Below are 115343 nucleotides of genomic sequence, written 5' to 3' on the forward strand. Positions count from 1 at the left end.
GTTACGGCTTACCTCTACCTCATCTATTACGCTTGCCCTATGCGTTTCCGCCTCTCTACGATTCTGTACATGTTCGCGTTGCTTGCGGCGGGGATGGCTACGTTTGGTGCAGTTGGCGTGATTGCGGCAGTCTATGTTGCAGCAGTCTGGCTATACCTCTTCCGTACCGGTCCCCCCGAACCGATACAATCGCTGTATAAATCTACCCTCGCATTTACTCTCGGGATGGTGGTTGCGATCCTCTACTCCGGCCTCGCCTCGGCCCGCAGTAGCTCACTTCGTTTTGGATGCTGCACCAACTTGAGAATTCACACGCTGGGGTTGCTCACTTACGAAAGTGCGTACTCAACTCTGCCGCCCGCTGCTCTCACCATGAAAGGAGGAAAGGACGCCTATTCTTGGCGGCTTGCGATTGGTCCTTTTCTTGAATCCTCTCCGTTATGGTCGCGATACGATTGGACCAAAGCCTACGATGACCCGGCAAATGTGGCAGTCACAAAAGTCTCCTTTCGCGGCTACTGTTGTCCGGATGCCGATAGCGAACTGCCCAATCGCACCGACTACTTTGCCATCATCGGTCCAGACACGGTTTGGGCACGAGAGCGAGTGCAGAAACCAAGTGACATAACTGACCGGCACCACCAAACGATCATGCTCATCGAAGCGGGTGGTCGAAACACACCGTGGACGAAGCCAGTTGACTTGACCATGCAAGAAGCGATGGACCTGCTGACTGGTAAGATGCCCGAGGCGATTCTGCACGGCGATTCGCAAAATCGCGGTATTATCTTTTTGAGGAATACGAGCTACGTGAATGTGGCAATGGCTGATGCGAGTGTGCGAACGCTAAGCATCCCGCTCGACGAAGCCACAGCTCGCGCACTGCTCACTGCCAACGGTGGCGAAGAGATCGACGAGGATGCCCTCACGCAGAGACGCACTACCAAGCGACTCAACTATCGCGGCATCTATGGGTTAAGCCTGTTCGTGCTGCTCGCTTTATTACCAGGGTTTGTACTGTGGTACAAAAAGCCCGAACCAACGACAGATCCAATAGCCGCGACCTAACAGGTCGCCGGAGCACCCTCGCAAAGTCCCGTTATGCGTTTCCGCCTTTCCACAATTCTGTACGTGTTCGCGCTGCTGGCGGCGGGGATGGCGACGTTTGGTGGGTGGGGGATTCCTTCGGCACTATATCTATGTGGGGTGTGGTATTTTTTGCTCAAGAAAAACGATCGAGGGTTGAGAAAGACCCTGACCTATTTCGTTATCGCTGCGCTCGTCGGACTCCTACCTACTACTCTCGTTCTCACAGGCCTATCCTCGGCAAGGTACGGCCACGCGAGAAGTCTATGTACGAGAACCCTTAGGGAAGTCTATTATGCGTTACAGAATCATGAGTCGGCACAGCGTGCGCTACCACCGGCTATCGGATTCGACGACTTGAACCAAGTCCCCTCCTCTTGGAGGCTCACCATTGCAGGCTTCTTTGCACCGGGACACTTCTATCCGCCGTATGATCATACACAACGCTACGACGCACCCGCCAATGCTAAAACGACTAACATGAATGTCCACGACGTCTTCGGCTGTCCCGCAGCAAGCCAAATAAATGGTAACGAAACCCAGTACTTTGCAGTGGTTGGCAAGGGAACGGCCTGGGATAGAGACCAAGTCAAGAGAACGGCCGATATCACGGATGCACCGGGCACGACGATCATGCTCATCGAAGCAGGCAACCAAGCGATTCCTTGGACGAAGCCCGAGGACTTCTCAATTGAGAAAGCTGTCAATCTGCTGACAGGCAAAATCCCCGACGCGATTCTGCATTACGACTCCAAAGACACAAGCTGGTTTTACGTAAAACACTCCAGCCATGTGAACGTCGCAATGGCGGATGGTGATATCCGGTATCTCACGATTCCCGTTGAAGAGAAAATTGCCCGCGCACTGCTTACCGCCAACGGTGGGGAAGTCATCCCGCCGGGGACGCTTGATGCGCTTACTGAGCCTCAGTTGAACTACGCTCGCATTTATTCGCTGAGCCTGTTTGTGCTGCTCGCGTTGCTGCCGGGGTTAGTGCTTTGGCGGCGGCGCACCGGCATGGACACAGAGCAAACTCAGTAGCTCGGTCATCTTGGCTGAGTTTGTGGCATGTTCGAAACCTCCGCCGTGTTGGCGCTTCAACCCGGTTGGAAGTGGTGGCCGAACCGCAGTCAGGCCGAAGGCACCGACCTACTGCTGCGGTGCAACAACTTCGCGTTGCTTGTTATGGCCTACGAACTGCTATAATGAGGTAGCGGGCTTGTCGCTCACGCCCTGTTCCCTCTCCTCGTTGACCGCCATGCGCTTTCGCCTCTCTACGATTCTGTACGTGTTCGCCTTGCTGGCGGCGGGGATGGCTACGTTTGGTGTGTGGTTGGGGATTGGTCTTGCTGCTGTTGTGCTCGTGATTTGGTGGTTGATCTTTAGTGGCAGGACTAAGAGTTCGACCATCCTTCAGGTACTTTTCTTACTCCCAATCTTGTTGATCATCGCGGTGATCCTTTTCGAGCTGGTGATGCCGAAAGTGCAGGGATTGAGGGAGACATCTCGAGTGCATTCCTGTCATAATAACCTGCGTCAAATTTCGCTGGCGCTGCAGCTGTACTGCGAGAAGCATCAATCGCTTCCTCCAGCGGTAGCTACCGACAGCCAAGGCAAGTCGCTTTCCTCATGGCGAGTGGAGACTCTTGCCTATATCGAAGGAATGACTATCTGGAGTCAATGGCAGCGTGACCTACCGTACGATGATCCGGCCAATGCGGCACTTGCTAAGACTGCGATTGGTATCTACCAGTGCCCAAGCGACCCGCCAGTACGTAGCGGTACACCTGAGTGCAACTACTTTGCGATTATCGGTCCGGAGACAGCATGGGCAAATCCCAAAGGTACTCGCTTAGAAGAGATTGGCGATTTGCACAAGCAGACGATCTTGCTTATCGAAGCCGCCGGATTGAACATTCCTTGGGCGGACCCACGTGACTTAAGTTTCCAGGATGCATTCAAAATCTTAACCGGACGGTCCCCGGAGTGCGTAGTTCATCGTCGCGGCGAACATTCTGGAACTCTCCGTCGATTCTTCAACAAGCAAACACTAGGCGTGAATGTCGCCTTTTGCGACGGCACGGTGCGTTTCCTACCTATACCGCTGGATGAAGACCTTGCTCGAGCGCTGCTCACTGCCAACGGTGGGGAGGTGATTCCACCGGGAACACTCGATCGGCTGACTGAGCCACAGTTAGACTACGCTCGTATCTATTCACTGAGCGTTTTCGTGCTGCTCGCGTTGGTGCCGGGGGTTGTGCTTTGGAGGCGAAGAAATCGTGAACACAGAGCAAGCCCAATAGCCGCGACTTAACAGGTCGCCGGGGCGCACTCGATAGACATTGGTTATGAGCAAATTCCCGGCAGCCTGTTAGGCCGCGGCTAGGTTATGGGGTAATGTGCCGCACAGCGGACCCTACATAAATCGTTCGAGCTCTTCGGGGGGCGCGGGGGCGAAGCCGTGGGGTTCTAGGGAACAGCTTGCGCGGCCTTGGCTCAAGGATCGCATGGCGCTGCTGTAGCCGAAGAGCTCTTTCAGTGGTGCGTCCGCGTGCAGCACGGTGAGGTTGCCGCGTTGTTGGGTGTGGTGGATGATTGCGCGGCGTTGCTGGAGGTCGCTCACCAGATCGCCCACGTGTTCGTCGGGCGTGCTAATCTCTAGTCGCATGATCGGTTCCAGTAGCACGGTGCCCGCTTTGCGAAGCGCTTGGTCGAACGCTTGAGCAGCTGCTGTGCGGAAGGCGATTTCGGTGCTGTCTGTCTCGTGCATTTCGCCCGAAAGTAGACGCGTTTTGACTCGCATCAGCGGGAAGCCCAAGGTGCCACCGCCCTGCCCTGCGTTCTCAAGCTCTTCCAATACAACCGTGAGCATTTCATTCGGCAAGCCGTGGTCGAGCGAATTACCTACGACCACACCGGCAGCGCTTTCCATGGGCTCAACCGTGAGTTTCACTTTGGCTACATGGGGTACGCCATTGATCAGGCGATTGCACTCGACTTCCACCTCGGCCATCTCAGCGATCGTTTCGCGATAGCTGACGCGTGGATTGTGGACCTTCACATTGAGCTTAAAATCGCGTTCCAGGCGATGCTGGATTACCTCTAAGTGCAATTCACCCATGCCGCTGATGAGCGTTTGCCCAGTGTCTTCGTTCTCGTTGGCAGTAAAGGTAGGGTCTTGCTTACGCAGCATCTCGAGCGCTTCGGCCAGCTTCTTTTTGTCGGTCGTGCTCTCCGGCTCGATCGCCATGGAGATGACCGTCTCGGGAAATTCGATCGACTCCAGTAGAATAGGCTCGCGCGTATCGCAAAGGGTATCGCCTGTGACGGAATCTCTCAAACCGATCACGCCGACAATGTCACCCGCTTGGACCGAGTCGAGCTGTTCTTCTTTTTTGCTGGCGTGGATCTTCCAAAGCTGGGCGACGTTTTCCTTGATGTCTTTGCCAGGATTGAAGACGCGACTGTTACCTTTGAGCGTGCCGGAGTAGACGCGTACCCAGTAGAGGTCGCCCGTCTTGTAGGGCAAGATTTTGAAGACGAGACCACAGAAGGGCTCCTTCGGGTCGGGCTTGCGCGAGATCTTGGCCTCGTCGCCGGTGCCCTCTTCTTCGGTAGCTTTCTTCGAGCCCTTCTTATTGGACTTCGCCTTTCCGCTGGGATCGAGTCCTTCGACCGGTGGCATTTCCATCGGGTTGGGCAAGTAGGCGGCCACCGCGTCGAGTAGCGGTTGGATCCCTACGCCGTGTAGAGCGGAACCGCACAGCAACGGTTGGATTTGGCGGTGAACGGTGGCGTCGCGGATGACTTCGTGAAGCAGTTTTGCAGGAATCTCCGCTTCTTCGAGAGCAAGCTCCATCAACTTGTTGCTGTAGTTGCATAAGTCTTCGACCATCTGCTCGCGCCACAGTGAGGCGTTTACTTGTAGGTCTTCGGGTATTTCTTCGACAACGACTTCGCGCCCTGCCTTGCCTGCCGGGAAGGTGAGCATCTTCATTCCGATGAGATCAATAATCCCGCGGAACGGATCGTCCACATGTGCAGGCCCCAGGCCGACGGGAATTTGCAGTACCACCGGCGTAGCGTGGAGACGATCCTTAATTTCGGCGAGCACCGCCTCGAAGTCGGCCCCTTCGCGGTCGAGCTTGTTGATGAACGCCATGCGCGGTACGCCGTACTTATTCGCTTGCCGCCAGACGGTTTCGCTTTGGGCTTCCACGCCTTCTCGACCACTAAACACAATGACCGCGCCATCGAGCACACGCAGACTGCGTTCCACCTCGGCAGTAAAATCCACGTGCCCCGGCGTGTCGATCAGGTTGATCTGCACATCGTTCCAAGGAAACGCCACGCACGCGGAGTAGATGGTAATACCCCGCTCGGCCTCTTCCGCATCGTCGTCGGTGGTAGTCGTACCGCGATCGACCTCACCCGCGCGATGCTTTGCGCCCGACACGTACAACATGCGCTCTGTGACGGTCGTTTTGCCGGCATCAATGTGGGCGATGATGCCAAGGTTGCGTATCTTTGTGAGGTCGGTGGGCATGTGAATTTGGTTACGTTTTGATTTGACGCAAAGACGCGAAGGACGCGGTGAATCGCAGAGCGTGAATTGTTGTAGTAATTCGGTCGGATTGTGTCGGCGTACCCCTACGGGGTACTCACAAGTCATCCGTGTAAATCTGTGACATTGGTGGCTAAGACAACCCTTTGCGTTTCGTCGCGACCTTGCGTCCATACTCTGCGCATGAGAAAGGCCAGGAACGATAGGCGAGTGCTCTAACAACACACTCGACTTTCGTCCCTGGCCTCTCGACTCTCTCGTTACCAAGCGAAGTGGGCAAACGCCTTGTTCGCGTCGGCCATGCGGTGGACGTTTTCGCGTTTGGTCATGGCGGCGCCTTCGCGGTTGTAGGCGGCGGTGAGCTCGTCGGCCAATTTTTGAGCAGTCGGGCGACCCTTCTTGTCGCGAACGGCAGCCAAGATCCAGCGGAACGCGAGGGCCTGTTGGCGGGCACGGTTCACTTGCATGGGAACTTGGTAGGCTGCACCGCCGACTCGCTTGGAGCGAACTTCGATCGAGGGCTTGACGTTTTCCACAGCAGTGGTGAACGCTTCGATCGCCTCCACTTCTTCGACGCGAGTCTTAACAATGTCCAGTGCATCGTAGAACACTTTTTGCGCGGTCGCTTTTTTGCCATCAAGCATCAGGCAATTAATGAACTTCGCAGCGAGTAACGAATCGTGAACTGGATCGGGCTTGAGCTGTTTGCGACTTGCGGTAATGCGGGCCATAGGTGGCTTTCGGCTGTTGGCTGTTGGCTGTTGGCTTTAAAGAGGCCGAACCTGACAGCGAAGTGTATATTTTGAATTGCTTAGATTTCTGCTTCGGGCAATAGCTAATGGCTATCAGCCAAGAGCCTTTACTGACCCTTCTTCGCGCCATAACGGCTGCGGGATTGCTTACGACCACTGACGCCCAGGGTATCGAGGGCACCACGGACGACTTGGTAACGAACACCGGGAAGATCGCGAACACGACCACCGCGTACAAGAACGATGCTATGCTCTTGCAGCGTATGACCTTCGCCGGGGATATAAACGGTGACTTCCTTACCGTTAGACAATCGCACACGCGTGATCTTGCGAAGCGCGGAGTTCGGCTTCTTGGGGGTCATCGTCCGCACTTGCAGGCAAACACCCCGCTTTTGAGGGCAGCGCTCAAGGACTGGCGCTTTGCTGAACTTCCGCTTCTTCTTGCGGTTCTTGCGGACGAGTTGATTGATTGTTGGCATAACGTGCGCTGTAAGGATCGGCTGTCTGGGAATGTTTTGCTAAGTTGCTTACTGTTTTGCTTTAAATCGCCCCTCCACAAGTCACTGCAGTGGGTAGGGACGAATCAACTAATTTACCGCATCTGAGGGGAACGTCAACAGGCAATTGGACTGCGGCACAGGGGCATCGCCCTGAGCCAGAGGTCCTGTCTGCTATAACCCCCCAGGGGGAACGAAAGCTCTCGGCTCAAGTTCCGCTTGGGGGCAGTGTCCGCCCTACTCTGTCCGCCCTATTCTTGGGGTTGCTCGCCCTCAGGTGTTGCAGGCGGCTCGGCGGGGGACTCTGCCGGTGGCGGCGAAGTTTCCGACGTTGGTGCTGGAGTTGGGGTTGGTGTTGGGGATGGGGCCGACGATGGTGCTGGTGCTGCTTCTTCGCCCAGCAACGCATCGAGGCTGGGAGCCTTCTCGGGTAGTGCCTGGCTCGGGGCACTCTCGCCATTGCTGCTCTCTTGCAGGGCGCTGTCCAACAGCGGGAAGGAGCGTTCGAGGACGCGTTCCTTCTCGGCCGCCAAGGCTTCCAAGGCGGCAGGTTGGATGCGAACTTCCGATTCCTGAACCGTGTGGAAGCCGGTGCCCGCGGGGATCAAGTGACCGAGGATCACGTTTTCCTTAAGGCCAACCAGATTGTCTGTCTTACCTGCGAGGGCGGCTTCAGTAAGCACCTTGGTCGTTTCTTGGAAACTGGCCGCGGAGATAAAGCTGCTCGACTGGACTGATGCCTTGGTGATACCCAACAGCTGCGTGCTGCCGGTTGCCATCGACGGTTTCTTACCTTTGCAGATGTCGCCCCCCAGGGCTTCGATCTGGGCGTTCGCCTGTTCGATAGCGTCCTTGGGAACAACCGTGCCTTCGGCGAAGTCGCTATCTCCTTTGGCACTGATCTTCAAGCAGTTGGCCAGATCTTCGTTGGCGGCGCGGAAGGCTTGCTTATCCATGACGGCACCAGGCAGCAAGTCGGTATCGCCAGGCGATTCGATCATGATTTTGCCAAGCATTTGCGACACGATGATCTCGATGTGCTTGTCGTTGATCTCCACACGCTGACTACGATAGACGTTTTGAATCTCGCGAGTCAGGTACTGCTGCACTGCCTCTTCGCCAGAGATGCGAAGAATGTCATGCGGCACCAACGGCCCATCGACCAACGCTTCGCCAGCGCGAATGGTGTCGCCAGCATGGACGCGAAGATGCTTGGAGTGAGAGACTAAGTGCTCTCGCTCTACGCCGGTCTCGCTGCGAACGATAATCGAACGCTTGCCGCGTTTCTTCTCGCTCAGTAGCTCAACCACGCCGTCGATTTCTGCGATGACCGCAGGGTCTTTCGGCTTGCGAGCTTCGAAGATTTCGGTGACACGTGGCAGACCACCGGTGATGTCCTGAGTTCCGGAAGCTTCACGCGGTGTCTTAGCGAGTAGCGAGCCTGGGGTGATGGTTTCGCCTTCGTCGACTTCGACGTGAGCACGCTCAGGCATGTAGTAGAAGTCGAGGATTTTCCCGTCTGCTGGGTCCTCAACGATAATCTGCGGATGCAAATCGCCTTTGTGCTCCATGATAACGAAGCGTAGCTTGCCGGAAGGGTCTTTCTCGCCACGCATGGTCTCGCCTTCGACCATATCCTCGAAGCGAATAATACCGCCCGTCTCGGCGAGAATCGGGATGCTGTGCGGATCCCATTCACATACGGTTCCGCCCGGCTTGATGACGTCGTTCTCGCCGGCTTGCAGAATGGCACCGGTTGGTACTTCATACTTCTCAACCTCGCGGCCTTTATCATCGACCAGCGCGATCTCGCCGTTACGCGAAAGCACGACTTGCTTGCCGGCTGCGTTGGTCACGACCTTCAAGCGAGCTGTCTTGACGATACCGCCGAGCTTGGCCTTGATGTCCGAATCTTCCACGTTGTGCTGGCCAGTACCACCGATGTGGAACGTACGCATGGTGAGCTGCGTACCAGGCTCGCCGATGCTTTGAGCACCGATGATTCCCACGGCCATGCCTTCTTCGACCATCGAACCCGTAGACATATCCATGCCGTAACAGCAACGGCAAATACCGAGCTGAGCATCGCAAGTCATCGGGCTGCGAACTTGGATTTTCTCCAGGCCGAGCTCTTCGATCTTGCGAGCGATCTCGCCAGTGATCATGCCGTTCTCGGAGACGATCACTTCGTCAGTAATCGGGTTCACGATGTTGGAACGACTCACACGACCGCGGATCGAGTCGGCGAGACTTACCTCGACCTTTTCGCCACGGTAGATGATGCCCTTGGTGATGCCCTTGGTCGTGGTGCAATCGTCCATCGTGATGACGACATTCTGCGCCACGTCGGCCAGTTTACGCGTGAGATAACCACTATCGGCCGTCTTGAGCGCGGTATCGGCCAATCCTTTGCGGGCACCATGCGTGGAACTGAAGTATTCCAGTACCGTGAGTCCTTCGCGGAAGTTCGCCTTGATGGGCGTCTCGATAATCTTGCCGGATGGCTTGGCCATGAGGCCACGCATACCGCCTAGTTGTCGCATCTGTTCGACACCACCACGAGCACCAGAGTGAGCCATCAAGTAAATCGGGTTCACGTAGCCACCGCTGCGGTAATCGTTCTCTAGGCCGGTCATCATTTCCGCGGTAATTTGCTCGCGGGCATGCGTCCAAGCATCGAGTACCGAGTTGTAACGTTCCAGCTCTGTAATAACACCGCGTTGGAACAGCTTGTTGAACTTCATGACCTGCTTCTCGGCCTCGCCAATGATCTTGCCCTTGGTGTCAGGCGTGATCAGGTCGTCGGTGCCGAAGGACAAACCGCTGAGCGTACTCTGGCGGAAGCCGAGCTGATTCATGTCGTCGAGTAGTTCGATCGTTTGACGACGACCGAGGAACTCGTAGCAGTCGGAAATCACCTTCGCGAGTTCGCTGGAACGCAGCGACACGTTATAGAACGGCATACCTTCAGGCAAGATCGCGTTGAACATGACGCGTCCCACCGTGGTTTCGATGCGCTTGCCATAGGCTGCCTCGGCTGCCTTGCCACCTTCCATGTCGTCACGTAAGCAACGATTTTTCGGCAGGCGAAGTTGGATTTTTGTGTGAGTGCTAACTTTGCCAGAGCCACGCGCCGTTTCGACTTCTTCCATGGAACTGAAAACCATGCCGTCGCCGACATTGTCGGGGACGTTCATGGTGAGGTAGTAGCTACCCATCACAACGTCTTGCGACGGGCTAATAATCGGCGCACCGTTGGACGGACTGAAGATGTTGTGCGTGCTCATCATGAGCGTGTGCGCTTCGACCTGAGCTTCGATCGACAGTGGCAAGTGGACGGCCATTTGATCGCCATCGAAGTCGGCATTGAAGCCTTTGCACACGAGCGGATGCAAGTTGATCGCGTTGCCTTCAACCAGTGTGGGCTCGAAAGCTTGGATACCCATGCGGTGCAATGTGGGTGCGCGATTGAGCAGCACAGGATGGTTGGTAATAACCTCTTCGAGGATATCCCAAACCTCTTCGTCCTTGCGCTCAAGCATCTTCTTTGCGGACTTGATCGTGTCCGCGTGGCCGAGTTCTTTGAGACGGCGGATGATGAACGGTTGGTACAGTTCGAGGGCAATCTTCTTGGGCAGGCCACATTGATGCAGCTTGAGGCGTGGGCCTACCACGATCACGGATCGAGCCGAGTAATCGACACGCTTGCCAAGCAGGTTTTCGCGGAAGCGCCCCTGCTTACCTTTGATCATGTCGGTCAAAGACTTCAGTGGACGGTTGGAGGAACCCAGCACAGGACGCTTGCAACGGTTGTTGTCGAACAGAGCATCAACCGACTGTTGCAACATGCGTTTCTCGTTGCGAATGATCACCTCAGGGGCGTTTAGATCGACGAGTTTCTTCAGGCGGTTGTTGCGGTTAATGATACGACGATAAAGGTCGTTTAAGTCACTCGTGGCGAAGTTGCCGGAATCGAGCAGCACCAGTGGACGCAGATCGGGCGGGATCACAGGGATCACGTCGAGGACCATCCACTCTGGCTTGTTATCCGAATCGCGAATGGACTCAACGGTTTTCAGGCGGCCGATATAGTCCTTTGCCTTTTGCTTCGATCCGGTTTCCTTAAGCTCCACACGAAGCTGTTCGCTCAGGCTCACAAGATCGAGCCCACCGAGCAGCTTGCGGATCGCCTCGGCGCCCATGTCGGCGTCGAAGGAGCCTTCGCCGTACTCTTCACGAGCAGCGCGGAACTCTTCTTCGGTGAGCAGTTGGCCGACTTCCAAAGGCGTGCCGCCGGCGTCGCATACGACGTAGTCTTGGAAGTAGATGACCTTCTCAAGCGAGGTGGTCTTCATGGCCAATAGCGAGCCTAGACGGCTTGGCATGGCTTTGAAAAACCAAATGTGCACGATCGGCGCGGCCAATTCGATATGGCCCATGCGTTTGCGGCGCACGCGAGAGTGCGTGACTTTCACGCCGCAACGATCGCAAATCATGCCCTTATACTTCATGCCGCGGTACTTGCCGCACGCACATTCCCAGTCCTTCTCAGGGCCGAAGATACGCTCGCAGAACAGACCGTCCTTTTCAGGGCGGTAGGTACGGTAGTTGATCGTCTCCGGCTTTTTCACTTCGCCGAACGACCAGCTACGAATATCGTGCGGTCGTGCTAGGCTGATCTTGACCGAACCGTAGTCGTTCACGCGGTCGTAGTTTGCGCCTTCTAGAATGCTCATATTTGGTACTTCTCCTGACTTCGTCTAGCGGGGGCGACGTCGCCGATATGTTATTTCTGAACCACGGAGACACGGAGGACACGGAGAGCAATTTGGTTTGCATCGCTCTCTATCGAACTCTGTGATCTCCGTGTCTCCGTGGTTAATTTGTTGCCTAGAGGGTTCGCTTCTCTAACTGCATGTTCAGTCCTAGGCCGCGGATTTCGTTGGTGAGAACATCGAAGCTCGCCGGGGTGCCGGCTTGCAACGTGTTCTCGCCTTTGACCATGGACTCGTAAATCTTGGTACGTCCCTCGACATCGTCACTCTTGACGGTGAGCAACTCCTGCAAGATGTACGCGGCACCGTAAGCTTCGAGTGCCCAAACTTCCATCTCGCCGAAGCGTTGGCCACCGAAGCGGGCCTTACCGCCGAGTGGTTGCTGCGTGATCAACGAGTAGGGACCTGTGCTACGTGCGTGGACCTTGTCGTCCACCAGGTGATGCAACTTGAGCATGTAGATGTAACCGACTGTCGTCTCTTGCTCGAACGGTTCACCCGTACGGCCATCCAACAGGCGAGCCTTGCCGTGGGCAGGGAGTCCCGCTTCGGCGAGGGCGTCGTTGATCTGCGATTCCTCGGCACCGTCGAACACCGGAGTGATCGCGCGGAAGCCAAGCTTCGCACCGGCCCAGCCGAGATGCGTTTCGAGAATCTGACCCACGTTCATACGACTCGGCACGCCCAACGGGTTGAGCATGATCTGAATCGGCGTGCCATCTTCAAGGAACGGCATGTCTTCGATGGGAAGGATCTTCGAGATCACACCCTTGTTACCGTGACGCCCGGCCATTTTATCACCCACGGAAATGACCCGCTTAGTGGCGATGTAAACCTTAACCATTTGCAACACGCCGCTGCGTAGTTCGTCGCCGCGTTTCATGGAGTTAAGGCGACGATCTCGCGTGTCGATGGCTTCCTCGACGGCAGGCCACGCTTGGCGGTAGATCGACTGCACTTCTTTCTGGCGGGCCTCGCTGCGGATGTCGAGATTGTCCAATTTGAACGCAACCGCTTGATCGGCTACAAACTGGGGCTCCTGGTTGTGGACGATCTCGTTGCCGTCTTCGTCAGTGAGTTTCTTAGAAAGCACACTTTCGAGCTGCGTGACCATATCGGTAAACGCAGCAGCGATCGCTTCGTTACTTTCCTTCTCTGCGTCTTTGAGCGCCTTCTCGAACGCCTTACGTTCGTCTTCGCTCAGACTCATGCGGCGAGAGAATTTCTGCGTGTCAATGACGATGCCTTCGACGCCCGAAGTGACTTCGAGGGAGTCGTTCTTCACGTCCTCGCCAGCACGACCGAAAATGGCATGCAGCAGTTTCTCTTCAGGGGTGAGCTCGGTCTTGCTCTTAGGCGAAACCTTACCGACGAGAATGTCGCCAGGCTCGACATAGGTGCCGATCTGCACGATGCCGCTCTCGTCGAGATTGCGGAGCGCCTTCTCGCTGACATTAGGAATATCGCGAGTGAACTCTTCGCGGCCGAGTTTAGTTTCGCGAATTTCGACGTCGCACTCTTCGATGTGAATCGATGTGTACGTGTCGTTGTGAACTAACTCTTCGGAGATGATGATGGCATCCTCGAAGTTGTAGCCCATGTAACTCATGAAGGCGACGAGTACATTGCGCCCCAGGGCCAAGTCGCCCTGGAATGTGGCAGCACCGTCGGCCAGGATATCGCCCTTTTCGACCTTGTCGCCCGGCTTGACGATCGGCCTTTGGTTTTGGCAGGTGCGCTCGTTCAGACCGACGAACTTACGCAGGTGATGCACCTCGGGGCCGATTTCGATACGGTCTGCATCGACGTAAGTGACCGTACCCTTGTGCCCGGCACGCACAATCATGCCGGAGTGCATGGCGACATCCGATTCCAAACCTGTACCGACCACCGGTGGTTCGGCTACCAGCAACGGCACGGCTTGCCGCTGCATGTTGGAACCCATCAACGCGCGGTTGGCATCGTCGTGCTCGAGGAACGGAATCAAACCGGCTGACACGCCGATCATCTGACTCGGGGCCACATCGGTGTATTGAATCTTGTCGGTCGGGACGAGCACAAAGTCACTGCGGTAACGAGCGACCATCGTGTCGCCATCGATCTTACCGTCCTTCACGGGCACGTCAGCCGAGGCGACGTAGGCGTCGGACTCTTGATCGGCCCGCAGCCAGACAATTTCGTCGGTAAGCTTGGTGTTCTTCACCACGCGGTAAGGCGTCACGAGAAAACCATAGTCGTCGACTGTGGCGTACATCGCGAGACTAGAGATCAGACCGATGTTCGTGCCTTCCGGCGTTTCGATCGGGCAGATGCGGCCGTAGTGGGAAATGTGAACATCGCGGACTTCGAAGCCGGCACGCTTACGATTCAAACCACCAGGGCCCAAGGCTGAGAGGCGGCGTTCGTGCGTGAGCATCGAGAGTGGATTGGTTTGATCCACCACCTGCGACAGTTCGCCACGACCGAAGAAGTATTCGATGGCCGCGGAAATGCTCTTCGGATTAATCAGACTGCGGGGAGTCATGTCCTCCGCGTCCTTGAGGCTCATGCGCTCTTGCACCGTGCGGCGGAGCTTCAAGAAGCCCTTGCGAATTTCGTCGCAAGCGAGTTCGTCAATCGTACGCAAACGGCGATTGCCCAAGTGATCAATATCATCGACGTAAGCTTCCGGATCACTGGCTACCAGCTTGAGCAGGTAGTTAAGCGACGCGATGATGTCCTCTTCGCGAAGTACCATTTCGCTTTCGGAAACTTCGAGACCCAGCTTACGATTGATACGGAAGCGACCGACCTGACCCAAGCGATAACGGTTTGAGTCGAAGAACTTCTCGTTGAATAGCGTGCGAGCCTTCTCTAGTTGAGGTGGGTTGCCCGGACGCAATCGCTGGTAAATCCGCAGTAGCGCTTCCTCATGGCTACTCGTGTTGTCGTCCGCCATTGCGTTGAGCAGATGCGGTGTCGGTGGCGGGTCCATGATTTCGACCGACTTCAGATCCGAAGTACAGATAATCTCTGCTGTGTTCTTCGTGATGCGCTGGCCCGATTCGATGATAATCTCGCCGGCGCGTTCGCTACCCACCGGATAGACGATATCCTCAACGGCAATCTTGTTCTCGATTTTCGAAACACTGCGGCCGTCGACCACCTTCTCTTTCTTGGCCTCGTAAAACGTCTTGAGGATTTCTGAATCCATGCCCATCTTAGGAGACATGGCACGCAGCAGCGTAATCGCGGAGAACTTACCGCTTTGATCGATGCGGACCGTGATCGAATCTTTCTTGGTGGTGTTCAACTCGATCCAGCTACCACGCTCAGGAATCACGCGGCAGCTATGCAGCCGGCGATCGCCCGCATCGACTTCCGAAACGAAATCGATACCGGGGCTGCGGTGCAATTGGCTTACGACGACGCGCTCGGCACCGTTGATGATGAATTCGCCACCGCCGAGCATGATCGGCAAGTCACCAAGATAGACTTCCTCCTCAATAGGCTCGTCCTTGACCAGGCGTAACCAAATGCGGAACGGACGACCGTAGGTCAGGCGCAGCTGACGACACTCGTCAGTATTGTAGCGAGGCTTGCCGAGCTCGTAGCGCACGTACTCCAATTGAATGGACTTGTCGTAGCTTTCGATCGGGAAGATCTCTTGCAGCACGGATTCCAGGCCGTCGACTTTACGCTTGGCTGTCGAACCGTTGTTGTACTGAAGAAAGCGTTCGTAGCTTGCGGTTTGGATCTCGGTGAGATCAGGGATCGCGAAAGGTTCTCTTCCGCTACCGAAACGGCGAATCTTGTCGGTTGCTAAGCGTCTTTGGGCTGTGACTGCCATAGAGCCGAATACTCCGAAATCTGGGGTGGGGAGCTAATCTGGGTGGGAAGCGACTGTCGCGCGATTGGCTCGAAGAGCCAGGAGACGCGAGACGGTCCAACGTTGTTTAGTGGTGAGCGCGCTGGACCGCAGGTCGGGCGACCCGCGACGGGTCGCCCAACATTGCGACATCTCTAAACGGGCCGTCCGTACACGGACCTTCTGCTAAGGGGAAGCAGTAGGAATCGATGAGCCTGAGGGCCAAGGTTGGGGCCATAGTCAAGTGAGTCTCTCGGGGAAAATTGTTTCTGTTGAACGGCCACACACATGGCGGCCGCTCGGGCAAAACGATTACCACCGAAGACTACTTGATCTCTACGGTCGCACCAGCACCTTCCAGGTCGGCCTTGGCTTTTTCGGCATCTTCTTTCGAGACGCCTTCCTTGACCTTGCTGGGAGCACTTTCAACCACTTCCTTGGCTTCTTTCAGACCAAGTCCAGTGAGGGCACGAACTACCTTAATGACGCCGATCTTCTGATCGCCGAAGCTTTCCATGACGACATCGAATTCGGTTTGCTCAGCGGCGGCTTCACCACCACCATCGCCACCGGCTGCCATCATGACGCCACCGCCACCAGCGGCAGGCTCGATACCGTGCACGTCTTTGAGGTAATCGCTCAGCTCTTTAGCTTCCTTCAAGGTAAGCTCGACGATCTTGTCGCCTAGCTCTTTTGCGGAAGCGGAAAATTCGGCTACTGCTGCATCATCGCTCATCTTAATATTCCCTTTGGATAAAGGGCCCTTTCTACTTTGGCCTGTGGCCTACATGTGAGGGCCACATAAAAATGAATTATGTAGACCCACGAATCGAATCTGGATTGGTGAGTTAGTGCTATCTTCTTTGCGTCTCAATGAAGATTGCAAATGGTTTCTTTCTACTCTTCGCTTTTCTGTTTGATCTGTCCGCCAAGTGTGCGGCCAGGACCAAGTAACTGGCCGGAGAGCGTAGCTCCTGGGCCGAGAATTTGTCCGACGAGCAGGCTGAGCTGCTCGGTACGGGTTGGCCATTTGCTGACTGCCACCACGTCCTGAGGCGACATTGTCTCGCCGGCCATGACGCCACCCTTGGCGACGAATGGCTTGAACTGGTCGTCGTCCTTGGCGAGCCGTGCCACTTCCTTGGCGAGCGAAACAATGTCTTCGGCTCCCCAAACTACGGCGGCTGAACCTTCTATACCTTCAAAGGCCGGCGCGAGAGCCGTACCCTCGGTGGCGCGGCGGGCGAGGCTGTTCTTCACGACCAGCATGCTGATGTCTTTGGCACGTAGCTCACGACGCAGCTCTACGCACGCATTGGCTTCGACGCCCAGGCAGTCTACGACCAGCATGTTTTCCACGCCGTCAAGCTTAGCCTTAAGTTCGTCAGTAATCAGGTTTTTGAGGTACTTACTCATGGGAGCAGGAAATCAGGTTATTAGGTATTAGGTTGTTAGGCCGAATTTTTTTACCGTGTGAGTCGGCTCTTCCCGAGCCCGACTAGGCAATCATTCTGTACTAAACCGCAAGTCTCACACTCGGGCTCATTGTGGCACTGATGTGGGCACTCTTGATGTAAGCACCTTTGATCGTGTTGGGCTTCATGCTAACTACGCGATCGATGAAGGCTTGAATGTTCTCAGCCAATTTTGGCGCATCGAAGCTGAGCTTGCCGACCGGTGCTTGGACATTGCCACCCTTGTCGTTGCGAAATTCGACTTTGCCGGCCTTATACTCTTCGACCGTTTTGGCGACGTCAGGAGTGACAGTGCCGGCACGAGGAGAAGGCATCAGGCCGCGGGGGCCGAGCACGCGACCCAGTGGGCCGACGACTTTCATCATGTCAGGCGAAGCGATGCAGGCATCGAAGTCCGTCCAACCGCCGATAATTTTCTTGGCGAGATCCTCGTCACCCACTTCATCGGCGCCCGCTTCACGAGCGGCGTCAGCGGCCGGGCCTTTGGCGAACACCACAACGCGGAGTTCCTTGCCGATACCGTTGGGCAGGACGATCGAGCCGCGAACGATTTGGTCCGCCTGGGTGTGATCGACGCCAAGTCGCATGACGACTTCCACCGTCTGGTCGAACTTCGTGCCGTCGTATTTCTGCAGAGCATCGACAGCGGCGGGGACGTCTAGGGCTTCCTCAGGCTGCTTGGCAGTGGAGGACTTCATTCTCTTGGCTAGCTTTGGCATGTTTGCGTTTCCTTAAAAACGGCTTTCGAGTGCTCCCTAAGACCATTCCCAGTGTGGGACCATGGCGGGGGGGAGTTTTACCTCTAACTCTTGTAACTAAACTCAATCAACCTTCAACTTCGATGCCCATACTGCGGGCCGTGCCAGCGATCATTCGCGAGGCATGCTCGACGTCACGGGCATTGAGATCAGCCATTTTTGTCGTAGCGATCTCTTCCAACTGGGCCTGCGTGACCTTGGCAACTTTATCTTTGTTAGGAACGCCCGAGCCTTTGGCAATGTTCGCCGTCTTCTTCAACAGCACAGCAGCCGGAGGGCTTTTGGTGATGAAGTCGAACGAGCGATCGTTGTACACGTTGACCACCACGGGAATCATCATCCCGTTGGCTTCCTTTGTGCGATCGTTGAACGCTTGAACGAATTGGCCCAGGTTGACGCCGAATTTACCGAGCGCGGTACCCACTGGAGGAGCAGGAGTGGCCTGTCCGCCGGGGATTTGGAACTTTGCGCTGCCTGTGAGTTGTTTTGCCATTTTAGGTTTCTTATCGTGTGCTTCTTGTCTTAGAAAGCTTAAAACTTGTTCGATTGGCCTCAGTTACCGAGAGGGCCGTTAGGCCGCGACCGGCCCAATTGATTGAACTCAGGTGGATTCGATTTGCCAGTATTCTAGTTCGACAGGAGTGCTGCGGCCGAAGATGTTGATCATGACAATCACCTTGCCGCTTTGGTCGTCGATTTCGCTGACGTTGCCCTCGAAGCCCTCAAAAGTGCCTTCCTTGACCTTGACGGCTTCTTCCAGCTTGAACTTGATGTCCAGCTTCGGTGCTTCGTCGGTCTCTTCTTCCTCTGGATGGATAATACGGGCGACTTCGCTGGCCAACATCGGTGTTGGTTTGCCACCGGAGCCTGTGAAATCGCCAATGCCTGAAGTCTCGCGAACGGCAAACCAGGTGTCGTCGTTAATGTGCATGTGCACGACGATGTAGCCTGGGTAGAGCTTTCGCTGAACGACTTTCTTCTTACCGCCTTTGAACTCCGTGATCTTCTCGGTGGGAACTACCACTTCGCCGAAGAACTCTTCGAGCCCTTCAATTGCAATCTTGCGACGCAAGGCTTCGGAGATACTCTTCTCGCGGTTGCTTTGAACTTTGAGGATGTACCAGTCCATGCGGATCGCGTCGGGGTCCACCTCTTCCTCCTCGACGGCCTCTTCCTCGGCTTCACCCCCTGCCTCCTCTTCCTCCTCGGCAGCTTCGTCCTCTTCCGCTTCTTCAGCAGAGGGTTCTTCCTCAGCCTCTATTTCATCAACTTCAGCCTCATCTCCGGGTGCTGACGACTCCACTTCGCTGACTGTGGATGCTTCCTCTGACGCAGCATCTTCCACTGGCGTGGGAGCGGTGTCTTCCACTGCCGTGGAGGCTGGGGCCTCAGCGGACTCTTCCTCGACAGGTTTTTCGAGTTCTTCACTCACCGACGGCACCACTTTCCTAACACTTCAAATTTTCCACTGCTGAAGAAACACCAACAAATCGCCCAGGTCACCCAAGTGCAAACAGCACTAAATACCTAGGAAGGTCTTCATCAAATAATCCAGTATCAGGTCGTAACCGAACAGGATCGACACAAGCAGGAAGATCACGATGATCACGACCAGCGAGGCTCGATACAGTTCGCCGCGTGACGGCCAGGAAACTTTGTTCATCTCTGCTTCGACCGAAATCAGGAAATCGGCAAAGCTGGGCAAATTGACAATGCGGTAGGCAACCCAAAAACCGACAGCGGCAATCACTGCTGGAATCAAGTACTGCCAAGTGGCGTCGCCACCGCTGTTACGTTCGCTCATCAACCACGCACCGGCAGCGAAAATCGCCGCTAGCGAAAAAAGCGTGACTTGGCGGGCAACCTTGCCCTGACTTCGCTTGTAGCGCGAAGTATTAAACATTCCTGCGATAAGTTCAGCCACGGGGCTTGTATCCTTAATTAACTGCGAACCAAAACCCACAACCCAAACCAGACGAAACCTCTACACGAGACTCACACTACTGCGAGACGCGACCATCAGCGAAAGCAGGGGCGGCGGGACTCGAACTCGCAACCCCTGGTTTTGGAAACCAGTGCTCTGCCAATTGAGCTACGCCCCTTCGCAAAAGGGGAGAGTTGAAAGCGGAAAGGGGAATAAACAATCTTCCACTTTCCACTTTCGCATTTCCCCTTTCGGGTTACTCAACGATTTTCGTTACTACACCGGACCCGACCGTCTTACCGCCTTCGCGAATCGCGAAGCGAACACCGTCGTCCATAGCGATAGGCTTCATCAGCTCAACCGTTAGCTTGGCATTGTCGCCAGGCATGCACATCTCGGCATCGCCAACCAGGTTGGCAGTACCGGTGACATCAGTGGTGCGGAAGTAAAACTGAGGACGATACCCGCTGAAGAATGGCGTGTGACGGCCACCCTCTTCCTTGCTCAAGACATAAACCTCTGCCTCGAACTTGGTATGCGGAGTAATGCTACCCGGCTTGGAAAGCACTTGCCCACGTGTAATGTCTTCTCGTTTCACACCACGAAGCAGAACGCCAACGTTGTCGCCAGCGTAGCCTTCATCCATAGTCTTGTTGAACGCTTCAACACCCGTGCAGGTGGTCTTGGTTGGAGCTTCGGTCAGGCCGATGATCTCCACTTCTTCACCTACCTTGATGGTACCACGTTCGATACGACCAGTAGCCACGGTACCGCGACCTTCGATCGAGAACACATCCTCAACAGCCATCAAGAATGGCTTGTCGTTCTCGCGAACAGGCTCAGGAATGTATTCGTCAATGGCGTCCATCAGTTCACCAACACACTTGGCGTACTCAGGATCACCTGGATTGTCGATGGCACCCTTAGCGTTACCGCGGACGAGTGGAATTTCGTCGCCGGGGAAGCCGTACATGGTGAGCAATTCACGGATTTCCAATTCCACCAACTCAAGCAACTCTTCGTCGTCGACGAGATCGCATTTGTTGAGGAACACCACGATACGAGGCACACCTACCTGACGAGCGAGCAGAATGTGCTCACGCGTTTGAGGCATCGGGCCGTCCGCGGCAGACACCACCAGAATAGCACCGTCCATTTGGGCGGCACCGGTGATCATGTTCTTGACGAAGTCGGCATGGCCCGGGCAATCGATGTGGGCATAGTGACGATTGTCAGTTTCGTACTCGACGTGCGAAACAGCGATAGTAACCGTCTTCGTTTCATCACGAACCGTACCGCCCTTAGCGATATCCGAGTAAGACTTCGCCTTGGCATAGCCCTTTTCAGCCTGGACGGCCAAAATTGCGCCAGTGGTAGTCGTTTTACCATGATCGATGTGACCGATGGTGCCAACGTTAACATGCGGTTTCGACCGCTCGAATGTATCCTTAGCCATTTTTCTTACCTAACTCCGGTCGTAAATCCAGGGTTTGTTAAGGACAACCGTAAAACAGTTTTCGTTAATACAAGCTTTGCCGCAAACCAAACCGGCGAAGCACGAATCTCTAAGTTGATTTCCTGCATCTCTCTTGCTGCAAGCTCCGGTCACTTACGCTCGCGGCTCGCTAATCCTCTTGACTCCAACCTCTCCTCAAGAGCTGCTGATGAGACTTGAACTCATGACCTCTTCCTTACCAAGGAAGTGCTCTACCACTGAGCTACAGCAGCGTTGGGAGCTATCGGCTATTAGCTGTTAGCTATTAGCTGCCTGCTCGCATACCTTACTCAAATACTCCATCAGTTCCGGCCCATAGCTAACAGCCATCAGCCAACAGCCTCAATAAAAGCGGGTGAAGGGAATCGAACCCTCGTCTTCAGCTTGGAAGGCTGTGGCTCTACCATTGAGCTACACCCGCGGGATTGATGTTAGATCGAAGATTTAAGATTGCTGACTTGAAAACCAGACAACCCCAAACAGCACCTCTAACCAAACACGATCTCCAACTCTGCAACGACTCGATTTCTTACCCAATCCCTAAACCTGCAACCTTAAATCTCAAATTTCCAATGGGAGGTACAGGATTCGAACCTGTGAAGGCATAAGCCATCAGATTTACAGTCTGACCCGTTTGACCGCTCCGGAAACCTCCCGCGTTGTTTTGCCTATTTACTAAGCCGCGAGCGGCCTCTGTTCCTCTTAAATTACTGTTCCAACTAGCGGGAGAGCTAGCGGAGGGACTTGAACCCACAACCTGCGGTTTACAAAACCGCTGCTCTGCCAATTGAGCTACGCTAGCCTGGGTCCACTGAAGTTGTGCGAATCAACTAATATAACGAGCGAACTGAGGGTGGCAAGGCGGCTATTGCGAAATCCAGAGCGAATTTCGGGCCAATTTGGAGGAGATTCGGTTTGCGACCTCTGAGTAGGCTGGTGGCAAAATGGGTAAGATTTGCCCGTTGTAGGCTGGCAATCGTTGTAAGTCGTCAGCGATATCGTCGGATCAAGAGGCACAAAGTAGCTAGAGAGAGCGCAAGAGTTGAAGGTTCGGGAATCCCTGCCACAGAAAGCAGCGTCACTTCGCCTGTGATATAGAGCTGGCTCGTGTCCCACTGGGCGCCTAGGTCTGTCGTGACCTGATCGAACTGGCCGACCGGCGAGACACCCGTCCAATCGAAGAGCTTAAACGTCTCACCGACGATTGAGGCCCCGTTGTCGCCTTCCTCAGGTGAGAGCAGCAATTCGAGCGTGCCACCGAGCGTGACCGGGAAGCCTGCATCGAACCGGATTATTGATCCCCACTGGTCGTCTTCGATGACAATGCGGAGCACACCGGCATCGTCGATCTGAAAGGAGTTCTGGACGACGATAGGCACGGGCGACTCGCTGTTTAAGTCCCAGACGCGGAACGTCTCGCCAGCCTGGATGTCCAGTGAGTCGACCGAGCCATCGGGCTGGACGAGGTTGCGTCGGTTGGGAGCGCGAAAGACGTTGAAGCCGCCGCCAAGTTGCCGATCGACAGACTGTCGCGTGTCGGCGCCGGTGAAGTCCGCGGTGAACAGTAGCGTGTCATCGCGGAAGCCGTCCTCCGCGACCCAGCTCCAGATGGTGTTTGTCAGGTTGGCACCGGAGAAGTCGGCGCCGGCGATCTGGGTGTAGGGGCCGTCGTCGTAGCCCTCGAAGTCCGCCCCCGAGAGGTTCTGCTCGGAGAAATCCCAGCCAGTGAGATCCTTGGCACCGAGGCCAATGCCACGCAGGTCGTTCGCCTGGTAGCTGGCAGTCGAGTAGAGCTGCTCGGCGCTGAAGCCGTTGTCGATGTTGTTGCCCATGCCGTTGAAGAGGTCAGCCTCGAAATAGAAGTCCGCATGGCGGATATCGGCGCCGGAAAAGTCGGCGCCGATGAGGGTTGCACCTCGGAATGCGGCCTCCCTGACGCTCTGCCCCGTAAAGTTCCAACCGGACAGGTCTAGCCGGTCTAGTTCGAGGCCTTGCAGGTCCCTACTCCGGTAGCTGGCCGTTGAATAGAGCTGGGCGGAGGTTAGTCCGTCGCCACTTTGAGTGAAGAACTTCCCGTGGCGGACGTCGGCATCGGTGAAGTCGGCCCCACTCAACACGGCGTTCCTCAACACCGCATCGCGGAGCGACTGGCCGGAAAAGTCCCAACCCGAGAGATCAAGTTCTTCGAGGCGGACACCTCGCAGGTCGCCGCTGTTGTAGCTCGCCGTGGAGTACAACTGCGTGGCGGTAACGGCACCTGCCCCGACGCCGAAGCGTGCAAAGATCACATCGCGCACGTCCGCGCCTGAGATGTTGGCACCCGTGAGATTGGCGTCGTCGAGATTGGCTCCCGTGAGGTTATGCCCAGCGAAGTTCCAGCCGCTGAGGTCGTTGTCCTCAAGATTAACGCCTGACAAGTCGCCCGCCTGATAACTGGCCGTCGAGTAAAACTGAGCGCTGGTCAGCCCGCGGCTGGTCGTCTCGCGAAGCTCGGCGTTGCGGATCGTAGTGTTTGAGAGGTCGGCATGCGTGAAGGTTGAGGACGAGAGCTTCGCACCGGTAAAATCGAGGCCCGAGAGGTCCCAGCCGGTGAGGTCGTTGCTATCGAGCTCGACCGACGACAGGTCGCCGCTCTGGTAGCTGGCCGTCGAATACAACTGCGCTGCAGTGAAGTCGCTCACGGCGGTGAGGTCAGCGCCACGGATCGTCGCGTCGGTGAAGTCCGTGTTGGTCACAAGCGCTTGGGACAGGTTGGCGTCGGTGAGATTGGAACGCTGCAAGTTGACTCCGACCAAACTACTGGACCTGAGGTTGGCCCCTGTGAGGTCCTGGTCCGAGAGGTCCCAATCAACGAGACTATTTTCGCTGAGGATAATCCCTTGCAGATCACCGCTTTGGTAGCTGGCAGTTGCGTAGATCTGCTCTTTCGTGAGGTTTGAGAAAGTCGTGGTCACGGCGCCGCGGAAATCGGCGCCTGCGATAATCGCGTCACTGAAATTCGCGCCGCTGAACCTCGCGCCGTTAAAGCGAGCGTTGCTCAGGTTGGCCCCGCTGAAGTCGGTACGAATCAGCCTCGTGTTGCTGAAGCTGGCACCTTGGAGCCCCTGCCCAGTGAGGTCCCAATCAGTCAGGTCGTTCCCCCACAACGCAACACCCGCTAAGTCGCCCGCCTGGTAGCTTGCCGTCGAGTAGAGCTGCGCAGGCGTGAAGGTCGCTGCAACGGAGGTGAATTGAGCGCCGCGGACTACTGCTCCCGTAAAATTGACATTAGCGAGGTTTGCCGCAAAAAAGTCGGCATCGGAAAGATTCTGGCCTGCGAGGTTGGCGCCGGACAGATCGTGCCACTTCAGCTCGATGCCAGACAGATCTCCCGCTTGGTAGCTGGCCGTCGTCGCGAGCTGCGCAGGCGTGATGCCGGGTTCAAATCGCGCATCGAATCGTGCGCCATTGAGCAGCGCCCCACTAAAATCGGCCCCCGCAACCGCGGTGCGGTTAAAGATTGCTCGGTTTAAAAAGGCGCCGCTCAGGTCGGCTCCGGTGAGGTTGGCGGAGCTGAATGAAACGGACGGCGCGTTGACGTCGGCGAGATAGGCTCCCGTCAGATCGGCGGACCGAAAGTTCGTTGTGGTGAGGTTAGCACCCGTGAGATCGGCGTCGGTGAGCATGGCGTTCGAGAAGTCTGCGCGAGTCAGGTTCACTCTCGTCAGCCAAGCCTGAGTGAGGTCCAAGCCCGCTGCTTGCAAAAACGGCGCGGGCATGACTCCAGCGCCGTCGGGCGCGAGCATTGACGACTCCTGCCGGCCCTGCGAGGGGTCGGCCGGGTCGATCAGTTCCCACTGAAACACATCCGCCGTTGCCAGCGGAGAGATCGCAATCGACAACTGTACTAAGCAGGACACCACGAACGACTTGCGAGACCGCAATGTGTTGAGGCGAGAGAAGAGTCGCACGGCGAGTACCTCATGGATGCGAACGGTAGATCTACCCAATGTAAGAGAAACGTCGTGAGAAGCGTTGCGTGGCAACCGAGTGCTCATTGTCGTTATTACCCTATCACAAGCCGCGGCTCTCCTCAAGATTTTCCGCGCGTTCGATAGGCGATCTGTGGATAGGCGTAAAAAAACACGACTCCGCGCGACAGGGTTCACTCCCCCGTCGCGCGTTGTCGCGTTGTAATGCTAGGACTCGTGCGGCTTATTCTCACTTCCGGCGACGACCCACAAGGGCGAAGCCGGCAAGGGCAGCAAGTACGGCAGTCGCCGGTTCAGGTACAATTGCGTTGGCGATTTGTCCGCGCTCGACCATCGTGCCGGTCATCCCGGAAATCTGAAACGAGTTACCGTTGTAAGTGAGGTTCAGGTCGGCTGTGATGCCAACCGTATGCTCAATATCCCCGTTGGCAAGCGAGGTATAGGTGTCGGTTCCAGGCAGTAAATCAAGTGCCATCCCATCGGCTGCCAAATCGATATCCCCACCGCCGCCACCGCCGCCACCGAAGGCGATCTTCAGAACGGTGACGTGCCCGCGATACTTCCTCCTGGGGGGACCGGCCGCCTTGAGCATGTTGAAGTCGGGCTCGTTCTTGTCGAACACGAAGCTGGCAGGTTGCTCGAGTTCGAGCTTCCCACCAGTGGTTGTGTTGGCGACTGCTCGACCATCCGCTGAAACAGCAACCGACGAACCAAAGCCGGCAACAGGGTCGTTGTCGGTGAAGGTCAGGTCAAATCCGCCGAAGTCGATAGTGCTGAACAGCGGGAACGTCTTGCCGTCTTCGTCATACGGATCGATGTCGTCTGGCGGGATAGCACTCGAGGCGGCATTGTTGGATCGCGATTGGTAGTAGTCGTACCCCTTCTTCGATAGCGAAACACCCACGAGGAGATCGCCGCCGGCTTCGCCTAGTGGCACCGTGCCAGCGCCGGTGAGTTCGAACGAGATGATCTCAGTATCAAACTGCAAGAAGGGACTGTTTTGCGCCGCGGCGAGGCACGGAGTCAGGGCGACCAACAGGCAGAAGAGCCCACTGCGCAGCAACCCAGCGCGCAGCGGCATTGGAAAATGAATCATTAGCGAACCTCCCAAGATTAAAGAAAATAAATAGGTGGGCCCAGGGCGTGTGGCCCCATGAAGAGCAGGCTCTACTATAAAGTGGCTAGTCTGGGACTGCAAATAAGCGATTTACCGCTCGCCAGCTTAGCTGGCGGGGTCTTAACGCTTAGACACCGCGCTAACTATTGACGGCGCGGCTAAGCCGCAAGCGGCAGGGGAATAGCGTGGCAAAGATGACCAGCAGTGCGGTGCTTGGTTCGGGTATGGTGCTGTTGGAGGCGCTGCTCGGCGTCGACCCGGCTCGCTGTTGTTGCCACGTGAGGAAGTCGAGACCGGTGCTTAGGCCGTCCTGGTTGGCGTCGCTTTCGCCGTTGATGCCGAAGTCGCCTTGCCATTGATTGAGATCTGCCGCGTCGACGTTGCCATCGGTGTTAAAGTCTGCGGTGAGGGAGGAAGCAGCTACCACGTCCAATGCAATGACCACACCGACCGAGTTGAGTTGCCACTCGAGTCCGGCATCAAGTTCAGGCAGATCGAGAACGTCGTAGTCCCCGCCTGCACCGCCTTGCACGCTCAAGAGCGGGAACGAGTCTCCCAGTTCGGGAACGTAAACACCCCCGCCGAGATCGATGAACTCGACACTCAAGGTGCCGTCGATTTGGGCGGTTCCATCGATCAGTAGTTGATCGAACTGCCCAGGGTTTGTCCCACCGATTTCGAAGGCAAGCGTGCTTGTCGAGGTGAGGGCGAGATCGTCGCTCAAGGTGAGCGTACCGATGGAGTCAGCAAGACTTGAGTCACCAGGAGCAACCGAACCTCCAATCGTGAGATCGCCTGCAACCGTGCCGCTGCCGGCGAGGGTGGATGTACCATGCCAAACGTAGCTGCCGCTGAGATTCAAGTTGGCAGCAGGGCCGACTTCCACGATGCCAGTGATGTTGCCGCTACCGGCGAGCATGGTGGTTCCGTCTTCTAGCTGCAACGGGCCGCTGGAACTTAGGCTTGCGTTGATATTCAAGTTGCCGACTGCGATTTTTTGTAATCCGTCGCTGCCCAGTTGCAGGGGTCCGTTCACATTGACGGTGCCCACGGTATTGAACTGCACTTGGCCAGAGCCGCCAGTACTGCTGAAATTGCCAAAGAAATTGATGATCGCCGAACTATCCGCTTGGATCGTAACGGGGCTGGAGTCGACTGATATGTCTCCCGTGAAGTTGGCCACGTTGCCAAGCTCGACTTGGAGGATGCTCGTGCCGCTGCCAGTGCTAGAGAAAGTGATGTCGTCAGCCAGTGTTGCCACGGCCTGCACTTGTAGCTTGCCCCCTCGCTCCACCACGGTATCACCCTGTGCGCTGCCAAGGGCCGTGCCGTCTTCCGCCACGGCGATAGCTCCTGAGCGGACGATGGTTTGCCCCGTGTAGTCGCTCCCGCCGCCGAAGAACGAGGTTAGCTCTTCCGCGATGACGGTGCCGCTGCCGCTAATGTTGCGAACCGCCTCGAAGTCGAATACGCGGAGCGTGCCGTTGTTCACCAAGCTGATGGGGTTATCGGGGAAGGTGCTTGCATTGGTCACGAAGCCCGACTCACCCACGTGTAGCTCGCCGCCGGCTTGAATCAAGAAGCTACTACTCATGGCACCGGTGTCCGACGCATTCATCACCAACGTCGCCCCGTCGGCGATGGTAAAGTCTGACTGCATGGCAGAAAGATCGCCAGTTAGTTTGAGGGTTCCCGAATTCACCTGCGTGGAACCAGCGTAACTATTACCGTCGTTGTCGATGGTAACTGTACCTGTCCCGTCAACTCTCACGCTGCCGCCGGTGATGGCACCTGTGCCCTGCAAAGTGTAATCTCCGCTGGCATCGAATACGATTTCGTTCGCATTGTTTTGGTCAGTGATCGTGACGGTGCGCCGATTCAAGGGAGCGGTATCGTCGAAGCGCACATTGTCGCCGTTCACAAAAGCGACCGAGCCGCTGGTGGAGGAGAAGTTCATGTCGCCCCCAGAGCTCCAGTCGGAACTCGTCTGACCAGTCCAAACAAGATCAAGCGGATCGCGCGAAGCGAAGATCGAAAGTTGGTAAAGCTGCACATCATTGGAGCTGCCTGTGACACGAGCGAGATAGTCGCCAGAGTCTAGTCCTGAGGTGATCGACTCGATGCCTCCTGCGGCGGCCGAACTGGACTGACCAAGCTGGACCGTGCCGTTGGAATTGAACAACGTAAGCGTGAGATTGCTCAAGGCGCGGGAATCAAAGTTACTTTGCGAACCGCCTTGGGGCCCTATTTGGTAGAGTGCGCCGCGGGGGGTGAGATCGAGCGTCACATTCGTACTCTCGGTCACTGAAAAACTGAAGAAGTCGATATCGCTGTTGTCGTCGATGCTCACGAAGTCGGTCTCGTTGGCGCCGATCGCCGTGCCCGTGCCGCCAGTGCCAATCGCGGCGCTGCTCGACGTGTTGACCGTACCGATGTCGAACGCGTTTAGGCTGGAATCGTTTCCGCCATTCTTTTCCAAAGCATCGCCGTAATTGCGTTGCAGCGCGAGTACATCATCTAACTGCGGGCCATCGAAGGTAGTCGCGATGAATGGCTCGATCAGGAAGCTCGCGTTGCTGCTTTCGATATGCTCAACACCCACGCCATGCATTGCTTCGTGCATGATGGTGTTGCGAAAGTACCGATAATTGTTGGCTGAGCTATTCGCGAACGTGTTGACGTCCGTGTTGAAGACCATTTCGCCGTAGTTGGGGAACGAGTTGTAGGCCAAAGTGCCGCTCAAACCGCTACCGAAGGAATTGCCAGCGATGCGCACATCGCCACGTGCATTGGAGCCCGAGAGATCGCCCGAGTTGCTGGAGCTAAGCCCACCGGGGTTCGAGCCCTCCACCTGATACACATACGTCAGTCCCGAGAGTTCGCCAAGTCGGTTGAAGGAATCTTCAAAGTGAGAAAACCAGGGTCGTTGGGTAAAATCGTCGCCACCGGGTCCTGCGCCAAACTTTGAATCAAGGTAGGTGACCAAGCCACTAGGACCGGCCGGCACGCTCGACCCGGAACCGAGATTGACAGAAGGAATGTTAATGCCGTCGTCGACGATGCTCCAAGTGAGCGTGGCGGGCGAACCCAAGCTGCCCGTGTTGCCACTGGCCGTGGTTGACCAGCGGCCACTACTTCCCGAGGCAAGTTCGTACGCGGCGGCCGGCGCGTGCGCGAATGCCAAGGTAGCGCACACAAAGAGCATGATGCAAAGCTGCCGCATGAAGATCTATTCTTTCCGTTCCAGTTAACAACTGCTGTGAGCTCACTACTTGTGGCTCAGTACGGGAGGATGCCTAATCCTGCCGAGACTCGCCACAGCAATTGTCATCCTATTAGTATGGTCTCAATCTCGGAATCCCGCAAAGCGCTAGTTTTGCCGGAGTGTGCGGAGATAAGCGAGCCGGCAGGCTTAAGCCGTCGGATCGAGGGATTTGTTGGCGGCTTACCACATGAGACTTACTAGCACGGTGATTAGCATCACCGTGGCGAACAAGGCTTTCGCTCCGGTGCCCAACATGCGGCCGGTGAACGCTGCTCGACCGACGCGGAGAGATTGCTGAGACGTTTCGCCACGCGTCAACTCTGCTAGCGTTGCCCCGCCGAGTGCGCCACAGGCGCCGCCCAACACGGCACCGACTAGCGAGCCGATCACAGGAATGGGAATGCCGAGGCCCGCTCCGCCGATCGCCCCAGCCAGCGAACCAACGAGCGCGAACCAACTAGCGCGGCGACTACCCCCGGCTCGCTTCGTGCTCCACATGCCGGTGAGTGTTTCCGCCGCTTCACCAGCAACGGCTTCGGCAGCGAGTAGCGCAACGCCGGCCCAACTGAGCGCCATGACGCCAGCCTCGGGGCCAAGCCAACCGTAAAGTGCTGCCGCAGCAACCATCAACCAAGTGCCCGGCATGCCCACAAGCGCGAGCACCCAACCACCGATCGCCGCGAGGACGAGTAGTATGGCGGCGAGATAGGGGAGAATGGCTTGCATGGCTTGCATGGCTTGCATGGTGGGCAGTGGGCAGTGGGCAGTGGGCAGTGGGCAGTGGGCAGTGGGCAGTGGGCAGTGGGCAGTGGGCAGTGGGCAGTGGGCAGTGGGCAGTGGGCAGTGGGCAGTGGGCAGTTTGGATTCTGTGAGTCGAGAGTCTTCTAGCGCAAGGACGAACAGCAAAAAACTTGCGGAAAACTTTCCGAAGCAGTCTGCCTACTGCCCCCTGCCGACTGCCCACTTACTCCCAATCGCGTTACACTACTATCATGGCTGATAACGACCCGATTATTGACCCTAAAACGAAACCTACGCCTCCGCCCATTGAATCTCCCGCGGCGCTCTCCGGTTGGCAGCGGCGTTGGCACGAGATCATCTTCGAGGCAGACACGCCTGCGGGCAAGGCGTTCGACATCACACTGTTGGTGCTGATCGTCATCAGCGTGGTAGGCGTGTTGATTCAAAGCACGCCAACTTATGAGGAATTGTATCAGCCGAAGTGGGGCCGCACGCTCGACTTGCTGGAATGGGTGATTACGATACTTTTCACCGTTGAGTATATCGCCCGGCTCGCCTGCGTGGCTCACCCGCTACGGTACGTCTTCAGCTTCTATGGCATCGTCGATCTGCTGGCCATCCTGCCCAGCTACCTGGCACCCTTTGTCAGTGGCACGCAAGCACTCGCCACGATTCGCACGCTGCGCCTGCTGCGTGTGTTCCGCGTATTCAAGCTGGGCGATCACTTGGCAGAAAGCCGGACGCTGCTCAAGATCGTGAAACAAACGCGCACGAAGATCACGGTGTTCCTATCAGTCATCATGATCGCGATCACGGTCCTGGGGACCATCATGTACGTGATCGAACGCGACGAGCCGGGCAGCGGCTTTACGAGCATACCAATCAGCATCTATTGGGCGATCGTCACGCTCACCACCGTAGGCTACGGCGATATTGCGCCGGTGACGGTGCTCGGCAAGACGGTCGCCGGGATGATGATGCTGATCGGCTACAGTATAACCGTAGTAACTATCGGCATCTTCGCGGCGGTCGTCCTAGGAGCAAAAGAAGAGAAGCAAGTCCCGAGCACGCAATCGTGCCCCAACTGCTTAAGTGAAGATCACGCCGCGGACGCAAAATATTGCAAGCGTTGCGGGAGTTTGTTGTAGGGTCCGCTGTGCAGACCGAAATAACCGGTCGTATCACGCCAAGAAGAGCCGGTCCTACCACGAATCGGTGGTCCGCACAGCGGACCCTGCGTGACTACGTTGCCAGACCCAACACCGTTGACCGGACGCGCGACATGCAGTGGGATGTGGCTATCTCGGGGAGAGTCCAACGCTTGCAGTCATTGACTTCCTGGCCTCCCACCAGTCGACGGATGCGCTCTTCGTCGCTCCAATTATCTCGAATGCGAGCACACTCCTGCGCGATGCGACCTGGGGTAGGTAAGTACTCGGGTTGGTTGCCCTTCATGATTTGGAGGTTCCTTCTACGCACGTGTTTTTTGGGACGGGAGCGACGTTCTGCGAATGGAAGAACCGGGACTGCGAAGTACGGCACGACTGCTCGGGCGGGAAACAGTCTAGATGTGCTTGGCCGCAGCCCCGGAGGGTTGGCTTGGTGAGTTGGTTTCAATTGCATAACGAGCGTGAATCTAAGGAAAGCTCGTGGAGATTTTGTGAAGGGAATGAGAAAACTTGGAGAGTCTGATATTTCGCCACCGAGCTTGTTCGGTGCTACCCCTGAGAGCACTAGCGCAGGATAAGGCCTGCGGCGATAGGTCCCATCTCTCTGCATCCCTGGAAAGATCGTCTGGCTAGAATCCTCGCGAAGCATCGCAGTTACGCTTATGCGCGAATTCCCCTAGACTAGTGCGTTAGAGTCACACGGAAGCAATCTGATCTCAAGACAGTTTTTCAAGGATTGGGCACCATGAATGATGTTCTGGCAGTCGTTTTGGCCGGGGGAAAAGGCTCGCGTTTAGAGCCGCTCACACGCGATCGCGCGAAGCCGGCTGTGCCGTTTGGCGGCACGTATCGTATTATCGACTTTACACTGTCGAATTGCCTGAACAGCGGCATCCGTAAAATCCTTGTGCTCACGCAGTACAAAGCGATGAGCCTCACGCGTCACGTGGCCCACGGCTGGCGACATTTACTGTGTCGCGAACTGGGCGAATTCATCGACGTGGTGCCTCCCCAGCAGCGCATCGACGAACAATGGTACCAAGGCACCGCCGATGCCGTGTATCAAAACATTTTTACGCTCGAGCAAGAGCGACCCGAGTATGTGGTGATTCTCGCTGGCGACCACATTTACAAGATGGATTACAGCAAGATGATCGATCACCATATCGCCCAGCAGGCCGATCTCACGATTGCCGCGCTCGAGGTAAGCGTGCCCGAAGCGCGCAGCTTCGGCGTCATGCAAACCAACGAGTCGGGCCAGATCATTGGCTTCGAAGAAAAACCCGAAAACCCGAAAACCGTTCCTGGCGACGATGAGCATTGCCTCGCGTCGATGGGCATTTACGTGTTCAGTGCGCCGTTTCTGTTCGAGCAGCTTTGTCTTGATGCCACCTTGCCGGAAAGTTCGCACGACTTTGGTAAGAACATCATCCCCTCGATCATCGACACGCACAAAGTCGTGGCGTTTCCTTTCCAGGATGAGAACAGCAAGCAGCAAGCGTACTGGCGCGATGTGGGCACGCTTGATGCGTTTTACGAAGCGAACATCGAGCTGACTGGCGTCGAACCGCTACTGAACATGTACGACTACCGCTGGCCGATCCGCACCGACCAGCCGAACCTGCCACCGCCGAAGTTTGTGTTCGACGAAGACGAAGGCCGTCGCGGCGCCGCATACGATAGTATCATTGCCGCGGGCACGATTATCTCCGGCGCGAAAGTCTCTCGCAGTATCCTGGGGCCCAAGTGCCGGATTGAAGAACGTGCCGAGGTGAGCGACTCGATCCTCATGAACGGCGTACGCATTGGACCCGACGCAATCATCCGCCGCGCAATCATCGACAAGAACGTCGACCTGCCCGCCGGTGCCCAAGTAGGCGTGGACCTCGAAGCCGACCGCCGACGCGGGTTTACCGTGACCGAAAGCGGGCTGGTGGTGATCCCGATGATCGCGGATGCAGGGTCGTTGTTCGGGCGTTAAGGTTTTTAGCCACAGATGGACGCAGATTAACGCGGATGATTCGTAGGGTGCCGTGAGTAAGAACATTGAGCGAATCGAAAGAACTTAACTGGTCAGTGCCTCGTTGGTCGTACGTAAGGCCGCTCAAGCAAGAAATGAGTTCGGCGGTTTGCAGTAAGTCCTTCAAGCGAGTAGCTATAGTTTCTCTCATAGCAAGCCTGACGATTCTCGCTATTGCAATGCTCGCAATTCCTCAGCTCAACTTCGCATTCCTGTGGAAGCTACCTGTGGTATTCGGGGCAATTCTACTTATGGCTCTTCTCGACTTAGGTGCGCAGTGTCTGTCCAAGCCTACTGTAAAGCTGCTGGCAGATCGTCTCATCTATTCCCATGTGCAGTCGGCGGGGAACAAGGTGAAGTTCGAATATATACGAGAATCTCGGCTAACTATTTTCTCGCACAATCGAGTTTTGTTGACGATTTGGTACGATCAAAAGAGAAGACGGCGACGGGTTCGTATGGGAGTCGCCGAGAAAGTTGCTCTCGACGAGTTGGCCGAGCTACTCCCAGTAACGCCGACAATCCGCGACGCCAGAGCGACTTACCAAAGGCTGTTTCCCACCTCGAACCCTAAGTGACTATGACCTTTGGCCAAAGAAATTTTCGTTCGTCTTCTTTACCTAGGGCGTTGCCCTAGGCTACGGTGTCGGGAGGCCTTCGGCCATTATTGATGGTAAATGAAAACTTGCGAGTAAGTTCCCGGCGAGCTGTTGGCTCGCGGCTCCTTTTCACATCAACGGCGTTCCGTGGACGACCAACCCATAACTCGGCAATCCAGCACTCTTGGAAACGCACGCCGACGCTTGCTTGCCATGCTGAGCCTCATCCTGGCGGGAGAGGCGATCTACATTCCGGTGTTTCATCTGAATCGTTACTTCAAGAGCAGCATGCTGGAAGTGTGGAACATCGACGAAGACAAACTCGGCGATCTGTTTGCGGTGTACGGAAGCGTCGCGATGGCTTGCTATTTTCTCGGCGGACCTTTGGCCGATAAGGTTTCGCCAAAGAAGCTGCTCGCGACTTCTTTGTTGGCCACCGGTGCGGGATCGGTCTATATGGCGAGCTTTCCCTCGTTCACCAACCTGTATTGGCTGTATGCTTTTTGGGGCGCTTCGACCGTCTTGCTTTTTTGGGCACCTCTGATTCGTGCCACACGCCAATGGGGTACCAGCAATGGGCAAGGAATGGCGTTTGGAGTACTCGACGCCGGCCGCGGTCTCGCCGCAGCCGTCGTGGCAAGCGCAGCGGCAGGGATGTTTCCTGCAGAAGAGAATCTCTCGCCTGACAAATTAGAAATCACCTTGAAACAGCTCCTGTGGTTCTACGCTGCGGTCAATGCAGGCGCGGCTGCTTGCGTTTTGGCATTTGTGCCAAACAGTTCTCAGATCACTACGCCGGAGGCTCCTGTTCAATACAAGAGCAACCTGCTGCAACGACTGTACCAAGTGCTCTCTAGCCCGACTATTTGGCTGCAAGCCGTAGTCATCTTTTCTGCCTACAGCGTGTTCCGCGGGTTTGGTTACTACGGGCACTATTTGGAGGACGCGTACGATTTCGACGCGAAAGAATCTGCATCTGCGATCTCGGCGCTCACGTTTATTCGCTTCGGCGCAGCACTGGTGGCCGGTTGGTTCGCCGATCGTGTCCTAGGCGTGGGACGAACGCTTGCCGTGTGTTTTGTGCTGCTCATCGTGGTTTACGGCGAATTCCTCGCCAGCCCCGACGGGCTACCTGTTTGGCTGATGCTCGCGACGCTGGCGGCAAGTTGCTTGGCGATGTTCGGCCTGCGGGGGATTTACTTCGCTCCGCTAGAAAGCACCGGAACGCCCAGAGAGTTGACCGGCACAGCAGTAGGCGTGATTTGCTTTGTCGGTTTTCTGCCAGAGATCTTCATGCCCAAACTTTGCGGCCGACTGGTAAGCAACGCCCGCGAAGCGGGGAATGTGATCGTTGGGTACGAGCAGTTGTTTTTGATACTGGCGCTGTTGTCGCTCGTGGGGCTGACGGCCAGCTGGATGTTGTGGCGGGCAGAGCGGTGATTTGCTTGTCTGACGAGCGTGGTACAATGGAGTAGTGAAAGTTATTCATCTTTGCACCCTCCAGATTGCGGAACCGATTATGAGCACTAGACTGACGGCGATCATTCAGCGTGAGGGCGATGGATATGTCGCCCATTGTGCTGAGTTGGATATTGCCAGCCAGGGTGACACGGTAGAGCAGGCACGCGATAATCTTCAAGAAGCGCTGGAGCTGTTCTTCGAAACGGCTCCTTAAGAAGAAATGAAGCGACGGCTGGCTGGATAGATTCTTGGCCGAAGGCCTACTTCATCGTAGCCTAGGGCAACGCCCTAGGACGCGATTCTCACTCCCCATTTGGCCGAAGGCCATACTCACACTACACATCGGCAACTCAATCCCAAACATAGCGCTCGTCGAATTCAATCCCATATTTGTTTAGCATCGCCCGAAATTCATCTTGAAACGACCGCGTTCGGTGATGTTCTTCCTGATTTCTTACGTACGCTTCTGCATCGTCACGTAGTATCGGACTGACCGAAAACATCCCATAGCCGCGCTGCCAATAGAATCGCTGGTATTGGTTCCCCAAGGTCTTCACAAACTTGGAAGATTCACGTTTGATGTGTTCCACGAATTCGGCGGGCGCATGTTTCTTGCCCATGTCGAAAAGGATGTGGACGTGATCGTCAGCACCACCCACAACGACCCAACGACAATCCATGTCACGAATCGTCGTTGCCAGATACGCATGCACGCGAGGGCGAATAGGTTCGTCGAGCCAAGGTTTACGGTTCTTGGTGCTGAAGACAAGATGCGCGTAGAGTTTAGTTAGCGATTGGGGCATTGTAGTGTGGGCGAATTCGAGGAGTGATTATGGCCTTCGGCCAAAGTGGGATTGGTCGGAATCAGGACCTAGGGCGTTGCCCTAGGCTACGATGACGGAGGCCTTCGGCCAAGCGGTTTCACCTTTGGCCGAAGGCCATAATCACTCTCAGCGCATTGCACTCAACCTCGCCCCCTGCGCACTGCATCCAACCGATTGTTAATTTGGTCTACCGCCGCTTGGTTCTCGCGACTGGAGTACCACTTAACCGCTTCCTCGTGCATCTTTACGAAGTACTTGCTAAGCTCGTTGCCACGACGGGGAGGGATAGCCAATAGGTACTTGGGCCAGAAGGTGTCAATGAACTCCGGCCCCCCTTCGATGGGCTCCGCAATTTCGCGCATGCGGGCGAGCATCAGCGGTGCGTAACGGCCATCTTGGGCGACCGCTGCCGTGGTGGCGGCAAGGCTTTTAGCGGCTTCGATCGGCTCTTCGATTTCTAGAAACAAGTCCGCTTGCTTCAACCGCGCTAGCGACGCCAAGTCAGGCCGATCAGCTGCCACGTAGACGCCGGTGAGTTGATCGTACGCTTTGAGTCGTTTCTTTGGGTCTTTTTCGTAAGCGATGAAGTCGTCGAACACTTCCCACGTGAAGTCTGGCACGTTGCGGAACGTGTTGAACAGGACGCTCAACTGTTTTCGCATGAGCTTCGTGTTCTTGTCGTCGATCTTGCCATCGACACTCAGCTTCGCCATGTCGCGCCAGGCCTGCGTATTGCCGGGGCACAGCTGCGTGACTTTGCTGAGGAATAGTAGTTGATCACGCGGGGAGAGCTCCAGACTGTGCGAAAGCTCTGGGAAGGCTCGCATGACCAAATCAGCCTGCCGTTTGGCCGTAGCGTTGAGGCCGGCGGTTTGGAGTTGGCGTTCCATTTCGCGGTCGGTGATTTGCTCGCCCGTGTGCGGGTCGTTCAACTGGCCGACGTAGTACTTGTCGCCTCGGTAACGGCCAGACGATTTCAACGCGAACGAAATCCGATCAGCCGTCGGAGGAGCGGTGAGCTCTACCCAGCAGAGCCACGCGTGATAGTCGTTGAAAACGTTCTCGCCGCGGACATACGCCGCCGGAATGCCAAGGCTCTTGCCGACGCGACTAGCGAAGTCCGCTTGGTGGGCACACACGCCGCCGAACTGGCGGATGCTAGGCAAGTCGTAACTATGCCCATTGAGCTTCGCCACTTCTGAGCCGCTCTTGAGCATCGTCTGATCGTAAGGCACATCCTGATAGCTCTTGCCAAAGTTACCGGTACGGTGGGCGTAGTTTTCCACGGCCCAGGTGCGTTCTTTCATGGGTGTGGGGTGATTAACCGCGTAGACGAGAAACTCCCACGGCAAGAACCGCCCGCCGCTGGAGCCGACCAAGTGTTGGAAATTCTCTAGCGGCCCGACCAGTCCCGTGGGCATCTCTGCTTTCGCACGTTTCTGATGATGTGCATAAGTGTAAACGGCTCCGCGCGGCTTGTCCCATACGAGTGCCACGGCAATTGCTAGGTCGGCGTGCTCGGCAACTTGCTCGGTGGACTTCGTGCAAAGCTGATCGAACAGATCGAGTACTCTTGCTACGTCGTCATGCTGCCCGTCGATAGCGGTGAAGAGATTCTCAGCCGTCTCGGTGTGTTCCGCCAGCCACGTTTGAGTCGTGGTGCTGAGTTGCTCTTGGAGAAGCTCAGCATTCGTTTGGCGAAAACGTTCCGCGGAAATGGCGCGCACCTCTTTGTAGCTGCGCGAGGTGAAGAGCTTGCGTTTTTTGTAAAGCTCTTGCAGTTGCTCGCTGCCATATTGCGGTTTGACATCGGTAGAAAAGTCGCTGCCGAGGCCCGGTTTCACTTTGGACTCTTTGTTCTCCGCTTTTGCAGCTTCATGTTCTGCTGGCTTTTTCCTGAAGGATTCACCAGTGACTTCTGTTGAAAAGCCAGTGCCCAGGCCGACTTCTTCCTCAGCAAACGAATTGTGCGAGCTGAAAATCAGCATCGCCAGAATGGCGCAGGTCGATGCACCTTGCAGGAAACTAGGCATGACGGGCCAAGGTGGAATGAAAGGAGAGGCCAAGTAAGCTAAGGTCTCATTCTATTCGCTTTGCCAGATGGCGTCACGCGATTGTCGCGATTCAATCCAATAGCCACCAATAGCCGCGGGCTAACAGCCCGCCGGGGAATTGCTCTGAAGGACAGGCTACTATTGCGCACCGGCGGGCTGTTAACCCGCGGCTAGATTCGATAGTTTTTCGATCGTATTTCGCTGCGGCACTTGGGCTGCGAGTGCTACAGCAGCGTCTGCGAGCGACACGGTGAGAATTTGCTTGTGTCGGGCTTTCTTGGCGAACAATATTTGATGATCCAAGCCGAACGTGCGGCTCATGGTTGGGTAACAGTTCGAATTGAATCGCCCTTCCGGAACGATTTCGATGACTCGCGTTCCGGGCTTGGCAAACTGCAAGTTAGCGAGACCCGCGCCATGCGTGGCCACGATGGTGTCTGCTTCGCTGATGAGTCGACACTGCTCGGCTAGGTCGTAATTCTCAAAGCAATGCGTTTCAAATCCGCGCTCATTCAAGAACACATCGAACTCTGTTTCGTTGGCCAATCGTCGCGTGGCTGCTTGGCGCCGACTGATAAATAGACGTCGGCACGGTGCCGAACTGGCCGGCTCGCATGCCAATAGTTTGTCGGCGAGCATGCGCCCCAGATGTCGTTGGCACTCAGGCGACGGCTTCGAAGGAACGAGCAGCTGGTCTGCCTCGAGAGTGAGCCCGCAATGCGGTTGGATGAGTTGGGACTCGGCTATGCCAAGCTCTCCGAGGACTCTTCGCTGGAAACTCGATTGGCAATCCACGAGGTAGTAGTCCGCCATGAAGCCCGCCCGATGAAGCGTGGCGTAGCGAGGTAGAATATCAACCATCCAGTGATAGAAATTGTGGCTGCTGACAGTGTTGAGCGTTGCCACGCGACCCGAAACGTGCTGAATCCTTGGTAGGGAGCGTCGTAACGTAAGGTCCCCTTCTCTGCGGAATCTGTGATTGCGCAAGGCACGACGACTGAGCGTGAACTTCGAGCCGCCTGCCAGTGAAAAATTGAAGCCGGTTTCTTGAATTGCCTCGCCGGTGGAAGTCATGGCAATGCAATGGCGTCCAACGGAGCGTCCGTTTTGTAGTCTCGCAACCCAGGCCGCCGGTGCGATCTGCGCCTTCAAACTGTGGTGTTGCAGCAGGCCCTCGGTTAGCGAGGGGTAATCGAATTGCGGCAAGCCTTCCGCTTCGCCCACTTGGGTGAGAGTGACTTGCTCGGGCGTAGTGGCGGCAAGTTCCTCAACGCGGCTTTGACGCGTCGCAGGTACCGTGCCTCGGAGGAAAAGGCGATGGAGATCGCGTGGCAACAGGTACTTGCCGACATTCCAGAGTGGTGTCTGCGAGAGTGGATAAGGGGGCGATTCCATGCGTGACACTAATACTTATTGCATCGCGGGAGGAGGTTACTGCTAAGCCGCAAGCGGCTGCTTACTTGGCGGCGGTTTCTTCATCCGCAGTGCCAACGAGCTCGATGGAGTCCACGATCAGACGATCGGCATCAGCAAACTTGTCGAGTTGTGCTCGTTCGACGGTCGAGACGACCGAGACACGTTGCACGTCGTCATCAGCGACCAAATAGTAACGCCACTGCACCTCGATGTCTTTCATCGTGCCGTTGGCGAAGACGGCCAGACAGTTGTGGCCGGTTGAGCTGGTCCACTCATTGGCTGCTTCAATTTCGTTGATATTCTCTCCTAGCGACTGCTTCACTTCTTGTTTGAACTGCTCCAGCTTGGTGGCCCGTCCGGCGGAGCGAGGCGGCAAGGTAGTAACATTACAGTGGGCGATCTTCGTGCCGCCTTCCAACAATCGCAATGAAACCAAGTCGCGACGACCTGCGGTTACGTACCAATTGCCGGCATGGGCGAAGCGATAGCCACGCTGGGGCGAGTCGAACAGCATGCGACCCTGCGGTTCGATTTCCAGCGCACTCGCTGTGGCAAGCAAGTCTTTGGTGAAGGAGGCGTCGCTGTTGGTAGGGCGAACAGTGATGCTGAGCTTGGCGGTGGAGTCTAGACCTGGAGTCGCATCGCCGATCTTACGTTTTTCTTTCACAACGAGATTTATCTTGGTGATGCGCTTCTCGCGAAGATGAAACAAATAGGCTCCTTTGATCTCCATCTCGAGCGCCGCACCATCAACTCCACCGTGCAAGCTGCCGGCCATACGGATTTGCACTTGGTCGTTCTTCTCTCCCACGACGACACTGCTCACTTCGCAAATGCCGGCGTTGTCTAGACCGAGGATGGCCGCCATGTCCTTGCCATCGGTATTCCAAGTGTCGCCCTCCTCTACTTCGCGATTGGGTAACAGACGATTGAGCACCAACGTGTTGCCAACAACGTCCAACAGGTCGCACTGCTCTCGCGTAAGTAAGCCCTCGCAGCTTTGCATGCGGGTACGCCCATCGCGTAGTTCGCAGACCACTTCGTTGAGCTTTTTGGGGAGTTTCACCTCGATAGTGGCCTCGTCCGTTTTCTCTGTGCCTTGGGCTTGTTCATAGAGACGAAGCGAGCGTGCTCGCGGGCCGTCTTTGAGCATCTTCTCCTGGTAGCTGAATTGACCTTGCATGCTCAACGGCAACACTCGCTTGGTATCGGTCGGACCTTCTTCGGTAGCGCCAGGTACGATGAGATCGCCCCCCAATTGCAGATCGATTGTCACCTGGCTCGGCTCGCCAAGCAGATTGCTTGCCTGAAGCAGGAACTTTTCGGCAGAGGCCTGCTGGGCGGTTACCGAGAGAAGGAAAGCGAACATTGCTGTGCGCCGGGCTGTCATGGGAAGTAGGGCTGTCATGGGAATAAGCATCGCTTAAGGAAGAATACGTGAGACTTTGGTGGCGCTCTGGTGTTTACTTGACGTTACTTCGCTGCTCGCTGTGCGGTTTGCTGCTAGGCGGACGCGGCACCGTTTAGGAGTTGATAAATAGCGCATTTTGGAGGGACAGTCCAGGTGAGTTTCCACCGCTGTAAGCTCAATGGGTCGTTCATCCCAAGGTGCCCCAACCATGCGTAGATTACCCAAACTTCCGTACCGCAGACCATGTCCATCGGAATTCCAAAAATAGTCTAACTCTTTACCTTATCATGACTTAGGACGATTATCGTGGTCATTGGACAGTTCCCTGTGACATGTGCTAGCAAACTTCTCTCGACCCATTCGAGCAAGTGTGCGTACAACGTGTAGGACCTCATGAGCGAGCTAGCACTCCAGCTACTCCGGTCAAGGCTCCCAATAGAGAAGCAAACGACTGAATCTACGACAGCTTCAGACCCCGGAGAATTGAAATTACCGCTAGTCTCGCAACCCAGGTAGAAGCCACCTCGCCACGACGGCAAGACTAATTCCCCCCGCTGCGAACAACGTCTAGCACCCAAAAGGAACAGAAGAACAGAGGCACTCCCCATGCATAATGAATACAAAATCCCGGTACTCGAAGACCTACGCGACAGCGACACCGACGCTCCGCTTCGCGAACGGTTGCTCTCGCGCATCGACTCGGCTGAACGCCTGATCGCGGGTATCGATGCTGACAAAACCTATAAGAGTACCAAAATACTCACCGCACTCGCTGGCGACGATATGCCATTGGTGCGACCTCGCCAATTCGATGGCGGCGATCTATTGCACGATCTGCGTTTGTACGTCGAAGACCTCTCTGATGCTGCCGAGTTGCAAGCCGATTCCATGGGCGAGCAGGTCTTTACAGTCGAAGAATTGGCCAACCAGTTCAACGTCTCGACCAAAACCATTTCGCGCTGGCGAGCCTTGGGGCTCGTAAGTCGTCGACTCGTGTTCGACGGTCGCAAGCGTGTGGGCTTCCTGCGCAGTAGCGTCGATCGTTTTGTGAAGAACAACGCGGAGCGAGTGGAGCGCGGCTCGAAGTTCAGCCAATTGACCGACAGCCAACGTCATGAATTTGTCGCTCGGGCGAAAGAGCTCGCCAACAATGGTAGTGGCCAAGCAGAAATCGCTCGACTGCTGGCAGAACGTTCGGGCCGTAGTGTGGAAACCATTCGCACGGCTTTGCGTCAGCACGATATCGACCATCCCGAAGTTGCGATCTTCCCCGCTGGTGGCGGACCGCTGACCGAGAAGCAGCGCCAGAACATCTATCAAGCGTATCGTCGCGGCACGAATGTCGATCGGCTATGCTCCGACTACGATCGCACGAAGACGACCGTCTATCGTGTAATCAACGAAATCCGAGCCGAACGGATCATGGAACTACCGCTGGATCACATGGAGAACCCTCGCTTCAAACGCAAAGGTGCGGACAAGGCTTGCCTGGGCGAAATGCCCGAGCCAGAAACGGTCACACGCCGTCCGAAGCGACCCACCGGATTGCCTCCTTACTTAGCAGCGTTGTACGAGATGACCTTGCTCACCCGCGAGCAGGAGCAGCACATCTTTCGTAAGTACAACTATTTGAAGTACAAGGCATACAAGCTCCGTGCACAACTAGAACCAGACAATCCGAAGACGGCATTGATGGACGAGATCGAAGACCTCTACGAGCAGGTCCTGAAGTTCAAGAACCAGATCATCCGCGCTAATCTGCGGCTGGTGGTTTCGATCGCCAAGCGGCACGTGAAGCCCGATCAGGATTTCTTCGCACTGGTTTCGGACGGCAACGTGTCCCTGTTGCGAGCCATCGAGAAATTCGACTACGCCCGTGGCAACAAGTTCAGCACGTACGCCAGCTGGGCGATTATGAAGAACTTCGCCCGCACGATTCCTGGCGAGTACCGCCAGCGCGACCGTTTCCGCACCAGCCACGACGAACTGTTCGCGGCCACTCAAGAAGAACGGGGCAACCCGACGGTCGAATTGAGTGCTCAAGAAGATCGTGTGTCGAAGATCAATCGCATCCTCAGCAAACTCGATGAACGCGAACAGGCGATCATCGTCGGACGCTTCGGTCTGGACCACAGCACTGAGCCGAAAACGCTCAAGCAAGTGGGCGCGGACCTAGGCGTAACGAAAGAACGCATCCGCCAGATCGAAGCGCGAGCCCTCAACAAGCTGCGTCAAGCGGCGGCAGATGAGAAGATCGCGCTTGATATTTGAGGCAAAGTTTTTGAAGCAACGCTGGACAACTGAACCCCTCCCTCCCGCCGTGGCCGAAAAGTTTGGCTGCGGCGGGTTTTTCTTGTTGGTCGACGTGATTCTCCAATTGACGAATGTTAATCGCGGGTGCAGTTAAGCCGCAAGCGGCAGAGGAATCCGGTTTGCAGTCTCGTTCGGATCATCATTGGCAGATGGTTTGGGAATCGCTCGAAGGTACTCTACAATTGTGATATCCATGCCACTCAGCCCTCACTGGATAGCTATCATGAGCGTCGACGTGTCGATGGGTGAGCCGCTTCGCTGTCGAACGGCACCCATTGTAGTACGGACAAGTTCCTAGAATACTCCGGGCGTCGCGTGTTCTCGGCTTTCCTCTAGCGTCCTATCCAACCAAGTGGCACGGACATGTGGACTGAAGCAACCTGGCCAATGCATTGAAAGATAGATGCGTAATCAATTCACACACCGATGGGTACTCGCGCTACTCATCACACCCAGCGCGTGCTTGATTTTCGCGAGCGGCCTTGGCCTGATTAGCTGGGAAGCGACTTTAATCCTGGTGACGATATTCCTTGGTACAGCCTTGTATTGGATGCTACCTCATGTGTTATGAGCTCGAAGCGACCAGGTAGCCTGTGATGCGACTCCCAACCATCCGCGCCATTATCGACCGTCGCGTGCTCGTCAACTTTCGCGTGCAACCTGATCGGCTGGCCGCTTTATTGCCGCCACCTTTCGAGCCGCAGCTGGTCGGTGGGCATGGCATTGCAGGCATCTGTTTGATCCGGCTCAAGCACGTTCGCCCGCAAGGGTTGCCTGCTTGGGTGGGAGTGAGTTCGGAGAACGCCGCCCACCGGATTGCTGTGCAATGGGAGGATGATGGCCAAGTGCGCACTGGCGTCTACATCCCTAGGCGAGATACCGACTCGCGGATCAATGCATGGTTGGGCGGACGGGCCTTCCCGGGGCAGCACCACTTTTCGCATTTTGAAGTGAACGAGCAGTTCGACGCCGACCTGGGCGACAAGAAGCCGAAAGATAGGGTAAATGTTGCCATGCACAGTGCAGACAACTCCGCCAGCGTGCTTGTTGAGGGCACAGCGACCGACAAATTGCCCGACGATTCGCTCTTTGATTCGGTCGAACACGTTTCGCAGTTCTTCGAAGCCGGCTCGCTCGGGTATTCACCGGCGATCAAGTCGGGTGAGTACGACGGTCTCGAGCTTCGCACTTTCAACTGGCACGTGCAGCCGCTGGCGGTCACGCGCGTGGAGTCTTCGCTGTTCGACGACCGGGCACAATTCCCCCCCGGCACCGCAACGTTCGATAATGCGCTGCTGATGCGCGGCATCGATCATCAGTGGCATAGTCGTGAATCGATTTGCTGTGAGGCAATCAGCAAGTAGGGTCCGCTGTGCGGACCCTTGAGTTGTTTTTGGTGTTGGATGTAGGGTACTGCCGAGTGGAGCGAGGCATACCGAACCTTCGTTCATGGTATGCCTCGCTCCACTCGGCAGTACCCTACCCTCATATTTTGGTCCGCACAGCGAACCCTACTTCCCTATTTGCAATTTTGCTCAAGGGCGGCTGCGCCTGAAACCGACTATCACGCAACAAGTGACAAGCAGCAACGTACTGGCCGGTTCGGGCACGTCCACGGGCACTTCGGGTGCGGGACTGCTGGAGAACGAAACATTGTCCAAGAGCATGCTTGGTACGAAATCGCCCCCTGGAAAAACTTCGGGGCGGATGGCTAGTTCGCGGAGACTTCCTGCGAATGACTCAATATTGCCCGCGTAGGTTTCTGATTCTGCGAGGTAATCAAGTGGTCCTACACGCACCATTGGCACGTCGATTCCGTCAAGACGAAGACTAAAGTGGTCACCCACCGGTCCGCCATAACAATAGTCGCCGGGATAATCACAGCTAACTTCTATCTGAACTGATCGCGCCCAAGCAGGAATATTACCTGTTTGATAGGCAACGGGAATGGATGGCGAGAAGAAGTCACCGAACAGCAACAATGAATGATACCCTGAGAGTGCCGATCTATGTCTGCCGTTGACAGTCATCACTATGTGCGTGCCATTGCCAATATGCCCATCAATAAAACTCGCATAGCGGATGTCAGGGACAACTATGCTGTGGTCGGGAAGTTCTTCCCTGATGGACCAGCCGGGAAGTACAATTCTTGCATCGAATTGATCCTGTTCAAACCCATACTTGTTTGGGTTGAAATAGCCGTACTCAAAGTCCAGATAGAATGGTGAATCCGGATTGAAGAAATGAGGGTTGAGTTCAGCGCCGGGATACCACGGTTCTGGGGTTCCAAAGCTCAGTTCTGTTGCTTCAAAACCGAGGTTTTCAAATGCTGCTACTTGAGTTGTGGTAGTCGCTACGAGGCTGAGCAGTAGAAGGAAGCAGGCTGATTTTGCTAGACCGCAAATACCATTTTCAAAAAGCATCGCAAAACCGTAGAAGAGGTCACTGGATTCAGAGTAGCTCTTGCTGAGCTCTTCACGCCCGAGAATAACACGAATCAGACCTGCAAGCAATCTTTAAGCTACCTGTCGAGGCGTAGCTCGACGGCTACCTGTCCTTCATTCTCTCCGCAATCCGTACACAGGTTGCAGGGTCCGCTGTGCAGACCATTGAGTTGTTTTTGGTGTTGGATGTAGGGTACTGCCGAGTGGAGCGAGGCCTACCGAACCTTCGTTCATGGTATGCCTCGCTCCACTCGGCAGTACCCTACCCTCATATTTTGGTCCGCACCGTGGACCCTACTTTGCCGGCCTATCTCACAACTTGCTTGCCGTTCCCCCAACCCATCTGATAAACTCGCAACCGTGGGGGGCTGACCCCAATGAGCACAGCCCCGGGATGGATTCACTCTATCAATACGTCGTCTTCCCGCCGGGCAAGCAGCCCAGTGTGGAAGAAGTTTCTGCATTGCGTCGCTGGGCGACTGCGGCGAAGCAGCGCTATGCGATTGGCGTGAATGCGGACGATGGCGGCTTGGTGTTCGCGTTTGAAACGCAGCCGTTCAGTTCCGCTTTGTCAAGCAGTGGCCCTGTGGCATCACTCATCGGGCGCTGGCAAATGCGTGGCTGCGAAGTGCGTGAGAAGCTCTCGTTTATCAAGCAGCCGACGGCGCTTCAACCAATGCCTGGCGGTGTATTGCATGATGTGGTTGAGCGTCGCGACGCCCCTGCTCACAAACTCATCAAGAGCAAGCAGCTAGCCGCTCAAGAAGCCCTTGGGCAAGCCGGCTTGCGTGTGCATGGAGTGCTTGATCGCAACGAGTGGCTGCAACGCGTGGCGCAGGGCGTACCTTATGCATTGATTGCACTGGGAACGCTACTGATGATCGCAGCCGGCGTTCACTTGGCAAGCCGCTTGCAGGATTCGCCCGGCGAACGACGCCAGCAAACCATCGAGCGCGTTGCTGAAGATGCTTTGAGCGAGGAACTCTCTAGACAATCGCGAGAGGCATCAGCACCGGACATGCGGCACCAGGAGAATTAGTGCGATGCCGAGTGACGGCGACTAATACGCTTCTTAACGGAGTAACCGGCGTTACCGAGAGCTCGACGACCTCCGAGAACCAAGGTCACAAGGCCAAGTAACGCATAGCTGCTTGGCTCGGGGATGGCGGAGATTGAGATATTGTCTACGCCAATCGCCCCTCCGCTTGTACTATCGATGACAATGCGACCGATGAAAGGGCCTGAGTCGATGCCAATGCCGAAGAACTGTGTCCCTAGCGAGTCAGCAGTCGTGGGGTAGGCAGAGCCGATTGCATTGCCCAGCGTATCGAAGGCATAAACATTGGCCGACCCGACAACGCTGTTGTTCTTTATAGGGTTGAATCCAACGGCGGAAATGTTGCTGGAGTTGAAGATTATCTCGATAGCAGCCGAACCTGCATTGGGCAACACGACATCGCTCGCATAGGGGGTTGTTCCAAAGCCACCAACAGGGAAAGAGGCTAATACATCACCCACGAGTGGAGTCGTATCACCGATGCTGATATCACCTATGGTGACCGCCTGGATGGTCAACGGCTGAATGAGTCCCGCGGGAAACATTCCGTTTTCGACTGCTTGAGTCAATGGGTTGGAGAGAGGAGAAAAGTCGTTTGGGGCGGTATTAGATGACCCGTTGGAGGGGAGAGTAGACTGCTCGAAGTCTTCCACTCCAATGAGAACCCGACCAGCCGCATAGGCATCGTAGGACGTTTTGTCATTAAAGGTAGAAATCACCGCGTGGGCATTTGCAGCGCAGACGAGTGTGATTGCCAGTGAGGCTAGAATAGTGGAGCGCATCGGTATCGTGTCTCTCGAGTTAGTCGGATTGTCACGGAGTCCAAATCAAAGACTGTTGTCCAACGATATGGAATACCAAGTTCGACGGGAGTGTGCCCTACAGGATAATCACTGCGAGGCGAAATCGACAAGCGCAATACGGCAAACAGCTCGCCATTTGTGCTAATTATTGCGGGGAAAGCTCTGAACCTGTGGTAATCCCTAGGCTTCGTTGCGTGAGTCACGAAGTGACTGCCCGCTGTTTCCTCCTACTGGACAGAGAGTCTGTGCGCGCTTGCGGCGCTGGCAGCAGGTACTCATACTGCCAAGGGCGTGAGTCACAGGCCAGATTTTGCAGGGTGCTGATTTACTAGCAAGCAGGGACTTCCAGGGTTATCAAGTTATGTCACGACACTTCGTACGCATTGCGGCGTGCTCGCCCCTCCTTCTCCTTCTCTTTTGCCCACTCCCTGCGCACGCCGAGGTGCGTACCTACGATAACGGTGGCGTCGACAACGAGTGGTTCAACGCCGCTAACTGGTCACCCGCCGGTTTGCCTGCCTCAGACGACGAGCTGACCGTCGACTCGGGAACTCCTAGTACGACGACGCTCGTCGAAGTGAACGACTTGGGTGCAGTCTTGGTCACGGGCAGTGGTGTGAGCGCTACCTTCAATGAATTAAGGGTGGGAGCCCAAGGCGAGGCTTCTCTTACGATCGATGAGGGGGCCATCGCCAACGCGGGGATTGTGCGCATGGGTCAAGCCGCTGAATCGCTCGGCTTTGTGACGGTCGATGGACCGGGGAGTCAACTCGCCACGACGGCCGGCGTGTCCGTTGGGTTTGGCAACGAGGCCATCGGCTTTCTTGGAGTGAGCAATCAGGCGGTTGTCTCGAGCCCCAGCTTTTTCAGCGTAGGGGGTGTCGCCGGTTCCAGCGGAGACGTGTTCGCAGAGGAAGGCACGATTACTTCAAGCGGTTTCGTAGATGTTGGATCGCGGGGAATCGGATTCATGGAGCTCACCTTCGGCTCCTCGCTCACTTCGACCAACACGCTTCGCATTGGGGACTTCTCAACGGGCGAGGGTACCGTGCTGGTCAACGATTCTACGATTGATGTCAAGTCTCTGACCGTCGGCGCACGCGGTTACGGTGTCCTAGAAATCAGCAATGGATCGGTCGTCACCGGTACCGGCACCAGTGGGGGCGATGTGCTCCGCATGGGCGACGTGTTGGGCAGCTTGGGGGAAGTCTACGTCGAGGGCGCGGGCACTCTGCTGGACCTTGCCACTCAAGGCGCGCAAATCGGCAATCGTGGCGCAGGGGAACTCGAAGTCCTCGACGGTGCCGAATTCCGCTCAAAATCAGGATCTCTTGGTACCTTCGGCAGCGGGAGTCAGGGCTATGCGATTGTCTTGGGATCCGGTTCGCAATGGAACATGACCAGCACTCTGGAAGTGGGTCGCGAAGGGAGTGGCCAGTTGGAAATTATCGACGGTGGGATTGTTACATTCAGTTCCGGTCAAGTCGGCTCCCAAGCCACCGGCAAAGGAGTCGTTTTCATCAGCGGACCGGGTTCGGAACTGGTGCAGACGGATCCCAACGGTATCCTCGCAATTGGCAATTCCGGCATGGGACGAGTGGAGCTTTCCAACGGCGGGAAGCTTACGACTGTGTCGACCCTACTCGAGGACAACGGCACCCTCGCCGGTAGCGGCATCCACGTAGGTGATTTGCAATCCCGCGGCCGCGTCGAGCCAGGCCTTTCGCCTGGCAAGTTGACCGTCGAGGGCGAATACACGCAACTCTCTCCTGCAACGCTTGCTATCGAACTAGCGGGAACTGTTGCCGAGAGTGAATACGACATTCTCGAAATCACAGCCTCTGCAGCGCTCGATGGGGACTTGGAACTTACGCTGATCGACAGCTTCCTCCCCACAGCGAGCGACGTATTTACGATCCTCAGTGCTGGATCAATTTCCGGCAGCTTTTCTAATGGAGCGAACGGCGGAAGCATCACCACAGCCGATGGTGCGGGGCAGTTTACGATTCATTACGGTGGCGGCAGCCTGTTCAATCCCAACGAAGTCGTGCTCACGGACTTCGCACTCTTCGATGTTGATCTGGACAATGACAACGATGTCGATGGGGCGGATTTTCTCGCGCTGCAACGCGACGATCCGGCGCTGATTCCCGCTTGGCAGGCACAGTACGGGAGCGGCAGTTCGTCAGTCTCCTCTAACAACGTGCCGGAACCGAGCACCGGGTGCCTGTTAGTTGCAGCACTGCTATCGATCGCCGGGTGGCGCCGCGCTAGCTAACATAGGTGCTAGGTCTGGCTGTGCTAGGTCTGGCTGCTAAGCCGCAAGCGGCGGCGAACATCCCCAGAAGCATGATCGAACTGGGCTCGGGAATTGCCCTGGTGCTGATAGTCGAACTGCTACTGCCGGCTTGTTGTTGCCACGTGAGGAAGTCGAATCCATCGCTGTTGCCATCGTCGTTGGCGTCGGCGGAGTCATCCACCCCATAGGCTGCTTGCCACACCCCGAGGTCGGCAGCGTCCACCCTTCCGTCGAGATCGAAATCGGCGGCCAAAGCGGTGAGGACGCTCAGCACTACGTTGTTCGCGCCGTAGTCGAGGCCCCAGAGTAAACCTGTATCGAGTGTCGGCAAGGAAAGTGAATCGAATGTGCCGCTCACGCCTTCGGCTGCCAGCAACAGAGGGAAGGAATCGCCGGAGCTCGGTGAGAAGCCGCCGGCGAGCGTCACATCGAGGTCGCCGGCCAGTTCAGCGGATCCGCTCACGTGAACTTGCGCGGGTCCCGTATCGGCATCGCCAACCTGCAACGCAGCGCTGCTGCCACTGCTGAAGGTGAGATCGGCTAGGAAGAGTCCATTCGCGCCTGCGAGCAGTTCCAACGAGCCGGAACCGACCTCGACCGAGTCGTAGAAGGTTCCCACCGCGTCGCTAGCCACAACAATCGTACCGCTGGACGTGTTGGTGATTTCGCCATGAATGTGATTGGTACCTGACGCAACAGCGATAACTCCGCCGTTAGCGAGCGGCTCTGAAAATCTCACGCGCCCGGACTCGAGCGTAACCCGACCTGGGGCAGACTGGCTACCCGTGGTGAGATTGTCGAACCCTGCAAGGAAGACTGCTTCGCCTCCGCGCACTCGTACCGAACCTTGATTGCTTACGTCATCGGTGAACCGCAACAGTTGGCCGGTGCCGACATCGATCAATGCATCTGCAGAGCTGGTAATAGTACCGCGCACAAGACCCGAGCCCCCCAAGGTTCCGTTTAATGTCACGTTGGCGCCGGCGAAGGTACCGCCGTCGAGTTCGAGACTGCCGCTGGCTCCAATCGTGGTCACTGCTCCAAGGCGATCGACATCGACAAGGCCCAGGTTACTTATCGTTACGGAACCGACACCGTCGAGTCCGATGGTTAGATTGTCTTGGATCTGCCAGATCGATCCAGCGCCATCGACCAGCACACTGCCTGTAGCGCTCGCGTTGCGTCCCACGACCGCCGTGGCTGTGGTATCTGAATTGAGCACCATCGCACCGTCGAGTACTTCCATGTGCCCGATGCCGTCGTCTCCCACGGTGTGCGTATCGGGGACTACCACCAAAGACAATTGGCCGGTGACGGTCATCGTGCCGACACCGGAGGTATCGACGCCGATCGAGAGATCCGCGAGTGAGTTGGAAAGCACCAATGAGCCGCCACCGGTGACCGTGAGATTGCCAACGCCCAAGCGCCCAATTTGCACGGTCGGTACGCTGGACGATCCTGACTCTTCGAGGGTCAACCTCGCTTGCAAGCCTGGCGTAAGACTTCCGGCGATAAGCAAATCGCCGCGATAGGTTTCCTCGTCGCCGAGAATCAACGCGTCGTATTCAATTTGCGAGCCCCCGTCGATTTGCACATAGCCACGAAAGTCGGTGTCGTCGTCGCCGTCGAGGCCAATGGTAAGCGTCGACTCGACGTTGCCGTCGCCCGGAGGATCGGGGTTGACTGAGCCGAAGAAGGTCACCGCGGCTAGCGCTTGGGCGGTGCATAGAATGACAGCGGCGAATATGATGCACTGCAGACGATGTAGTGTACTTGGCATGGGAAACCCTCTCGGCGAGATGTGGTATCAACTGAGAATGCTTGAGCGTCGCAGGACGCGTTGAAACGGCTAGTATAATCGAGCCCCCTCGCCGGCGCTCAAATCTACAGGGATTGCTTCACACTTTTGCACTGCCATCGTGTTTTCGCGAGCAAAAGTCTGCTCGCTCTTGTCGATGGCAATCACGTTAACCCTTGTAGCCATAGAACTTACGCGAAGTGAGCCGTTCAACGCCCGACGACTAATGCTTTGCAATATTGCCATATTGCAAAAACGATGTGCGACAATCGGTTTCCATTCTTCTACATGGAAAATCCAGTACGCAAAACTTGCTTCGAGCGCAGGGACCGAACCCGCGGCTAAACCATTTTACCGAAACGCTTTGTTGCGTTCTGCCAGGAAATTTGACCGGTTCCAACCTAGCAATCTCGGCCTCAGTGCAGCTTTAGCCCATTTGCCATCCTGTATTTGGCTCCGCAGCGGGACCAAATCGTGGAGCGTCACGCGAAGCGAACTTCGCTCGTCGACGACGGCCCGCCGTTTGAGAGCGTTGCCGGCGTGAGTGTTGAAAGCGACCTGAACGACGCCACCTTCGGCCACGCCAAGGACGCCACTTTCTAACGGGCCGAAGTGGCGTTTCCGAGGGGAATTGTGTGCCGCGATCCGGCATTTCTAGCGTTCTTAGCTGCTATTTCGCAGATTCTGCCTGTGCTGGCTGATTCCTGCGGTTAGAGCCGAAAAAATTACCTGTCCGGTTTTACGGTCTTTTCTTGATTAGTCCTAAAGCAGCGCCCGCCGCCTCGTTTTGTGGCTGGCTCCTTGTTTTCCCACCCTAGTCGCCTCAGCTTACCTGGCGACGAAAATGGAGATTGAGCAATGTTTAAAAGACTCGTTATTGGCGGACTAGTAGCCAGTGTGATGGCTCTCCCCGCCTTCGCCCAAATAAGTTGGGACGATGCCGGCGGCTCGGCCAGCAAGCTGTGGTCGGACTTCGGCAACTGGAGCCCGGACGGGAGTCCGCAGAATGACGACGTGAGCATCGGTAACCTTCTTGGTGCCTTTGGTGACCGAACGCTGTTTGATGGCGGCTATCAGATCAATTCGCTTACGATCACCAACGGTGCAGACGTTGTGAATAGTACCGACGAAGGAGCGACTAACGACTTCGAGCTGATCGTCAACGGTCCTACGACCGTCAGTGGTGCGGGCAGTTCGATCGTCATCTACGGTGGCGATCCAGACGGACTAGATACCAATACACTTGATATCAACAGTGGTGCGTCTGTGATTCTTGACTCATCGACTGCGCAAGGGACAGCGGTCGTTGAAGTCGACTCTGGCGCACTGTTCATTGCTGATGGCGGAACTCTACGAGGCACCGGACGAATCGATCTTGAAGGTGCCGGCGGAGTAGCAACCGACGTGCTCATCAACAACGGCACCATTACCGCTGGCAACGGCGGGTTCGTACTGTTTGCTCCACCCGCTGGAACGCTACAGATTCAAGGAGCGGGAGCGGACGCCACGAATGCTCGCTTCGACTGGGATGGCACCGCACCGATTACGGCTGTGATCAACGTCAACGGCAATCAAACCCTCGATGTCGATGTCGATACGGACGGCGACGCTTGGAGTGGTACGATGAATCTATCGACCGGTTCTACGCTTGATATGGAGCACACCTGGTCGATGGACAGCGGAACAATCAACGTCAATACCGCCGCCTTCGGAGCGATCATCATCGGCCAGGACCCCAATCCAGGGCCTGCTGCAACGATTGCCGGCGCCAGTTGGTCGATGTCCGGTGGCACGATCACCTTGGCAGATTCGTGGGACTCGCTGCAACTCGACTCTGAGCTAACCGCCACAGGCGGCACGATTAACAACGCGGGAACGATGATCTTCAACGCCAATGCCGACATTGGTAGTGGCGTCGACTTCAACATGAGTGGCAACGAATCGTCACTGGTTGTCAACGCGGTTGTCAATATCGACACGCCAGACTTCGAACTCGATGGAGTGGGAGCCCTAGGAACGACAACGGTCAACTTGGGTGGCGTTCTCGATCTCGATCTCGGTGTCGGTGCTGATGAAAATTTCGAGCACGATATCTTCCTCAATGGTGGCGAGCTTGATGTCACCACCACGGACAACAATTGGGAGCTGAACAGCATTGCCTCGATTACGGCAGATGCGGGGGAAACCTCTCGTATCAACGGCGAGACCTTTCAAGCCAATGGCGACATCACCGTCACCGGCAATTCAACTCTGATCGTTGGCGCTTCGACCGAGTACAGTAGCACGAGCGATGTCGTTGTTGATGCGGGAAGCATTCTTAATCACGGTCTTGCTACCTATTCTGGCGGAGACTACACGGGCGGTGGCGTGTTGAAAAAGGGTACCGCCACCATCCTGACCGATACCACCTGGGATGTTGCGACCGTTGATATCGATGATGGGACAACGACCGTCAACAATGGTGCTTCACTGGTTGTTAACGCCGACAGTATTGATGACGCAGGCGACGGCATCGACAGCAACATCACGGTCGAGGATACGGGGCAACTTACTCTGAACCTTAGCAGCGGAGCCGATGTGTCCTTTGAGGGAAGTAACCAGTTGATCTACAACGGCAACATTATTAGCAGCACCTTCTTGCCAGCACCAGCGAATGGTTCGGCTCTACGCTTTGCTGACACTTCCGTCCTTCAGATCAACGGCGACGGAACCTCGGATGCCAGAATCAAGCTCGACGGAGGATCGCTTAATATCAATGACGCCGGCGAAGACTTTCGTATGAATGGTGGCACTCAGATCGCTGGCAATACTAACGAGATTAGCGGTGGTACTATCCAAGGTCCCGGCGAGCTGCAAATCGGCTCTGGCAGGGCGCTTCGTGGAAACGGAGTGATCAACGCCCAAGTTGACGGCGACGCAACTGCTCAGCTCATTGCTACTGATGGCCAATTGAACGTCAACGGTGGCATCCAGGACATTGGCACCCTTGGCACCTTCGGGCCAGCGGCCATTCTGGACGTCAGCACCCCGTGGAATACCAACGTCACCGATGCGGTTGTGCTTAACCAGGGTAGAATCCAGGGTAGCCAGATTACCAACGACGGCCCCAACGGCATCGCAGGCAATGGCTTGGTGACGGCACCTGTGGATAACAACTCAATCATTCAGGCCAATGGCGCCTTGGTGGTTCAGAACGTTACCAATGACTGGGATGGTAGTGCCAACACGGGAACCCTGCGTTCCAACAACGGTCACCTTGAATTGAGAAGCGTCGGCTCGTTCCTGTTCAACGGTACGGTCGAAGCCAATAGCGGCACTGTCGAGGCTCGTAATTTTGAACTGGAATTCGATCCGGCTTCCCAGCTGACTCTCAGCAAAGGTACCTACAGCTCTAATGTTGCCACGGATTTTGGTGGCAATATCGATGTGCTCGCGGGTGCCACTTCGGTCATCCAGATGGCCGGAACGAGTAGCACTTTCGAAGGCACCAGCACGACGACGCTTGGCGATACGCTTCGACTGGAAGACGGTTCGACGTTTGTCGAAGTCGGTGCCAGCTTCGCCGGCGGTGGGGCCCTGCAAGTCGCTGGCAGCCACACGCTTACGCTCGCAGACGGTGCGAGTGTCAACGTATTGGTTGAGAACCAAGGTCGATTGGCCTTGGGAGCTTCCCCTGGTCAAGCGACGGTCCTCGACTACCAACAGGATTCGATTGGATTGTTGGAGATTGAGCTCCAAGGCACCGCCTTGAACGATTTCGATCGTTTGAGCGCTAGTGGATTGATGCAACTGGATGGCGATCTCGAACTGTCACTCATCGGTGGGTTCAATCCCGTACTGAACGATACGTTCACCATCTTGTCTGCTGCCGCAGGCGTGAATGGCGTATTCAGTGCTTTGGATTTCTCAGCGGCAAGTCTCGATCCAGGACTGATGTGGGATGTCATTTACAACCCAACGAATGTCCAGCTTGCCGTTGCCGCACTGCCGGCATTCACCGCCGACTTCGATAACGATGGCGACGTGGATGGTGATGACCTCATTCAGTGGCAAGGCGACTACGGCTTGAACGGCGACAGCGACGCCGACAGCGATGGTCAATCTGCTGGAATCGACTTCCTGACTTGGCAACAGCAAAACGGAAGTGGTGTGCCAGTGTTCGCAGCGTTGAGTGTCTCAGGCGTTCCTGAGCCTTCGACCCTGCTGCTTGCTGGCTTGGCGTTAAGCTGTGGAGTGATCACACGACGCAAACGGTGAAGAGTGTTAGCTGACTTAGTCAGACGATGATATCGACCGCTTCGACTTCGACATCCTCACGCTGCAACTTGACAACCCGGGTGAACACCCACGTGGCAGTCAAGTGTAAGCGTGAGGATTGTCGTTGTTGGGTTGCGAAGTGGCCAGTTCGCCGGGTTGCAAGCATGGAAATCGAGGAAGTCCGCACGGCGTTTCGCTCGCCCTGGCAAAATGCCTAAGTCGAGCGGCTGATTGGCTCGGTGAGGCGGGAATGTCTCGATCATGTGATCGTGCTCAGCGAAGCGCATCTCAAGCGAATGTTGGCTGAGTATTTTCGATGTTACAATCGACACTGACATGCTCCCGTTCAGGCCTCAAATCGGTTCCTGGAACCTTTTCTAGTTCTCGTGAGAAAAGAGCCAAATCTCCGCTATGATCGACATCAGGGCCCACGGCACGCAAATCTTGTCACCGATCGAGCAGGGAGATTACACTGAGTCCAAGCAGCACCTGCCATCGGTCTCTAAGGAACTGAGTAGACTCGCGACGGCAAGGCTTGAGTACGAGAAACCAAGCCGGAGCCTTCTGCCGAGCGCGGAGAAGTCTTATTTCCCAGGAGAGTGCTCAAGCATGAACTCGCAAAAGTATCTCGCAATTGTGAATCCGCACAGCGGAAAAAAGCGTGGTACCTCTGTACTGGAGCAGGTTCAGTCTGCACTCCTTCCGCGGGGAATAGAATTAGATATTCGCATGACGGAGCGAGAAAGCCATGCCCGACAGATCGCTCAAGAAACTTGTCTGGAAGGCTACGCGGGGATTTGTGCAATCGGGGGCGACGGCACGTTCCACGAGGTCGTAAGCGGAATCATGGAGCGAAAGCAGAAACTCTCGATTCCTGTGGGAATTATTCCCGGAGGGACTGGAAATGATGTCGCGCGACACCTTGGGATCAAAGGTGTTGAGGATGCGATCGGTCACATGCTTTCGGGAGAAGTGCAACCCTTCGATGTCGCAAAGGTGATTTCAGGCGATCAGGTTGACTACTGCACAACACTCGTCGGCTGGAATGTCGTCGCCGAAGTGAATCGGGTCGCGGAAAAACTACGGCGCCTCGGACCACCTCGTTACGCATTAGCAGGACTTACTCAAGTCCTGCTCTCCCAACGACGGAGCGCCAAAGTCATCTTCGACGATCACTCGATTGAGGACGATTTCCTACTCGTGACTGCTTGCAATACTTCCTTCGTAGGTTCCGGGATGCGTTTTGCTCCCAGGGCAAGAACCGATGATGGAATGCTCGATGTGGTTGTTGTCCGCGAAGCCAGCAGATGGCAGTTGCTCCGTTTGTTCAGAAAAATCTTTGATGGCTCGCATATTGAGGTAGATTGCGTCGAGTATTTTCAAACGCGTTCGCTTCAAATTCTCGCGGACGACGGTCAACCCTTGGATATTGATGGAGAGGTGAAAGGGTCGACTCCCTTTTCGGTCGAAGTGATCCCTGCAGCAATCTTTATCCATGTCGATAATCGTAGACCCACGAGCGTGTGAGCCTGTTGATGTGCGAGTCAAATAACGAGACGATAGCACAGAAGCTATTGTGTTGGACAGCGCTGGGTTCGTTAAAGACCACTACGGAGAAGAATGATGAGAATTAAAAGTATCAAAAAACCAGACGGCGATAAGAACGTCAAGACATTTATCCTCCTGGGCTTACTCATGCTGCTTACTTCGCGGGCGGAAGGGCAACCCGACGATCTCGCGAGGATGGCTCTTGGAGACCACTGGAGGAAGAAGGAGGTCATTAAGCTTGACTCCAAGCGGGGAAAGCAATTATTGAACAGCATCGATCGTTCGAAATTTGATGCGTTGAAGAAGTATTGGGAACCACAGTTGCCTGCGTACTGCGGCGTCTGCTCGGGCGTGATTGTCACCAACACGTTGAAGAATTCAAAAGCGTTGAACCAAAGCAATTTCTTCTCCCCGGCAGTTCGGGAAATTATACCACCAGAGACCGTCAGTCGAATTGGACTCACCTTGCGAGAGCTTCAAACAATACTGGCTATACTCAATCCTCAATTTATCGTGGAGAAGCATTACACCTTTAATTCTGGATTGGATCTATTCAAGGAACATCTCAAGAAAGACAAGAACAGCGACGGGTTGATGATCACCAATTTCTCGATCGAGTCTCTCTTGGGTACGGGCATGCGCGTCGGGCATTTTTCCATTGTTGCCGGCTATCATGAAGAAGAGAAAATGGTTTTGATACTCGAGGTTAGCGAAAAGAGAAACACGTCCTGGATCAAAAGTGAGGACATGTTTACCGCGATGTCGGCAGTGGATCCCGTTAGCAGAATTCCAAGAGGATGGATTAACGTGAAACCTCCTGCCGAGCCACCAGTCGAGTAGTGGTTGGTGCAAAATGGCACCCGGCCTCAGGTGTTCCTGGTGAAGACAATGCTGGCTGCCACTGCTGGCTTGCCCATCGCGGGTAGAGCTCGTCAGAACAAACGCAACGTCCGCCGGGTTATTCAAACATGGATATCAGGGGTGCCTATCGAACTGCTTGCTTGATGATGCTTGTCATGCTCGCGCTGCAGCCAACTGCATTGGCCACTAGTGGATGGGATCACTACACGATTGAGATTTCTGGCGGTTACCAAATTCATGGCAACACGGGCATGCTAACCGTGAGGCGACCCCCTACCGTCGAGATCGTTGGTTTGAGGGAAACGAACAATGAGCCGATTGTGGGCTATGCCGACAGCGACGATCATTTATTGCTATGTACGGTGCCGAACATAGCTCTTGCTTTAAAGCATGACGACTGGAGGACCCGCATTCCGTTCGAAGGGGCGGAAGTATGGGTGTTGGAGAAGAGCACAGCAGAGCTTGTTGGTCCGATGACGGAAGCTGACCTCACCAACTATTGTGAACAACGTCGAGTTTCCCCAGAGACTTGGATCTCTGCGAAGCAACTGGGCGACACGGCTATGGATGACAAAGCTTGGTTTACACTGTTCCTCAGTCTCGTGGCCAAACCCAAATTGTTGATCGCTGTGATTATCGGGATTGCGATCCTAGTTTTTCTGACGATCTTGTTCTTCGAACGCATCCAGCATCGAAGGGCGAACAAGGGAAACAAAGGGGGCAGGTCTGCTCTGTCGAAAACCCGTGCTTGCTAGCTAGACCCGTCGGTGGTGCGTTCGCTTAATCTTCTTGATGAAGCTCCGCCGCAGCGTCCCGCACCGCAGCGCTGGGGTCCGATTTTGCCATCTCAGACAAAGTCTTGTGGAGCGGCGTTCCAGCCTCACTCAGATCAGCAGTCGCGGTGACCGACTCGAGGCGTTCCAGCTCCGATGCACTGGCGAGACCATCACGAATTTTAGGAAGGATCACGTCGATGATCGCTTGATCGCGTGAGGCGATTCGGGCAAGCGTCCAGGCGGCAGCCAGTTGCTCGAACCGACCTTCCAACGAATCTGCGTCGATGCTTTCCATGTGCTTAAGGAGCGCATCGCTGGCAGGCTTCGCAGTCGGGCCGATTTCGCGCAAGGCGTGCATAGCACTCTGACGCACGTGAGCGTTGCTTGAGTCGAGTTGTGCGACGAGCTCTTCCATCGCCGTAGCTGCCTGCGGACCAAATCCTGCCAACACCTGATTGATTTGCACGCGCAGGGAAGGTTTGGCCGTGTCCAAGCAACTCACTAACGCGTCGGCAGCGTCTGCCGCTTGACTGCCCATTCGACTCAAGACCTCGACGGCCAATTCACGCGTGTCTGGGTTAGCGAGAGCCTTCTTTGCGTGCGGGATCACTTCGTCGCCCAAACTTGCCAGGGCACTAACGACGTGCTCCCTTGCTCTCGGATCTTTAGCCGCTTCGATCAAGTAGGGCGCTGCCATTCCGGATGGCATCTCGAGGGTGGCTAGGCCGTGGGCGGCTGCATGTCGCATATTTGGGTTTTCGCTCTCCATTCCCGCTACCAGCCGTTGGATGGCAGTTGTCGTCAGCTGCTCATTGCCAGGATCTGTCTTGGCCAGCGCCCAAGATGCTGCCATAGCGACAAATGCATCGTCGCTATTCGCTCTAGCGTCGAGGGCTTTTTCCGAGTTGGAAGCACCTATTCTCCCTAGTGCGTAAATGCCGCTTAACTGTACCGACTGGTCTTCTTTCCAGCGCTCTAGCGCCTTCGCAATTCCTGCCTCCGCCGACTCCGCGGCGGGACCAATCGCGGCTAGCGCCATCAGTGCCTGAGGAATTGCATCTGCGTCGCCGCAACTCTCTAGGAATGCAGCCAGTTCCGGCGTCGCGCCGGCAGCTTCAGGTCCAATCTGGGAGATGGCCACCAACGCCCAAGACGCTGCGTTGGGCTCCTTCAGGCAAGCTTGCAATATCGGGGTTGCTTTGGCGCCTGCATCGACTATTACCTCTACGGCGTGAATCGTAACTGCGTCATCGCCCTTGGCGAGCACTTTGCTCAATGTGTCCGCAATTTTCATCGGTTCAACTTTTAGATTTCGCAACGCACTGATGGCGGCTGCTTGCACACGCCGATTGGACGACAACGCCGCGTTTGTCAGCGTATCGACCGTTCCATCTGAAGCGTCGCCAGACTGCGCCAACGCTGAGATTGAGTGCACTTGCACGATCCAATTGCTGTCTGCTGCACCGCGTTGCAACTTGGCGACGATCTCGGGATTGGACAATCGCAACAGCCCTGCCGCTCGGGCCGCTCGCCAACGAACCGCGTCGGACGAAGCCGCCAACGCATTGTTGATTAGTTGCGTCGCATCGTCGTCGCGGGCGCCCCCCCGGATGAGTTCATCAATTTCGGCCGCTGTCGCATTGGCGGTACTGTTCGTGCTTTTCGATTGCGATTCTTCCTGACCCTCAATCGCCACATTTGTGGTTGTTGTTGATTGCGCTGGAGCGTTGTGCGTCGACGCCTGCAGCCAACAGACGCACGCTGCTGAAATTCCCAGAAATCGCAAGATTCGCATTGTCGTCATTCTTTCGCGCCTCAATGTAGGGGTTACTAATACGGCTCGTCCTGAGACCTTGTCCTGAGACAAGGTGGGCCATCAGGCTAGCCAAACTGCTCGTTTAAAGAGAGGTGTAGCGAGTGGAGAAAGGAGAGCGCTTGCTTCACGGCTGGTAAGGGGTATTTGTTTTTGTCTGACGTTATTGCCGCGACCCATTCTTTAATTTGCTCTTCGACCGCCATGAATTCCTCCATTTGCAAGCTGCCGTACTTGGCACGCTTGACTAACAATTCATCAATCTTCTCTTGATAGGATTTGTACGATGCGTCTCGACACAGCATGGGCCATCCCACTGTTCCCGTTGTTTGATCGTATTGCTGAGGCGTGAGTGGATGGGGTGCACGCTTGGCATTGAACACTCTCGCCTTGGCTTGGCGTTCGGCAACCTCTTGTTGTTGGCGTTGTTTGTCGCTGTCCATGCGCCAGCGTTGGGCTTCAACATACTTCGTGTGATTATCAATGCTGGCGCTGGCAGCGGCTGTCAGGTTGCGTGCGGCTAAACTATCATTGAGGTTCTTTTGGCCTTGCGCACTGATGGCCGAGCTCATGCCTTGCAGGGCGCTACCGGCGGCCGTTGAGGAATGGTATCCGCCGCCCCAGCCGCCTCCGCCATAGACATTTGCATTCTCTGCTGGTGCCGACCCCTGGTAGGTCGGAGCGCTTGGCGGCGGCTGTGTTTGTCCCCATGCCGTGACCGCCATCGCTAATGAAGCGCCTATCGCTAATGAACGAACATGGGCAACGACACCAACTGCGGCATGGAAATAGGCAACTAGCATAATGGGGCTCCAGGTGGCCGATTCGGAATGAAAAACAATCTGACTACGTTTGCCGTGCAGCACACCGGTCCTCAAAGACCACTGACGGGGTTCATGGTTAAGCCGGCCAATCTTGTCCTGCGTAACGTCGGAACGTAGCTCGAAAGACTATCGAAGGCAGAGCTGCGAAATTCTAGACCTACCCAGCATCATAGTTGATACTGCAGGGGGGGGCAAACGGTTGCTGCCGGTGCCGCAGGAGGACTGCAAAGTCAGGGCTTGAGCAGTCCAAGGCCTAGCCTGGGTCAACAGTATGATCAAACGCTCGATGGGCTGAGCTCTACATGCAGGCTCTTACTGGTCGTAATCAAAAGAAATCAACCTAAGAGTGCTTACTCACAAAATCATGATTCTCTGACACGACTAGGCTTTCGACAGAGCATGTCAGGAACGAATGGCACTGCTAGCCTGATTCTACCAGGCTTGGCCGCATCAGCTTGCTCGCGGCGTGCCACACAGGCATAATGCCGATCATCGCGTTGGTCCACAGAATCAACGTGCGCACGATCAACGTTTGAACGATCAACTGGGAGGAATGCCAAGATGCGCTACTCAGGACACACCCGACGATTGGCCCCCCGTGCCGCCGTCATTTTCTCTGCTATTTTGCTCTCGTCTGCTGCGGAGGTTGTCGCTCAAACGGCCTTCTATACCTTCACTTCAGGTCCCAGCGGCGACGGCTTTATTTGGGATGTTGACTCTCCGCCTGCGGGATTGAACGACCTACCGAACGGCGAAAACTTCCACGCACCCGACCTAGACGGCGCAACGAACAACATCGAGAACTACAGCGGCAACGTCACTTACTTCGACACTTCTTATCAAGCAGCTGGGAATAGCAGCCTGATCTCAGACGAAGCCTGGTGGGGCAATCCGACCGAGCCATTCTCTCCTACGGTAGGTGCCTACTTCGTTAATACCTTCAACGGTGCTGCCGACTCCGTCGCGTTCGACTTCGCGTGGGCCATTGCTGGAGAAGATGCTTATGATTCTCTTGAGATTGAAGTCTACGACGACGATTTCGATTTCGCTTATCTCTACTTTGACCTGGATAGTAGCTTCAATGCGGGTCCAGCGTTTGGAGGGTTCCAGGGTTGGGAAGGTAGCATCGCTTTTGATCTACTCGACGCACAGAATGACAACTTCGATGTCGATGCGATCGCCGGCTTCTCAATCTACCTGGACCCGATCTCCACGCCGGGGGGAGTGGGTGAATTCGCGATCGATAATCTCGACATCAACGGGGGTGGTGCGACTGGGTTCGATGGACCGGAAGAACTGTACCCAGCAAGTAACGACCCTGACTCCCTACTTTCTGGCTTCTCGACACGCTGGCTGAAAGATACGCCGGTCACTTCCAGCTCGAGGTTCAGTTTCGATGTGGTTAACAATACCGGTAGCGATACGGAATTCAGTGCATCGCTTGATGGCACCTCAGATGCCGTCTTCTTGCCGGGCAACCAATTCAGTGGCGAGTTTCTCGCCTTTGGAGATACGCAAAACATTACGCTCCAGGAAGTAGCCCTTTCCAACCCATCAGGCGAGTATAGCGCTTCAGCAACGCTCAGCAACGATCTCGATCCGAGTGATCCAGACAATACGGTTAACTATGGATTGAAGATCTACGACGCCCCAGCGATTAGCTCCAATGCAGCCAATCCCGTGCAAGTTCAAAGCGGCGGGCAACTCACGCTTGCCAATGCGGCTGCTGGACCTCATGCCGGTGCGCTGCGTGCCGGCGTGGAAGTCACGGGGCGGAGCATCACTGGTCCTTTCCAATTTGCTGGCAGTACCCTCTTGATCGACGATTTCGTTGGCCCAGGCACCTCCGCCGCGGAATCCCTACTGTTCAGCCGCTTTGGACGACTCACCCAAACGTACATGGGCAGCGCGACCATTGATCTACAAATGAACTCTGCGGCAGGCAGCTTTCTTAACGGAAGACAGCCCGTCCCCTCGATTACTTGGAATCTGGAGTTCGCTCTAGCGGACACGCTCTCTGATTCGGCAAACCTGCCAGCCAGCGGCAGCCTTGCTGAGCAAGTCGGCGTGAACAACGCCACAACGGCAGCGACGATCGTTGGTGGCCATTCGTCCACAGCACAAACAGTCAGCATGGCGCTGGTGAGTGACCCCGAACAGGGCGATGCAACCAAGTCAGCCGATCTCGCGACCAGTGTCGTTGACCTCGATTTTTCAATCTCTGCAACCAGCCAATTGCATGTGCTTCAGTTCACTTATCTCGACGGCAACCTGCCAAGCGGTTTCACCGAAGCGCAACTGGAGTTGCTCGTGTTCGATACGGGAAGTGATGATTGGATTCGCGCCATCGACGCGAACTTGGACAATGGCGCCGGTAGCGCGTTCTTCGCCGGATCGTACGAAGACTTCCTAGCTGGACCCGGGGGCGGCTCGCTCGACGCTGCCGACCAGAGCAAGTACGGCGTGGATGCTACGAACAATATGGCGTGGGCCGTGCTCAATAACGAGGGGCTCTTCTCGCTGGGTGTACTCGGCAACTTTGCACTTAGCGCCGACACCGAACCCGATGGCGACGTCGATGGCGCGGACTTCCTCGCATTGCAGCGTGATAACCCTTCACTGATTCCGACATGGCAGACGGAGTACGGGAGTGGTTCGGGGGCCGTGCTGTCCTCGACGTCCTCTTCGGCCGGAACAGTCCCCGAGCCGGGCACTTTTTGTCTGCTCTGTCTGTTCTTAGGAGCTCTCCGGCAATTTCCTTGCTCGCGGCGTGCCGCATAAGCATAATGTCTACTTATCGCGGGGAGTTTAGCGCATCGCGTTTGGCGCCCCGCTAACGGAAGTCATTCTTAAAGATGTCCTCGGCACGCTGTCTGCTGGCGAAGACAAACCTTTTTTTCTATTTTTTGTTTCCTATTTGGCATCAGCGTCAGCTCGGAGAAAGCTAGTGACACGTTTCCAGATTGGCGCCCTGGGCGTCATGGTTGCCTTGTCCACGATTGTCGGTTCGCTTAGTACGGCAGTGGCGGGGCCTATCAATGAATTCAATCTTATCGCGCTCGGGAATCTTACCGGCAACAGTGAAGTGGAGGGCCGTGCCTTTGTCGGGGGGAATGTCAGCGGCAACGCCAAGAATTTCGTCACCATGGCCGCGGGGCTGAACAGTCCCGTTTCGACTTCTGGGTTGGCTGACGACGACGGTTTGATCATTGGCGGCCAACTACTCAGCACGGTAAACGTGAACAATGGCGCAAACGTCCGTGTCAGCACGGCCAATGCCGGGGCAACGGTCAATACCAACGGAGGTGGCAGCCTCACTTACAACGATGCCGGGGTCGCGGGAATTGCCGCGGATGTGAACAACTCTGTCACCGGAGCGAACGCCTTCTTTGCCGGCCTCACGGCCAACTCGACAATCGACGACTCGGACTTCAACAATCTGGTGTTCAACGCTACGCCCGGTACGAACGGCATCGCGGTGTTCGACCTTCCCACGAATTTCTTCTCCAGCCGCAATGGCACCTATGACTTATCCGGCGACCTAGCCGCGGATCTGTACGTCATCCGCATCGCGGGGACCAATCTCTCAGCCAGCAACGCGCTGAATCCCAACAGCAATGAATTCAACGACCCGGCGTTTCAAAGTCGTATTGCCTACTACTTTCCGGACGCCACGACGCTCAATCTGAATGCACTCGGGGGCTCGGTCTTTGCATCGGCTGCTGATTTGACCCTAACCACGGCAGTCGAAGGCACCGTAGTGGCGAACAACGTGGTGCTCAATGGAGAAATTCACCTGCCGACGCTGGAGGTCAGCGTTCCCGAACCGTCCTCGCTTGGATTGCTGCTACTCTCGACAATTACCATCGCAATCAGCACCCGGCGCAAGCCGCGGGGTACAGCCCTGTGAATTCGCTCACCCCTACTTCCGAGTGGCAAGCCAGTATTTTTCTGCTATTTTCCTTTGACTCGCACTTCTCACGAGCGTAACTTGATTGCGGCGATCCGTAATGTGGACGGGTCGCAACGGAATAGCGATGAGCGGCACACACCAAGGCAGTTGCGCGCAATGCCCAGCTACCTAATCGATTCCTGCTCGGAGGTGTCGTATGTTGATTGTCAGGTGCTTTTGCTGCGCCATACTGTTTGTTTTCTGCTGGTTGCCACTTGGGACTGCTTCCGCCCAAACAGATTTTTCTTGGAACGGAACCGCTGGCGCGTTCTCCAATGCAAACCAATGGTCTCCCACCGGCGGTCCGCCCACGAGCGCTGACAACGCGCTGTTTCAAGCGGGCTCGTCGTTCACCGTCAGCGGCAATGGCACGGCGCTTCGTTTGGATGTGGCCGTCAGCGATGTGACGTTCACGGGTGCGATTTCGCCGACAGGTTCTCTGTTAGCCCCCGCTGTCATCATTGGCCCGATGTCGTCCGCTGGAAGCGCCACATTCGATGGCAGCAGCGCGGCGCTCAACGCGGGGTCGGTCGTGGCGATCGGTCCTTTCGGTGCTAGCTCGCTCACTTTCTCCGATGGGGCTACGGGCACGTCGCAAGGAATTTCAGGCGGCTCGGCAGCAACCGTCATCGGGTTGAATCCAGCCGGCAACGGCACGCTCACCGTTACGGGCATCGATAGTAGCTACACCGCTACCGGCGGACTCTCCCTGGGTGGGGAAGGCACGGGGGTGGTCCACGTCCTGGATCAGGGCCACCTCGAAACCAGCGGGGGCGCCTCGGGGGCGGGCTTGAACATTGGCTTCGACTCCACGGGGTACGGCACGCTCAATATCAGTGGCGACGCAACCGTCAACAATCAGTTTCAAACCAATCTCGGCCTCAGTGGCACAGGTATCCTCAACATCTCGAGCGGGTCGTTCACCACCAGCGACAACGGACTCGCGAACCCCGCACTCTCGATTGCCCGCTTCACCGGTAGCGAGGGTGATCTCAACGTTTCCGGCACCGGCGTGGTTACCACCGTGGGCGAGATCATCGTCGGCGGCGACGGCATCGGGACAATGACGATTACCGATGATGGATTTGTCGATTCGATCATCGATACTGACGCTCCCGCGATCGTCGGTTTTGGTTCGAGCGCAACGGGCAATATTTTGATCGATGGTCCCAGCGCCGAGTGGCACGTTACCGACGCGCTCGTCGTTGGCCAACAGGGATTCGGTACCGTGGAATTGACAGATGGCGGAAGGCTGTACATCGATGACACCGTGAACACTGGCGATCCGTATCTCTATATCGGCGAAGCGGCGGGTTCCTTCGGCACCGTCCGCGTCTCGGACGAATTTTCCTATCTTGAAGCTTTTGACATCCCCATCATCCTTGGCAAGGATGAAGAAGCCGACGGTACGTTGGAAGTCTTCAACCAGAGCGAAGCGTTTGTCCAGCACACCACAGTAGGTGGCGAAGGCTACGGCGAAGTCTATGTCGATGGCGCGAGTACGCTCACGACTGGTACGATGGTCATTGCTGACAAATCAACGAGCGAAGGCTATGTCGAAGTCCGTGAGGATTCGGCGCTCGACGTGCTGGGGCAGCTGATTGTCGGCCATGAAAGTGGAGGCGATGCATTCAACGAGCTATACATCGCGGATTCCGCTGTGACGGTGTTGGAATTCATTGTCGTCGGCAATCAGGCCGACAGCGACGGGTCGATCTATATCGAATCGTTCGAGGACGGCGGATCGTCTTCAATCGGCGGAACGTTGACGGCACTCACCGTGGGCAATCTGGGTAGCGGTTTGCTGGATATCTCTGGCAATTCGACAGTCACCATCAATGGCCCCACCGATTTGGCGGTCGAATTGGGCAGCACGGGCACGCTGGATATGTTTGGCTCCGCAACATTTACCACGACTGGTACGTTTACCGTCGGCAACGAGGGGGACGCCACCGCCGACATGGGCGGCACGATATCGTCCGGAACCGTGTTCATTGCCAAGACCGGCGGCACTTCGTTTGCGGGCGTTAACTTCGGTACATGGACGGTTAATGACTCTGGACCTGACAACGGTTCGGTGTTCGTGGGTGGCAGCGATACGGCGTTGGGAGGGAGTGGACAATTGTTTGTGGAAGGCACGCTGACGGTGAACAATCGCGTGAAAATCTGGAATGGCAGCACAGCGAGACTCAGCAGCGGCGGCACGATCAACGCCGCCGCGGTAGTAGTCCTGGGCGACCTACGCGGCAATGGCACAGTCGACGCACCGACTACCACGCTTTCAGGTGTCATTGCTCCCGCAAACAATGCGGGTTCCAACACGGGCAAGCTAACGATTGACGGCAATCTTGACTTCGACCCAAGTGGCCGATTTCAAGTCGAAATCGGTGGCACCACACCAGAAACAGAATTCGACGTGATCGATGTGACCGGTGATGTGACGCTCGACGGTTTTCTCGACGTGTTCCTAATCAATGGCTTCACACTCGCGCCAGGGCAAACGTTCGACATTCTCAACGTCACGGGCTCGCTGACGGGGCTGATCGAAGGGCACACCGAAGGCGATGTCGTCGGAACCTTTGGCGGTACGGATTTATTCATTACTTACGCAGGTGGCGATATTTCGCTGTTCACAATGGCCGGCCTAGTCGCAGACACCGAACCGGATGGCGATGTCGATGGTGCGGACTTCCTCGCGTTGCAGCGTGATAACTCTTCGCTCATTCCGACATGGCAGACAGAGTACGGGAGCGGTTCGTCGTCGTTTGCCTACTCGTCACAAGTGCCGGAACCGGCTGCTATAGGTCTGCTATTACTGGGCCTATCGCTATTTCCTTGCTTGCGGAACTCCGCACGGGTCTAATCAGAATAGCAGCGGAGTCGCAGGGTTAATGCTCACCGACCTTATCCAAAGTAGATAGCAATGCGTTATCAGTTTTCTTGGGACACGTTCGTACGCGCCCTGCTTGGTTTCGTACTCTTGTTATTTCTTAACCAGCAGGCTTCCGCCGAAGATCGATTTTGGATCGCGACCACCGGAGGCCCGTTCGGCAATGCAAGCAGCTGGTCGGCTACCTCTGGGGGTGCCGGAGGGGCGAGCGCCCCCAAAGCGGGCATCGATACTATCTTCGATCAGTCGGCCACGTATACGGTCACCGTCGGAGAGGATATCGCCAGCGACTCACTTACTCTCAGCGCTGGCGATGTGACCTTTGAGACCGACGCCGGAGCAGTCTCCGCATTCGACTACACCATCGGGGGCGGTTTGTCGGTCCATGGTGGTACGCTCATCGTTGCCGACAGTGCCTCGACTCATGATGTGAATACCGACATCAGTGGCAACTTGTTCGTCGCCGGGGGAGCAGCCGTCGAACTGCAAGGCGGAGCAACCACTAGCGGCAGCGCTTCGATTGGCAACTCAACCTTCAGCGTGGCCACAATCGAGGTGCAAGGAGCCGACGCCTCCTGGATGGTTAGCGGCAACCTGGATCTTAACTTTGGCGGCACACTTAACGTTACCAACGGTGCCCATGTCACCAGCCAGTCAAGCACGATGTTTGTCCCCGGCGGCGCTTTTGCCGTTCAGGCTTCGGCAAGCATTAGCGGAAACGACTCGACTTGGACTACGGGTGATCAACTACAAGCGGGCATCATTGATGTTTTCAATGGCGGCCTCCTGGAATCAAGGTCAGCAGCGATCAATGGCGCTGTGACGGTTGACAGTACTGGCGGAACCGCTCAGTGGGATAACCAGACAGCGATTACCTTTACACCAGGCATTGCCGGGGCCAGTCTCAGCATTGTCGGCGGCGGTATTGTTACGACCGGTTCAACAAGCATGAACGCATCGAATGGCTCGGCAAGCTCCGCCTCGATCGATGGAGCGGGTTCCGCGTGGAATCATACAGGCAATCTTGACATCGGAGGCACGGGATCGAATGTTCTCCAGATCCTCAATGGAGGCGTGGTGACCAACGCAACCGGCTTGGCGGCGGGCGGCTCGACGACAACGCTCTCCGGCAACGACTCTAGGTGGACGAATTCGGCGGGGCTGACCGTGGGAACGACTTCTGCAGCGCCCGTCAGCGACAGAGTGACTATCAACTCCGGCGCGGTAGTTGAAGTCGCGGGAGCCATGACCCTTGAGAATACAGGGCTCATCGAGCTCTCCGGGGGCACACTCAAATTCGACGCGTCGTCCTCCTCGGTGAGTGGGCAGTTTGTCATGACTTCGGGCACGCTCCACCTCACCGACGCGGCTGGTTACAGCTTCGGTAGCAGCGGCAACGTGGTGGATCAAACCTTCGGCGGAGCACAAGCATTTGTTCCCGCAGGCATGAGCTTGGTAGTTGATAATACGTTGACCGTACCCGTGGGCGCTGAGCTCACTTCCCTCCAAGGGGAATTCACAGGGCAAGCCATCAGCAATGCTGGACTCATTAATGGCAATGGCATTACCCTTTCCTCCACCGCTGGACTAGACAATACGGGCGACCTCGTGCTAATCAACTCCACCGTGAACGGCCCCGTGAGTAATAGCGCCGGGTCGAGCACCACCGTTGTGGGCACTGTCGATTTCAACGGCACCATCAGTGGCCCGGGAAATTTCTTCGGCCCTGGTACGGCTAACTTCAATGGCGGTTTGGCCATTGGGGCAAGTCCCGCGGAAGTAAACTTCGAAGGCAACGTTGCGCTCGCCGCAGCCAACACATTGTTCATCGAGATCGGAGGGCTGCTTGCTGGTGATGAGTTCGATCGGCTAACGATTGAGGGAGCAGCAACACTAGACGGCACTCTCGATGTCGAACTTATCAGCGGATTCACTCCCGCAGGTGGCGACACGTTCGAAATCCTCACCGCTGATGCCGGCATCAGTGGCGTATTCTCGTTGGAAGCACTACCTGCGCTGGACACTGGGATGGAGTGGAATGTCACCTACGGAGCGAACAACGTTATTCTTGAAGTGCTTGCCGTTTTAGCCGCCGACACCGAACCCGATGGCGATGTCGACGGCGCAGACTTCCTTGCTTTGCAACGTGATAACCCCGGGCTGATTCCGACTTGGCAAACGGAGTACGGAAGTGGTACGAGTTTGCTCGCCGCTACGCAGCAAGTCCCTGAGCCGACGACTCTTTCCCTGTTTTTGCTAGGACTAGTGACAATTTCTTGCTTGCGGCGTACCGCACGGTTCTAATGGCTACTCGGCACAGGAACATTTGACAGAGGCATACACGCCGGCTGCTGTGCAAGCGTGTTTGGAAATCGTTCACTTCTCGATTCTTGGGGATTGTATATGTCTCGGTATGTATGTGCGCTGCGGCGCGTTTTTTCTTGCCTGCTGTTCTCGTTGATTGCATGCTTTGGGTTCGATCGTGCTGGGGCGGCCGATCCGATCAAACTGAATGGACCTCTTGTCTCGGGTGGCAATGTTGCTACTGCTGGCTTGCAGTTCAGCCCCGACTCTAGCCTCGTCCTCTACTCGGCCGACCAGGAAACGGACAACATCGACGAAGCTTTCACCGTCCCCAGCACCGGCGGCGCGTCAATAAAACTCAACGGCACGTTAACTCCAGGCGGAAATGTATCACCAGTCAGCCTGCAGTTCAGTCCTGATTCAAGCCGCGTCCTCTACTTGGCGGATCAAGATACCGACTCTGTATCTGAAATCTACAGTGTTTCAAGTGCAGGAGGCGCGGCTGTGAAACTCAATGGCGCCTTGGTAGGCGGCGGCGATGTTTCGTTTGGTGCGCTATTTAGTCCCGACTCAAGCCGAGTTGTCTATCACGCAAACCAGCAGAACGCCAGCGTGAGCGAGCTCTACAGCGTTTCCAGCGCTGGAGGCTCGGCGGTAAAGCTCAACGGCTCACTTGTAGCGGGCGGCTCGGTAGCAGGGTTCGGGTTCCAATTTAGTTCCGACTCAAGTCGTGTCCTCTATGCAGCTAACCAGGATAACATCAGCGTTTTTGAACTCTTCAGCGTCGCCAGCACTGGGGGTGCCGCGGTGAAGCTCAATGGACCACTGGCAACCGGCGGCGACGTGTCTGCCGCTGCCAACGGCTGGAAATTCAGCCCGGACGGCAGCCATGTCCTCTATCTTGCCGACCAGGATATCAACAATGTAGATGAAATTTACAGCGTACCCAGCGCCGGAGGGATGCCGGTTAAGCTCAACGGCGCGCTCGTGCCGGGCGGCGATGTCTCCCCTAGCGGCTTGCAGTTCAGTCCCGATGGCAGCCTCGTCCTCTACTTGGCCGATCAGGAAGTTAACAACGTGACCGAGCTCTATGCTGTTGAGAGCGCGGGCGGCACGGCAGTAAAGCTTAATGGTCCGATTACAACTGGCGGCAATGTTATCAATAGCAATGAGAACTTGCAGTTCAGCCCCGACTCCAGCCGCGTCTTCTATCGAGCCGACCAGGACACCGACGGCGTGGGCGAAATCTACAGCGTATCCAGCACCGGGGGCGCGGCAACCAAGCTCAATGGTCCACTGGTGACCGGCGGCGATATCAATGTAATGCAAGTCAGCCCCGATTCGGCCCGCGTCCTCTATCGCGGAGACCAGGAGACGGACGGTGTACAGGAAATCTTCACAGTTCCCAGCACCGGTGGAACTGCAGTCAAGCTCAATGGCCCGTTAGCGGACGGCGGCGATGTCGTTCAGGAACATTTCAGCCCTGATTCTAGCCGCGTTCTTTATTACGCTGACCAAGAAGTCAACGACGTGTTCGAAATCTACTTAGTGCCAACCAACGGCGGGACGCCGACGAAGCTCAATGCTCCGCTCGTGCCGGGTGGCGATGTCTTTACAACGGGCTTGCAGTTCAGTCCCGATGGCAGTCTGGTCCTCTATCAAGCCGATCAGGACACCGATGAGGTGGTTGAAATTTACACTCGCATCGTCCGCCAGCATTCGCTCCCTGGCGCCGGCAATTGGGATGCGGGCGCCGCTTGGGATCACGGCGGCACGCCCGACGAAGTGATGCGAGTGTTGGTCGATGGCGCGGGGACCGTTACCGCCAGCGGCATCGGCACGCGCAGTGTGAATGAGCTGGTCATTGGCGGCGGCACCGGAGCATCGGCGCTGGCACTCACCAGCGGTGCGGGCATCACGACGCTGCATGGAACGAGGATCAAGACGGGCGGCGTATTACGTGGCGATGGCGTGCTGGTGAGCGACCTCACGATCGACGCTGGCGGCGAGTTACGTGCTGGCCCGGGTGAGCACCTGATGCTGGCCAGCGCAGACACTGTTTCAAATTCTGGCCGCATTGAAGCGATCGGCACGACCAACGCCCCCGCCGAAATCGAATTCCAGGGAACCTTGGTCAATGCCCCAAACACCGGTCTCATCGTTGCCCGTAATGGCACACTGCGATTCAATGGCGATTTATCGAACCTCGGCAGTCTTGCAGTGAGCTTCGGCAACACAGACATCTTTGGCAACGTCAATAACATTACCTTTCCTCCGACCTCGTCGGTTGGAAACATCGTCATCGGAGGTAATAGTAACGTGACGTTCTACGATGATGTCGCTAACAACGCTGTTTTGAACGTAGCGAGCGGTTCGACGGCGGTTTTCTTGGGCGCACTTTCAGGCAACGGCAACGTCGGCTCTGGCGACATACAGGCACTCGGCGATTTGCAACCCGGTTTCAGCCCCGGAGCCATGGAATTCGGCGGCGATCTGAGCCTCGGACAACTGAGCAACCTCGAAATTGAGATCGGCGGCCTCACCCCCGGCATCGAGTTCGACCTCGTCGATATCGCTGGCGAAGCGGCGCTCACTGGGGATTTGGAAGTCAGCCTAATCCATGGCTTCGAACCCAGCGCTGGCGACACCTTTGAAATCCTCACGGCAGATGAGGGAGTCAATGGCACATTCTTTTCTACGATCTTGCCGACACTCACCGGCAATCTCGACTGGCAGATCAACTACGGCACGAACAATATTGTCCTCGAAATTCTTGCCGTACTCGCCGCCGACACCGAACCGGATGGCGATGTCGACGGCTTTGACTTCCTCTCGCTGCAGCGTGATAACCCGGGGCTGATTCCTACTTGGCAAACGGAGTACGGGAGTAGCCCGGCGGTGGCAGCTTCAAACAGTGTGCCAGAGCCGAGAACTTGGTTGTTGTTGTCTGTTTTGACAACCGTTTTCTCGGGACATCGCTGCCTAGCTGGACGAGTGTGAGTTTCCCTGGTAGCTTGACCGGAGATTCTCAACTGCGATTCGCACCCGTTGCTGCTTAGGACTTGGGGGGAACTAGAAAGCCTCGTCTTGCCTGCTTTCATTTAGCCTTAGCAAGGGGAAAGATTATGCGGATCGCAATCATCGCAATAGCGACCTTGGGTGGCATGTTTTGTGGCGGCCCGTTTTCATCGTCCGCAGTTGGCCAAGAGGCCGATTGGTCGACTGCGTTCCGATTCCGCACGAGCGGTGGATTTGAGAACCCTGGGGTGATCGCTGCGTTTAATCCCCAGCCCGAGCCACCCGCCTATTTCATCCCGCCGGAGATCGACCTCAGTGAAGCAACCGAATTGCGCATGACGATCCCAGATATCGCGGTGAGCGAAGGGGGCGCGCAGATTTTGATGGCCTTGCCAGACGAGTTTTCTTTCGAGGCCGATGGCGCACCCAATGGCGAAGCGTTTTTCTTTCAAGCCAATGGGCCCAGTCCGCTGAACATGCAATTCACGATGACCACCGGCTCAGGCGGATTTGCGGCGCCTGGCACCTGGGTGGCGTTTAATCCCCAGCCCGAACCACCCGCGGGTTTCCACGGCATCGGTTTTGAATTTCAATTCACTTCGAACTCGCCAGCAACGTTGGTGATCGAAATTCTTGACGATGGTGTCGAGCCGCTCGCCTTCGAACTGCTGCAAGGGGCTGACTTCGATTCCGATAGCGACGTTGATAGCGCGGACTTGGCTGCCTGGCAGGCAGCGTACGGAGGAGCCAGCGGCGGCGACGCCAACCTTAACGGGCAAACCAACGGCGAGGATTTTCTGCTTTGGCAACAACAAAACACCACAGGCCAGGAGATCGTCGCGGTGCCGGAGCCTGCTGGAATGGCAATTCTTGTCGGCGGACTACTTTTGATTCTGCGTATAAAGCGCCGGACAGTATTCCTGGTTTGCATGCTGCTTCCACTTACATGGTGCGCGTCGTCGGCACAGGCGGTCGACAAATTCTGGGACGGCAGTGCCAGCGACTTTTGGTCCAATGCTTCGAACTGGACTCCCTTCGGCGTGCCCGCACAGAACGACAATGCCATCCTAAACAATACGACATTCGGTTCGGCTGTCTTTCTGGCGGGCAACGCGCGGATTCGTGGCCTGCAGATTTCCAATGGAATCGACGTCAACACCAACGGGCACCAACTCTCTGCCGCAGGAGGTGGCGGCAATCCCACGATTATTAGCAACCCCGGATCGAGCCTCACACTACGCCATGCAGCGAATGCGCCTACGGCATTTTTCACGCATCGTTTCGAGCTGGTTAACGGTGGAGACTTGTTCCTGGGGGCCCTCGGGCAGCTTGGGGCGGAGGTCGAAATTGGTGAACCAGGTTCAACGATCGACGTAGGCAGCGTGATTAGCGGAGCGGGGTTCATAGGCTTCGACAACTTCGGCGGTGGCTCGACAACCAGTGTGCTGAACAACAACGGCACGGTCCGCGCCAACTTCGGCACGCTCACAATCAGCACGGACGGAGCGTTTGATCTCGACGGGACCAACGGCAACGGCGTAGTGGATGTGGACGATGGCACATTTCTATCCACGTCGCTTCGTCTCAATGTGAATGGCCCGCTGACCGACCCCTTCGACGGCACCATGCAGATTGGTCGGGGCGACACAGTCTCCTTTTCCGATTCGTGGCAACTGGGTGCCAATGCCCAGGCGGGTAGCGGACTGTTGGAAATGAACGGCCTCTCCGACACCGCGACATTAAGAGGCGGCGACGTTACGGTGCGTGGCAACGCTACGCAAATCAACGTGCTGTCGGGCAACGCGGTTTTTTTCCCCGACTTCGACATCGATCAGGCGACGATGACAATCTCACCTAATACCAGCGTCGACTTTCGGGGTGACATGGACTTCCGCTCTGGTTCAAAGTTCAATCTCGGCAGCGGCTCGACCATGGCGATCAACGGGACAACCGTCTTTCGACAATCGACAGTCAACTGGGATGGCCCTGTCGAGAACAGCCAAACAACCATCGGCCCCACGGGCATCCTCGAGTTTCAAACGAACTCGATCGAAGCGATTGGCAACCAGTTCGATGGCTCGGTAAGCGTCCATGGAGGTGTGCTCAGTGTGCAAACCAGTGGGGCCTGGGTGATGAACGGTAACTTGAACCTGAACAACGTGAACGACTCGATCGGCCGAGTGAGCGGGCAGCCCTTCATCGTCGGCAACGGAGTCGATACCGGACCTGATGGTGCGGTGAATGTCGGCGGCATCGGCGAAACTCGAATCACTGCCCAGACGACCTTCCGCAGCGACGCGGAACTGACGATCAATGCTCGTGCTCTGCTGCGAATCAATAACAATGTAACGATTGAAACCGGCGCAGAAGTCTTCGGCAGCGGCACACTGCTCAACGATGGCAATCTGCTGATCCAGAATGGCGTGACCATTCCCGGCAAGCTGCAGAATATCGACCGCTTGACGCTCTCAGGACCAACCACTTTCAGCGAAGTGACCGTCGGCGAGTACGAGCAAAGCGCACAATTCTCGCGAATGACCGTTGACATCGGCGACGCAGCAACCAACATGTTCGACCGTCTGACGGTTGTGGGCGACGCCATACTGGGCGGAATTCTCGATGTCGATTTGGCGAGCCTCACCGAGCCCGTGTTAGGCGATCAGTTTCCACTGATTACGGCCAACAGCATCAGTGGCACCTTCCATTCGCTACAACTGCCACCGCTCAGCTCCGGCGATGTCTGGAATATCAAGTACAATCCCTCTTCGGTGATTCTAGAAGTCGTTGCGCCGCTCCTAGCGGACTTCGACAACGATGGCGACGTGGATGGCTTGGACTTCCTCGCTTTGCAGCGTGACAACCCCGCGCTGATCCCTAACTGGCAAACGGAGTATGGGAATGGGTCGGTGGTGGCGGCAAGTGCGAATGTGCCTGAGCCTTCGACGGTTTGCTTGCTGTTGCTTACAGGATTATTTCTCACTAGCCCCCGGCGTCGAATTCTCTAGCCGTCGGCGCGGGGTTGAGAACTTGCGAACGATTCCGTGCTACCAACCCCACAGCTTGCGCTGGGGGCTAGGTGTGAAACGTCATTTGTTATGGCCTACCTTTATTTTGGAGTTTGGTTCTCATGAGTACTTTCAGCCTATCGAGACCCGCGCGCGATCGTTTCTTCGTCGCAATCGCAGCTTTGGTATTGCTCGCTCAAGAGGCGATTGCCGCGCCGCTCAACCCGAGCAACTTCACTTCCTTCGGCGTGCTACCCCCGGGTGATTTTACGATCGACACCGACGCGCTGACTTTCAATGGCTCCTCGGGAGGCGTCTTGGTTTCGCAGGGAGGCGGTGCGCCCGATATTGCGGTATTTACCTTTGATGGCGGTAGCACTCTGGCAAATGGTGACGCAATTAGTGTCACCGGGGGCAACGCACTGGCATTGCTCTTTCAAGGTTCAGTGATTCTCTCAGGAACGATTGATGTTAGCGGTGCCGATGGAACAGATCAGGCGCCCGGGGGGTTTACCGGCATCGGTGGTCTGGGGATCGCAGGCGGTGGACGCGGCGGCAATGGGGGCCCCTTCAGTTTTGGTCAAGATGGCATTGGGCCCGGTCATGGCGTCGCCGGGTCGAGTAGTGCCGCGGTCAGCGGTGCGGGCTCCGGTGCCGGCGCTGGCTTCGGTACCGGTGGTGGAAACGGTGGCGTTGGGGTTACCAACCGCCCAGGCGGATTGCCCTATGGGGACCCGCTACACGATCTGCTGTTCGCCGGCAGCGGCGGGGGCGGGGGCGGGGGAGCGAGTAGCGGCAGCCAACGACTCGGCGGTGGTGGCGGTGCCGGTGGTGGTGCCCTTGAGATTGGTGCACTCACTTCACTGCAACTCAATGGCGCTTCGATTCTTGCCAACGGTGGTCATGCAGGAGAAGGGTTTACCGACGGTGGTGGCGGCAGCGGTGGTGGTATCTTACTGCACGCCTTTGACGTGAATCTCGATCCGACAGCACTCATTCAAGCCAACGGTGGAAACGGTGGCAGTGTAACCAACACAGGTGGTTGCGGCGGCGCGGGAAGAATTGAACTCATCCACCACCCCAGTGGAAGCTTCGAGAGCTTGGGCACCATTGAAGCCCTGGCAGGTTCTGTTAACAGTGTGTGTGCCGATGGCGAGCATGTCGTCACCGAATCAACAGAAGTTGGGGTGCCGGAGCCTTCGTCGCTTTGCATCTTTTTTATCGCATCCATCGTATTCACTAGCCCCCGGCGCAAGCCGCGGGGTTGGCAGCGCCGAAACACACCCAAGGGCTAGGGATTTTTAGGTCGATAGTCTTTTTAGAAAGCTGAGAACGATGAAACGCTTCACGCTGCTACTCGTCGCGATGTTCCCACTCACGCCTGCCGTAGGTCGAGCCCAGCTATTCACGACCTCGGCACTTACTGGCGATGTCGTCGATGGAGAAACACTCACTGGATTTTCGCAATTCGTTGCACCCTATATTCTGCCAAATGGTGACACCGTATTTACGGCGAATACCGCAGGGGGCGAACAAGCGATCGTTGCCCAGAATGAGGTCGCGTTTTTGACGGGCTCCCAAGTACCAGGGGCCGCGCCAGGGGTGAATTACAATGTATTCGGCACACTGATTGCGAACGACCAGGGTGATCTGGCTCTGCTTAGCTTGTTTGATGGTGGGCCCATTAGCCCGGCCAATGATCGTGGAATTATTGTTCGCGAAAGTGGTACTGCCGACCTAGCCGTGCAGAAAGGCGACGCTGTGGTTGGTACTGGCGATACTTCCGACACGCTCGGCTTGATGACCTACGACTCGGCAGGTGATGGTACGTTTCGCAGCACACTTGCCGGTTCTGGAGAAACGACTATATCTTATTTACCTCACTCCGATGGCAGCCCGCAAAAAAAGATTATTGCGACGGGGGACATCGTCGACTCGAATCAAGTCACCGAGACCAACACAGTCTCTACCAACGCAAGTCGACGGTTGGCTCTTTATGCTCGCAAGTGGAGCCCTTTCGTCACTGGATCAACGGCGCTGGACGTGGCGGGTCGCACGATTCCTACAAACACCGGTTTATTAGAATCCGGCAACAGCGGTTTCGGTTTACCCGCTGGCACGACGATCAAGGATTTCTTTGTCCCCAAGTTGAACGACGCTGACCAAGTCACCGTGTTCACGGAGTATCATGGCTTTGTCAGTGGAACGAGCGTCCATCAATTCCAAATCGACGACACAAGCGTTACTAGCGGCCGGTCGGTTGCGAAGACGGGTGACATGACTCCCGGCTTAGGAGGTCATGAGTTTAACTTTTTCAGCAACTTCGTAGCCAATGAAACGGGCGGCGTTGCTCTCTTCGCCGCCGCGTCACCGTCATCGCCACCCGCGAATGCCACAAGTCAATTCGATCCGGGCGGCCCGCAAGCGGGTGTCGTGCCGGTTGAGGGAGTCTGGTTTGAGGACTCCGGCGGCACGTTGACCCTCGCTGCTTACAACGGCCAACAAGCGTCTGGTCTCGATGCCGGTGTGACCATGCAGCAGATCGCATTTCCCGCGTTCAACGATTTGAACCAAGTCGCCTTCAAGACGCATCTTGCCGGCCCTGGAGTCATTGGTTTTCAGACTGACGAAGCCCTGTGGGCGACCGATCTCAATGGCGATCTGCAACTTATCGTTCGCAAGGGCGATCTATTCGACGTTGATGATGACCCCAACACCGAAGACCTGCGCACGATCAACGCGATCGCCCCCATCGCCAATAGCGCCGGCACGGGAGGCGTCAGCACCAGCTTCAACGATGCGGGGCAGCTTGCGTTCACGCTCAACTTCACTGATTTTACTTCTGGGGTGTTCGTTGCAAATTTAGTTGGCACGACGCTATCTGCCGATACGGAACCCGATGGCGATGTGGACGGTGCCGACTTCCTCGCCCTGCAGCGGACCAACCCCTCACTCATACCGACTTGGCGAACGGAGTACGGTAGCGGCGGGAGTGTCATTGCCGCTTCGCAACAAGTCCCCGAGCCCTCGGCTATCGCTTTGCTGCTACTCTCGACGGTCACAGTCGCAACTTACCTACGGCTCAAGCCCGCGTCTCAATGTTCAATTACGATACCTGCGGAATCTTGAGACAGGATTCCTCACCAGCGCAACGCTCCTGTTATTGGTTGGAATCGTAAGTGCTACGAGGCGGCAGCGTAGCTCAGTGAACCACGGATAGCACGAGTGGTGAGAGCGATAGTCCTGCACAAGGTGGTTCCTCACTGAATTTAGTGGGTGGCTTGGGAGTATGAATACTCATCCTGAAGCGCCTTGGTTGAAATCTTGGGCGTTGAAATCTCACGCGGAGACAGCGGAGGTGTGCTGGTAACCGCTACCCAACATTTATCTCTTCTTGTGAATAGAGAATTGTCGATGGTAACCACGACGATACAACGAGCACTACGAAAAAACCCTGCGGAATTGAACCATCGAGAACACAGAGAAAGCTAGACGGGATTTACAAGATGAACAGAATAGAAATCCAGTCAATCCTGTTCATCTTGTAAATCCCGTCTAGTTTTTCTTTGTGCCCTTTGCGGTTCATCAAGTTTCTCTGTGAACCTCCCCAACTTTGAATAAACCGTTCTGTGGTTAAATAGTTTCTGCCGTGGGGTTGCCTACCCACCAGAAGTTGAGATGAACCCACAAGGTATCACGAGCCGAAAGGCGATTCGCAAGACTTGCACTATACGTGGTCAAAAAACTCGCGACTTACTCTGCGGTCGATTTCTCGCAATTTCGTTGTCTGCTGGGCCGTCATCAACTAGTATGTAGTTCCCGCATTTTGATTCCCTACGAGTCCTCTTCTAGGAAGCAGCTGCCGATGACTGCCAACTTTCAATCACTTTCCATTCTCAGCGCATTTCTTGTCAGCATCTTGGCGACGAGTGCCAGTGCGGCTGATACGGTCTTCACGATTGATGAGCAGCAGTCGAGCCTTACGATCGAGGCTTCGACGGAGTTTGGCTTTACCTTCAGCGATACGGATACGCAGATGCTAGGCGGCACCATTGATGCGACTTTTGATTTCGGGAACGCTGGTGGGTTTCCCACTACGGCCGATTTTACTGTCACGGGGGCGGAAGTCTCACCGTTAAGTTCATTCTTGTTCACCCTGGGATCACCACCTAACTTCGGTGTCAACGTATCGGTGAACGATGCTGTGGCCGATGTTACGACCCTTACTCCACCGGCAACCTTGACGATGCTCCCCACCGGTGCGATTCGCTATGAGTTCGATGCCTCGGCGTTCATTATCACGCTCAACCAAGGAACGGTTGTTTCTACCGGAGCGGTCAACGATACCATCGACTTGGCGGACACACCGGTTATCGGGAACGCATCGCCAGGTACGTTGGGCCAGATCACTTTTACGCCCAACGGCATGTCGGGATCGCTAACCATGATCGACGCCTTCTTGGAGTTACCTGTGCAGTTCATCGAAGACGTCGATGTCGACGGGCAAATCGTGACGCTTGATGTCGAGGGCGATATCTTCGCCAACAGTAGCTTCCTGCTGGACCTGACGGGCAGCACGGCTGATACCGAACCCGATGGCGATGTCGATGGCGCAGACTTCCTGTCGCTGCAAGTGAACAACCCCTCGCTGATCCCGACTTGGCAGACGGAGTACGGCCAAGGAGCCCTCGTCTCCTCAGTGTATTCTTCGACTGGGGCCGTACCTGAACCCACGTCTTTGGCACTACTATTGCTTGCGGCAGTGATGAGCCAAGTAGGCCGTAACAAGCTTTAGCGCGGTTACGGCAATGCAATGCTTACTTCAAGTTCAGTGAGTGTTTGCGGCATCGCCACAATGTTGCGCACCTTGCTCAAGCACGCTAGCCGTCGCCGCGAGCGGCGCCGTGCGTGTGAAAAGAATGCCCGATTGTCAGATGTGAAAAACCGGGCGAGCAGCGCGGCATCGGGACGATGCCGGCGAACGATTGATTGCTAGCAGAATGTGTCAGCAACAATTCTCTGCCGGCAAACTTATCTGCTGCAATGGCGCATTGCTTGTTACGGTCTACGAAGTCCGTTTGAGTAAAAACCGATCGACTTTGCACTATTTCTGTAAATTCTAGCCGGATGCTTGACTCGGTAATTGGCGATAACTAGGCTAACAATTCCTAAATAGCGGGATTTTCCTCCTTCTCGGCATGGGCAGGGTCGGAGGAAGGTCTGCGTCATACTTGAGAATCGAGCAGCCTAATGAAATCGCATGTTTTCCATCGCTTTGCGATGGCCTTGGTCGCCAGTGCCTTACTGGTAAGCTCCCCACTAGCCCAGGCTACAACGCTTCAAGACAGCGTGCCGGTCCTCAGCAGCCGACCTGGTGCTGCCTATACCATCTATCTGGACCCGTCGGGCTTTGCCTACGACGGCGACTGGATCGGCGAAACGCCGGGCACGAATCTCGGCTTTCGCGACGCCCCTCCCGGAGACACGTTTACCGCCAGTGACCAGGACGCGATCAGCGCCATGTGGGCCGCGATGGCCAACCAGTACCGCTCGTTCGATGTCAACGTCACCACGGTCGACCCCGCCGCCGCCCTCGTCAACCCCGCCGACACTCAAGCGGACAACGACCTCGTTCGCAAAGACTTCTACGACTCGCAGGCCCGCATGATGCACACCGTCATCGGCCCTCCCGGCAACGCCGGGTGGCAGGGTTCGGCCGACGGCCTCGCGGGCCTGAACGTGATCGACTCCGTCGCCGCCGCCGGCAGCGGCGAGCACACCAACTGGATGTTCTCCCAGGACGTCAACAACGGCGACGACGTCCAGGACGGAACCTACATCGGCAACATCTCCTCCCACGAAGGCGGCCACACCTTCGGGCTCCAGCACCAGGGCGACTTCACCGCCGGCGGGTTGGTCAACGAATACAGCAACGGCGACACCAACCCTGGCCCCGGCAGTTACGTTCCCACCATGGGCAACGCCAGCGGCCGTCAACGTGTCGCCTTCCGCGTCGGTACCGCCCACGACGACAACGACGACCCGTTCCAACAGAACGATGTCGCCGTTATCGCAGGTAACGCAGGCATGACCTTTGCCGACAGCGGCATCGGCCACAGCTTCATCACCGCCACCGACCTGCCCATCACCGGCGATATCGTCGATGTCAACGACCCCTTGCACCGCGGACAGATCAACCCGATCGACCAAGGCGGCGGCACGTTCGACCCCATTGGTTTCGATAAGTACACGGCCGACTACTTCTCTTTCCAGACTGACGGCATCAATCCTATCACTCTCACACTTCACAACGGCAACGACTTGCTGACCCCCGGCGTCGCCGACAACGGCGCGACACTCCGTGGATTTCTTGAAATCTATGACAGCTCATTGGCTTCCCTCGCCACGGGCACTGAATCCGTCGATACGCTCTCAACGACGTATACCGGCACCCTCGCCGCTGGCATGTACTTCGCCCAGATCAGCAGCTTCGGTGGACACACCGAGGACTCGATCTACGACGCAGCTCAGTACTACGACATGGGCGGATACTTCCTCACGGGGTCCGGCTTCGCGTTGATTCCTGAGCCTGCCACTGGCAGCCTGATCCTCGTGTCGTTTGCTTTTTGCGTCTTCAGACGTGGTCGTCGGAGCGTGTGAGTTTCCGACCTAGCAACTTCGCCATGAAGCTGTTCGCTTTTCAACGGCTTTGAACTACAAAACCCCCGACCTTCATAGGTCGGGGGTTTTTGCTTTTGGTACCTGCAGCGCCCAGAGCAAATTCGGCGTTGAAACCGCCAACAACATGGCATGAGCCTTGCTCAATAATGAGGGGCTCTTCTCCCTCGACCCCGAGCCTTCGACGCTTCACCTAGTACTAGGTGCGTTCTCGCTCCTAAACCTGTGCAAGCGTAACTAGCCCTCAGCGCAACTCACTTCAAGAATTCAAACTTCGCTAATGAGCGCTCCAAGTTCAAAGCACGCTGGCCGTCGCCGCGAGCGGCGCCGTGCGTGTGAAAAGAATGCCTGGGTGTGAGAAGTGACGAACCCTGTGAGCAGCGCGGCATCGGGACGATGCCGGCGAGCGATCGATTGCTAGCAGATCGTGTCACCAACAATCCTCTGCCGGCGATTTCACTACAACAATGACGCGTTGCGTGTATTGTGGCGTGAATGCATTTGTTCGAACGAACTCAAGTTTTCGCCTCTGAATTCGGCTATACTGGGCAGAACGGAACATCACGCTCGCGCCGGCACCGCGGGCATTCTACGAGAAGAGGGAGAACGTCATGCTGCGCACCTTACTAATATCCATAGAGAGTTTTGTATTCTCCGCGACGCTTGCCATGACGTTGGCACAATCGACCGTCGCCCAAACTAGCACCGTCCGTGTTGCTTCGGGGCTCACGCTACCGCTGTATGCCGGCGCTCCGGCAGGCGACACAGAACGGCTGTTTATTGCCGAGCAGTATCACAACTCAGACGATGCTCGCATCAAGATTCTCGATCTCACGACCGGCGTGGTTCAAGCGACGCCATTCATTGAGCTCACCGGCCTAGCAACCGGCGGCGAGCAAGGGCTGCTCGGCGTGGCGTTCGACCCCGACTATGCCAACAATGGCCATTTCTATGTGAACGTGACGACCGATGCTGGCAGCGGCGATACGCATATCCGTCGCTATACTGCCGACGGTCCCAACCCATTAACTGCTACGAGTGCAAGCCTCAGCAGCCAGCATGAAATCCTTTCCTTCAATCAACCACAAGGCAATCACAATGGCGGCTGGATTGGGTTTAGTCCCAATGATGATCATCTCTACATCGCCACCGGCGACGGCGGAAGCGGAAACGACAGCGGCACAGGACATACCGCAAACATCGGCAATGCCCAAGACATTACCAACAACTTGCTAGGTAAAATGCTGCGCGTGGATGTGAACGGGGACGATTTTATCGGCGACGCGACGCGCAATTACGCAGTGCCTGCCGACAACCCTTTCGTGAATGCCACGGGTGACGACGAAATTTGGTCCTACGGCTTACGAAACCCATACCGGTCGAGCTTCGACCGCGCGACAGGCGATCTGTGGATCGGCGACGTCGGTCAGGGGCAACGCGAAGAAGTCGATTACCAGCCTGCCGATAGTACCGGCGGCGAGAACTACGGTTGGCGTCTCCGCGAAGGCGACATCGCAACCCCCGGAGTTGGCGGTCCTAAGCCGCCTGGCAATGTCGATCCGATCCACGACTACACGCGCGGAAACGGCGCACTGCAGGGGACCACAGTTATAGGTGGTCATGTTTACCGAGGCCCCGTTGAGCACTTCCAAGGACACTACCTATTCTCAGATATCGGCTCCGGCAATATTTGGAAGCTTGACCCCGACGCGATTGACCCGAGCGCCTCGGTCACGCGTATCAACAACGACCTCACGCCCGATGCCGGCTCGCTCAGTCAGATTAGCTCTTTCGGCGAAGACGATGCTGGTAATCTCTATCTAACTGCCCGGGGTGGTAACGTTTTCCGAGTTACCAGCGCTTCGCAGGACGCCATCTGGAACGGCGACGACGCAGGTGCGGGCGCTGTTGGAAACGGTACGACCTGGGTTTCCGACGCGAATTGGACGCGTGGCGATACTGTCGATCAAGCGATTGTAACCGAAGACCACGCCATCTTTGCGGCAGGCTCCTCGCAATCAACCATCAACCTGGGGAACGACCGCACCGTTTCCGCCGTGACGTTTCAGGCGGACTACACGCTGACAGACTTTCAGCTCACAGTACTCTCAGGAAACATCACCGTCGATTCAGGCGTGACAGCCACGATTGAAGCAACCCTCGCAGCGGACTCCACCAATCACAGCTTACGAAAACTTGGCGGAGGCACGCTTTTGGTCAACGGTTTAGCCGGACAAGTGGCCGTAAAAGCGGGCACGCTGGGGGGCCAGGGGACAATGTCGCATCTGACCGTACAAGCCGGCGGCACCGTGGCACCGGGAACAACGGACTTCCCTACCGGGCAACTCACCGTGCAGGATTCGTTCACCATGGTCGAAGGCGCAACGCTGGCCGTGGAAATCGGTGGGACAAGTGCGGTCGAAGATTACGACCTGCTTGCGGTTACTGGTACTGCGGCGATTGATGGCACGCTCGATGTCTCATTCATCGACGGCTTTCAACCAAGCGCAGGCGATGCGTTCACTTTCCTGAACGCAGAAAGTCTCGTCGGCGAGTTTGACAGTGTCACGATTCCATCCATCGCCGGCCAACTCGTGGGCTTCATTAGCCTGGGAGTCAACACGGCCGAGTTGATCGTCACCTTCGGCGCCGATTTCGACCGCGACCTGGATGTCGATGGCGCTGATCTCCTGGCTATTCAACTTGCAGACCCGTCGCTCGTACCCCTTTGGCAAGACCAGTATGGTAACGATGCCAGTGCGTTGGCAGCGGCGGAACAAGTGCCTGAGCCAGCTACTGGGTTGTTGCTGCTTGCAAGTCTTGCGTTGGCCCCACTAAGGCGTAAGCCCTGAGAGGTCTTGAACTTGGGCCGCGGCGAAGCTGCAATGCGTAGCTTCCGCGTCGCATGCTAGTTTTGATGGGTAGGCAAACCCCATGCAAACAATGTTGAACCCCAGAGCGGTGTTATCAAAGTTGGGGAGAGCCCAGCGCGGCTGGTTGCCGCAACCAAGGTTAGTTTCACTCAAAGGCGCAAAGTAGATAAGTTTCGTATTCTCTGCGTCCTGGCATTTACACATGAGCCTCCTCTCTTGGCCCGGAGGGTCACTACACCCCTAGCCGGTGTCGTCAGACACCGCAGCACTCCATCATTTCTATTTTAGACCCGCAGGGTCGACACATTTCGACTCTTTGTGCCTGCCCTCTGGGCGTACTTGTCATGCTTTGCGTCATTAGCGCCTCTGCGTGGTGTTAGTCCTTTGCTGGTTTAGAGTTAAGCAGTATTGCCTCGAACGATGTCAGAATAATTTGCGCAAGCTACAAAACTTTGAACTGTTAGTAGCACGGAGGAAAACTAGACGGGATTGACAAGATCAACAGGATGGAAATCCAGTTAATCCTGGTCATCCTGTCTAGTTTTTCTTTGCGTCCTTTGTGCCCTTTGCGGTTCATCAAGTTTCTGCCGTGGGGTTGCCTACCCACCACAAGTTGAGAAGCGCCGTCCAATTCAACTACTTCAAGTCTGTCAGATCAGCTCCATGGTTGATGTGAAACGCTTGGCCATCGATGACCAGGGCCGGGACTGATATGATTCCCGCGGCTTCTGCCTCTCCGATTCGCTCCTTCGCCTCTCCCAGGTGGACGATTTCAACGTCGTATCGATTGGTGTCCAGCGATTCGGCGATTTTCTGTTCGGCGGCAACACAAACTGGGCAACCGGCGTGATAGAATGTGGCTGTTGTGCTCATCGTAGGTTTCCTTAGGAACCGATTAATTGTGGATCAGCCCAAATAGGTCTGACCAGAGGGGGCAGCCAGAGTGACTTGCACCGTCTGAGTACAATCGTAGTTGCGCGAACCAACCCAACAACTGGGCACTTTTTTGTACGGCAGGTACCTTTTGGAAAGGGTCTTATGAACACGGAAGAGCAGACGACCAACCGGCCACCTACGGTTGCCGAGATGTTTGAAAAGTGCATCGGCTGCAAATGGACAATGCATGTCCTAGAGCAGATCGCTCAAGGCACCCTCCGACCTGGCGAGCTTGAGCGCACTGCCGAAGGCTTGACGACCAAAGTGCTCAACGAGCGCTTGGTGAAGCTGGTGCGTTTCGGAATTCTCGAAAAGCAGAGCTTTGCCGAAGTTCCTCCACGCGTCGAGTATCAGTTCACCCCGTTTGGCGAGCGTTTCCTTGAAGTGCTCAGCCAAATCGAGCTGCTGCAAGAAGAGTTCAAGACTTGATAACGTGTCGGTGCCTGAAGTGCAGGTGGCAAACCGGGTGTTACCTCTGGTGCTAAGCACCCTGGATAGGACAGAGACAACATGCCCGAGTGGACTGCCTACCAGCGGCGCTCTAGGCAGGTGCCGCGAGAAAGAACCGACATGAAACGCCTTGCCACGCATGACTTGGGCGACGGGCATTTTGTCTCTACGTGCCTGCTGCCCGAGGAGCTATGGTTTAGCGCCGCAGATTTCGAGGCCCTCTGGCAACTTCGCCCTGCGGAGTTCCCGGAGATCTTCCTGCACGGTCGCACAGTAAAGCTACCTCGCTGGCAACAGACCTTTGGCGAAGATTATCACTACTCCGGCAAGACCATGCCGGCGCTGCCGGTGCCTGAGCTACTAACGCCGCTCGTCCGCTGGTGCCAGCAGAACATTCACGACCAGCTCAACGCGCTGCTGCTCAACTGGTACGACGGCGCATTGGGCCACTACATCGGCGCGCACCGCGATTCTACTAAGCATATGTTCGAAGGCGCGCCAATTGTAACCGTGTCGCTTGGTGAGGAGCGGACATTTCGCTTGCGACCCTGGCGCGGCAAAGGCACCTTCGATTTGCCTGTGCCTAATCACAGCGTGCTGGTCATGCCGTTCGAAACCAACCGAGCGTGGACACACGAAGTGCCGCGGTTTAACCGGCATCAGGGGAAGCGGATTTCGGTAACGCTGCGGGCGCTGGGAACCGGGTTAGGGGACTGTTAAGACTTGTGTGTTTTTTTTGCGCTAAGTGGCCAATGCGGGGCACTCAGGGGTTAGATAAATTGGTGCCCAAACTGACAGCGGTTTGCACAACCTCTGTCACTTAGCGGGTGATTTCTAATGTCGCCAATCTGCCTCGGCGTTTCTCGCCGAACGCACATAGCCATATATCTCTAAGGTGCTTCGGACATACTCGCCGACGCAGGTTGGCAAAGCACGGTTTCATGCAATAGGTCGAAGTGCCGCCGCACAGTAGATTCGGATGGACCGTAGATTCGTGGGTCAGGCACAATGCTTTAGAGATTCTGCCGGTGAAACATTTCACTGCGTACTGAGCCATTGCTAATGCAATTACATTTATCTACCGTTTGCGACGAGAGAATGGTGAAACCGCAACTGCTAGAAGTGCGATCCCCAGTATTTCACCGGCATTTGGCTCAGGTACGACGACGGCATTGGAGATGAAAACGCCTGATGTACCGTCGGTAAACCAAGCGTAGAAAGCGACTTGCCCTTTATTGTTAAAGCCACTTGGCCGTCCTGATTGGTTGGCAGTTCCGACCAGGAAATTGTAGCCTCGCACTTCACGATAATCAGGAAGGAAAGGATCATCGCTAACATTAAGTATGTCGCCTGTGTGCGTGACAAGACGGAGTATCCCAAATCTGTCCTCTGCCCAGATTCCTCTACTTATAGTTTCACCGCCTTCGTTTAACACGTAAGAGTCGAACATAACTTGACCGTTGTCGTTGACTGCCGGCAGACCAACTGACGAACCGAACCGACCACCGTCAAACCCTGGTGCCTCGTCGCCTCCCATTGCTACGAGTCGTAGATTGTCAGTCGAGGACCCGCTATAAACTCCACGTTTCTGCCCTGACAAAAACGCAAGAAACACAGCATCACCGTTTCCGCTCATTTGGGGAGGGTAAAAACCAGTGAAGTGGACGCCATCGCCAGCCATTGGCGCGGGATCTCCTCCACGAGCAACAACTCTCAAGCTATCTGAGTGTTCTCCCATAAAAACACCTGTGTACTCTGGATAGCCGACCTCCTCAGGATCGAGAGTTCCGACGAATGCAACTTGGCCCGCGTCATTGATACCTGGGTCTGAATAAACGCCACTGAAAGCAACTCCGTTAACATCTGGGGCTAGTGTGCCTGGTTCGCCGAATGACTGTAACTCGGAACCTTGTTCCGCACTGATGACGTAACCATTGCTATGGGGCGAAAACCCCCCCGTGCCAGCGAAGAAGGCCGCTTGGCGATTGTTATTGATAACAGGAGCGAACAACGTAACTACGTCATCTCCAACCTTGGATTCTGAATCGATATGGGCGACGTGTGCGATGAGGCTCAAGTCGCTTGGCGATTGTCCAACGTAGATCCCATCGCCATTTCGCCCGGGCGTGTGGAAGCGACTCAACCCGGCACTAAATGCGGTCAGCCCATCATCGTTAAGGACGGGCGTGCCTATTACTACGAAGTCCAAATCGCTACTGGCGCCTGGGGCTGAGGCTCCAGTTCGTGCCAGCAGTTCCAATCCGTTAGTGCCCCCGTCACTAAATACCGCCGTACTCGTCCCATCTAATGTGAGTTCAGCAAAAAAAGCAACATCTCCTCTTTCGTTCAAGACTGGAGCCGCAGACAATGATCCAAAACTCTTGATAACTGGCGAGCCACTGACTCCCGTCGCAGGTTCTCCCCTCTTGACCACAAGAGAAATAGTCCCAATTGAATCTTGCTTATAAAGGGCGACTTGAAATGGATCTATTGGGCTCGATCGGCTAGTTGCCTGGAACGCGGTATGGCCGCTCTCATTCAGTGCCGGCGTGGCGAACCTGGTAAAAGTCTCTCCGGCAGGAGCTCCCGGGACTTGATCGCCAGTCAATGCAACTGTATGTAAGCCTTCACGAGCAACAGCGACCCCTATTGAATAGGCACAAAGCGTCACCCAGAACAAGAGCACCACTAGTCGTTTGATTAGATGATGCATGGCTTTGTACGTGTTGGAATCTAAAAGCGGTATTGGAGATGACTTCAACTAGCCGCCTCACACTCTGGCAATTGCCAGCCACCCACTGTGGCGGTTCTGCATGTAGTATAGTCGATGCCGACCATTGCTGCTAACTCACGTCGGTGGGTCACCTGGGGCAAAAGCGGTCCCGTCGAATCCGCTAAGGTCGGAATGACTGAAGTAGATTTAGCAAATCGCCAAACTGCGTGGATTCATCGGCTGACGCGTCGTAGAAGGTACGGGCACTAATCCGAAGTCGAAGGATTCGCGTACATTTTCAGAAGACCACATTGTGTACAGCGAAAAGCTTGAATCGCTATTACTTTCGAGCGGTCGTATTTAAGCCCGGGGCCGTATTTCACGTAATCCAAAATCGTCTTGTCATCTGCTTCACCTCGATGCCATGAAGTCTTGAAAGCAGCCGCCATCGAAATATCTGGAATAAAACCAGTTTCAAGTTTGCCCCCGCACTCTGAGCATTTCTGAGCTTCGTTCATCGTCTACTCCAGGGCATTCAGGTCTTCAAATTAAACTCTAGCTAGAGTTCGAGAGGCTATCTGAAGTCTTGCAGGAAATCTTATGGTAGACTACCAGAATAACGTCTGAATCGGAAATTGTTTCGACGCGTCAGATTCATCGACCGACGCGTCGAAACTGGCTGCGATTTGGGCAGATTTACTCCCGGCGGTGTCGATGACCTCTGTCTCAAATAGCAGCCCAATAATCGGCCAAAATCGACGTTCCAGGCACAAGATTGGCCACTTCCGTATCTGACCAAGGGGCATCGACCTGGGCTCCGAAATGGCATTTGCCAACCTGATTCAGCTTCATCGTCCGAGGCCGCAATCTCCGCAACCTCAGCGTTTCACGCCGAACGCACTGGGGGAGTCGGCGGTGCGTGACGAGCAAACGCTCTTCGAGATAGGTACAATTTGGTAGAGGGCTACAGCCTATCACTTTCTAGGCAGCGCTAGTCTACTGCCATGAGTCCAACGGGGAGGCGATGAACATGGCCAGCATTAGTCGTAGGGAAGTACTTACGGTGGGAGCTGCGGGAGCTCTTTCTTTAGCCGTGACCGACGTGTCTCAGTCTGAGGAGACAAGACCAATGGCAAACCCAAGAGAACCTAGAGTTAGTCCGTTTCTTGCCTTCTTTGGCGATGCTGAGAAGGCAATGAATCGCTACGTGGGCCTCATTGAGAACTCGCAAATCGTTTCCGTTGAACGCTATGGCCCTGGCGAGGTGGGAAAAGAAGGGACCGTGAAGATTGCTGCGTTTACTCTCAACGGACAACGGGTCATGTGCAACGATATTCCAGGAGAGCATAACTGGACCTTTACGCCGGCGGTCTCGCTTTACGTAGAGAACTCCGATGAAGAGGCGCTCGCGAAGTACTTTGAAGTGTTGTCCAAGAAGGGCAAAGTTCTCATGCCACTGAACGAGTACCCATTCAGCAAAAAGTTCGCGTGGGTCGAAGACGAGTTTGGAGTCTCCTGGCAATTGAACATCACCGAATAGACATTGCGTTTCGTTGTTTTATCAAGCCATCTTCTCGGCATGGCAAGGACTGCACGAATCGCAACGGTACCCCAGACGAACTAGACGTCTCGATGAGCCTCACTCCGCTGGCTGCGGCGCGGGCGACGGCTGTTCGGTCGGCTCTGCATCGGCCCCGGCATCTGTTTCTAACTTGGGCGGTTCTGACTTTGGCGCTTCCTGGGCATGCTTCAATCGTCTGAGATACGATTCGAGATAGATGGGGAATCCTCGCTTGAGGTTACTCGACGCTGCGGGCATTCCCACCCAGTTGATGTTGTCCTTGTAGGAATCCATGCGCCAGCGATTTCCCTCGCCCTTCATCGTTAAGGAGCCTGAGCTGTAACTGTTGCTGCCGGGCTTTGATTGTCTCAGGACTTTGAAGGAGGCGGTATCCCCGTTGATGTGAATGCTGTCGATGCGGTAGAGACCTAGCACGATGCTCTTGTCGTGCGCAAGATTGTCGTAAGTCGAGCCCCAGCCCTTCGCGGTTCGGTAGTTCTCGCGGAGGACTCTCGATTTGTAAGGCAACAACTGCTCTGCGGAAGTCGCCGTCGTGGCTGCCTTACGAAACGCGAGCAAGCACTGCAGCGGCGTCGGAGCTGCCGCCGCGTTGAAAGCGGGTGTTCGCTTTGTTGGAACGGTCTTGGTGGATGGCCAAATTTTCGCGGCTTTGCGCTTGTTGTGGGCCGCATCGAACTTACGATCAAACTCTGCCTGCTTGCGATCGAACTCCCGATGCCATTCTGGCGAGCCTACTTTCGGCTTGGCATGGGTCGAGGCGCATAGCGTTGTACTGCTGAAGAGGATAACTAACGTACAAACTAGTGAGCGGCGGTTGGAGAGCATCGCGACCTCGCAGGGATCGGGCGGGAAAGGAATTCTGCCTGACGAAAATGAGTCCACTATCTAAACGTACTTCGAGAATCGCTGGTCTGATCAATAGTTACCCACAAGACGTTGCATCGGGCCACCAGCGCAATAGTTTCAATCCGTAAAACTGGAACTCGAACCGTCCCTCTGCCTTCAAGCCTTCCCCTTCTGGGGGCTACTGGAGGACTGATTTCGGGGCGGGCTTAAGGGTGGGTACAAGACCGGATTACCAGATTGGCTGGATCAACGAGATTGCTGATTGGGAGTAGCACGAAATAGCTTGGCCGGGCTCCGTCGCAGGGTTACAATCACGGCGAATGGATTCGCTACCTCAGGGCCACTTGAACACCCCTCTCAAAAGGCGACCCAATCATGCCCCGCATCGCAACGGTATTCGCATTCCTCCCCGTTCTCTTGACTGGGCAGGTGACTCCTGCCGCCCAGGTCTACGAGTACGTCGGGCAGCCGTTTAGTACGGCAAGTAGTCCGTTCACCACGGCGGACTTTGTAACGGGATTCGTGGAGTTCGCCACGGCGCCGGTTCCCATGGGAACCTTCGATGAAACCGACATCGTGGACTACTCTTTCAGCGCCGGACCGTTGACCCTGGCGCCAAGCACACCCAGCAGCGCGGCCTCAGGTACTTTCACTTTTAATGTCGATGGAGAAATCGAATCGTGGCTATTTACTGTTAGCGGATTCGCTCCGGGCTCAGACGTAACCTTGGGTGAACTCATCAACACCGACTGGAACGGCATCGACGATGGCGACGACTATGCAGAGATCGATGACGCGGGCGCAGGGCAGGCGTTCAATGAACAGGTGCCGGGAACTTGGAACGCTATCCCCGAACCGTCGGCTGGGGTGTGCTTGCTACTCGCGTTGTTCTTGAATTGGCCGCGAGGAAGATTGCACGTAGGCCGATCACACCGCGTTTGACTTCGTCTACTGAGAGTTTCTCTGTAGCTATGTGTCTAATGCGAGTGTCACAATGCTGTAGCGATCGCAAGCGCGAAGCGTAGGTTTGAAGTTGCGCTATTCATTTAAGGCCAACGGCCCGGTCGTTTACACTACTGCTACCGCAAGACGACGGCGAGCAAACTGTCGGACCTTCGGCCCTTGCGGTTGATTGCCACGTTTACCCAGCCCGTTGGACTGGGCTAGGTAAATCGCTGGGCCTTCGGCCCGAAGAACACCAAGATAGCGCAACTCAAAGAGTGAAAGCGAAGGGAACTCCCCAACGCAGACTCTCTCGATTGCAGCGACGATTTTGGGCTAGGATGTGCGGAAGATGAGTCCTGAGTGAAATCAAGTGCTGCTCTCCGTCGAGTCCGAACGTCAATTACAATCGTGAGGGTAGACGAATTGGCGATGCCCTTCGCGCCTTTTTTGATTTCTGTGCGAGACTTAGGATCGCCGTACGGTCAACGCGGCGACGCCGGCCAGCATCAATAGCACCGCGGCAGACGGTTCCGGGACGTTTCCGATAGACACTTGGAGCGATGTCGTACCGTAGTTGGCGGCCCAATCGGCCAGGTCGTCTGCGTCGTACAACCCCGTGTCGACACCGCGTTGCCACTCCAAGAAGTCGGCTCCTGTGTATTGGCCGTCGTCGTTGATGTCGCCGTTGGGTGGCACGACCGTGGGGATCAGCAGATAGGCGCGGCCGGTAGGAAACGAAGCGCCGGTGAAGCGTCGCTCGCCGTTGCCAACAATCCAGCCACTGTCGTTGATGCCCCATCCCGTGCGAAGAGTTCCCCAATCGCCCAGGCCGGGAACTGCCGGGACGGTTTTGTCGAGGATGTGGTCTTCCAGGATGTAGCTGGTGGCATCCTCACCAAGATAAACATATCCGCGTGCCTGCCCACTGAGACCACCGTCGCGGTCGCCGTGTCCGACGACATCACCCTCTTCGTTGATCGCTTTGGCATTCATACGATTGCCCGTTCCAATTTGCGGAATGACCGTCACCGAGCTGTCGGAGGAATCGTAGATGAACGCATCGTTGCTCGCGATGGCGGAACCGGCGACCATGCCAGAATCGTTGAGGTCCATGGCAACAGAGGCTTCGCTGGCGTACGGAGTGCCCGCAAGCAGAATCGTCTCCATGGGACCATCGAACAGCGTCGCCCTGCTACTCTCGTTGGATCCAGCGACGAGACCCGCGTCGTTGATTGCTCGCCCGCGATCACCGCGCGTCACTACTGTGATGTCGCCGTCGATATCGACGATCGGCGAGGCTGTGCTTTTGTAGACATCGAGGTTGTCGCCTTCGTTATTGATCGTGCCTGCTCCAGAAGTCGCGGTACCCGTTGCGATACCCGAGCTGTTGATGTCGAGCGCATCCGAAGCTGGCCGAATTCCGGTGGCTGTTGCGCCGGGGAGCACGCCCAAGTTGGTAAACGAACCGCTTGCACCGCCGCTGTAAATAAAACCACGGAGTTGGGGAGAACCACCAATAAATCGGGCCGTCCCAGCGATCTGACCAGAATCGTTGATGGCTGCTTCGCGAAAACCGGATCCGGTAAAGCTGCCATGCGGCACCACCGCGCCAACGCCAAATACGGTTGATGTTTCCTCGGAATGATCGTATAGAAAATACGCTTCTTCCAGCGAACCGCTGGCAAACGTTCCGGCAACGCCGACCGCGTCGCCGCTGGAATTGATGTCGTAAGCAACGGATGTCGAGTACCCATCAGGCGTGAGATCTCTGATTTTGTAGAGGGGAGCCGCGGTAGCGAACTGATGCAAGGACATGCCGAGAAGGACGGCCAGAAGTTGGACGGTATGGCGTGGCATCTTGATTCTCCAGTGAGAGAGAGGTTTCGCTTGCCGCTTCTCAATGGCGACCAGCACGTGGCTACCTAGCGACTCACCACGAGAGCCACTGTCCCGACAGCCAAAATCTGTAAGTTTAAGAATACTGCGGGGGGAGCTTGCTTAGGGCGAGAAATCTACGATAGAAGCCTCGAACCGGCAAACTGCGGGGGTGACCCTAACCTCCGCTGGAATCTGCACCCAGCGAGCTTGCGCCAGCGTAAAACGCTGCGGCATGAAGGGAATTTTGAAGAGCTGCTTTCACCCAACTACGCCTTTGCAATTCGGGCCAAAGGGCGAGTGCTTTGCCTAGCCCAGGCCGGAGGCCTGGGAAGCGTAATAGTCAAAACATCATTAGGGCCAACGGTCCGGCCATTTGATTCGGGGCGAGTTTCTAGAAAACCTCTCAAAAACTCAATCCCAAACGTACCTTTCATCAATTTCAATGCCGTGTTTTTCACAAAGGCGGCGGTACTCGTCCTGGAATGACAGCGTCTCATGGTGCTTGGCTTGATCTCGAATGTATCGGTCGACTAAATCCAACAACGATTCGCTCACGGAGAAAGCACCGTAGCCCGATTGCCAAGAAAACTCAGGATGGCCTCCTGCCGCCTTCTTTGCCCACTTCGATGTCTCGGTTTTCACATTCTCGACCAATTGAGCAATCGTGATCGTGCGAGATAGCCCAACGAGGAGATGAACGTGATCAACGTGCCCGCCGACTGATGCGCTGACGCAACTCGACTCGCTCACATGATATGAGAGCATTCGACACATTTCCCCTTGAAAAGATGCGTCTTGAAGGAGAGGTCGACGCACTTTTGTCGAAAAGACGATGTAAATCCAGACCTTAGCGAGTGATTGGGGCATGCACTCATCTCTCATCAAATGGCCGGGCCGTTGGCCCTACGATTGATTTGATTCCATTTCCCAGGCCTTCGGCCTGGGCTAGGCAAACGTCCGGAGCTTTGCTCCTGCGAGTGCCAACCTTAGATTCTACCCACTGTTCGCACGTCTGTCACAACCAGCACAAGCGTGAAACGCTGAGGCAACTTGGCACTTAGCTTTTCGCAACGCATTTAGTACCAACCCCATTCACTCCGCCGTGGTCGTTATCCGGCAACTCACGAATTCTGTTGCACGCACTCGCCGTGTTTTGTTACCATGCAGTTGACCGAATCGGGTAGCGGCTCGGGTTAGGGGCCATTGTGGAGGAGTTGCTGCGATGAAACGCATTTCTATTGCGATAGTTCTTGTGCTGCTGGCGAGTTGGGTTCTCCAGACGCGCGTTCAGGCTTTGCCTCCTGATCGGCTCACGAGTTATCGTTTCCTACCACGGCACAGTCGGTTGCACCAGTCGGGCGGATTCGCAGGCTGGGAAGTTGAGGGTGCGATTCTTGGCACGTTTGATTTTCTCGAAGGGTACGAAAGCCTTGGCCCTATGCTGCCAGCGTTCCGCCACTATGCAGAGTTCCAAGATGTGGATGCCGTGTGGCTGCACCCAGCTGCGTTTCCTGGCATCGATCTCGACGCCACGTTGAATCTCAGTGGCTTAGACGGCAAGCCGTTACCTCTTGGCGCGCCGTTCGATGCGTTTCGCTTCACGGGCGTTGAAGGGCAAGGCGAGCCGATGGATCTCTTCGTCATGAGGGCAGGTCCCTGGCTATACATGCGCGGCCACAACGAGCCTGGACCGCACACGGCAGACTATTTCAACTACGAGATCCGCGCCCTAGCCAGACAAACGCCGTTTGCCGATCTCGATGAGGACGATACCGTGGGAGCCAGCGACGTGGCGATGTGGAGCACCAGCTTCGGCGACAGTGCGAGCGGAGATGTCAACGACGATGGCGCGACTAGTGGTTTGGACTTCCTGAGCTTGCAGACACAGTTCGGCGAGACGGTGCCAGAACTTGCCGGTTGGGACGCCGCGATTGCTGCTGCATCTGGAGCTACCGCCGCTACGGTACCCGAACCGGGCACGCTGCTGCTAGCCGGCTTGCTGCTTACGATGCTTGGGTTGCTTTCGCGCCAAGGGAGAGTGCACAGTATCTAGATGCTATTCTAGAATACCAGTGTCGCACCAAAGACTGCGCTGTTTTGGACCACATCGCGGTCACTCACCGTAGTGATGCCTAGGAGTGGTGCGAAACCGATGCTACGTACGTACTCGGCAGTCAATAAAGCGTGCGGGCTGACTTGCATTCCTAGCCCGAGAACCAGCTGGTTGTTGAACTCGAACTCGGTTCCTTCGTCGCCTTGGATGCCTTCGCTCCAGCTCACCGAAAGCCGGCTTGGCGTTTCGAATAGACAAGTGTCATAGGCAGCTTCCGTCTTGTAGGCTCGTACGGGGTGATTCGTAACGGGCCAATCGTCAACTGTCGAGACAAATTCGCCAGCGAAGCTCCATTGCCCTACTTGCAAGAGGGCATTGATGTCGTAGGCTGAATTGGTTTCGCCTGAGACTGCCGGGTCGAGATGCTCAGCGACGTTTCCGTCGTAGATGGTACCGAGGAGAAAACTACTGCCCAGTTGGAGCCGCGAAGATTCGGCTATATCGATGGTGTAGATCGCATTGGCAGCAACGTTGTTCAGCTTGCCTTTCTCTTCGGAATCGGCCACGCGAATTCCACGGCTTCCATTGACGGCTTGCACCGCGACGTGCAGTTTTTCACCTGCGTAGCCCGCTCCTATGCCCTCTCCCAGCGCACCGAAATAATGCCAGGGAACCGCCTGAGTGAATGGGCTGAGGGTACTCATGTCGCCAAAAGAAAGATTCTTCTTACCAACAAACGCGTACCACGGTGTCACATCCAGATCGCCAAACACAGCATACGCCTGACGGGTCTGCAGGCTGCCCTGCTTGAAGTCTGCGAAGGAGAACACATCGGAAAACAGCAGCTCCCCATAGAAATTAACCCAGGAACCGGCATGCACCGTCATTGCTGTGTTGGCTTGCAAGACGCGCGCGTCGGTGGCGCTGTCGCCTGAAAAATCCGTTGGAAACCGGCCTAGATACGAAAATTTGTCGGCAGTGTTCGTTGTGGCGGCGAGCAGCGAGAACCTCGCTTGGCCTCCCAAGGTAACCGTCAATTGGTCGTCGCCCCAGGTGTCGTGATTCAGTAGCAGAGCCACTTCTTTGGAGTTTTGCCGATTCTGAAAATCGAGCATGTAGCGAAACAATTCCGTATCGGTGCGCACTGCGATACTGGACACCGGCCCGGCATCTAGCGGCGGCTTTCCTAGAATTGCCTCTTGCGCAGCCGACGAACTCACCAACAGAACTGCTTGTAGCCATGGCGAAAGCGCCAAGATGCTCCACAGCAAACCCGGGAGAGCCTTTTTTCTTGTTTTGCGAGTCATGATGTCGTCGTGCCTGGCGGTATGGATGCTAGCAGAAGCCTTTCAGTGGGAGACTAGATAAGCAACCTCAATGTAAGACCTTGCACACTACATCGACTTTTCCGGCTGCGCAGCTTAAGCGGGATCTGCCGCGGAGAGCATCGTTTCTGCTAGCCATGCCAACAACCTGATAAGGCACTATTGATAGAGCTTGTGATAGCTAGCCAGTTCGCTTTGCAGGTTGTGATGCTCGCGCACATAGTCTCGTCCTGCACTGCCGATGCGTTCGCGGATGGCATCGTCTTCAAGCAATTCGTGCGAGGCTTTGGTGAATTTCGCCCGATCAATAATCGGTGCGAGTCGACCGGTTTTGCCATCTTCGATGACCGATTGGTGCGCGGGCAAGTCGCTGGCCACCACGGCCCGGCTCGTGGCCATCGCTTCGAGCAGCGCTAGCGGTGTCGAACGACTGAGGCTCGGCTGCCAGAACACATCAGCCGTGGAGATCAGTTTTTTGGCGTCACTTCGCTCGCCGAGGAAGTAAATGCAAGAAGGGTCGCTCACCAAGCGGGCGAAGCGTTCCAGGCGGGCGCGATCAGGGCCGTCGCCAATGATGACAAGCCGTGCAGTTGGGTGCAACACACGGAGAAGCTCGTAGCACCAAATCGCCTCGTCGAGTTTTTCGTCGCGCAACAAGGGGCCCGCGGTGGCGATGAGCTTTGTGTCTGTTGGGAGTTCTAAACGGCTCAGCAGCAAGCTGCGCGTTGGCTCGGGGTTGAGATCACTGGGAACCTCAACCGCTGGGGGAATCACTACGACTCGATCACCCGGGACGCCCTGCCCTTCGCACCACTGGCGATGCGTTTCGTCGGGGGCGACGATCGTGGTGAACTTCTCGCGCAGCGCGTGGATCAAACGTACGGCCCAAGGGAGTTGCACTTCGGCGGCTTGGAGGGAATGGACCAAGCGCGATTCCCGTGGCATCGTGAGTTTTGCCTGCATCAGAGCGGTGGCATCCCACGTGTGAACGACCGCGGGACGCAAACGGCTAAGGAGCCTTGCGAGGCGTCCCATAGCGATGAAGTCCCACTTGCCGCGACGCTGGATAATGTGCGTTTCAATGCCGGCGTCGGCCAACTCGCTGACAATTGCTTCATCTGCGCTGAAGGCGACGATGCTTGTTGGCTGATTCTCACTTGCTTGCGATTTGGCTATTCCGCGGAGTGGCTGCGATCGGCCATAACGGTCGAGGCGTGAAATCACATGGAGAACGGTGGCGGCCATGAAGGGGAATCTAGCGGGATCGGGGGGAAATCGCTACTGCCCAGAGAATTATTGCAATAGCGTCCTAGAATTGGGATCCTATTCAACCACAGAGAATACGAAGGGCACAAAGTATTTCACTCTTTGCTTTCTCTCTTTGTGTCCTTCGTATTCTTTGCGGTTCTTATTTTCGATATAGCTTGTTCGCTTTACCCTACACGCTCGACAACCCTAGGTCTCCAGGATTAGGCTACTCTCATGGGTATTTGGACCGACATCGAAATCGCAGGGCACGCCTGTGAAACGTATGAACCAGCGCACTTGAGCGAGCACAATCAAGCGGTGCTCTATTTGCACGATCGCCAGCAATCGAGCCTGCGCGAGAACCGTGCCTTTCTCGATGAGTTCGAGCGCCACGGGCTTCGCGTATTGTGTCCGCTGACGGGCGAGAGCTGGTGGGCGGATCGGATTCACGAGCCATTCGATACGGTGCAAACAGCCGAGCGTTTTGTCCTCGATGCGTGTGTGCCTTGGCTGGCGGAGCATTGGCAGGTCGTACCACCGCAGATTGCCCTCTTCGGTTGCGAAATGGGCGGGCAAGGTGCGCTACGGATTTCTTACAAGCACCCGAATGTGTTCCCTGTGGTCGCGGCAATTGCGCCGGCGCTTGATTTCCAAATCCATATCGAGCTGTCCCATGGAAGACTGGGAGACCCTGCGCTAACAAAAATGTATGGCGAGGTAGAATCCGGTCGGCAAGACACGGCGACGCTGCACATTCACCCATTGAATTGGCCGCGGAACCAGTGGTTCTGTGCAGACCCAGGAGACTACTACTGGCATGACTCGGCCGAGCGTCTGCGGATGAAACTGTACTCGCTGGGCGTGCCTTATGAAGGGGAGTTTGACATTACCGCTGAAGCAACGGGCTGGTCATACCACAATAAGATGGCAGCACCGGCGATGGCGTTCTTGGCGGAGCGGTTGGAAGCGGAGCGGCGGCGGGTGGTTTAGACAAGAGTCGATTAGCCGCTGAGCTTGCCCCGCGATCCGGAAAGCGTATCGAATTCAAGCATCCTCATAAGCAATCTGCAGCAACTCAGGTGCATAGTAGTTTCGCGGGTGTGAATCGTCGTCCTCGACGAGAATCTTAACTTCGCATAAGCGCCGCAAGTCATTTTGTGCGGTGGGGAAAGTCACATTACAATATTCCGCAACTTGACTAGTCGTCATCACAGGGGATTGAAACAAATCGTCGATGATCGCATGGCTTCTGGGTGTTGCCGTGTCTCGCACACGCTCGTGATATTCATCACGTAATTGGCGAATTTTCTCGCACTTGATAATCGAATCTCGAGCTTGTGCAATCGAGCCATGTAAGCAGAACTCAATCCACGGGTACCACTCCCCGCGTGTGCTAATACGGTGTAGCAGCTCCACGTACTCTTCTCGGTGCTGTTCAAAGAATGCACTCATATAGAGCCAGGGATTTTGGTGGCCGAGAAGTTGCTTCGTCATCAAAGCAAGCAGCACGCGCCCAATACGCCCGTTGCCATCGACAAAAGGATGGATCGCTTCAAACTGATAATGAACGAGGTAGCTGCGCACAAGCGGATCGAATCCTTCATCGGGTTCGTTCAAATAGCGTTCGAGCTTTGCCATCATCTCAGGGACATCGCCTGGAGGTGGCGGAACGTATTTCCCCTGCGAACCTATCTGCACTTGAATACGCCTGAACTCACCGGGTGATTTTTTCGCCCCTCGAACTCCCTGCATGAGAAGTTTGTGCATCGCTAGTAAATGGCGATTGAGAATCGGTCCTTTGTCGGTCAGCTCACACCCAATCTGTAGAGCTCTCCGGTAATTCGAGACTTCCTTCTGATCGGCTCGGGGGCCTTCTTCCGAGGTTGGCTCCTCCGGCTGGATGTCATAGAGAAGAAGCTGACGCGGATCGACATATGTTCCCTCGATGGCCGAAGAACTGATCGCCTCACGGCTTTGGAGGGGCCTGAGCAATAGATCCGGCGAAGGTAGGGTCTGACCAATCCCATTGAGAGTGCCTAGGGTCTCCTTGGCGTCGGCCAACAATGGCCACAGTGAGGCAGGGAATTCCCAGTCAGGAGGTAGTGCAGCTGGTAAGAATAGCCAGCCCTCCTCGCCCGTGTTGGACGACACGAAGCGGCGTAATTCGCCCGGCTTTTCAGCAGTAAAGTCTTCAGGTTTCATGAGTTAAAGAGATTTTAACCTGGGGTCACCAAATTAAAATATATGCCATGAAATTTTAATTTGCAAGGTGGCGATATTCAAGACTGGGCCTGCAGAGCCCCATCTCAACGCCTGGCCGCTTCATTCTTACTCTCCCGCCCCACGTTAAACTTGTCGAAATCCATGAATAGGCCGCTGCCTTCGATGCCGCTGCCTTTCATTTCGCCGGTGTTTGCCCAGTATTGCAGTTTGCTGGCGGTGCTTTCGTTGAAGGGTGCGCCGACGTGTGCCTGGTGAGCGATGTTCACCGGCGAGCCTTCGATCACAAAGAGCGTCTTGGCCTGGTCGTAGGTTGAGCGATTGCCGCGCGCGTTGATGAAACCTTTCGTGGGGTGCTGGGCTTCGAAGACGACACGGCCTTGAGCAGTAAGCTCCAAGGGGCCCATCTTGGTGGGCAGCCTCTGGCCGCCGGGTGGGGCGAACAGTCTGCCGGCTGGGCTCTCAGCAACTTCTAGTTCATCGCATTTGATCCACACGGTGTTTGGCCCCGGGCCGTCGACCCCCGACACAGCAAGGCGTTGTTCCCAAGCATCGACCGGGCCGTACACGGTTTGCACGTTGCCGATGAGTTTCACACGCTTGCTGTGCAAGTTACCCTGCACGCCACGAGTGAAATCGGTTCGCAAGTAACGCAGGCGTTGACCCGAATCGTTGCGACTGGCCGCTTGGTTCTTCGAGCCGCCAGAAAGTTGAGCGAGCGAGTTACTGCCTTCGTTCAGGTGGACGCTTTCCAGTCTGCCGGGTCCTTCGCCAGAAATGTCGCCGGTGATTTGGTTGACGCTCAGAGATTGCAGCTCGACTCGTTGATGCGACGTGAGTCCGGCAGCGTCGCGATCGTCGAACTCGGCCAGCACACCATCGGTGCATTCTAGCTGAGCCAGCTCGACTTTACGATCGGCTGCCGCTCCGTCAAAACTCACCGGGTTAGTCAGTCGCGCCAAGAGCTGCTTGGTTTGTAGCCAGCCACTCGCATTGCGAACACGCACATCGCCACGGAAGCTAAGCCGGTCGCCTGCGAGCCTCATCGCTTGTTGCCAAGTGATCGTGGTCGACTGTGGATTGGCAAGGGGTTGACCGTTGAAGTCGCGATCAGACAGCATTTCGATTTCGCCCGGTGAGTTAATTTCCGCACTGCTGGACCCTCGGTTGAGCGTCAGCAGGGGAGCGCGAATCTTCGTGCCGCGCACCTCAATCTCTGCTGGTAATGTACGGCCGCCTGATTGCTTGCGACCTCGAATCATAATGCGTGCATCGGGTGTGTCGGCATTCTCTACTTCTAGGTTGCCGGCGACGATGCGCAAGGGCGTCTGGCGATCAGGCGCACCGCCAGCAAGATACTCCTGGAACAACACATTGCCGTCCACACTTAGTCTAGAAACCTCGGGAGTCTTTCCACGCACGGCAATTTGCATTTGCAACTTGTTGCCTGTGATCCCGTAACTTCGACCGCGCTGTTTACCGTCCCGGTTGAGCACCGATCTTTGCCCAGAGGAAGTTTGCCGACCGGTCGGCTGGCCAGCTTGGTCCAACGAGTCTTCGTAGCGCATTGTCAGGGACAGCTCATTCACTTCAGCAGTGATTTCCGGCGAGTGGATATCCACGTGCCCTGTAGCGACCATGCGTTCAGGTCGCACACGATCGCTCAAGTTGAGTGTGCTTGAACCGGCAGGCGATTTCGCCGTAGATTCTCTAAGATAGAGCTTTAAGTCCTCTGCCCACAGCCGACCCACGCCGGGCATTGCCAGCTTAGGACGTCCCAAGAGCGACAGAACAGGCTGCCCCTTACGGCGGACGATTTCCATGGAGCGTTTCCAGCTCACATCGAGCGATTCACTTGGTCGTCGCTGATCGACAACCGCTTTCAGCCAACCGCCACCTGCGGCCAGCAAGTTACCCAACTGGTGGGATGAGCCTTCCGGTGGTTGTTGGTACTGCACCATCGGCGCGTGAATCTCGCTACCGCGGAAGGTAAGCGTTACTTCATCGCCGCCATCGACAACGATCGTGCGTTGATCGAGCATCAATCGTAAGCGTTCGCAACGGGCGGTGGCTTGTTGCGACGGGGCATCCAACTTTACGGGTGCGCCTTTGGCCTCGACGGTGGCCGGTTGCAACGTGCCGAAGCGATAGGATTTTAGCCCCTGGTCTTCAGAACTTCCGACAGGCTTGGTGCCTTCGGTAAAATACAGATTTACTTCGCTGGCAAGCAGTTGATCGAGCGTTCCGTTGGGATGCACCTGGCGGATCTGCACGTCTTTGCGGAAGGAGGCTATGTAATTCAGGAAATCGAACGTGAAGGCACCCTGACAGCGAATGCGCACCGGCGGCGGCGGTTGCGGAGAATTCTTTGAGCTAGTCGACGCACTGTCGAATCGAGGCGCCGCGAGCTGCGGGCCACCTGATGCATCGCCGAGCGTGAGTGAACCGGTGGCCGGCATCGCTCTTGTCTGGGATTTCTTTAGCCACTTCACATTGTCTACGGCCAGATCGACGGCCACGCCTTCAGTGATCTCTAGCGTTTCAAAGGGCCCCAACTTCGAACCGCGGCGACGTTCGTCCCCCGGCGGGAGCATCGCCACGTTTAGCCCCTTGCCGCGGGCATAATGACTTGCGAGACGCAGCTCGACCGCTTCGTGCGTGTTGATGCCACTTTCGTTGATGTAAAGATCACGCGTCGTGATGAGTAAGTCGTCCTGCGGACCGGGCTCGTTCATGTCGCTGCGGATGGTAATGTCACCTAGGAGCTGCCCCCACTGAAACTTGCCCAGCATTGCCGAGCCTAGCTTCGCACCACTGTCGAGCTGAATGACCGCCCCATGCGGCGCTTCGAGAATCACCGCATTGCGGGGCGCGTCCTGCCCAAGCTGCCAACCTTTAGGGAACGCTAGCAATAAACAGCGTTCAACTCGGATTTGTCCACTATTACTTTTGACACCGGCACTCTTGCCGCCGTTCCCACTTTTGCCCATATTCTCGCTCGCCATGTCCTTCACGTCAGCCACGATCATCGTCTGACCGTTCTGAAATGTCTTGGGCGGACGCAAGAGCGACCAATGCCCCTTGGGCACGTACGCAGCCAGCAGCTCGCGATACTTGTGCGTCGGCTCGCGTGGCGTGTCGTAATTCACTACATCCCGCCGCACCGTCGCCGGTTGCACGCGGGGCACCACCGTCAGCGCGTATACCTGATAGCAAACCGCCGTGATGGCGAAAGCAATAGCGGCGTGTGTCAGGCGGGTTAGCATTAAAGCGATGGTAGGTCGAAGATTTTAGATTGGAGAATTGAAGAGAGACGTTAGCCGACGAGCTTGCTCGCCGTGGAGTTTGCCTAGCGTAAGAGCGCTAAACCGCCGAATACGAAGACTTGTTCGTCACGCATGAACGCAGTGGTTTCAGGAAACTGCCATTGCATTGCAATGGAGTCACCAGCTGGCGCTGGAATTGAGCTATCGATTCGCAAAGCAGGGGCAGGCTTGCATTCCGGTAAGACTTTCTGAGAATCCGGAAAACAAGGCTCTACGAGAAATCTCTGCTTGTCGCCTGCGGTATTCCACCCCGATAGTCGCGACGGATCGAAGCAGCCCAACTTCATGAACTTCTCGGTCTGCGGAAATTGCCACTGCATTGCGATCGTATCGCCGGCTACTGGCCGGTAAGCATCTGAAGGCACCAGATACGAAAACTTGTTGACAGCATTTGTGTTCGGCTCAATGCGGTACCGCTTCCCTGAGTTGATTGAATCGTATTGCTCAATGGTAAATTCCTCGGCGGCTTTCGAAATCGCAGCACCGACGGCCGTCACAACGACTAGCACTGCGAGCATCGCAAGTCTGCGTTTCACTGTATTCATCTGCGGCTCACTCTCAATTTGGACCGGACCAATTAATTGCTAAGCACTATAGCGCCGGATGGTTGATTCCCAGCGATCGGTATTCTTAAGTATCACTTCGATGAGTTCTCGCAGCGCGCCGGCTCCGCCGGGTACACTGGTGGTGTAGGCGGCAGCGGTGCGCAGCTCTTCGGCGGCGTCGCCAACCGCTACGCCTAGCCCTACGCGTTGGATGGGTGCGAGGTCCGGCAAGTCGTCGCCCACGTAGGCGATCTGGTCGAGCGTCACTTCTTGCTCTTCGGCGATTGCTTCCACCATCGGTAGTTTGTCTTTGACACCCTGGCGGAGGATTTCGATATCGAGTTCGCGTGCTCGCAGCTTTACGATTTGTGAGCTACGACCGGTGACAATTCCCACGCGCCCACCCGCCTGTTGCCACAGACGAATACCTTGGCCGTCGCGGATGGAGAACCGTTTGGTCTCGACCCCTTGGTTGTCGAGCACCACGCCACCGTCGGTCAACACACCATCGACGTCGGTGAGAATCAACTTGATTTGATGACAACGCTTAGCAAGGTTCATAAGTTGCTCAGATTCTCTTTGAACCACATAGGTCACAGAGGTTCGCAGAGAAAGTAGAAATGGTTTGTTGTTGACGGATGGCAAGGACAACTAGAGGCAATATTTTGAGCGGAGAATGTCATTGTCTGATTTCCTCCGTGTACCTCTGTGCTCTCTGTGGTTCAAGACATTGTGGCTAGCCTGCGGGGAAAATCTTCACGGTTGGGGGCCCGTTGTGCTGAAATTGTTCTTGGGGCTTGTCTTTTACCGCTTTTGGCAATTGCCCCACAATGTCCGTCACATCGATCATCCCCACGGGGCGACCTTGTTCGTCGATGACCGGCAGCTCGCTGATTTTGCGATCGGCCAGCATGTTCACCGCGGCACTCATTGGCTGGCCGGCGGTGATGGTTGTGGGCGAGGCGATCATGCGAGTTTGAATTGGCTGGTCGAGTGCCGTTTCGTCCCGTTGCTCGATAAGTCGTGCCAGATCGCTATCAGTAAACAGCCCCGTCAAGCAGCCGGTGCTATCGGTAAGCATGATCGCACCGCTGCGCCGGCCCGGTCGAGTGGCGGTGACCAGCACTTCGCGAATGGTTTGCGAGTCTACCGCAGTACGGCATTCTTCGAGCGTACGCATGTGATCTTCTACGCTGCTGAGCTTAAAGCCCAAGGCACCACCCGGGTGAAAGCGGGCGAAGTCTGCCGGCTCGAAGCCTCGAAGTTGGCTAGTGACTAAGGCGAGCGCATCGCCGAGCGCCAACATGGCTGTAGTGCTGGCGCTGGGAGCTAGGCCCATGGCGCACGCTTCGTCGATCTTTCCTAGCGGGAGAATTAAGTCGGCCGCGCGGCCGAGGGTGCTCGCTTCGCTGGCGGTAATGGCTATTAAGTAAGCGCCCAGCGAACGCAACGGTGGAAGCATCTGAGAAACTTCCCCCGTCTCGCCGCTTTGGGAGAGCACGAGTACGACATCACCCGCTGTGACACGCCCTAAATCACCGTGGAAAGCTTCTGCCGGATGAAGGTAGTGCGCCCGTGTACCGGTTGAAGCAAATGTGGCGGTCAGCTTCTGTCCAATCAAACCCGCCTTGCCCATGCCGCTGACGATCAGGTTGCCTTCGAGTGTGCGTATTTTCTCCACGGCTGTGGCAAACGCGTTGTCCAATCGCGGCAGCATATTTACCAATACGCGCGCTTCGGAAGCAATGACTTGCCTGCCGAGGTCGATGGTTTCTTGTGCAGTGACGGGGGAATCCTCAACAGCGTTCTGTCGAGATGGCGCAAAAGTGCGTGCGCGGGCGGCTGAGTCGTAGCTCATCGTTCCAATCCTTGGTTGATGGCATTGGTCGGTAGGATAGCGGGACGCGAACAATACGCACTGGCGCGACGTAGCACAAGAAGGATACAACGCTGCTCAAAATACTCCTCTAGAAAGCTAGCCCCGTTGCAGGCCATCGGGTTGACCAGTGTGAGAGGGGTGCGCATGAGACCAGGAACGCGGAAACCCCACGGCTTGCGACGTGGCTAGGGAGAAATGAGGTGTGCCAGAGTGGACAGCGCATAAAAATGCTCCCGAAAAAGCCTACGTTCCAGGGGGGCAAAGAACGTAGCTACCTTTCCGGGAGCGATTGGACGCGTTATACGTCTGCCACACGTTTATCGCCTGCGTAGCGGGGCGGACTGAGAAGTTGTGTCGGGCTCCTCAGTCGAGGGGAGTGTATCAAAGCGGGGCGTTTGCTTCCGTGCTCACGCGTGCCGCCCGATGGCTGGCAAGAATCAAGTATAAATAATTCCGGTCAGCCCTTCCACGTGGTTCTCTTGTTTTAGTTGTGTCTTCTTAAGAAGGAAGAAGGTTTGTCTCGTGTGGGTCGCAGAGTAGCGAAAGGTGAGGAGCGTGACGAGAGCGATTTGAGGAAAATCTTTGCAAAGTTCTGCAATTCTTTTTTTCGCGTCGTTGTGTCGGCGTTCCTTGCCAGTCGTGTACTGCGTGAGTGATTCATTCACTCGTGTGGGCCGAAAGATATGGCACCCAAAGAAACGGGTCAACAGCGATTTGAAACACAATCGAAAAAACTTCATCGCACGCGAAACTCAAACCAAATGCAGTCAGTGAACACCTGTCGAACGCGCGCAAGTAAGCGATACTGACCGTTGTGCTTTGCCGATTGCAAGCCCGAAGATATGGGGTGTGCGTGGTGGTGTGCTAGCACAAACCCAGATCACCTAGTCAATGAAAAATTTTCTCTTCTCGCAAGAAAGTAGACTCTCGCAGAGGCGCGGAGACAGCAGAGTAATGACGGCAGGCTGTAACAGACGGCGCAAAGCTAAGGCAGGCGATAATACTATTGAGATAGTTGGATCCTCAGCCGCTATTAGCTGGCGAATGGTCCAAAGCATCAGGTGAACATCGGGAGTATGAAGATCAGTGGCCAAGTAATGACTCCTGCCCAGTGTGTCCAATGCCGGGTTTCGAAGCCATCGAAGTCACTGCGGATGGCCAGGATACCTAAGATCAGAATTACGAACACTGAGATCACGGCAAGGACGCTAGAAAAGAGCTGACCAACCATCAGATAGCCAGGAATGACGGCAAAGATTGCCGGCACTTCCGGATTTCCAGCTGATACTGCGAGGACAGTATAAGTCCAAAGAATCAATGAGATTGCGAGTATCAGCGCTACTAGTGCCAAGATTATTGCGAAGAATCGTCGCCAAGCTGGCGTTGCTTCAATTTGTCGAGACGCAAACCAAAAAGTAACCGCGAGCACATTTGCCATTAGAAAGTAGTTCCCAAAGATTGTGTATTTAACGGGTGTGCGAAACAAGAAGTCAAACGCGTGCGCTGAGAGAAGCCTAGACAAAGCTGGCAGCGTCGAAGACAGCAGAAGCCAATGCCCGGGCTCGAATTCAAAGTTGCATCCCCGCAACCGCCAGAATACACAATATCCTACTGTTCCTAGGGCAACTACAAAAACGATATACTTTGCGAATTCCGGTGCCTCCCAGGGAATGATTCCTAGGGATAGAACATTCCAACCTCTTTTCGCTATTGCGCTCAGCAAAGTTACCGCGAAAGCCACCCCAGCGACCGACGAGAAGAAAAGGTAGGGCCGAAAAGGGGGCAACACATCATCATCGACTGGATCAATTGGCACGTACTCGTCTGACACGGTGTGATTGCTCTTAGCTAGGTTGGCAATAGTCAACGAAACTTCGCGCTGTGTCGTCCAGTCTAATTTCTGAGTTATGGAACTCCTAGGGTTTAGTCGCGATTTCAGAGAATCGAACGAATTACACGAATGTTTGATGGTGAACGCACGAGTGAAGTTTGCTGAGCAAACCAAATTCGAGCGATTCGCTAGATTCGTGGTTGGAAAAGAAACCCTAGCAAGACTCTATCCAAACCGATCCTGCAGCGCCTCAACTTGCATGTCGCGCTCGCGGAGGACTTCCATTGCTTGCACCGCAGCAGTGGCGGCTTCGATCGTGGTGAGGCACGGCACGTTTGCTTGGACAGCAGCGGCGCGGATGCGTCCTTCGTCGGTGCGGGCGCCTTTGCCGCCGGGCCTATTCATCACCAGGGCGACCTGGCCGTCTGTGAGAAAGTCCAACAGGTTGGGGTGACCTTCGCGAATTTTCTTCACTCGCTGCGAGGGAACGCCGGCGGCTTCTAACACTTTGCCCGTGCCCTCAGTGGTCAAGAGAGTGAAACCCATCTTATGCAATCGTGCACCGAGATCGACAATCGCTTTCTTGCCACCTTCAGAAACACTCACGAAGATATTTCCCTCCGTTGGCAGCACCGTACCTGCGGCTAGTTGGCTTTTTGCGAACGCCATGCTGAACTCTTCGCTAATACCCATGACTTCGCCGGTAGAGCGCATCTCCGGGCCGAGCACAATGTCTACGCCGGCGAACTTAATGAACGGGAATACGGCTTCCTTGACGGAAACGTGCGCTGGGATGGGGTCTTCGGTGCAACCTTGATCGATCAGCGAAACGCCCGCCATGACTTTCGCTGCAACCTTGGCAGCTGGCAGGCCGGTGGCTTTGGCAACGAAAGGCACCGTGCGGCTCGCACGAGGATTCACTTCAATAATGTAAATCTGGTACTTATTGTCTTCCTCACGCACGGCGAATTGCACGTTCATCAAGCCTACGACTTTTAGATCGCGGGCGAGAGCTTCCGCAGCGGCACGTATCTCTTTCACTACCGGGCCGGGCAGACTGTAAGGCGGAATCGCACAAGCCGAATCGCCCGAGTGAACGCCCGCCTCTTCGATGTGTTCCATAATACCGGGCACGACAACCGTGGTACCGTCGGAGATAGCATCGACATCGACTTCGGTGGCGCCTTCGAGGAAGCAATCGAGCAGTACTGGTTGCCCCTCAGCAGCGACGAATGCGGCGGCGGCAAACTTCTCAAGTTGGGCGTTGTCGTAGCAGATTTCCATGGCGCGGCCACCGAGCACAAAGCTTGGTCTCACGAGTAGAGGATAGCCAATTTCTTTGGCGATCTCGCGAGCTTCACTCAGGTTACGTGCAATGCCGCCGGGCGGCTGTTGCAATTCTAAACGCTTGAGCATCGCCTGGAACTTCTCGCGATCCTCGGCCGCTTCGATGGCATCCACGCTGGTGCCAATGATCGGCACGCCAGCATCTTGTAACGCACGAGCCAAATTCAACGGCGTTTGCCCGCCGAACTGCACGATCACGCCGTCCGGGTCCACACGATCGCAGATGTTTAGCACATCTTCGACCGTTAGCGGCTCGAAGAACAGCATGTCGGACGTGTCGTAGTCCGTACTGACGGTCTCTGGATTGCTGTTCACCATGACCGACTCGATGCCCAACTCTCGTAGCGCGTAGCTTGCATGGCAGCAGCAGTAATCGAACTCGATGCCCTGCCCAATCCGGTTGGGGCCGCCACCAAGAATCATGATGGTTTTTGGGATCGGCTCTTGGCTATTGGCTGTTGGCTGTTGGCTTTGGTAGGCAGCTACTCGTGACTCAAATCTTGCCTGCTTGCCGGGCACTTCGTCTTCGGTTTCGTACGTCGAGTAGAAATACGGCGTGTACGCTTCGAACTCTGCAGCGCAGGTATCGACCGATTTGTAAACCGCACAGATGTTTTGATCGAGTCGTCTGCCACGCACGTCTAGCTCTTCGATGCCGAAGATCGTAGCGATTTGACGATCGGAGAAGCCGAATCGTTTGGCGGTGCGCAAGACTTCGCGATCGAGTTCCTTCCACCCGCTGCTGTCTGGCCCTTTTCCAGAAACTTCGCCAGAGGCTATGCCGCGCAGCTTCTCTTCCATCTCCACGATTTCAAGCAGATTATCGAGAAACCAGGGGTCGATCTTTGTGAGCTCGAAAATCTCGTCGACCGTCATGCCGTCTTTCATCGCATAGCGAATGTGCCAGACCCGCTCTGGGCAAGGTCGTGCGAGCTTGGCGACAATGTCGTCACGACTGGGCTGCTCATCGGTGCCCCACAGATCTTTGCCGTCGCAGCCGAAACCGGCAGCTCCAACTTCCATCCCACGCAACGCTTTCTGGAACGATTCCTTAAACGTGCTGCCAATGGCCATCGTCTCGCCGACGCTTTTCATCTGCGTCATGAGCGTGTCGTCGGCCTCGGGAAACTTCTCAAAGGCGAATCGCGGAGCCTTGGTGACCACGTAATCAATCGACGGCTCGAAGCATGCCTGAGTTTCACGCGTGATGTCGTTGGGCAACTCGTGCAACCGATAACCTACGGCCAATTTCGCGGCAATCTTGGCGATTGGGAAGCCCGTGGCCTTGGACGCCAACGCGCTGGAGCGACTCACCCGCGGATTCATCTCGATGACAATCATGCGGCCATCGTCTGGGTTCGTGGCGAACTGAATGTTCGAGCCGCCGGTCTCCACGCCGATCTCGCGGATCACCGCTAGGCTCGCGTCTCGCATGCGTTGGTATTCTTTGTCGGTGAGAGTCTGCGCCGGGGCTACGGTAATCGAATCGCCCGTGTGTACGCCCATGGGGTCGAAATTTTCGATGGCGCAGATAATGACGACGTTATCGTCCACGTCGCGCATGACCTCCATCTCGTACTCTTTCCAGCCGATGATCGACTCTTCGATGAGTACCTGCGTGGTGGGCGATTGGTCGAGACCTCGCAAGACCAACTCGTCGAACTCATGTCGATTGTAAGCAATCGCTGAACCGCTACCGCCCATCGTGAAACTGGGACGCACGACCGCAGGTGTGCCGATCACTTCGACCCACTCGCGTGCTTCTTCAATACTGCTGACGGTTTTGCCGCGGCAAGTTCCCAGCCCAAGCTTCGCCATCGCCTGCTTAAAGCGTTCGCGATTCTCAGCTTTGTCGATCACGTCGGCATCAGCACCGATCAACTCGACGCCGTACTTCTCAAGCACGCCGTTGGCGACCAAATCCATCGCCACGTTGAGCCCCGTCTGCCCGCCAAGTGTCGGTAGTAGTGCATCAGGTTTTTCAGCTGCGATCACCTTCTCGACGATTTGCCAAGTGAGCGGCTCGATATACGTTCGATCGGCCGTGGCCGGATCGGTCATAATCGTGGCCGGGTTGGAGTTGACGAGCACGACCTCGTATCCCTCCTCGCGCAGCGCTTTACAGGCCTGAGTGCCAGAGTAATCGAACTCGCACGCTTGCCCGATAACAATGGGGCCAGAACCAATGAGCAAGATGCGGTGAATATCGTCGCGACGGGGCATGATTTAGGTGGAGAGGGATTAAGGAAAGGGTGTTAGGTGGGAAGAAGGGTGGGTGTGAGCCGGGCAGTCCCCTGCCGTGGACCGATCCCTCGAGCCCTTCTGAGAGCTTTGATTCTAAAACTAAAATCGCTCCAGCGTATCACGCCCCGGGGGAAGCCTTCAACCGGCGGCCCGCCTAAGTGCTAGCCCTAAGCCGAAATAGCCGCGAGCCTACGGCTCGCGGTGCGCAACGGTAGACGGAGCATTTGAGCAATTCTCCGGCGTCCTGTTAGGTCATGGCTATTGGGGTGGGAAGGAGGATGGCGGCTCAAACGCAATGGAAGCTTGCGTAATCGCAAGAGTCGCTGGAAACAGGGAACTCTCCTGGTGGGATTTTCGTACCTGATGAGAGAGCTTCTCTTCGCGCGCTGGGGAATTGCGTCCAGAATAGGGGCGAGCCCCCCACAGCTCCGCTACATTATCTCATTCGGTCACGGAAGCCCCTCTCATGTCACTCGCGTCGTGCCTTGCCAAACATTTCTCTGCAGCGGTGAAGAAAAAGGGACAATCCTACTACAACTCTGGGAAAGTCTCCCTCGATGACTCAACTGGGGTGGATGTGGAAGCAACCGTCCGAGGAAGTGGACGCTTGCGCTACGAGGTTGATATCGATTGGTCCAACCCCCGCGACAATGTTTTCGCCCGGTGTAGTTGCCCTCATTATGAAGGGGGAAACTTTTGCAAGCATATTTGGGCAACCCTGCTGGAAACTGACGATCAGGGAATTGCCGATCCGTCCCCAGCAGCCGGCCAACTGGTGCTCCTCCATGAGTACGACGACGAAAATGAATACGACCAGGAAGATAGCTGGCTCGAATACGAGGAAGATGTACCGCTGCTGATTTCTCAGATGGCCGACGGCAAAGTGTCGAAGAATTCGAGGACCCCATCGAACAATGCCACTTGGCACCAACAATTGGCAGCTTTAGGTAGCGGCAGTTCAACAGTGGGGATCAATCCCTCCAGGCCGCAAAGCTCGCGTCAGCGCCAAGTGCTTTACGTGTTGGACATCGCGGCCAGCTTTATTGCTCGTGCTCCCTGCGTGTTACTCTACCAGCAAGAAAAGAAGAAGAACGGCGAGTGGGGTAAGTCAAAACAGTTCAAGCTGAATCGTACACAGATCAAGAGTATGGAAGCTGCCGACCAAGAGGTGCTGTCGTTGGCACTGGGAACGTATACCGGCAACTCTTGGCACACCGATTATCGCGCTCCTCTCAGTGAGC

Annotated in this window: 81 protein-coding genes and 5 tRNA genes (1 of these 86 running past the window's edge); 36 read left to right on the forward strand and 50 right to left on the reverse strand. The window is 55.9% G+C overall.

What is annotated here, in order from left to right; translation table 11 throughout:
- The first annotated feature begins 39 nt into the window (after nt 1–39).
- From HG15A2_RS23155 to HG15A2_RS23165, 4 genes are read left to right on the forward strand one after another with little or no spacing between them, the layout of a single operon-like run.
- Nucleotides 40–1068: a DUF1559 family PulG-like putative transporter gene (locus HG15A2_RS23155; protein ID WP_145063729.1), complete on the forward strand. Its 1029-nt coding sequence runs from the start codon at nt 40–42 to the stop codon at nt 1066–1068.
- A gap of 33 nt (nt 1069–1101) precedes the next feature.
- Nucleotides 1102–2127, forward strand: coding sequence for a DUF1559 family PulG-like putative transporter (locus HG15A2_RS23160; RefSeq protein WP_145063730.1), 1026 nt, complete (start codon nt 1102–1104; stop codon nt 2125–2127).
- A gap of 27 nt (nt 2128–2154) precedes the next feature.
- Complete coding sequence (locus tag HG15A2_RS24395; RefSeq protein ID WP_218932197.1) at nt 2155–2292, forward strand: hypothetical protein; 138 nt, start codon at nt 2155–2157, stop codon at nt 2290–2292.
- A gap of 52 nt (nt 2293–2344) precedes the next feature.
- Nucleotides 2345–3400 carry a DUF1559 family PulG-like putative transporter gene (locus HG15A2_RS23165; RefSeq protein WP_145063731.1) on the forward strand — a complete coding sequence of 352 codons (1056 nt, stop codon included), beginning with the start codon at nt 2345–2347 and terminating at the stop codon, nt 3398–3400.
- A gap of 102 nt (nt 3401–3502) precedes the next feature.
- On the opposite strand, the gene fusA is transcribed toward HG15A2_RS23165, so the two are convergent.
- From fusA to HG15A2_RS23270, 21 genes are all read right to left on the reverse strand, one after another.
- Entirely contained in the window at nt 3503–5632 is a 2130-nt protein-coding gene (gene fusA / locus HG15A2_RS23170; protein ID WP_145063733.1) for an elongation factor G, read from the reverse strand.
- Nucleotides 5633–5910: 278 nt separating this feature from the next.
- Nucleotides 5911–6381 carry a 30S ribosomal protein S7 gene (gene rpsG / locus HG15A2_RS23175; RefSeq protein ID WP_145063734.1) on the reverse strand — a complete coding sequence of 157 codons (471 nt, stop codon included), beginning with the start codon at nt 6379–6381 and terminating at the stop codon, nt 5911–5913.
- Between the two features lie 128 nt (nt 6382–6509).
- On the reverse strand, nt 6510–6881 hold the full coding sequence (gene rpsL, locus HG15A2_RS23180; protein ID WP_145063736.1) for a 30S ribosomal protein S12: 372 nt from the start codon (nt 6879–6881) through the stop codon (nt 6510–6512).
- Between the two features lie 269 nt (nt 6882–7150).
- Nucleotides 7151–11635: a DNA-directed RNA polymerase subunit beta' gene (gene rpoC / locus HG15A2_RS23185; RefSeq protein WP_145063738.1), complete on the reverse strand. Its 4485-nt coding sequence runs from the start codon at nt 11633–11635 to the stop codon at nt 7151–7153.
- A gap of 154 nt (nt 11636–11789) precedes the next feature.
- The gene (gene rpoB, locus HG15A2_RS23190) at nt 11790–15503 is read right to left on the reverse strand and encodes a DNA-directed RNA polymerase subunit beta (RefSeq protein WP_145063740.1); all 3714 of its coding nucleotides are present in this window, start codon (nt 15501–15503) and stop codon (nt 11790–11792) included.
- A gap of 343 nt (nt 15504–15846) precedes the next feature.
- Entirely contained in the window at nt 15847–16257 is a 411-nt protein-coding gene (gene rplL, locus HG15A2_RS23195; RefSeq protein ID WP_145063742.1) for a 50S ribosomal protein L7/L12, read from the reverse strand.
- Nucleotides 16258–16418: 161 nt separating this feature from the next.
- Nucleotides 16419–16937, reverse strand: a complete 519-nt coding sequence (gene rplJ, locus HG15A2_RS23200; protein WP_145063744.1) for a 50S ribosomal protein L10 — start codon at nt 16935–16937, stop codon at nt 16419–16421.
- A gap of 100 nt (nt 16938–17037) precedes the next feature.
- On the reverse strand, nt 17038–17715 hold the full coding sequence (gene rplA, locus HG15A2_RS23205; RefSeq protein WP_145063746.1) for a 50S ribosomal protein L1: 678 nt from the start codon (nt 17713–17715) through the stop codon (nt 17038–17040).
- 106 nt (nt 17716–17821) lie between these two features.
- On the reverse strand, nt 17822–18247 hold the full coding sequence (gene rplK, locus HG15A2_RS23210; RefSeq protein ID WP_145063748.1) for a 50S ribosomal protein L11: 426 nt from the start codon (nt 18245–18247) through the stop codon (nt 17822–17824).
- Nucleotides 18248–18355: 108 nt separating this feature from the next.
- Nucleotides 18356–19186, reverse strand: a complete 831-nt coding sequence (gene nusG, locus HG15A2_RS23215; RefSeq protein ID WP_246117837.1) for a transcription termination/antitermination protein NusG — start codon at nt 19184–19186, stop codon at nt 18356–18358.
- An 87-nt stretch (nt 19187–19273) separates the two neighbouring features.
- Nucleotides 19274–19678: a preprotein translocase subunit SecE gene (gene secE / locus HG15A2_RS23220; protein ID WP_246117838.1), complete on the reverse strand. Its 405-nt coding sequence runs from the start codon at nt 19676–19678 to the stop codon at nt 19274–19276.
- A gap of 105 nt (nt 19679–19783) precedes the next feature.
- Nucleotides 19784–19856: transfer RNA gene (locus tag HG15A2_RS23225), tRNA-Trp, on the reverse strand.
- Nucleotides 19857–19934: 78 nt separating this feature from the next.
- On the reverse strand, nt 19935–21134 hold the full coding sequence (tuf, locus tag HG15A2_RS23230; RefSeq protein WP_145063750.1) for an elongation factor Tu: 1200 nt from the start codon (nt 21132–21134) through the stop codon (nt 19935–19937).
- Nucleotides 21135–21334: 200 nt separating this feature from the next.
- Nucleotides 21335–21406 (reverse strand) — tRNA-Thr (locus HG15A2_RS23235).
- A gap of 117 nt (nt 21407–21523) precedes the next feature.
- Nucleotides 21524–21594, reverse strand: a tRNA-Gly gene (locus tag HG15A2_RS23240).
- A gap of 152 nt (nt 21595–21746) precedes the next feature.
- A tRNA-Tyr gene (locus HG15A2_RS23245) sits at nt 21747–21829 on the reverse strand.
- 73 nt (nt 21830–21902) lie between these two features.
- Nucleotides 21903–21975, reverse strand: a tRNA-Thr gene (locus HG15A2_RS23250).
- A gap of 187 nt (nt 21976–22162) precedes the next feature.
- Nucleotides 22163–25123, reverse strand: coding sequence for a pentapeptide repeat-containing protein (locus HG15A2_RS23255; protein ID WP_218932198.1), 2961 nt, complete (start codon nt 25121–25123; stop codon nt 22163–22165).
- 250 nt (nt 25124–25373) lie between these two features.
- Nucleotides 25374–26240, reverse strand: coding sequence for a PEP-CTERM sorting domain-containing protein (locus HG15A2_RS23260; protein WP_145063752.1), 867 nt, complete (start codon nt 26238–26240; stop codon nt 25374–25376).
- A gap of 160 nt (nt 26241–26400) precedes the next feature.
- On the reverse strand, nt 26401–29484 hold the full coding sequence (locus HG15A2_RS23265; protein WP_145063753.1) for a beta strand repeat-containing protein: 3084 nt from the start codon (nt 29482–29484) through the stop codon (nt 26401–26403).
- 222 nt (nt 29485–29706) lie between these two features.
- The gene (locus HG15A2_RS23270) at nt 29707–30270 is read right to left on the reverse strand and encodes a DUF456 domain-containing protein (RefSeq protein WP_145063755.1); all 564 of its coding nucleotides are present in this window, start codon (nt 30268–30270) and stop codon (nt 29707–29709) included.
- A gap of 248 nt (nt 30271–30518) precedes the next feature.
- Between HG15A2_RS23270 and HG15A2_RS23280 the strand changes: the two genes are divergently transcribed.
- Nucleotides 30519–31415 (forward strand): ion transporter, encoded by an 897-nt coding sequence (locus tag HG15A2_RS23280; protein WP_145063758.1) that lies wholly within the window; start codon nt 30519–30521, stop codon nt 31413–31415.
- A 94-nt stretch (nt 31416–31509) separates the two neighbouring features.
- Here the strand turns inward: HG15A2_RS23280 and HG15A2_RS23285 are convergent, their stop codons facing one another.
- Nucleotides 31510–31722 carry a hypothetical protein gene (locus tag HG15A2_RS23285; RefSeq protein ID WP_145063759.1) on the reverse strand — a complete coding sequence of 71 codons (213 nt, stop codon included), beginning with the start codon at nt 31720–31722 and terminating at the stop codon, nt 31510–31512.
- Nucleotides 31723–32181: 459 nt separating this feature from the next.
- Between HG15A2_RS23285 and glgC the strand changes: the two genes are divergently transcribed.
- The 4 genes from glgC (at nt 32182) to HG15A2_RS23305 (ending at nt 35730) form a co-directional block, all read left to right on the forward strand.
- Complete coding sequence (glgC, locus tag HG15A2_RS23290) at nt 32182–33417, forward strand: glucose-1-phosphate adenylyltransferase (RefSeq protein ID WP_145063760.1); 1236 nt, start codon at nt 32182–32184, stop codon at nt 33415–33417.
- A gap of 218 nt (nt 33418–33635) precedes the next feature.
- Nucleotides 33636–34034, forward strand: coding sequence for a hypothetical protein (locus tag HG15A2_RS23295; RefSeq protein WP_145063762.1), 399 nt, complete (start codon nt 33636–33638; stop codon nt 34032–34034).
- 234 nt (nt 34035–34268) lie between these two features.
- Nucleotides 34269–35495 (forward strand): MFS transporter, encoded by a 1227-nt coding sequence (locus HG15A2_RS23300; RefSeq protein ID WP_145063763.1) that lies wholly within the window; start codon nt 34269–34271, stop codon nt 35493–35495.
- Between the two features lie 79 nt (nt 35496–35574).
- Nucleotides 35575–35730 (forward strand): type II toxin-antitoxin system HicB family antitoxin, encoded by a 156-nt coding sequence (locus HG15A2_RS23305; RefSeq protein WP_145063764.1) that lies wholly within the window; start codon nt 35575–35577, stop codon nt 35728–35730.
- A 136-nt stretch (nt 35731–35866) separates the two neighbouring features.
- Here HG15A2_RS23305 and tnpA read toward each other — a convergent pair whose 3' ends face one another.
- From tnpA to HG15A2_RS23325, 4 genes are all read right to left on the reverse strand, one after another.
- On the reverse strand, nt 35867–36319 hold the full coding sequence (gene tnpA / locus HG15A2_RS23310; protein ID WP_145063766.1) for an IS200/IS605 family transposase: 453 nt from the start codon (nt 36317–36319) through the stop codon (nt 35867–35869).
- Nucleotides 36320–36480: 161 nt separating this feature from the next.
- On the reverse strand, nt 36481–38373 hold the full coding sequence (locus tag HG15A2_RS23315) for a hypothetical protein (protein WP_145063767.1): 1893 nt from the start codon (nt 38371–38373) through the stop codon (nt 36481–36483).
- Nucleotides 38374–38553: 180 nt separating this feature from the next.
- Nucleotides 38554–39789, reverse strand: a complete 1236-nt coding sequence (locus HG15A2_RS23320; RefSeq protein WP_145063769.1) for a glycosyltransferase family 61 protein — start codon at nt 39787–39789, stop codon at nt 38554–38556.
- 61 nt (nt 39790–39850) lie between these two features.
- Nucleotides 39851–41218, reverse strand: a complete 1368-nt coding sequence (locus HG15A2_RS23325) for a hypothetical protein (RefSeq protein ID WP_145063771.1) — start codon at nt 41216–41218, stop codon at nt 39851–39853.
- Between the two features lie 609 nt (nt 41219–41827).
- Here HG15A2_RS23325 and HG15A2_RS23330 point away from each other — a divergent pair.
- Nucleotides 41828–43492, forward strand: coding sequence for a sigma-70 family RNA polymerase sigma factor (locus tag HG15A2_RS23330; protein WP_145063772.1), 1665 nt, complete (start codon nt 41828–41830; stop codon nt 43490–43492).
- 638 nt (nt 43493–44130) lie between these two features.
- Nucleotides 44131–44898, forward strand: coding sequence for a DUF2071 domain-containing protein (locus tag HG15A2_RS23335; protein WP_145063773.1), 768 nt, complete (start codon nt 44131–44133; stop codon nt 44896–44898).
- Between the two features lie 171 nt (nt 44899–45069).
- Here the strand turns inward: HG15A2_RS23335 and HG15A2_RS23340 are convergent, their stop codons facing one another.
- Nucleotides 45070–46047, reverse strand: coding sequence for a PEP-CTERM sorting domain-containing protein (locus tag HG15A2_RS23340; protein WP_145063775.1), 978 nt, complete (start codon nt 46045–46047; stop codon nt 45070–45072).
- A 325-nt stretch (nt 46048–46372) separates the two neighbouring features.
- Between HG15A2_RS23340 and HG15A2_RS23345 the strand changes: the two genes are divergently transcribed.
- Nucleotides 46373–47017, forward strand: a complete 645-nt coding sequence (locus HG15A2_RS23345; RefSeq protein WP_145063776.1) for a hypothetical protein — start codon at nt 46373–46375, stop codon at nt 47015–47017.
- Here HG15A2_RS23345 and HG15A2_RS23350 read toward each other — a convergent pair.
- Nucleotides 47014–47817 (reverse strand): PEP-CTERM sorting domain-containing protein, encoded by an 804-nt coding sequence (locus tag HG15A2_RS23350; RefSeq protein WP_145063777.1) that lies wholly within the window; start codon nt 47815–47817, stop codon nt 47014–47016. The two genes, HG15A2_RS23345 and HG15A2_RS23350, sit on opposite strands and share 4 nt — an antisense overlap.
- A gap of 463 nt (nt 47818–48280) precedes the next feature.
- On the opposite strand from HG15A2_RS23350, the gene HG15A2_RS23355 reads away from it, so the two are divergent.
- Nucleotides 48281–50116, forward strand: coding sequence for a hypothetical protein (locus tag HG15A2_RS23355; RefSeq protein WP_218932199.1), 1836 nt, complete (start codon nt 48281–48283; stop codon nt 50114–50116).
- Here the strand turns inward: HG15A2_RS23355 and HG15A2_RS23360 are convergent.
- Together HG15A2_RS23360 and HG15A2_RS24925 are read right to left on the reverse strand one after the other, a co-directional pair.
- A complete protein-coding gene (locus HG15A2_RS23360; RefSeq protein WP_145063779.1) occupies nt 50109–51917 on the reverse strand; it encodes a hypothetical protein in 1809 nt (602 codons plus the stop codon). The two genes, HG15A2_RS23355 and HG15A2_RS23360, sit on opposite strands and share 8 nt — an antisense overlap.
- Before the next feature lie 69 nt (nt 51918–51986).
- Nucleotides 51987–52121 carry a hypothetical protein gene (locus HG15A2_RS24925; RefSeq protein ID WP_261342144.1) on the reverse strand — a complete coding sequence of 45 codons (135 nt, stop codon included), beginning with the start codon at nt 52119–52121 and terminating at the stop codon, nt 51987–51989.
- Between the two features lie 288 nt (nt 52122–52409).
- Between HG15A2_RS24925 and HG15A2_RS24930 the strand changes: the two genes are divergently transcribed.
- Together HG15A2_RS24930 and HG15A2_RS23365 are read left to right on the forward strand one after the other, a co-directional pair.
- On the forward strand, nt 52410–52538 hold the full coding sequence (locus HG15A2_RS24930) for a hypothetical protein (RefSeq protein ID WP_261342145.1): 129 nt from the start codon (nt 52410–52412) through the stop codon (nt 52536–52538).
- A 255-nt stretch (nt 52539–52793) separates the two neighbouring features.
- Nucleotides 52794–56192 (forward strand): PEP-CTERM sorting domain-containing protein, encoded by a 3399-nt coding sequence (locus HG15A2_RS23365; RefSeq protein WP_145063781.1) that lies wholly within the window; start codon nt 52794–52796, stop codon nt 56190–56192.
- 56 nt (nt 56193–56248) lie between these two features.
- Here HG15A2_RS23365 and HG15A2_RS23370 read toward each other — a convergent pair whose 3' ends face one another.
- A complete protein-coding gene (locus HG15A2_RS23370; protein WP_145063782.1) occupies nt 56249–56524 on the reverse strand; it encodes a hypothetical protein in 276 nt (91 codons plus the stop codon).
- Nucleotides 56525–56801: 277 nt separating this feature from the next.
- On the opposite strand from HG15A2_RS23370, the gene HG15A2_RS23375 reads away from it, so the two are divergent.
- The 3 genes from HG15A2_RS23375 to HG15A2_RS23385 all read left to right on the forward strand — a co-directional run bounded on the left by HG15A2_RS23375 (nt 56802) and on the right by HG15A2_RS23385 (nt 59356).
- A complete protein-coding gene (locus HG15A2_RS23375; protein ID WP_218932200.1) occupies nt 56802–57719 on the forward strand; it encodes a diacylglycerol/lipid kinase family protein in 918 nt (305 codons plus the stop codon).
- 96 nt (nt 57720–57815) lie between these two features.
- On the forward strand, nt 57816–58580 hold the full coding sequence (locus HG15A2_RS23380; protein WP_218932201.1) for a phytochelatin synthase family protein: 765 nt from the start codon (nt 57816–57818) through the stop codon (nt 58578–58580).
- Between the two features lie 128 nt (nt 58581–58708).
- A complete protein-coding gene (locus HG15A2_RS23385) occupies nt 58709–59356 on the forward strand; it encodes a hypothetical protein (RefSeq protein ID WP_145063786.1) in 648 nt (215 codons plus the stop codon).
- A 25-nt stretch (nt 59357–59381) separates the two neighbouring features.
- On the opposite strand, the gene HG15A2_RS23390 is transcribed toward HG15A2_RS23385, so the two are convergent.
- Nucleotides 59382–61181: a HEAT repeat domain-containing protein gene (locus HG15A2_RS23390; protein WP_145063787.1), complete on the reverse strand. Its 1800-nt coding sequence runs from the start codon at nt 61179–61181 to the stop codon at nt 59382–59384.
- Nucleotides 61182–61258: 77 nt separating this feature from the next.
- Nucleotides 61259–61993 (reverse strand): hypothetical protein, encoded by a 735-nt coding sequence (locus HG15A2_RS23395; protein ID WP_145063788.1) that lies wholly within the window; start codon nt 61991–61993, stop codon nt 61259–61261.
- 582 nt (nt 61994–62575) lie between these two features.
- Between HG15A2_RS23395 and HG15A2_RS23400 the strand changes: the two genes are divergently transcribed.
- From HG15A2_RS23400 to HG15A2_RS23455, 11 genes are all read left to right on the forward strand, one after another.
- Nucleotides 62576–64795: a hypothetical protein gene (locus HG15A2_RS23400; RefSeq protein WP_145063789.1), complete on the forward strand. Its 2220-nt coding sequence runs from the start codon at nt 62576–62578 to the stop codon at nt 64793–64795.
- A 166-nt stretch (nt 64796–64961) separates the two neighbouring features.
- Nucleotides 64962–65924 (forward strand): collagen-binding domain-containing protein, encoded by a 963-nt coding sequence (locus HG15A2_RS23405; protein WP_145063791.1) that lies wholly within the window; start codon nt 64962–64964, stop codon nt 65922–65924.
- 199 nt (nt 65925–66123) lie between these two features.
- Nucleotides 66124–68829 carry a beta strand repeat-containing protein gene (locus tag HG15A2_RS23410; protein WP_145063792.1) on the forward strand — a complete coding sequence of 902 codons (2706 nt, stop codon included), beginning with the start codon at nt 66124–66126 and terminating at the stop codon, nt 68827–68829.
- Between the two features lie 60 nt (nt 68830–68889).
- Nucleotides 68890–71160 carry a beta strand repeat-containing protein gene (locus tag HG15A2_RS23415; protein ID WP_145063793.1) on the forward strand — a complete coding sequence of 757 codons (2271 nt, stop codon included), beginning with the start codon at nt 68890–68892 and terminating at the stop codon, nt 71158–71160.
- Between the two features lie 99 nt (nt 71161–71259).
- Complete coding sequence (locus HG15A2_RS23420; RefSeq protein ID WP_145063795.1) at nt 71260–74160, forward strand: hypothetical protein; 2901 nt, start codon at nt 71260–71262, stop codon at nt 74158–74160.
- Nucleotides 74161–74285: 125 nt separating this feature from the next.
- A complete protein-coding gene (locus HG15A2_RS23425; RefSeq protein ID WP_145063796.1) occupies nt 74286–77183 on the forward strand; it encodes an autotransporter outer membrane beta-barrel domain-containing protein in 2898 nt (965 codons plus the stop codon).
- A 122-nt stretch (nt 77184–77305) separates the two neighbouring features.
- Entirely contained in the window at nt 77306–78478 is a 1173-nt protein-coding gene (locus HG15A2_RS23430) for a hypothetical protein (protein WP_145063797.1), read from the forward strand.
- Between the two features lie 40 nt (nt 78479–78518).
- Nucleotides 78519–80312: a DUF7453 family protein gene (locus tag HG15A2_RS23435; RefSeq protein ID WP_145063798.1), complete on the forward strand. Its 1794-nt coding sequence runs from the start codon at nt 78519–78521 to the stop codon at nt 80310–80312.
- A 736-nt stretch (nt 80313–81048) separates the two neighbouring features.
- The gene (locus HG15A2_RS23440; protein ID WP_145063800.1) at nt 81049–81978 is read left to right on the forward strand and encodes a PEP-CTERM sorting domain-containing protein; all 930 of its coding nucleotides are present in this window, start codon (nt 81049–81051) and stop codon (nt 81976–81978) included.
- A 455-nt stretch (nt 81979–82433) separates the two neighbouring features.
- On the forward strand, nt 82434–83843 hold the full coding sequence (locus HG15A2_RS23445) for a PEP-CTERM sorting domain-containing protein (protein WP_145063801.1): 1410 nt from the start codon (nt 82434–82436) through the stop codon (nt 83841–83843).
- A 629-nt stretch (nt 83844–84472) separates the two neighbouring features.
- Nucleotides 84473–86713, forward strand: coding sequence for a PQQ-dependent sugar dehydrogenase (locus tag HG15A2_RS23455; RefSeq protein ID WP_145063803.1), 2241 nt, complete (start codon nt 84473–84475; stop codon nt 86711–86713).
- On the opposite strand, the gene HG15A2_RS23460 is transcribed toward HG15A2_RS23455, so the two are convergent.
- Both HG15A2_RS23460 and HG15A2_RS23465 read right to left on the reverse strand, forming a co-directional pair.
- Nucleotides 86696–86938 carry a hypothetical protein gene (locus HG15A2_RS23460; RefSeq protein ID WP_145063805.1) on the reverse strand — a complete coding sequence of 81 codons (243 nt, stop codon included), beginning with the start codon at nt 86936–86938 and terminating at the stop codon, nt 86696–86698. The genes HG15A2_RS23455 and HG15A2_RS23460 overlap by 18 nt on opposite strands.
- A 432-nt stretch (nt 86939–87370) precedes the next feature.
- On the reverse strand, nt 87371–87607 hold the full coding sequence (locus HG15A2_RS23465) for a thioredoxin family protein (protein WP_145063806.1): 237 nt from the start codon (nt 87605–87607) through the stop codon (nt 87371–87373).
- Nucleotides 87608–87772: 165 nt separating this feature from the next.
- Between HG15A2_RS23465 and HG15A2_RS23470 the strand changes: the two genes are divergently transcribed.
- Nucleotides 87773–88099, forward strand: a complete 327-nt coding sequence (locus HG15A2_RS23470) for a winged helix-turn-helix transcriptional regulator (RefSeq protein ID WP_218932202.1) — start codon at nt 87773–87775, stop codon at nt 88097–88099.
- A gap of 81 nt (nt 88100–88180) precedes the next feature.
- On the forward strand, nt 88181–88840 hold the full coding sequence (locus tag HG15A2_RS23475; protein ID WP_145063807.1) for an alpha-ketoglutarate-dependent dioxygenase AlkB: 660 nt from the start codon (nt 88181–88183) through the stop codon (nt 88838–88840).
- A gap of 358 nt (nt 88841–89198) precedes the next feature.
- Here the strand turns inward: HG15A2_RS23475 and HG15A2_RS23480 are convergent, their stop codons facing one another.
- Entirely contained in the window at nt 89199–90833 is a 1635-nt protein-coding gene (locus tag HG15A2_RS23480; RefSeq protein ID WP_391483909.1) for a DUF7453 family protein, read from the reverse strand.
- Nucleotides 90834–91099: 266 nt separating this feature from the next.
- Nucleotides 91100–91351, reverse strand: a complete 252-nt coding sequence (locus HG15A2_RS23485; RefSeq protein WP_145063811.1) for a hypothetical protein — start codon at nt 91349–91351, stop codon at nt 91100–91102.
- 611 nt (nt 91352–91962) lie between these two features.
- On the opposite strand from HG15A2_RS23485, the gene HG15A2_RS23490 reads away from it, so the two are divergent.
- Entirely contained in the window at nt 91963–92373 is a 411-nt protein-coding gene (locus HG15A2_RS23490; RefSeq protein WP_145063812.1) for a VOC family protein, read from the forward strand.
- A gap of 99 nt (nt 92374–92472) precedes the next feature.
- Here HG15A2_RS23490 and HG15A2_RS23495 read toward each other — a convergent pair whose 3' ends face one another.
- Entirely contained in the window at nt 92473–93240 is a 768-nt protein-coding gene (locus HG15A2_RS23495) for a hypothetical protein (RefSeq protein WP_145063814.1), read from the reverse strand.
- Between the two features lie 396 nt (nt 93241–93636).
- On the opposite strand from HG15A2_RS23495, the gene HG15A2_RS23500 reads away from it, so the two are divergent.
- Nucleotides 93637–94203: a hypothetical protein gene (locus tag HG15A2_RS23500; RefSeq protein WP_145063816.1), complete on the forward strand. Its 567-nt coding sequence runs from the start codon at nt 93637–93639 to the stop codon at nt 94201–94203.
- 468 nt (nt 94204–94671) lie between these two features.
- On the opposite strand, the gene HG15A2_RS23505 is transcribed toward HG15A2_RS23500, so the two are convergent.
- On the reverse strand, nt 94672–96063 hold the full coding sequence (locus tag HG15A2_RS23505; protein WP_145063817.1) for a DUF3466 family protein: 1392 nt from the start codon (nt 96061–96063) through the stop codon (nt 94672–94674).
- Nucleotides 96064–96495: 432 nt separating this feature from the next.
- A complete protein-coding gene (locus HG15A2_RS23510; protein ID WP_315851210.1) occupies nt 96496–96966 on the reverse strand; it encodes a transposase in 471 nt (156 codons plus the stop codon).
- A 340-nt stretch (nt 96967–97306) separates the two neighbouring features.
- Here HG15A2_RS23510 and HG15A2_RS23515 point away from each other — a divergent pair, with 340 nt between their 5' ends.
- Nucleotides 97307–98137, forward strand: coding sequence for a PEP-CTERM sorting domain-containing protein (locus HG15A2_RS23515; protein ID WP_145063819.1), 831 nt, complete (start codon nt 97307–97309; stop codon nt 98135–98137).
- An 8-nt stretch (nt 98138–98145) separates the two neighbouring features.
- On the opposite strand, the gene HG15A2_RS23520 is transcribed toward HG15A2_RS23515, so the two are convergent.
- Both HG15A2_RS23520 and HG15A2_RS23525 read right to left on the reverse strand, forming a co-directional pair.
- Nucleotides 98146–99444, reverse strand: coding sequence for a hypothetical protein (locus HG15A2_RS23520; RefSeq protein ID WP_145063821.1), 1299 nt, complete (start codon nt 99442–99444; stop codon nt 98146–98148).
- A gap of 177 nt (nt 99445–99621) precedes the next feature.
- A complete protein-coding gene (locus tag HG15A2_RS23525; protein ID WP_145063822.1) occupies nt 99622–100707 on the reverse strand; it encodes a glycosyltransferase family 4 protein in 1086 nt (361 codons plus the stop codon).
- Between the two features lie 237 nt (nt 100708–100944).
- Between HG15A2_RS23525 and HG15A2_RS23530 the strand changes: the two genes are divergently transcribed.
- Entirely contained in the window at nt 100945–101700 is a 756-nt protein-coding gene (locus HG15A2_RS23530; protein ID WP_145063823.1) for an alpha/beta hydrolase-fold protein, read from the forward strand.
- 54 nt (nt 101701–101754) lie between these two features.
- Here the strand turns inward: HG15A2_RS23530 and HG15A2_RS23535 are convergent, their stop codons facing one another.
- From HG15A2_RS23535 to carB, 8 genes are all read right to left on the reverse strand, one after another.
- Nucleotides 101755–102912, reverse strand: a complete 1158-nt coding sequence (locus HG15A2_RS23535) for a Fic family protein (RefSeq protein ID WP_145063824.1) — start codon at nt 102910–102912, stop codon at nt 101755–101757.
- Nucleotides 102913–103016: 104 nt separating this feature from the next.
- Entirely contained in the window at nt 103017–106196 is a 3180-nt protein-coding gene (locus tag HG15A2_RS23540; protein WP_145063825.1) for a hypothetical protein, read from the reverse strand.
- 83 nt (nt 106197–106279) lie between these two features.
- Complete coding sequence (locus HG15A2_RS23545; RefSeq protein WP_218932203.1) at nt 106280–106801, reverse strand: hypothetical protein; 522 nt, start codon at nt 106799–106801, stop codon at nt 106280–106282.
- A 39-nt stretch (nt 106802–106840) separates the two neighbouring features.
- A complete protein-coding gene (locus HG15A2_RS23550) occupies nt 106841–107362 on the reverse strand; it encodes a KdsC family phosphatase (protein ID WP_145063828.1) in 522 nt (173 codons plus the stop codon).
- Nucleotides 107363–107537: 175 nt separating this feature from the next.
- Nucleotides 107538–108659, reverse strand: a complete 1122-nt coding sequence (locus HG15A2_RS23555) for a KpsF/GutQ family sugar-phosphate isomerase (RefSeq protein WP_145063830.1) — start codon at nt 108657–108659, stop codon at nt 107538–107540.
- 458 nt (nt 108660–109117) lie between these two features.
- Entirely contained in the window at nt 109118–109345 is a 228-nt protein-coding gene (locus HG15A2_RS23560) for a hypothetical protein (protein WP_145063831.1), read from the reverse strand.
- A gap of 392 nt (nt 109346–109737) precedes the next feature.
- On the reverse strand, nt 109738–110118 hold the full coding sequence (locus tag HG15A2_RS23565) for a hypothetical protein (protein ID WP_145063832.1): 381 nt from the start codon (nt 110116–110118) through the stop codon (nt 109738–109740).
- A gap of 618 nt (nt 110119–110736) precedes the next feature.
- Nucleotides 110737–114081: a carbamoyl-phosphate synthase large subunit gene (gene carB, locus HG15A2_RS23570; RefSeq protein ID WP_145063833.1), complete on the reverse strand. Its 3345-nt coding sequence runs from the start codon at nt 114079–114081 to the stop codon at nt 110737–110739.
- A 487-nt stretch (nt 114082–114568) separates the two neighbouring features.
- Here carB and HG15A2_RS23575 point away from each other — a divergent pair, with 487 nt between their 5' ends.
- A protein-coding gene (locus HG15A2_RS23575) for a DEAD/DEAH box helicase (protein WP_145063834.1) crosses the window boundary here: on the forward strand, nt 114569–115343 show its start. The gene runs 2675 nt beyond the window's last position; only the first 775 of its 3450 coding nucleotides appear in the window; the start codon lies at nt 114569–114571; its stop codon lies off the right edge, out of view.

Origin of the sequence: Adhaeretor mobilis (assembly GCF_007741515.1) — a bacterium.
Lineage (GTDB): Bacteria > Planctomycetota > Planctomycetia > Pirellulales > Lacipirellulaceae > Adhaeretor > Adhaeretor mobilis.

Coding starts and splice junctions, on each gene's coding strand:
- HG15A2_RS23550 (WP_145063828.1), bottom strand. CDS start 107,362: ATGAACCTTGCTAAGCGTTGTCATCAAATCAAGTTGATTCTCACCGAC.
- rpsL (WP_145063736.1), bottom strand. CDS start 6,881: ATGCCAACAATCAATCAACTCGTCCGCAAGAACCGCAAGAAGAAGCGG.
- tuf (WP_145063750.1), bottom strand. CDS start 21,134: ATGGCTAAGGATACATTCGAGCGGTCGAAACCGCATGTTAACGTTGGC.
- glgC (WP_145063760.1), top strand. CDS start 32,182: ATGAATGATGTTCTGGCAGTCGTTTTGGCCGGGGGAAAAGGCTCGCGT.
- HG15A2_RS23325 (WP_145063771.1), bottom strand. CDS start 41,218: ATGACAGCCCTACTTCCCATGACAGCCCGGCGCACAGCAATGTTCGCT.
- HG15A2_RS23365 (WP_145063781.1), top strand. CDS start 52,794: ATGTTTAAAAGACTCGTTATTGGCGGACTAGTAGCCAGTGTGATGGCT.
- HG15A2_RS23440 (WP_145063800.1), top strand. CDS start 81,049: ATGACTGCCAACTTTCAATCACTTTCCATTCTCAGCGCATTTCTTGTC.
- HG15A2_RS23465 (WP_145063806.1), bottom strand. CDS start 87,607: ATGAGCACAACAGCCACATTCTATCACGCCGGTTGCCCAGTTTGTGTT.
- HG15A2_RS23345 (WP_145063776.1), top strand. CDS start 46,373: ATGGATTCACTCTATCAATACGTCGTCTTCCCGCCGGGCAAGCAGCCC.
- HG15A2_RS23260 (WP_145063752.1), bottom strand. CDS start 26,240: ATGATTCATTTTCCAATGCCGCTGCGCGCTGGGTTGCTGCGCAGTGGG.
- HG15A2_RS23305 (WP_145063764.1), top strand. CDS start 35,575: ATGAGCACTAGACTGACGGCGATCATTCAGCGTGAGGGCGATGGATAT.
- rpsG (WP_145063734.1), bottom strand. CDS start 6,381: ATGGCCCGCATTACCGCAAGTCGCAAACAGCTCAAGCCCGATCCAGTT.
- HG15A2_RS23460 (WP_145063805.1), bottom strand. CDS start 86,938: ATGTGTAAATGCCAGGACGCAGAGAATACGAAACTTATCTACTTTGCG.
- HG15A2_RS23515 (WP_145063819.1), top strand. CDS start 97,307: ATGAAACGCATTTCTATTGCGATAGTTCTTGTGCTGCTGGCGAGTTGG.
- rplK (WP_145063748.1), bottom strand. CDS start 18,247: ATGGCAAAACAACTCACAGGCAGCGCAAAGTTCCAAATCCCCGGCGGA.
- HG15A2_RS23415 (WP_145063793.1), top strand. CDS start 68,890: ATGCGTTATCAGTTTTCTTGGGACACGTTCGTACGCGCCCTGCTTGGT.
- HG15A2_RS23360 (WP_145063779.1), bottom strand. CDS start 51,917: ATGCCAAGTACACTACATCGTCTGCAGTGCATCATATTCGCCGCTGTC.
- HG15A2_RS23535 (WP_145063824.1), bottom strand. CDS start 102,912: ATGAAACCTGAAGACTTTACTGCTGAAAAGCCGGGCGAATTACGCCGC.
- fusA (WP_145063733.1), bottom strand. CDS start 5,632: ATGCCCACCGACCTCACAAAGATACGCAACCTTGGCATCATCGCCCAC.
- HG15A2_RS23470 (WP_218932202.1), top strand. CDS start 87,773: ATGAACACGGAAGAGCAGACGACCAACCGGCCACCTACGGTTGCCGAG.
- rpoC (WP_145063738.1), bottom strand. CDS start 11,635: ATGAGCATTCTAGAAGGCGCAAACTACGACCGCGTGAACGACTACGGT.
- HG15A2_RS23475 (WP_145063807.1), top strand. CDS start 88,181: ATGCCCGAGTGGACTGCCTACCAGCGGCGCTCTAGGCAGGTGCCGCGA.
- HG15A2_RS23455 (WP_145063803.1), top strand. CDS start 84,473: ATGCTGCGCACCTTACTAATATCCATAGAGAGTTTTGTATTCTCCGCG.
- HG15A2_RS23315 (WP_145063767.1), bottom strand. CDS start 38,373: ATGCCTAGTTTCCTGCAAGGTGCATCGACCTGCGCCATTCTGGCGATG.
- HG15A2_RS23160 (WP_145063730.1), top strand. CDS start 1,102: ATGCGTTTCCGCCTTTCCACAATTCTGTACGTGTTCGCGCTGCTGGCG.
- HG15A2_RS23270 (WP_145063755.1), bottom strand. CDS start 30,270: ATGCAAGCCATGCAAGCCATGCAAGCCATTCTCCCCTATCTCGCCGCC.
- HG15A2_RS23280 (WP_145063758.1), top strand. CDS start 30,519: ATGGCTGATAACGACCCGATTATTGACCCTAAAACGAAACCTACGCCT.
- HG15A2_RS23330 (WP_145063772.1), top strand. CDS start 41,828: ATGCATAATGAATACAAAATCCCGGTACTCGAAGACCTACGCGACAGC.
- HG15A2_RS23445 (WP_145063801.1), top strand. CDS start 82,434: ATGAAATCGCATGTTTTCCATCGCTTTGCGATGGCCTTGGTCGCCAGT.
- HG15A2_RS23490 (WP_145063812.1), top strand. CDS start 91,963: ATGGCAAACCCAAGAGAACCTAGAGTTAGTCCGTTTCTTGCCTTCTTT.
- HG15A2_RS23565 (WP_145063832.1), bottom strand. CDS start 110,118: ATGGCAAATGTGCTCGCGGTTACTTTTTGGTTTGCGTCTCGACAAATT.
- HG15A2_RS23265 (WP_145063753.1), bottom strand. CDS start 29,484: ATGCGGCAGCTTTGCATCATGCTCTTTGTGTGCGCTACCTTGGCATTC.
- HG15A2_RS23380 (WP_218932201.1), top strand. CDS start 57,816: ATGAGAATTAAAAGTATCAAAAAACCAGACGGCGATAAGAACGTCAAG.
- HG15A2_RS23485 (WP_145063811.1), bottom strand. CDS start 91,351: ATGAACGAAGCTCAGAAATGCTCAGAGTGCGGGGGCAAACTTGAAACT.
- HG15A2_RS23400 (WP_145063789.1), top strand. CDS start 62,576: ATGCGCTACTCAGGACACACCCGACGATTGGCCCCCCGTGCCGCCGTC.
- HG15A2_RS23530 (WP_145063823.1), top strand. CDS start 100,945: ATGGGTATTTGGACCGACATCGAAATCGCAGGGCACGCCTGTGAAACG.
- HG15A2_RS23375 (WP_218932200.1), top strand. CDS start 56,802: ATGAACTCGCAAAAGTATCTCGCAATTGTGAATCCGCACAGCGGAAAA.
- HG15A2_RS23390 (WP_145063787.1), bottom strand. CDS start 61,181: ATGACGACAATGCGAATCTTGCGATTTCTGGGAATTTCAGCAGCGTGC.
- HG15A2_RS23425 (WP_145063796.1), top strand. CDS start 74,286: ATGCGGATCGCAATCATCGCAATAGCGACCTTGGGTGGCATGTTTTGT.
- HG15A2_RS23430 (WP_145063797.1), top strand. CDS start 77,306: ATGAGTACTTTCAGCCTATCGAGACCCGCGCGCGATCGTTTCTTCGTC.
- HG15A2_RS23435 (WP_145063798.1), top strand. CDS start 78,519: ATGAAACGCTTCACGCTGCTACTCGTCGCGATGTTCCCACTCACGCCT.
- rplA (WP_145063746.1), bottom strand. CDS start 17,715: ATGCCAAAGCTAGCCAAGAGAATGAAGTCCTCCACTGCCAAGCAGCCT.
- HG15A2_RS23155 (WP_145063729.1), top strand. CDS start 40: ATGCGTTTCCGCCTCTCTACGATTCTGTACATGTTCGCGTTGCTTGCG.
- HG15A2_RS24925 (WP_261342144.1), bottom strand. CDS start 52,121: ATGGCTACAAGGGTTAACGTGATTGCCATCGACAAGAGCGAGCAGACT.
- tnpA (WP_145063766.1), bottom strand. CDS start 36,319: ATGCCCCAATCGCTAACTAAACTCTACGCGCATCTTGTCTTCAGCACC.
- HG15A2_RS23480 (WP_391483909.1), bottom strand. CDS start 90,833: ATGCATCATCTAATCAAACGACTAGTGGTGCTCTTGTTCTGGGTGACG.
- HG15A2_RS24395 (WP_218932197.1), top strand. CDS start 2,155: ATGTTCGAAACCTCCGCCGTGTTGGCGCTTCAACCCGGTTGGAAGTGG.
- HG15A2_RS23510 (WP_315851210.1), bottom strand. CDS start 96,966: ATGAGAGATGAGTGCATGCCCCAATCACTCGCTAAGGTCTGGATTTAC.
- HG15A2_RS23545 (WP_218932203.1), bottom strand. CDS start 106,801: ATGAATACAGTGAAACGCAGACTTGCGATGCTCGCAGTGCTAGTCGTT.
- HG15A2_RS23500 (WP_145063816.1), top strand. CDS start 93,637: ATGCCCCGCATCGCAACGGTATTCGCATTCCTCCCCGTTCTCTTGACT.
- HG15A2_RS23410 (WP_145063792.1), top strand. CDS start 66,124: ATGTTGATTGTCAGGTGCTTTTGCTGCGCCATACTGTTTGTTTTCTGC.
- HG15A2_RS23555 (WP_145063830.1), bottom strand. CDS start 108,659: ATGAGCTACGACTCAGCCGCCCGCGCACGCACTTTTGCGCCATCTCGA.
- HG15A2_RS23165 (WP_145063731.1), top strand. CDS start 2,345: ATGCGCTTTCGCCTCTCTACGATTCTGTACGTGTTCGCCTTGCTGGCG.
- HG15A2_RS23495 (WP_145063814.1), bottom strand. CDS start 93,240: ATGCTCTCCAACCGCCGCTCACTAGTTTGTACGTTAGTTATCCTCTTC.
- HG15A2_RS23320 (WP_145063769.1), bottom strand. CDS start 39,789: ATGGAATCGCCCCCTTATCCACTCTCGCAGACACCACTCTGGAATGTC.
- HG15A2_RS23385 (WP_145063786.1), top strand. CDS start 58,709: ATGGATATCAGGGGTGCCTATCGAACTGCTTGCTTGATGATGCTTGTC.
- carB (WP_145063833.1), bottom strand. CDS start 114,081: ATGCCCCGTCGCGACGATATTCACCGCATCTTGCTCATTGGTTCTGGC.
- HG15A2_RS23540 (WP_145063825.1), bottom strand. CDS start 106,196: ATGCTAACCCGCCTGACACACGCCGCTATTGCTTTCGCCATCACGGCG.
- HG15A2_RS23335 (WP_145063773.1), top strand. CDS start 44,131: ATGCGACTCCCAACCATCCGCGCCATTATCGACCGTCGCGTGCTCGTC.
- HG15A2_RS23420 (WP_145063795.1), top strand. CDS start 71,260: ATGTCTCGGTATGTATGTGCGCTGCGGCGCGTTTTTTCTTGCCTGCTG.
- HG15A2_RS23350 (WP_145063777.1), bottom strand. CDS start 47,817: ATGCGCTCCACTATTCTAGCCTCACTGGCAATCACACTCGTCTGCGCT.
- rpoB (WP_145063740.1), bottom strand. CDS start 15,503: ATGGCAGTCACAGCCCAAAGACGCTTAGCAACCGACAAGATTCGCCGT.
- rplL (WP_145063742.1), bottom strand. CDS start 16,257: ATGAGCGATGATGCAGCAGTAGCCGAATTTTCCGCTTCCGCAAAAGAG.
- HG15A2_RS23295 (WP_145063762.1), top strand. CDS start 33,636: ATGCTCGCAATTCCTCAGCTCAACTTCGCATTCCTGTGGAAGCTACCT.
- rplJ (WP_145063744.1), bottom strand. CDS start 16,937: ATGAGTAAGTACCTCAAAAACCTGATTACTGACGAACTTAAGGCTAAG.
- HG15A2_RS23505 (WP_145063817.1), bottom strand. CDS start 96,063: ATGCCACGCCATACCGTCCAACTTCTGGCCGTCCTTCTCGGCATGTCC.
- HG15A2_RS23285 (WP_145063759.1), bottom strand. CDS start 31,722: ATGAAGGGCAACCAACCCGAGTACTTACCTACCCCAGGTCGCATCGCG.
- HG15A2_RS23520 (WP_145063821.1), bottom strand. CDS start 99,444: ATGACTCGCAAAACAAGAAAAAAGGCTCTCCCGGGTTTGCTGTGGAGC.
- HG15A2_RS23525 (WP_145063822.1), bottom strand. CDS start 100,707: ATGGCCGCCACCGTTCTCCATGTGATTTCACGCCTCGACCGTTATGGC.
- HG15A2_RS23300 (WP_145063763.1), top strand. CDS start 34,269: ATGCTGAGCCTCATCCTGGCGGGAGAGGCGATCTACATTCCGGTGTTT.
- HG15A2_RS23395 (WP_145063788.1), bottom strand. CDS start 61,993: ATGCTAGTTGCCTATTTCCATGCCGCAGTTGGTGTCGTTGCCCATGTT.